The organism is Pseudoalteromonas sp. QJM3NY_22 (assembly GCF_056173065.1).
This window is the reverse complement of record NZ_JBWBTZ010000002.1, coordinates 634388-749730: the sequence shown is the minus strand read 5'-3', so window position 1 is coordinate 749730 and position 115343 is coordinate 634388. Positions and strand designations below refer to the sequence as shown.

Below are 115343 nucleotides of genomic sequence, written 5' to 3'. Positions count from 1 at the left end.
CGTACCGCTTAAACACAATTTATCGTACTAACATGCAAACGGCGTACATGGCTGGGCGTTATCGGCGCATGTTATCGCGTGCTAAAACGCACCCTTATTGGCAGTATGTGGCCATTGATGACGGCCAAACTCGCCCTGAGCACAAGCTATTAAATGGCCGCGTATTCAGGTTTGATGATCCAATATGGCAAACCATTTACCCGCCTAATGGCTGGGGCTGCCGTTGCCGTGTTCGTGCATTAACTGAGGCGCAAGTTAAAGCGCGTGGCATTACCGTTGAAGATGGCAGTAATTACGTGCAACCCTTTGATGCTGAAATTATCAGCCGCGAAACAGGCGATATTAAAACCGTGCCACATGCCCGGGTAAAGCTACCACCCGATGATGTAATGACCCCAGATCTAGGCTGGGCATACTCACCAGGGCAAAGCGCCTTTGGCACCGATACGGCCATAGCGCAAAAGCTTGGTAAAGTGCCCGACCCACAATTAAGAGCCGAGACCATCCAAGCCCTTAATAACAGCCCAGCGCGAGAGGCCGCGTTTGAGCTATGGACAAAAGAAAGCCTTGCCCGTGTTGAGCGCTACCAATTAGCTAAGCAAGCAAACAACGCCGCAGGCTTAAAAGCCAATGGCCCACGGCCACAACATAAAACCGTAGTGAGCTTTTTAGCAGACGATATAAATCAACAGCTGATTGATAAAGGTATTGAGGCTGGGCGTGTAATTACCCTTAGCGAACGCGCATTAGCCCATGCCAACAGCACCCGCCATAAAGTAAAAGGCCAAGCACTAGAACTAAGTGAATATACCCAGCTCAGTACCTGGCTTAATAACCCACAAACCAAAGTGTATTGGGACACTACAAATAATAACCTTATGTATGTTTACCCAAGTGGTGAGCAAGTCATAAAAGTGATTGTGGATTTTGCCAAAGTAGGCAGTGTGCTCGACCCATTAATTAATGTATTTAAGGTCATGCAAGCAGATATAAACGCAGGGGTTACAGCAGGTTATTTGCAAGGCTGGCGATAGGGTGAGACTCGAACCCACATCATAACGAACACGTTAACCGTTACCCATTGGAAACACTACCGCCATGAATAAGTATTAATCAAACATACATGTAAGTCAAAAAGAACAAATGCCAGCTCGTTGTCTGGCATTTAGGAGGAGTAACCACACTCCATGAAGTAAGTACTGATGTGGTTACACTGTTAAGATTAGCCAAGGTTCCTATTATGTCAACTATCTCAATTTTACCTGAAGGCACAGCCGTCATCACCATGCTAGAACAACTAGCCGAGCGCTTTGATAATCTCAGCGAACCCATGGATGCCATTGCCGCTGTGATGGAAGGTGCCAGCGAAGATGCCCTTGCAGATCATCAAAGCCCTGTTGATGGCTCGCCATGGCCAGCACTTAGCGATAATTATTTAAAGCGCAGGCCAAGCCGTGTTGGTGGGCAAATACTGCAAGCCACAGCAGGCGGACTCGCGGCCTCTATTACAGCAGACAGCGGCGACTTTTGGGCACAGATTGGCAGTAACAAACCCTATGCCGCTATTCATAACTTTGGCGGCTTGCCAGAAATGGCACCTGGCCCCGCTGCGATTCCCCAACGTGAATATTTAGGCATAAGCCGCGATAACGAAACCGAATTACTGGTGATACTGGGTGATTTTTTACTAGAAAGCTAAAAACGCCACAACGCCCCCTAAGAGCGTATGCGGTGTTTTAGTCGCGTGAATGTTGCAAGTGTGGTATTAAATAAGCTGGAAATGGGGTTAGAAACGTTTCTAAAGCTTTTAAAAGATACGTTTCTAGTAAATTTCTATTGTCATCTCTACTTTTATTTTAAGAAGCCTTTTGATAAAGCTTCAAGGATTCAGCTAGGAAGCTTGGCAGACCTGCTTTCAAAAAATCTTCTAGTGGGTGTTTATCATCACCAAAATCAATATCCGTATACTTTTGTGCAAACGGCTTTAGTATTGCTACTAATAAAGAGCTTCGAAATGATGCTAATTCCAAGTTCCGTTTTGACTGTTTATCACTAATTAAGTCTAGTGGAGAAGTAAACTCACCTTGCTCATAGTTTACGTACAGGCTTCCATTTTTTAAATTATTCCGTTGCTTCACTGTACCCAGAGTTATATCACCTATATCTAAACCGCCAGTTTTAGAGCCAGTTGCATCGGGCTGAGAACAGTGCATGATTAAAACGGATAATAAATTATCATTGATAATTTTTTGCTTATGGCACCTAACCCTTTTATTTAACTTTTTCAAATTAATTTTAATACCTGCATCAACCTCAATAGCAGCACGTGTGTAGTGGTACAGTGATTTTGGCCACCCATTAAGAAAGAAATGTTATGCTAATAAGCATACAAATTTGGGTGAAAAAATGACGAAATTAAAACGTGCAACATATTCTGCAGCAATTAAATTAGAAACGGCTCAGCTTATCGTTGACCAAGGTTATACGCAAGAAGATGCAGCCAAAGCGATGGGTGTTGGTAAATCAACCGTCAGTAAATGGGTAACTCAATTAAAGCAAGAACGTAATGGTCAGACACCCTTAGCTTCACCAATGACGCCCGAACAAATTGAAATCCGTGAGCTTAAAAAGCAAATACAACGCATTGAATTAGAAAAGGATATATTAAAAAAGGCTACCGCTCTCTTGATGTCCGACTCCCTGAACAATTCTCGTTAATCGAGAAGTTAAATCAACGAGAGCGTTATCCAATTAGTCTGCTGTGTAGCGTATTCAATGTGCATCGCAGCAGCTATAAGTACTGGGCCATACGGGATACAGCGCCGACACCTGAGCAAGCAAGGTTAGAGGCTGAAGTAAAAGCAATACATGCGATGAGTGGTGGTTCAGCTGGGGCACGGACAATCGCAGCGATAGCAACGAACAATGATTTTGAATTGAGCCGTTATCGTGCAGCTAAGCTAATGGTTAAATTAAAGCTCGAAAGCTGCCAAGTACCTCAACATTCATATAAACGTGGTGGTAATGAACACCTTGAAATCCCAAACCTGCTTGATAGACAGTTTGATGTTGTTGAGCCTGATACCGTGTGGTGCGGTGATGTGACGTATATTTGGACGGGCAATCGCTGGGCTTATTTAGCCGTGGTTATTGATTTATTTGCACGCAAAGTGGTTGGCTGGGCAATGTCGTTATCACCAGATACTAATTTAACGCTAAAAGCGCTTGAACTCGCGTATGAAAGCAGAGGAAAACCGACAGGACTGATGTTTCACTCTGACCAAGGTAGTCATTATACAAGTTTAAAATATCGCCAACGTTTATGGCGCTATAAAATCACACAAAGTATGAGCAGGCGTGGAAACTGTTGGGATAATGCGCCAATGGAGCGATTTTTTAGAAGCTTTAAGACGGAATGGATGCCAAAGAGTGGATATGGAAATTTTATAGACGCTAAATATAGCGTTAGTGATTACATAAATGGATATTACAATAATGTTAGGCCGCATCATTATAATGCCGGTTTAGCGCCAAATGAATCTGAGGTTAGATATCAAGATTCTAAAACTGTGGCCAAAATTAGTTGACCACTACAGCTAAGTTTTGTCCAAAGCCATAAGCAAACCATTTAGTTGCCCCATAAATAGAGCCTCCTAGTGGCTTACGACCAGCAGCTGAGCTGGTTAATATAAAGTGACCTTTGTTTTGGCGTAAATGCGGCAGTGTTAATTTTGCAGTCCACAGCAGCGCTTTAATGTTTATGTCGATCATCGCTGACCATTCATCTGGGTCACCTTTTTCGGTGCCTGCGTTTGAAACGCCCATGCCTGCGTTAGCAAAGGCCACATCTAATCGGCCAAACTTTTCAATGCCTTTGGTAACTACGTTTTCAAGCGCGGTAAAGTCGGTTGCATCTGCGGCTACGCCCAGCGCATTATTTGAGCCTAACGACTTTACTAACTCAGTTAACTTATCTTCGCGTCTAGCGGTAAGTATTACTTTATGACCATTATTTACAAGGGTTTTTGCGGTTGCTTCACCAATGCCACTTGAAGCGCCGGTTATGAGTACTATTTTTTCTTTTGCCATAGATAACCTCTTTAATGAACGTTAAAAACTTAAAGTCACCATACCAATAAACGATTAACCTACATTGAATAGTCGCTATAAATTAGCGATAAATAGGTGTGTTTTGTACTTCAATCATCATGGTTTTTAAGCCGTTATTAAAATTGAAATAAGTGATTAAAAAAGATAGGTTTAAATTTTTTATTCTATATACTCGCGCCACTTCTTTTGAAGTCGGTTTTTATTAGATTTAACCATTATTTTGCTGAGTGTCAGCAACATTTATCGGAACAAACATGAAAGATAAACTCTTAGCGTTTTGGCAAAGCCATTCAGAAACAATCATCACTTTAGGGTACAAAGTGATTTTAGCGTTGGTGATTTTAATTGCGAGTGCCTTAATTGCACGCTCGGTTAAAAAAGCGATTAAAAACGCTAAATCGCCATTAAAAAAAGTGGATAGTACGCTGCTTCCTCTTTTATCGAGTATTGCTGGTTATTTAGTTTATATAATTGGTGGGCTATTTATTTTAGATATTTTTGGCGTTAATACGGCAAGCTTAATTGCGCTAATGGGTGCTGCTGGTTTAGCGATTGGTTTAGCCCTTAAAAATACGCTGAGCAATATTGCTGCGGGTATTATGCTGCTAATACTCAGACCTTTTAAAATAGGCGACTTTGTTGATGCCAGTGGCACGCTTGGTACTGTGAGTGAAATAAACTTGTTTACCACTATTTTTAAAACCACCGACGGTCTTTATATCGCATCGCCTAACGGCAAAGTGTGGGGTGGCAATATTAAAAACTTTACCCGTAATAGCAAAAAACGAATGGATATAGTGGGGGGTATTTCGTATGCCGACTCTATTGACGTTGGCTTAAATGTACTTAAAGAATTAGCCGCATCAGAGAGCCGATTACTCGCAGAGCCTGCACCTAAAGTAATGGTGACATCAATAGGCGAAAGCGCAGTAAACATTCAATTACGTGCGTGGGCTGTTAATGGTGATTATTGGCAAACTGTGTGGGATTTAAATAAACGTGTTAAAGAAGCTATTGAAGGCGCAGGGCTGAGTATTCCGTTTCCGCAGCGTACACTGCATATATCTGAGTCTATGGCATCGGCAGTAATTGTTAACAAAGATACCTAAATATGTATTAACATAAACACAAATAAAAATAGCGAGCCTTGGCTTAATGCCGATCAGTTAAGAAATATTTGACGATCCATTGACTGATCTTCTGGTTAGTTTATAAAGGCTTCTGAATTTATTCAGGAGCCTTTTATTTTGCAACTCACTACCGCACTTTCTCTTGCCAATAGCTACGCACCCAATTCAGAAGGCTTAGGTCAACTGAGTGATTTTTTATGTCCTGAGTTTATCAAACAATGCGCTGAAACCGCTGGTGTCGCGACGATAAGGAAAAGAAGGCTTCCTGTTGAGATGGCCGTTTGGACAGTCATTTGTATGTCGTTTTATCGTAAAGACCCACTGTGGAGTATTGTCAGTAAATTAGGGCTCGCTTTACCAGGTAAAAAAGAACTCGTTGCACCCAGTGCGGTTGTACAGGCTAGGCAGCGGCTTGGGGCTGATGCCGTTAAACAGGTTTCTGAGAAAAGTCAGCAAATGTGGAATGCTGATGCGAACCATCCCACATGGTGCGGGCTATCACTACTGGGTGTTGAACCGGATACTGCTGAAAATCAACATGCATTCTCCGTGTGGAAAAATCAGCATGGTGACACGGCTTTCCCTCAGGTTCGCATGGTGTGTTTGATGGAGTTAACTAGCCATTTATTAATGGGGAGCGCCTTTGATAGTTGTCGTACTAGTGAAATGGTGTTGGCTGAAGACTTAATCGAGGCAACACCCGATAACTCACTGACGTTATTTGATAGAGGCTTCTATTCTCTAGGCTTACTCAATCGTTGGCATCATGCTGGGGAAAATAGGCATTGGCTTCAACCGATGAGAAAAGGCACGCAATATGAAATTGTTCGCTCTTTAGGTCGTCAAGACAAACTTATCAAGCTAAAAGCAACAGCACAAGCGAGAAAAAAGTTCGACGATTTACCACAGAGCATTGAAGTCAGGCTAGTCACAAAAACGGTTAAGGGGAAAGAGGTGAATATACTCACTTCACTGACTGATCCAATGCGTTTCCCTAAGGCTGACATTGTTGACCTCTATAGTGAACGGTGGGAAATTGAACTTGGTTATCGAGAAATGAAACAAACGTTACTGAATAGTCACTTCACGCTACGCAGCAAGAAACCTGAGATGATAGCGCAAGAATTATGGGGCGTAATGTTGAGCTATAACTTGCTCCGATACCAGATGGTGAAAATGGCGCAGAAAAAGTCTGGAATATATGCAAAACACCTGAGTTTTACGACGTGTGCTATTAGTATTATTAACCTTATTCATACAATGTTTATAGAAAATGCAGGACGGATACCTAAATCAATAGAGCAATTACAAGCTCAAGTTGAACATCACATATTGCCGATAAAACGGGAGCGGGCGTATCCGAGGTGTGTGAAACCAAAACCCAGTAAATACCCCAATAAAAAACGCCAGTCAGCTGTTAACTGACTGGCATTAAGCCTTGGCTCGCTATTTTTGTATTAGCCTTTGTGTAGGCTGAGGTATTAACCTTCTAATTGAAAGTCGTACACTGAGCCTAAATTAAGTAGCTGCGTTAGCTCATCAAGTGCTTGGTAGCTCTCGGTGAGTAGAGCTGAGTCTGCAAAGTCACTTGCACCTAATTTGTCGCGGTAGTTACGTTTTGCCCAGTCACACAGTTGTGTGTATTTAGTATCAGTTAAAATAACCTCTGGGTTTACTGCAGCAAGTTCTTGCTCGTTAAGGGCTACACGTAAACGCAAGCAAGCTGGGCCGCCACCATTTTGCATACTTTGGCGTAAATCAAAAAACTGTACTTGGTTTACTGGGTTATCAGCCATGATCATTTCTTCAATGTAGGCGTTAACTGCGCTGTTGCGTTTACACTCTTGTGGTGCCACTAACAGCATTGAACCATCTTCAAGGCTCACTAGCTGGCTGTTAAATAAATAGCTACTTACAGCGTCGGTAATACTTACTTTATCGGTAGGTACTTCAATAATGTAAAATTCTTTATTGCCCACATACGCTTCGCGAATATCTTGCAGTGCCAAAGCTTGGTTTAAAAATGCTTGCTGGTGGCACAGTAATACGTTGGCGTTACCTACTGCAATTACATCGTTATGAAACACGCCTTGATCTATTACGTCTGGATTTTGCTGTAGTAAAATTTGGCTTGAATCTTTTAAGTTATGTAAACGGCAAATTGCTTCTGAGGCTTCGAGTGTTTGCCTTGCAGGAAATTTAGCTGGTTTTGGTAATTGGCTGTTAAACGCGCTGGCACCAAATACAAACATTTCAAGGCCTTGCTCGCCGTGGCTGTCACAAAAACGAGTATGGTTTGCTGCACCTTCGTCGCCAAAAAAGCCTTGGTCGGGTAAATGGGTATGGTGCGCAAAGTATTTGTCGTTGTTAAACATCGCTTTTAATAAGCGTGTAGTGGTTGCAGGCTCTAATGAACGATGAAACTTATTATTTAAATTAGCTGAAGTAAAATGTACTTTGCCGTCGGTTGTATCAGGAGATGGCGATACCGTAGCGGCATTGGCTGTCCACATTGCTGACGCTGAATAACACGCGCGTAATAAAATAGGATCAGCTTTAAATGCTTTATGAATTACTTGTGCATCATTACCGGTAAAGCCTAAGCGGCGCAGTACGTTTAAGTCGGGGCGCGCATGAGGGGCAAATACACCTTGAGTTAGGCCTTTGTCGTGCATGGCTTTCATTTTTTCAAGGCCTTGAAGTACAGCCTCTTGAGGATTTGAAAAGCTTGCTGCGTTATTTAACGAGGCAACATTACCATACGATAAACCAGCGTAGTTGTGAGTAGGGCCAACTAAGCCATCAAAATTAACTTCCAAAGCGTGCATACACGTTCCAACTAAAATTTTTCAATAGGGTGCAACAATACAACGCAATAGGGTTGCTTGCAAAGTTATAAACGCAGTGTTTTTACTAATTTTTCGATGTTTTTATATGTGGAGTTTATTACAAGGGGGTTGTTTTTATATTGAACGATTAATTTGAAGTTTAATTAAAATGTACACATAAATTTCATAGTGTGCAAAAGCTTAGCCTAAAGTAGGTTTTTACATTTAAGCTTTATGCCAAGCCTTTACACAATACGATGTTACTTAACATAGACGCGCTCTTTGTCAGCGGTGGTATGGGTATTTGTTGGATCATTAACTTGCCAAACGCTAATGTCTAAACGCCATAAAAGGTAAAGGGTATGGTATAGGTTGAACATGGTTTTTCCTTGGTATTTTCACTGAATACATCAGTTTATAGGAAGAAGTATGCCAACATTAACTTGAACATTTTATGAATAGAAATCAGGCGTTTAGTATTTAAGTGTAAATACGTACTAAAGCATTAGCACCAAAGCGGTGAAGTATTTTTAAAATATGCACCAGAGTGGTGTGTTTTTAACAAAAAGCCCTGCAACTATTGGGTCACTTAAATGTGCAAGGCTTTTTAAAAAATACAGTCACTTAAAAAATAAATTAACGGCCTACTTTTCCTTTTACTAAAGGCTTGAACGACATTACTTTAAACTTACCGTGGCTTTGATTTTTGCCATTATTAAGTGCAGGCGAATTATGTAAATCGTCAACGGTAAAGTATATTTTATGATCAGCCCCGTAGCTAAAACCATCAGGCCAGCTCAAACGTTCGTCTTTAAATAATACTTCGTAGTCGCCAGTGGGTTTAACTACGCCAATTGCGCCATTGGTTATGTCGGTTACATATACGTTACCGCCGCCATCAACAATAATACCGTCTGAAATTGGCTTAGTGCCGTAACGCGTAACTTTGTCTTCAAGCGCTTTAGCCCAAAGGCTCTCGTTATTTATATCGCTGGTGGCAATGCGGTAAACCGACGTGCCCGACATTGAGCCAAAGTAAAGCCAGTCTTCGTTAGGGTCAAGCGTAATAGGGTTAACACCTAAGCGGGCAGGTTGTCCGCCAAGGCTCATTGTGCGCCCATCAATAACCATATCGATATTTTCGGCGGTGGTGTAATGGCTATTTTGTAATACTCTGCGTGCTACACCTGTTTTAAGGTTTACCGTAATAATAGCGGCTTGGCTGCCTTGGGCTGTGTCGGCAATGTATACAACGCCATGCTTATTATCGATGACTAAATCGTTTAAAAACGAGGTGTCGGTAATGGTCGGTTTAGCCAGATAAATAATTTTGTGCAGTTGCTCTTTGTTTGTATCCTAACCTACTAAGCGCCCAGCGTGATCGGGCCCTGAAGTGTCAAGCATCCATAACACGCCATCGCTTGATACGTTTATGCCAAGTACGTCGTAAAAACCTTTACCGTTATTGTACGCGTATGCCCACTCTTCATTAGGGTAGGGCTTAGTTGTACCATCGCTTAAAAGCTCCATAATTTTTTGCTTTTGGCCAAAAAAGCCATGTACAGATAAAATTTTCTGCCCGATGGGGTAATAGCAATGTTGCCCGGTGGGTGCTGCGCATCAAATGTGGCTACTGTTTTTAAATCAGCATTTTGGCCAGCGGTGTTAGCAGTTACGGCGCTGCTACCTAAAAGTGCCGTGCTGCACGCCGCAGCAAATAGTAATTTTTTAGAGTCATTTTTAAAACCTTTTAAAACACGTTTATTGTTTAAAAATTAAGAGTCTAATCGGCTAAGTCGTTTACTACTAAATCGAGCAGCTGCATTAACTGCTTCGCTTGTGTTGCATCTACACTATCAAATTTACATAAAATATTTTTAGGAATATCGGCCGCTTTTAACTTAAGTGATTGGCCATGTTGGGTTAGCTGCACTAAGCGTTTGCGTTTGTCGTGCTCATCTTTAATAACAGCCAGTAATGATTTGTAGCTCATTTTTTTAAGTATTTGGGTCATTGCACCGCCATCTATCGCGGTTTTATCTATTAGCTCTGCAATTGTTATTTCGTCTTGCTCCCACAGGGCCATCATTACTACGTATTGCGGGTAAGTTAAATTTAGCTCGTTTAAAGGCTCGCGATACGCACGCGCAATGCTGTTAGATGCCATGTATAACCGATGACATAACTGATTTTTTAACTTTAATTGCTCAAACGGCATAACGTTATCCTTTATTTTGATACATGCCATTTTAATTTGCATGCAAAGTATTTGCAATCTCTAATTACTTGTTCTATTATTTTGCACACAAACTAAATTAATTACTAAACTTTGGAGTTCATTATGAATGTATTACAAAACGTAGCTTACACAGCAAAAGCAACTGCAACTGGTGGCCGCGAAGGCGTAGCTAAATCTGATGATGGTCGTTTAGATGTAAAGTTATCAACACCTAAAGGTTTAGGCGGAGACGACGGTCAAGGCACTAACCCTGAGCAATTATTTGCCGCAGGTTATGCAGCGTGTTTTATTGGTGCACTTAAATTTGTAGCAGGTAGTGAAAAAATAGCACTACCAAGCGATACGCATATTGACTCACAAGTGTCTATTGGTGCTATTGAAGGCGGTTTTGGTATTGCAGTAAAACTTGCTGTATCACTAGGTGATATGGATAAAGCTGCAGCGCAAACGCTTGTAGATAAAGCACACCAAGTATGCCCATATTCAAACGCAACACGTGGCAATATTGAAGTAGAGCTTTCAGTTATTTAATAACTAAATGAAGAAAAGTTATAAAAGCACACAACGACAATTAGTCGTTGTGTGCTTTTTTGCGTTTAAGGCATAAAAATTAAATATACGATAAATCGTATATTCACTATTCCATATATTGTTGTTTTGTTTTATTGTGTATGCATAAGCACAGTGAGGACAGTATGGAACAATTCAACCCACTTCAATTTTATAAATGCCTAGCGGACGATACACGTTTAAAAGCAATGCTGCTTATTAGTCATCAAGAAGAGCTATGTGTATGCGAACTGGTTGCTGCACTTGAGCTAAGCCAGCCTAAAGTGTCTCGCCATTTAGCACAGTTAAGACAATGCGGATTATTGAGCGACCGTAAACAAAATCAATGGGTTTATTACAGTATTAATAAAGCCCTGCCAGAGTGGGCTAAAAATGTATTAACGCAAACGCTTACTGCTAACCCTTCATTTTATGAAAATGATTTAACGCGCTTAAACGCTATGGGTAATCGCCCTGAACGTATGACTAGCTGCTGTAACTAACTAATAAATTAACTTATTAAAGGTATTTAATTATGACTATTAAAGTAGGTATTAACGGTTTTGGCCGTATGGGACGTTTAACTCTGCGTGCAGCAGTTGATTGGCCAGAAATAAAGTTTATTAAAGTAAATGATGTAGCGGGCGATGCTAAAACCCACGCACATTTAATTGAGTTTGACTCAGTACATGGGCGCTTAGCACAACAGGTTTCTAGTGATGATAATAGCTTTAGTGTGGGCAAACACACGATTGCAGTTACCAACAACAAAACCATAAACGAAACTGATTGGTCTGATTGCGATGTAGTAATAGAGGCCAGCGGTAAAATGAAAACCACCGAGCTGTTAAATCAATATTTAGCACAAGGTGTTAAGCGTGTTGTGGTAACCGCACCTGTAAAAGAAGACGGTATTTTAAATGTAGTAATGGGTGTAAACGATGATCTTTATAACCCACGTGAGCATAAAATTGTTACAGCCGCCTCGTGTACTACTAACTGTTTAGCGCCAATAGTAAAAGTACTGCAAGAAAAAGTGGGCATTAAGCACGGCTCAATGACTACTATTCACGACATTACTAATACTCAAACAATTATTGATGCCCCTCATAAAGATTTACGCCGTGCGCGTTCGTGCGGTACAAGTTTAATACCTACTACAACCGGTAGTGCAACGGCTATTACGCATATTTTCCCTGAGCTAAAAGGTAAATTAAACGGCCACGCCGTGCGTGTACCTCTTACTAACGCATCAATTACCGATTGTGTTTTTGAGCTCGAGCGAGGTGTTACACAAGACGAAGTAAACACGTGGTTTAAAGACGCTGCAAATAACGAGCTAAAAGACATTTTAGGCTACGAAGAAAAGCCGCTTGTATCTATAGATTACAAAACAGATCCGCGCAGCTGCACCATAGATGCGCTTTCAACCATGGTAATTAACAACACTCAACTTAAACTATACGCTTGGTACGATAACGAGTGGGGTTATGCAAACCGTACTGCTGAGCTAATGCTTAAAGTTGCACAAAGTGATGTGGTTTAATCTCGTTTAAAAAGGTTTAAATTCATGCTTGCGCAGTTAGCTAGTTTACCAAGCTCTATAAAACAATATTTAATAATTACCGGTAATTACTGGGCATTTACTTTAACTGATGGTGCACTGCGCATGCTGGTGGTGCTGTACTTTCATCAGTTGGGTTATGGCGCATTTGCGATAGCCATGTTGTTTTTGTTTTATGAAATTTTTGGGATGATCACCAATTTAGTTGGAGGTTGGCTAGGAGCGCATTTAGGGTTAAATAAAACCATGAATGTAGGGCTTGGGCTACAACTTGTCGCTTTAGCCATGTTGTGCGTTCCTGGAGATTGGCTAACCGTTGCCTATGTTATGGCAGCGCAAGCACTGAGTGGCATAGCAAAAGACTTAAATAAAATGAGCGCAAAGAGCGCCATTAAGTATTTAGTACCACAAGACGATGCAGGGCAAAGCCAATTATATAAATGGATTGCCATACTTACCGGCTCTAAAAATGCCTTAAAAGGGGTGGGCTTTTTTTTAGGCGGCTTATTACTAACTGTATTTGGTTTTGTGGGGGCATTAATAAGTCTAATTATTTTACTTAGTGTTGCGTGGGTTATTAGTTTAATTTTTTTAAAAGGCGATATTGGTAAAGCTAAAAACAAACCTAAGTTTAAAGAATTATTTTCTAAATCGCGGGCAATTAACTTACTTAGCGCAGCGCGTTTATGCTTGTTTGCGGCGCGCGATGTATGGTTTGTAGTTGCACTACCTGTTTACTTAGCCGCTCAGTTTAACTGGGATCATTGGTGGGTCAGCGGCTTTATGGCTTTGTGGGTAATTGCTTATGGGCTGGTGCAATCGCAAGCACCGCGAATAACTGGGCAAGGTGATTCAACTTCACATTCGGTCAAAAAAGCGTATTGGTGGGTCGTTTTATTAAGTGGTGTAACTGGCATTTTAGCGTTGTTGATGCAATTGGATATAGCGGTACATTTTACGCTTGTAATAGGCTTACTTATTTTTGGTGGTGTATTTGCTGTAAATTCATCGCTACACAGTTACTTAATAGTAAGTTTTGCTAAAAATGATGGGGTGTCGCTCGACGTTGGCTTTTATTATATGGCCAATGCGATAGGGCGTTTGCTTGGTACGGTGCTTTCTGGTTGGGTTTTTCAAGTATATGGGCTTAGTGCGTGTTTATGGGTAAGTGTTTGCTTATTAATAATGGCGACAATTACTACGGCATACCTGAAAAAACAGTAAAAACCCAACTAATTGTATTAAATTCAAATTGTTTGATGATATTCATAGCTTCATTTTTTAAAACTACTAAACTATAGCTGTAGATTTAATCAAAAGGTGTATGGAATGCGGGAAATATCGTTAGCAAAAAAGTTACTCTGGCTTACCGTCGGGAGTATATTTATTACAGTATTGGTACTTTCTAGTGTTTTATGGTGGCAATTATCATCAAGCAATGAGCAGTTAGCGAGCAAATCTGAAGAGTATATCGTTGCTGAGGTTGAAGAAAAACTTAATGCTAATGCTGCAGTATATGGTGAACGAATTGCTGGCTTTGTTAACGAGGCTTACCGAGTTCCGTATTCATTAGCCGCATTACTTGGTGATGCTGCAAAACAAAATACGCTAAGTAGAGATACAGTTGTAAGCATAAACCGCTCTATTTTAGAAAATAATACACTTTTATCTTCTATTTATTCTCAGTTCGAAGCTAATGCTTTTGATGGACAAGATGCTCAATTCCAGCGGGGCTTTAAGCATTCTGTTGATGGTGATGGCACGCTCGAAGTCTATATTACTCGGGACGAGAATGGTACGGTAGAACAGCAAAAAGTGGCTAATGCAGCTGACAAATATATAACAAATTTGAACGAATTTGGACTTCGCGAAGCTGAATGGTACTTATGTGCAAAGGATACGCTCACACCATGTATTATGGAGCCTTACCTTTACGAAATTCCGTCTGGTGATTCGGTAATGTTAACGTCATTAACAGTGCCAATTTTAAAATCTGGGCAGTTTATTGGTTTAGCTGGCGTAGACTTAACACTTCCTACTTTTCAAGTGATGACTGAACAGCTTTCTAAACAACTCTATAACGGTAAAGCAAAAGTAACATTATTGAGTGACATAGGCTTAATTGTTGGCAGTAGCCATTATAAAACTAAACTAGGGCGTCCACTAAAAGAAGCGATTAGCTCATCGCTGTACAACGATATTGAAAAGTCAAAAGGACAAAGCGGTATTTTTAAGGTTAATAACGAGTACCTTGTTAATTACCCTATCAATATTAAACTTGCCAATAAGCAGTGGTCTTTAATTATTGAAGTACCAACAGAACTTGCGCTCGCAGGTCCTGAAGCGTTGGCTGAAAACATGCAAGAAACTGCAGCATCGTTAGGGTCTATTATTTTAGTAACCGGTTTAGCTATAGCTGCAATTGCATTTGTTATAATGAGATTAGTGGTTGGCGGCATCGTTGCACCGCTTCGACAAATTCAACAACGTGTTGATAACCTTGCAAGCTCTGAGGGTGATTTAACGCATACATTGCATGTTGATAGCCACGCTGAACTTATTGCATTAGCTGGTGGGTTTAATCGATTTTTAGCAAAACTACGTGATTTAATTTCTGAACTAAAAGCGGTGTCTGAGCAAACCAAACAGCAAGGCGAGATAGCGCAACACATTGCCATAGATACAAAGCAAAATGTGCAATCTCAATTTCAAGAAATTGAAAGTGTGGTAACGGCTATGAACGAAATGAGCGCAACAGCACTCGAAGTAGCCAGAGCATCAGAACAGTCAGCGCAGCAGGCAGATGAAATTAATGGCTTAGTGGTTAGTAGTGAGTCGAGTTTGTCGTCAGCGATGAGCCAAGTTAAAACTATGTCTGAAGAAATTAAAGAAGCTAACCAAGCGGTTGAAAAAGTAGCATCGCGTAGTAAAGATATTACGCAAATTTTGGATGTGATCCGCACCATTTCAGAACAAACTAACTTATTGGCACTTAATGCGGCAATTGAAGCTGCGCGTGCTGGTGAACATGGCCGAGGCTTTGCGGTAGTTGCTGATGAGGTAAGAGCGCTTGCGTCTAAAACGCGTTCATCGACTGACGATATCAGTAAATTGATCGATAGTTTGTTACACGAAGTTGGCAATGCCTCAACTGTAATAGAAAAAGGCGTAGTGCGCGCACAAAGTGCTGTTGATGAAACCTCAATTGCATTTGATGCTCTTCACAGTGTAGTGGTTAAAGTTGATGAAATAACTAATCAAATTACACATATTGCCACGGCAGCTGAAGAGCAAAGTTTAGTAACTGAAGAAATAAATCGTAATTTAACACTTATATCAGATGCAGCTTCGCAGCTATCCGATTTATCGGCACAAGCAGGCGATAGCAGTGAAGTACTCAACAAGCTTGTAACGCAACAAGATTCAGAGCTTAATAAGTTAAAAACGTAATATTGAACGTAAAAAATAAAAAGGCAGTAATTAAATTACTGCCTTTTTTAATTAAAACAAGCAGTTTATAGGTTTTTCATGAGCGCAAACATTTGATTGATCATAGGTTGGGCCTGTAGTTCAACGCCTGGGCGATTAAAATAACCACGTAAGCCTGTAAACTGAATCTGAAAAAAACGTGCGTACTCAATAGCTGTTAATTTATCGCTCAACTCATTTTTTGCTATTGCTTGCTCGAAAAGTACAGTGAGATAACCTTCAAACTTAGCCGCTAAATCTAAACTCAATTCATATAAACTACTGTTTTTATCGGTAAACTCATTGTTAGCTTTTACTAACATACAGATTGCACTCGGGCTACAATCTTTGTTTTTAATTACCACATTTTCTACAAATGCACGTAAGCCACCTAAGGTTGTGTCTGACGAAGATAAAAAACCGTCAATTTGGCTTTTCATTTGCACCGTATAGTCTTTTAGTGACTCACTATATAGCCCCTCTTTTGAACCAAATGCAGAATAAATACTGCCTGGTCGCATATTAACGGCTTCTTGTAAGTCTCGCGTTGAGGTTGCATGAAAGCCTTTTTCCCAAAATAATTGGCTGGCAACACGAACAACATTTTCGCGTTCAAATTTAACCTTATTAACCATTTCATTCTCAATTAATTTGAACAGTTGCTCAATTTTAACTTGAACAGTCGCTCAAAATCAAATGGTATGTGTTTCGAAGTTACATAAACCTAATTATTTTTGGAGCTAAACATGGCAGAATTTACTTTATACACGGCAGAAAATGCACCAGAAGAAGCAAAACCACTTTTAGCTGATTCAGTAGCAGCATTTGGTATGCTTCCTAACTTACATGCAGTAATGGCTGAAGCACCAACATTACTTAAAGGTTACCAAGTACTGCATGACTTGTTTCAAAAAACGTCATTTAATGCAGAAGAGCTAACAGTAGTATGGCAATCAATTAACGTAGAGCACGACTGTCATTACTGTGTTCCTGCTCACAGTGGTATTGCAGCGGCAATGAAAGTTGATCAAGGTATTGTTGACGCACTTGTTAACAAAACACCACTTGAAAACCCTAAGCTAGAAACTCTTCGTGAGACTACACTTGCAATGACACGTGAACGTGGAGTTATTGTCAAATCTGGTGTATGAGCTCATCTTGATGCTCTGTTTGATCTTGAGTTATTCTTTCGCCGTCTTTAAATTTTACCCCTGTAATTACTTCAGCCAGTAGCTTAAACCCTCGCAAGCGGTACCATTTTTTCTCTGCCGACTGCGCGAGTTTAAAAACCATCATTAAGGTGGTTGTCCGGCTGCCACAACTCTTCACTTTATGCGTTCTCAGCCTTACCGTCGCAAACGTTGACTCTATCGGATTACTCGTTCTTATGTGCATCCAATGCTCAGCAGGATAATCATAAAATGCCAGCATTTCATCTTTATCCTTCATCAAGCAATCCGTCGCTTTTGGGTATTTGACTGAGTAATTTTTAACAAATAAATCATACGCTTTATAAGCAGAAGCTCGACTCTCTGCCATCCAGATATCTTGTAAATTCGCTTTGATTTTAGGTTGCATTGATTTCGGCACTTTGTTTAGCACATTCGCGATTTTATGCACCCAGCAACGTTGATGTTGGGTTGTTGGCCATACTTTGGTGAGGGCATTCCAAAACCCCAGCGCACCATCCCCTATGGCCAATTTTGGTGGTATTGTTAGACCCTGTGAGCGCAACTGATTTAACACTTCAGTCCAGCTCTGCTCAGACTCACGAACCCCGTCAACCACCGCCAATAGCTCCTTTCTGCCCGTTTCATCTACCCCCATAATTACCAGTAAGCACAGCTTATCATCCATTCGAATTTTACTGTAAATCCCATCGGCCCAGATATACACATATCGACGTTTAGCCAAGGAACGTTTAGACCACTGCTGATACTCCGTTTCCCAGGTGGATTTCAACCGAGAGACACTATTGGCCGACAAACCTTTGGCTTGCTCGCCTAAAAGAGACACTAAAGCGGGCTGCATATCACCCGTCGAAATTCCTCGTAAATAGAGCCATGGGATCAGCTCTTCGATATTTTTTGTCCGTTTCAGATAAGGCGGGATCAAGGCACTATTGAATTTAATGCCTTCCTTTTTTCGATCCCTGACTTTAGGTATTTTGACCTCAATATCACCAAGGCCTGTTTGGATCGTACGCTCAGGCTGGTGACCATTTTTGACGATCCGCTGAAGTCCCTCGACGGTCTCATGCTGGTATTGAGCCAATAAAACAGCCAACTCAGCCTCAATCGCTTGAGCTAACAACTGCTGCGCCCCGCTTTTAAGCAACTGCTCTAACGGATTGTCTGGTTTTTCAATGGAAATAACATTATCATTTTCAGTCATTGCGATGTCTCTCTGGTTAATTGTTGATCTGGTCAAGATCAATTAACAGATTACATCGCAATGACTTTTTCTCATACACCAGAAACGACTATAGCTCGTGAACGTGGCGTGATCAGCGATGAGCAAATCGAAAAATTCTTTGCCGCAGGTTACGCTAAGCAACAACTACTTGAAATTATTGTAGGCTTGTCTCAAAAAGTAATGAGCAACTACACTAATCACCTTGCTGATACACCAGTAGATGATGCATTTAAAAAATACGTAAAATAAATACGGTTTTATAAATGACAATAGGCAGCTTAGGCTTAATGCCGATCAGTTAAGAAATATTTGACGATCCATTGACCGATCTTCTGGTTAGTTTATAAAGGCTTCTGAATTTATTCAGGAGCCTTTTATTTTGCAACTCACTACCGCACTTTCTCTTGCCAATAGCTACGCACCCAATTCAGAAGGCTTAGGTCAACTGAGTGATTTTTTATGTCCTGACTTTATCAAACAATGCGCTGAAACCGCTGGTGTCGCGACGATAAGGAAAAGAAGGCTTCCTGTTGAGATGGCCGTTTGGACAGTCATTTGTATGTCGTTTTATCGTGAAGACCCACTGTGGAGTATTGTCAGTAAATTAGGGCTCGCTTTACCAGGTAAAAAAGAACTCGTTGCACCCAGTGCGGTTGTACAGGCTAGGCAGCGGCTTGGGGCTGATGCCGTTAAACAGGTTTTTGAGAAAAGTCAGCAAATGTGGAATGCTGATGCGAACCATCCCACATGGTGCGGGCTATCACTACTGGGTGTTGATGGTGTTATTTGGCGCACACCGGATACTGCTGAAAATCAACATGCATTCTCCGTGTGGAAAAATCAGCATGGTGACACGGCTTTCCCTCAGGTTCGCATGGTGTGTTTGATGGAGTTAACTAGCCATTTATTAATGGGGAGCGCCTTTGATAGTTGTCGTACTAGTGAAATGGTGTTGGCTGAAGACTTAATCGAGGCAACACCCGATAACTCACTGACGTTATTTGATAGAGGCTTCTATTCTCTAGGCTTACTCAATCGTTGGCATCATGCTGGGGAAAATAGGCATTGGCTTCAACCGATGAGAAAAGGCACGCAATATGAAATTGTTCGCTCTTCAGGTCGTCAAGACAAACTTATCAAGCTAAAAGCAACAGCACAAGCGAGAAAAAAGTTCGACGATTTACCACAGAGCATTGAAGTCAGGCTAGTCACAAAAACGGTTAAGGGGAAAGAGGTGAATATACTCACTTCACTGACTGATCCAATGCGTTTCCCTAAGGCTGACATTGTTGACCTCTATAGTGAACGGTGGGAAATTGAACTTGGTTATCGAGAAATGAAACAAACGTTACTGAATAGTCACTTCACGCTACGCAGCAAGAAACCTGAAATGATAGCGCAAGAATTATGGGGCGTAATGTTGAGCTATAACTTGCTCCGATATCAGATGGTGAAAATGGCGCAGAAAAAGTCTGGAATATATGCAAAACACCTGAGTTTTACGACGTGTGCTATTAGTATTATTAACCTTATTCATACAATGTTTATAGAAAATGCAGGACGGATACCTAAATCAATAGAGCAATTACAAGCTCAAGTTGAACATCACATATTACCGATAAAACAGGAGCGGGCGTATCCGAGATGTGTGAAACCAAAACCCAGTAAATACCCCAATAAAAAACGCCAGTCAGCTGTTAACTGACTGGCATTAAGCTTAGGCTGCCTTTTTTGTGTTTATAAATTGCGATTATTTAAACTTAACGGCTTTTGTACTGCGTGTATAAATACGTTGTTCGGGCTTTGTCCACTCCCCCTTTTTTAAATAAGAGATTGATACAATGAATTTATCGTCTTTTAAATCACTTGTAGACTTAACCTTAGTCACTCCCTCTTTACTGCCTGTTACTTCTTCGTAGACTACAAACTGAGTCGGGCTTAATACTGTTATAGTGCCTTTTGTATAAAAACCTGCTGTTGTGAAGTAATAAAAGACGAGTGACTTTTTTTTGCTATCATAAAAAATCGTCGATTCGCCGCCATACTCACCCTCATTAATAGAGTGCATAGTACGAATAGCTTTACCGTTTAGCGTACGTTCCCACCTGCCGACATCCTGAACTGGCTTTGCGCCTGAGACTACCTTAAAGTCGGTTTGCCAAGTGCCTAAGTAAGGCTGAAATATTGCTAGCTCTTTATCGAGGGTTAAGTTGTTTTCGCCCGCGTAACTAAAAGTAAATGAACAGAGGAGCAACGCTAAGAATAACGCTTTAAAATGTGTCATAATTTAACTCTTATTTTTAAATTCTGTGCGTTCAGTATAGGTGATAATTAATTGATAAAAAAAGCCTTAATAACAATATCGAGTCTTTTTATTGCTTTAACTTGGCTAGCTTACATGCTTAGCTACATTGCTCTTTATATGCCAATTTATCTCAGTATTTTGAGTGAGTTAACATTTTTAATGTATGCCTGGGATAAGCGCAAAGCAATACAATCGGCACATAAAAAAGTAAACCGTACGCCTGAGCGCACGTTGCAATTACTTGCTCTGTGTGGTGGTTGGCCAGGCGCATTATTTGCACAACAATTACTACGTCATAAATCTAAAAAACGTCGTTTTATATTTGTGCTGTGGTTATGCATTGCAGTTAATTTAGGTGGGATCGTGTATTTTTGGTTGAATAGGGGGTCTTTACTCGTTTGACTAAATAGAAGGTTTGCTGAGCTAACTTAACCTGAACTTTGGTGCGTATTCTCATGACTTTGATCACCTGATTTATCATTTTGTAGAGCCATTTTTAAATTAGCTTAACTGATCATCATCAGTCAATTTATTTAACTGTTTTCGTATCGATTCTCCTTTTAAATTCAACTTAATCGAACCATGAATTAGCCTATCTAAAATGGCGTCAGCATGGGTTGATTCTCCAATCATCTCATGCCAGTTTTCCTGCGGGAGCTGACTTATAATTATGTGTGATTTATACCCATACCGCGCATCGATTAATTCGAGTAAGTCACCTCGTTGCTGTGCACTCAGTGGTTCAAGCCCCCAGTCGTCTAAGATCAGTAGATCATACTTTATTAACTTCGCCAGTAATTTCCGGTAACTACCATCTGCTTGTGCTAGAAACAGGCTTTCAAGTAGTTCTTTTAATCGAATATAGTAAACGCTTTTTCTATATTACGTGCCGGTGAGTAAATCAGCTGATTTAACTGAGCCGGTAAGCGGAATTTAGCGTGTCGCACGAGCCGGTCGATTTTTCTTTGCTCACGCGTGTCAATTTCATGTGTTAGCAATAAACTGATGCGCTCTATAAAGCTTTGCTCTTGGTATAAGTTAGGCTGCTCAAGCTGCTGCTTTAATGCGTGTTTTATACCGGATAACTTGAGTAGTTGAAGTTGTTGGTTAATGGTGTCTATCATGATTCATTTCCTTAATGGTAATACTGTGTGCCGCGTATGTTGTCATGCTTTATTGGCTTTTCTGGCTCTGTTTGCTGTGTGGGTAACGGTTGTTGATCCAACCCTTTCTTCAGCATCTGCTTTATTGATTTGAGTGTTGTCGTATTCATTATGATTGCGCGATAACACGCTTGATCAAGCCGTTCTTTTGAATAAGTTTTAGCTAAACTTAACACCCCTAAACAGGCGCGATAAGCGTGCTCGGGGTGACGCCGTCCACTGAGCTGTAACTCAATAACTTGGTGAGTATACTCCCCGATACTTAATGCCCATGAGCGTAAATTTATCGGTGACTGCTCATGCTGTTTTTGATGCGCCAGAGGCATATGATGAGACTGTGTTGTATGCCCTCCTAAACGATGTGAGCGCGGATGCTGTGCGATTAAGGTATCGTCATGATAAAGCTGTACTAGCTGATTGGTTATGTGTGCGCGTAATTGTTTCTTAACCCACTGATACGGCACACTGTAATAATGTTTTTCTATTTCAACATGATAATCAATGTGTACTCGCACCGTTTTGATTTGTGTATAGTGATAGGGCTTTTCAGGCAATGGCTTTAATGCGCTTTTATCCACCATCTCAAATAGCTGTTTACGTGACTGTTGATATTGCTTCATGACCTTATTGTTCATTACATCAAGTAGCTTTGCTATTTCTTGATTTAGGTGCGCTAAGCTGTAGAAGGTTTGCTTGCGTAGACGTGCCATGATCCAACGCTCAACAATTTGTACACCGACTTCAGCCTTCGATTTATCTTTGGGTTTATAAGGTCTAGCCGGTATGACAGCGACATTAAAATACTCGGCTAATTGATGATACGTGGGGTTTAAATCAGGCTCGTAGCGACAGGGTTTACTAACGGCGCTTTTTAAGTTGTCGGGAATAACAACACGCCCTGAGGTGGACAGCAAGCGCTAAAGCTCACTTTCCACCGCAAATTTTAACAGCGGTGATCCCTTACTTTTCAATGCGGTTAAGTAAGTTGATTCATCGTAGGGCGTATGTGTTTTCCAGCACCTAAATAGGATTCGTATCCACTTAAATGCCAATGATCTGATGATGGTATTATGAGGTTTTCCTTTGGCTTCTTGCTGCCGATAATAGGCTTTAGCCCAAAATGAATAACGCACAGATAATCCAGCCCATTCCACAAATGTTTGCCTTAAAAATTTAGTGCATGAGTATCGCCAGTGTATCCATTCCTTTTTGCCACTGCGTTCGGTTACTGGAGCAATGCCTGCGTATTTTTGTATGTCAGCGGCGCACTTATAGCGGTCACGATTTGACCCCATAGCGGCTAATAATCGAGGTGCTAATTGTGGCCCCGCCCCAGGTAAACTATCAAAAATAGCGCGATCTGTATGTTGCTTATAAAGTGTTTTAATTTCGTCATCAAATCGTGTTATTGCCAACATTAGCTGTTTAAGTTGCGGAACGAGGCATTCAATAAGTAATAAGTTTGGCGTGATCACCGCCATATCTTCGGTGAGAATTTCAGCATCTTTTATTTCTTTTATCCGCTTTTCATTAACGAGTGGGTAGCGGGAATTATGTTGATTAAAGAAGTCGAGTAGTGTTTGTTTCCTCGCTTTTTTAGCGTGAGCAAGAGAGGGCCAGCGCAGTAAGAAGTCACAGAATATTTGAGTGTCTTTTTCTTTAAACCAATCAATCACGTGGGGATAATAATTTTTTAGCGTTGTGGCTATTTTATTGGTTAAATTAACACGATCTTGTACTAGTTTACGTCTGTATTCGACAAGCTGCGCAAGACACCTAACGTCCTCTGAATCCGGCCTAATAACCGTTAATTTATCCATATGAAGTTGTAAGATTTCAACTTGAATAATTGCATCAGTAGGATCATCTTTCGCCCCGCTGTGCGTAAATGCAGCACGGTATTTAGCAACACTTGATGGGTTAATCACAAATAATACAATGTGCTTAAATTTACTGAGTGCATATATAAGTGGGCCTTTTTTTAGCTCACACGCGACAGCAACAGATCTGCCGTTGTAGCGTTGTTTTAACCCAAGCGCCCATGCATTAATTGACTTAGGCTCAGAGGAAATCACACTTAAATGTTGTGTATTTGTGTCGCGATTTATTTCACAAATATCGTGTTTACGGTCGGCCCAATCGATCCCGATAAGGGCAGCAAAATCTGAGACGTTAAAGGCTTCCATTTTGGGCCTCCTAGAGGTAAAGTGAAAGAATAGATAGAGGCTAATAGTGTTTCTCGCAGGTCTTATAGATAGTCGGCATTACGACAATCCCTGAGTATGCGTATTGAAACAAATAACTTCTGTTGATCCGAAAGTCTTGTTACAAACATTGATTGTTTCCGCTCAAATATTCGTGATCAACAGAAGCATATTCCATGTATTAATGAGATAGGTAAATACATTAATTAATGGAACGGAGTAACTATAAGCTCTGGAACACCGCCTAAAAATGCAAAGCAACGGGCATGACTCATCACCCAATCTTCAAGTTGTTGACTATACGTTGCCTCAGCATAGGTATAATTTGATGCGCCGAGCACGGCAACAAACACTTGAGCAGGTCGTGTTTCCTGTGTTGTAGGGCACGTGATGGTCAGCGTAGGGCCACAATAATCCACAAACAGCTTTTCACCGCCTTTATGATGCTGACGCATCGACAACCGTTGTTTTCCTAACCATTGCCGGTAGGCGCGGCAGAAGTGGCTATAGCTGTAATAAGGCTCACCGACTTTCTCACACAATTCATCGAAGACTAACTGCAACGTCAAATGTTTGTGCTGCTTTAAATCCTTATTGATGGTGAGCCAGTCAGGTGTTGGGTATCTTTTTTGACGGGTTGAGAAGTCCCTGATTTTTGTATTAAGAAAAGTACCGTGTTGTTTATCTTCAGGTAACGGCCATTGGTTTAACCCTAACTCATTGGCCTTTTTAACGTAATTAGCCACAGTGCCAGGGGAGATATTTAAGCTTCTAGCAATCTCTCGATGGGATAATTTTGCTGAATATTTCAGCCGTAAAATAGCATGTAATTTACTCATAGATATAGGTCTTGTTGACATTATTGTTATCCTCATCAAATGATTTAGATAACGGTTTAACATACCTACAAAAATGATAAAACGTGAACTCGGTTACGAGTGGCATTAAGCTTTGATCGGCAAAATCATTAAGAACACAAAAGTGATCATTATAGAGTGATTTTCGTGATCAAAGCTTAATGAGAATAAGTGATCAAAGTTAGTGCCATTGGGTGATCAAAGCTGGGGAGAATATGCACTTTGGTAAATAATATATTACTCAACCTGAATCTCGTTTAAGAAATTGAACTAAATGCCTGTTCCGAGATCCGATCTTTCGACCAAAAACGATTGGATAAGCAAGGAACAGGCATGATTAAATTAGTTGAATTATTTTGCGATGTCGATGATTTTTGCAAAGTATTTATACCCCAATGGGAAAAACAATTACTCGAAGATGGCACCCAAAAACGTCAGCGTTCAGGACGTATGACGACCAGTGAAATTATGACTATTGTTATTAGTTTTCATATGTCACATCACCGAGATTTCAAAAATTACTACCTTGGCTATGTATCACTTATGTACAAAAGTGAATTTCCCAACTTGCTCAGTTACACACTATTTTTAGCCGTTATGCCAAGGGTAATTGTGCCGATGTGTGCCTATTTTACTTCACTTAAAGGTAAACCCACAGGCGTTGAATTCATTGACTCCACATGTATTAAAGTGTGCCATAATATTCGTATTCCAAGACACAAAACCTTTGATGGAATAGCCCAGCGTGGCAAAGGAACAATGGGATGGTTTTATGGCTTCAAGCTACATTTAATCGTTAATCACCATGGTGAAATTGTTGCTGCGAAAGTGACAACAGGAAATGTACATGATACTCAACCAGTGCGTGAGTTAGCGAGCTGCCTGACGGATAAATTATATGGTGACAAAGGGTATTTAAGTAAAGCTTTAGAAGCCGATTTACTCGATAAAGGGGTAAAGCTCATTACGACGGTTCGCAAAAATATGAAGGCAAAAGCGATGTCATTATGGGATAGAGCAATGCTTTCAAAACGCTTTATAATCGAAACAATTAATGACCAGCTCAAGAACATATCCTTCATTGAACATTCAAGACATCGGAGTATGAACGGCTTTATGTTGAATTTAGTCGCTGGATTGGTGGCTTATTGCTTGAAAGAAAAGAAGCCACACCTTAATTTAACTGACGTAGAGCTTAACGCATTAGTTATCGCTTAAGCAGAACTCAGGTTACTCAGAGTTCAGGTTACTTAACAGTATAAATGGCTTACTGTTCAGATTGACTTGTTAGTGCTTCATCTAATCCAACAGTTAAAATAGTTTTTTTGTCAACAACGACCCATTTTCTGTAGGTTTGGTATCCAGCTCTGCTGACTTCAATATCGTATTTGCCTTCTTTTAGCTCAATGGCATCTTGATAGACCGGGTTTATGTTCATAATACGAACGCGAGCATCTGCGGGAGTCGTAATAACGGTTAATGAAATTGGTGCTACAACTTCTTCAACATCTACTTTGGCTTCGGTAACAACCTCAGTGACGACTTTATCAACTGTTGAGGTGGTTGAACAACCGCTTAGTAATAGGATGGCTGCAAGTGCGCTTAAGTTTTTCATCGATACTCCATTAAGTAATTTAAAAATGTTGAAGGTTACGAAAAATCTTGGAGGAGTGTCTTAAAAGCTCAACTCGTCGTCCTTGACTCTCGTTTAAAAAGCGGTGGATAGTCTAATATGTATCCACCATATATTCAATTATAGTTATTTTCTTATTGCTACGCTCATCATCTAAACAAACTCTGAGTTAGTAGCCTAACTATTTTATTTACAGCATACTGTCTAACGACTGTCTAACGACTGTCTAACGACTGTCTAACGACTGTCTAACGACTGTCTAACGACTGTCTAACGACTGTCTAACGACTGTCTAACGACTGTCTAACGACTGTCTAACGACTGTCTAACGACTGTCTAACGACTGTCTAACGACTGTCTAACGACTGTCTAACGACTGCGTAATGGCCTCACTTCTTTCGACTAATTGCTCCGCAGTTCGGTACATTTTTTGCTTCATTAGAGTATTAGCCATTGTAATATATCGCTTTGACAAATCTTGTTTTAATGTCACTAGAAGAGGGAAATCAGTTGGTAGATCAGCAGACTCTAAATTAATAAGTTCTTCAAACTCTAGTAGCTGCTTGTAATCCTCAATACCTTCCAATTGTTCAGAGTAACGTTGAAATCTTGGTTGATAAAAAACAATAGCATCCGAGAGTGGGTAGGTAATTTGCTCACCTATCGCTAATTTTTTCTGATAAAAGGTCAGTGCATCAATTGCAGATTCTCTTTTGAGTAAATTTGCGAAAAGGAGTTCAGCTTTTTGATTGCTGGTAAATATCGCTTTACCAACATTTAAGAGTGCTTTTTGCGCAATTACGTCATCTTCTTCTACTGCTTTGTCTAACGCTATTTTAAAATTATCAAAATGTAAGGAAGAGGGCTCGTACACGTAGGTATTATCAACTTCTTTTAAGTCTTGAATTAGCTGCGGGATATTATTATTGTCACTTTCGTTATAACGAGACTGTTCTAACAATAAATTAATTCTCGATGTGATATCAAAAATTATTGACTGACGCTCTCTTAGGATGCTCTCTAACTGCACTGAAAGTTTTTCTGAGTCAGGGTAGTAGTCGAGAGCTTTAGAGTAGATTGAAATTGTTTTATCAAAATCTTTAAATTTATTTGAATTATTATTATTAAAGTTATTAGCTCTTTTATCAAAACTGCCTAATATGCTCGTTTGATTTACTCTTAATAGGCCCTGCTTTAATACTTCGTACTGCGGAGGAATTTCAGCTAACTTATCTAAAATATGAGGCCCATTCCAAGACATCCAGGTTTCTACTTGTTGATTAATTGCGTTCGCATTATCAAGTTTTGCCTCTAGTTGCTTCACTTGCACAGTGTTAGCTAATTGATATTGAATAGCTACAATAACTAAAATAACGGATGCAGCGACTAAACCGATCGCTGGCTTTAAATTAGACTTAAGTTTTTTAGAAATAGGTAATAAAGAACTTTGTCGTTGTGACGTTTCTAACGATAGTGCATTATTTATACTTTGCCATAACCAAAGTGGACAATTGCTTGGACGTTTAGCAGTGGTACTCTTTGGTAGTTTATCGGCTGCAACTCGATTAAATGGATGTTTACTACTTAATAGTTCAAACGCAATACATGCGTATGAAAACACGTCATCTTTAACGGTAGCACTGGCACCATTTAGTTGTTCAGGACTTGCGTAGGTCGGTGTATAACCGCCAATATCGCCCAACTCAACATTACTTCTAACGGCATACGCATCTTCAATGTTTTTATGCTTTGCGATACCAAAGTCGAGTACTTTTAAGTCCCCATTACTGTCAAATATGATATTGGATGGTTTGAGGTCATTATGAATCACCCCTCTTGAATGTGCATATATAAGAGCATCAGCAAGCTGTTCTAAAATCACTTTCGCTTTTTTAAATGCCATGCCTGAGGGCTTGTTGCGTTTAATTATTTGTTCTAAAGTTTCTCCCTCAACAAGTTCCATTGTGACGTAATATAAATCGCCATCGGAATCTGCTGAAAACACTTTAACGATGTTAGGGTGGGAGAGCTGTTGTGTTTTTGCTGTTTCGTCTTTTAGAAGAGTAATTGCTTCTTCTGAGTATGAAAACTCTTCTTGCAACACTTTTAAAGCAACAAATGCTTCAGCACGATTTACATTTTCTAAGAAGGTATCACGCGCTCTGTAAATGTAGCACATGCCGCCTTGTCCAATTAGTTCTTCAACCAGGTAGCGATCGGAAATCTTTTTTCCGATGAGGTTAATCTTATTTTTAGCAGAGGTTCTTTTTTGATTAGAATCAAGTGATGCAATTTGAGTTTTGTCACTCGGGTTGTTAATACCGGTCATTATAAATCCTTTTATTGTGTTTATTTAAATAATTACAAAGGTAAGCTTTATACTTATTATCAATTTCCCTCTGATATTGTCGTACATTTTTACAAAAAATCTCGACTATAGCAATGTTTCAATTATTGAATATTTATATCTAAATTTTGAAACAGCTAATTTATACGCTATCGGGAATATTTAACAAATGTAACTTTATAAAAATATAAAAAATAAACCCACTTTTGAGCACATACTTAAGTAAAAAAGAGAGTTTAGGGCGTCAATGAATGAGATTAAGTAATCAAGATAAATCAATTGAGGTTTTACTTTTTCATTTTATAGAGAACGGATTTTTGCCGAAATGTAAAAATATTAACGGCCACAATTGTTCAGTATATCGATTAAGTTAATATTTATTTTTACAGTATTTTATGGCTCAACAAAAGTCAGTCTATATTTATATATTAATTTCAATGTTGACAATAGTTTCTCTTCTACTTTATCCTACCGACAATAAAGATTTAAGGGACTGACTTATCAAATGGAACTGATACTAAACATAACTAGTTATCATAGACTCTCACCTGAAATTGAAGCATCTAAGACTGTAGTAGATAAACTCATCTTTGGTCGCTCTGAGGCTTGTGATTGGCATCTGCCCGATCCTGAAAAAATAATATCAAGTAAACACGGACAAATCGTAAAAGAAGGTGATTCTTTTTATATTTACGATAATTCAACGAATGGCACCTTTATAAACTTTGCTGTAACCCCACTTGGTCAAGGAAATAGGCAGGTTCTTGCTGACAGTGACGTATTAACTATTGGCGACTTTCAAATTGATGTTAAGTTGGTTGATGATCGCGTTTCACCAGTGAGTAATACCGATTTTTCGGCCAGTCAGAATAGTGATAATAATTACCGTGCGGATAGTAAAGATTCATTTTCACAATCGCATCAGTTTTTAGACGAATCTATTTTAGATGAATCAATGCCTGGAGTTTCTATGGTGCAAGAGCCCTTTTTGAACTCAGGTAACCAGATCCCAGAAGATTGGGATGATTTATCACGCCTGATGAACCCAGAACACTCCGATGCATCAAAACATGACTCTGTGAATGTTCAAAAGTTAAAAACGAATTCTCCACGAGTACAATCGGAAAGTCGAAAAATAGCCCCTAAAGAACAAACTGTCGAGACTGCATCACCAAAAATAGCTGCAAAAAACAGTACTGCGTTATCTGATGCATTTTTAAAAGGTTTAAATATAAAGCCTGAAGTACAAAATTTGTTAAATACAGAAAAGCATTGGTTTGAAATGGGGCAAGGCCTTAATTTATTACTCAATGGCCTTATGGACTCTTTACGTCAAAGAGCGCATGTAAAAAGTCAATTGAGGTTAAATCATACAATGTTTCAAACTGAACAAAACAACCCTTTAAAATTTTCTGCTAATATAGATGACGTTATTCAGAATTTATTCATAAGGAATAGTGCAAGCTTCCTTTCGTCTAAGGAGTCGATAAATGAAAGCTTTATTGACTCTCGCAGGCACGAACATGCGTTATTAGCCGGTGCAGATGGTGTACTTAAAGGGATATTAGACCAAGTTTCTCCCCAACAGATAAGTCAGCAAGCAAATGATAATTCTAACGTATTAAAAATTATCCCTGGGCAAATTGAATCTAAATGCTGGAAGTTATATCAGAGTTTACATGATGATTTGTCACAAGACGTTAGTTCCAAAGGGGCAATGGCTATGTCAGATGATTTTTTAAAGGCATACAACGATAGACTTAAAGAAACGCTTTAGAAAGGAAATTAAACAATGTATAAAATTAAGCTCTACTTAATGAGTTTTAGTTTACTATTTTTAGTACTAGGATGTTCTACCGTTAATAAACTTGTTCCGCCTTCAACAGATCTGATTATTAATGTATCTAAGAATGTTAATCCTGATACGTCGGATAGACCTTCACCTGTAGTTATGAAAATATTTGAACTTAGTTCTCGAACTATTTTTGATACACAAGATTTTTTTAGCCTTTACGATACGCCTGAAAAATTATTAGGGCCTGATCTGTTAAAAAAAGACGAGCTTGAATTACAGCCAAATACAGTACAAAAATATAAAATGAGTCTCAATCGAAACACTCGCTATGTGGGGGTTGTGGTTGCTTATAGAAACATTGATCAGGCAAGATGGAGAGCTGTAATTGAAGTTGATCCTACCGGTTATGATGATATAAATGTCAATGTAGAAGCTATTGCTACATACATGAGAGAGAAATAAAAAAAGGATTTGTAAAATGGGTGATAACACTCGTGTTGCTTGGACTGAAGGGATGTTTTTAAGGCCGCAACACTTCCAGCAATCAGATAAACATATTGCGAATGTAATCCAACAAGTGTGCAGTGGTAACCTTGCAGATCCTTGGGGAATACTTGAGGTAGCAATTGATACTGAACTGCTAAAATCGGGTCAATTTGCGATTGAATCACTGTCGGCAATTACCCCAGATTTACTACCGATAGATATGCCTCAGTCAACTTCTTTGCCTGAGCCATTAGTGGTCGGCAAAGATATATATGACGAGATAGTTTATCTTGCAATACCGGCATTGAAAAATAGCGGCATAAACTTATCTGCCCCAGAAGAAAATATTGTAACTCGTTATAAATTGAATGATTTATCAGTGAGTGACGATTTAGTGGGGGCGCAATCTCAAGAAGTTATTCAAGTCGCTAAAATATATAGTAAGTTAGTACTTTCCTCTGATGATCACTCTGGTTATATATTGCTGCCTTTAGCAAGAATTCTAGACGTTAGTAGTGAAGGGCAAATAAAGCTAGATAATAAGTATATACCGGCATCTTTAAAAGTAGGGCAATGCAAGCCTCTTTTGGGTCTTGTTCGCGAAATTGGTTCAATGATCAAACAGCGCTCAGAAAGCATCGCCGTTAGATTGTGTCAAGGATATGCAGGAAGTACATCAGTTGCCGACTTTATTATGCTGCAAACATTAAATAAGTATGATGCAGTATTTGACAACTTATTATCAGTCAATAATATCCATCCAAATATCTTGTATATTAGGTTGATTGAGCTTGCCGGAGAGCTGTCAACGTTTAGTACTGTTAATAAACGAGTTCCTAAGCTCCCTAAATACGATCATAAAAACTTGGGTCAAGTGTTTAGCGAAGTCGTTAACTTCCTATATCAGTCGTTGAGTCATGTTATTGAGCAAACAGCAACTGAAATAAAGTTAGAACAAAGCAAATTTGGAATTTCATTTGGTGCATTAAACGATAAGTCGGTGCTAAATTCAGCTCAATTTATTCTAGCAATAAAAGCAAGTGTTCCGCATGAAGAGTTACGTAAAATACTGCCATCACAGATAAAAATAGGCAGTGTAGAAACTATACGTGATCTTGTTAATAACCAAATACCAGGAATAACAATCAGTAGTTTACCAACAGCCCCAAGACAAATCCCATATCATGCAGGTTTCCATTATTTTGAATTAAATAAACAGGGAGAGCATTGGGATAAGTTGCGCTCTAGTGGCGGAATTGCCATTCATTTATCAGGTAGCTACCCAGAACTACAATTAAGCCTTTGGGCAATTAGAACTTAATTTTAAAGGAAGAGTTTCAATGGACGAAACCATTATCAAACCACGCCCTGGTAGATTAGGACGTGATACCTCTAGTAAAGCAAATACTGACAGTGATGCTGATAAAACGGTGATGTCTGTCGAATCGCCATCGACAAAGCTACCAAGTAGCGTCAAAGTGTCTATCTTTAAAAACCCTCTTTTAGAAGCTGCAACTGACTGTTTTTCAATAGTCATATCTATTAGTCAATCAGCCGAAATGACAAATTTAGCAGCTTTAAAGCACCGTTGTGTTGAAGCCATAAAGCGGTTTGAAGTTGAAGTTCGCAACCAAAATTTATCTAAAGATATCATCAACAATGCGCGCTACTGCCTATGTGCTATTCTCGATGAATCGGTATTAAATTCAAAATGGAGCTCAATGGAATGGGCAGATGAAAGCTTATTATCTACATTCCATAAAGAAACATTTGGTGGTGAATATTTTTATACATTACTCGATGACGCGCTGTTACAACCTGAAAAAAACAAGCAATTTTTAGAGTTACAGTATCATTGTTTAAACCTTGGTTTTAAGGGCAAATATAGATTAGATACTGTTGGTGATAATAAAGTTGAAGAATACCGTTCTCAGATGTACCACCTTTTAAATCAATTAGATGGGCCAATCAATAACAAGTTATCACCTAATTGGAAGGAGCGAGTTGCTGCAGGTGTTGAACTTAGAAATCAAGTACCGCTTTGGGTGATTTTTTCTGTTTTAGGGCTCGTGTTACTTGCCGTTTATTTATTTATCAATATGAAACTCAATGATGATGTTTTTGCTATCAATGAAAAACTTGCCGTTATTCATCCACTCGCAAATGAGCAAACTGTCGATAAAAAAGACCAGCAACTATTAGTTTTAGAGCAGCTACTACAAACCGAAATACAGAGGGGGATTGTGGTTGTTAAAAAAAGTAATGATCGGATCAGAATTTCCATCAAAAGTGAAAGTTTGTTTAATCAAGGTAATTCACAGTTACTGCCTTCTTTTCAGCCTATTCTTGAGAAACTTGCACTTAGTTTAGAGGGAACAAAAGGCAGAATATTAATTACGGGTCACACAGACGACACGCCTATTAGTACCGACAGATACCCCTCAAATTGGCACCTTTCTTTAGCTAGAGCAACACAAGTTGCTAATTCTATGGCTAAAAGTACTAACCTTAGTGGCCGTTTATGGCCTGAAGGTAAAGGGGCCGCAGAGCCAATCGCCAGCAATTCAGATTCAGCTTCTAGGTCATTGAACCGACGAATTGAAATCGATCTATTATTTTAATGAGGCTGATATGAGTTTCTCGCAAAAATTTAAAAAAATGACATACGCTCTTACATCTCGTACCGCGATGCTAATTATAGGTTTCCTAGCTTTATCATTATTGATTTGGTTTGGTGGTCCTTTAATTGCAGTGGCAGATTACGTCCCTTTAGCAAGTATTGCTGCAAGGTTGCTAACAATATTACTTATATTGTTGCTCTTTTCTGTGACAAAAATTTATCGTCTTGTGCAGCAAAATAAAAGAGATGAAAAAATGGCTGATGAGTTAATCGATAGCGATGACTCAGGCGGCAGTGAAGTAAACGAAGAAATCACGACTCTAAAAACAAGAATGAATGAAGCTATCGACTTGTTAAAAGATGTTAAGTTGTTCAAAGGTAAAAATATTTACCAGTTGCCGTGGTACATAATGATCGGCCCTCCTGGCGCGGGTAAAACAACCGTTATTAATAATTCAGGATTGGATTATCCATTAAAAGATAAACTGGGCGTTGATTTAGTTCATGGCATCGGTGGTACACGAAATTGTGATTGGTGGTTTACTAATAAAGCGGTATTGATCGATACCGCCGGTAGGTATACAACTCAAAATAGTCATGCAAAACATGACTCACGAGCATGGGAAGGGTTTTTAGGTCTATTGCGAAAGTATCGTCCACTTAGGCCAATTAATGGTGTGATGATCAGCATGGGTATATCTGAGTTGATGAGTCAGACTAAAACTGAGCGTAACTTGCATGCACGTGCAATAAAGCAACGGCTACAAGAGCTTCAAAATCAGCTTGGGATGACATTTCCTGTCTATGTTATTTTTTCTAAGGTTGATTTAATTGAAGGATTCAGAGAGTTTTTTGGCGAATTAACGGAAGAAGAATGTGAACAAGTATGGGGAGTTACCTTTGAGCTTGATCTTGCTAAAGACACCCAGGTAGAAGCGTTTAATAAAGAATTTCATACTTTAATTTCTAAATTAACAGAAATGCTTAATCGCAGATTGATAAATGAAAGAAACGAAGCGATTAGAGCTAAAATATTCGAATTCCCTAGGCAGCTAAGAGTACTTCAAGGTGTCGCTGATGGCTTTTTAAAAGAAATATTTACACCTAATGCATATGAAGAGCTGCCCATGTTTAGGGGCGTTTACTTAACGAGCGCAACTCAAGAAGGAACGCCTTCTAGCTTTTTGAATGATGTTAACTCAGGTAAAACAGATTATATAAATCAATCAAAAAGCTTTTTTATAAAAAATGTTTTAGAAAGCGTGATTTTTCCAGAGCAAAATTTAGCAAGTACAAATAAACATCACGACAAACAAAATAAATGGCTACGCGTTGCTAGTATCTCATTAGCTGTTATTGCGCTATTTGGCTTTTCAATTTCTTGGTACTTTAGTTTTGCATGGAATAGTAATTTAATTGCAGAAACTGAAGAGGCTATTTCGACATATCAAGAGCTTGATTCAGCGTCATTTGATCGAAATAACTTAGTGGTTTTAAATGATAGGTTAAACGCGCTGAGAAATTTACCAGCAAGTGCGCCATTTTTAATGGACTCGGAAGAGTCACCATCATTTGGTTTTAATAAATTAAATGAAATTAAAGCATCTTCTGTTAATGCTTACGATCGCTCTTTACAAACTTATTTAGAACCATTTATCAGCAATACCCTTATAAAAGAAATGGCAGCCCATCCAGAGCACCTTAGTTATTTATATGAGACTTTGAAGTGTTATTTAATGCTATTTCAACCAGAGTATTTTGAAAGTGAAGACATTACAGCATGGTTTGATGCTTACTTAGAAAGAAACCTTCCGGGTGATAAGAGTATTCAAATTAGAGATGAATTAATGGGTCATATTTCAGCTTTGTTGAACAAAGGTATTAATCAAACTGATGTTGATAACCAAGCGGTACGTACTGCACGCGCTGAATTAACTAAGTTGCCTATAGCAGAAAGAGCGTATCAACGTCTGCAAGCTGACTTCCTTAATAGTAGTATTCCGCCATTTAGATTAACCGATATTATTAGTTTTGAAAGTGCGCAAAAATTTACGTTTCGTAATAATGGTGAGCTAACCAGAAATATCCCTGGGTTGTACACATTTAATGGATTTCACGGTATTTTTAACGTTGAAAAAAGTAAAATGTTAGGTAATTTAATGGCCAGTAGTTGGGTATATGGTGAAGAAGCATCAGGCACTTACGACATTTCAAAAGATGAAATAGAAAAGAAATTAGAGCAGCGTTATTTTCAAGACTATATTCATTATTGGCAGTCGTTCTTAGATGACTTAAGTCTTAATCAATATAGCTCACCGGCAGAGGGCGTTAATATTACGGATGTATTAGCGGGTTCAGAAGCGCCAATTAAAAATATTATTACTGCAGTTCAAAAGAATGTTCAGCTGACAAAACTACCGGTATCGGAAAATCAAAAAGCAGCAGGTAAATTGGCTGCTAATGCTGCTGAAATTGCAATGCAAACGAAAGCAAATAGGATCAAGCGATTTTTACCTGACGAAGCGCCTAAGTTCGACATAAAGTTGCCAGGTTACCAAGTCGAAGAAGCATTTGAAGATGTGATAAACATTGATTCTCAACAGCTCGATAATATTCAGAAAAATCTGCGAGAGCTTAATATTTATTTAACCAAGCTCGATCGAGGCGATCAGCTTAAGTATTCAATAAAAGATCAAATTAGTGGTAAGAGTAAACCAAGCTTTATACGTCAATTAGAGTTTCAAAGTCGAGATTTACCTTATCCATTTAATAGCTGGTTATTAGATATAAGCAGAGACACTAGTAATATCACCAAAAATAGTGCAAACAGGCACCTGAACGAAATTTGGAAAAGCAAAGTTTTAAGAGAATACAATGCTGCGATTGTGGGAAGGTACCCTTTCTCTCCACAGGCAGATAAAGAAGTAAATATGAAAGACTTTGCTCGCTTTTTTGGACCAGGTGGAACCATTGATAGCTTTTTCAATAGCTATGTTGCGCCTAGCGTTGATATAAGCTCAAGTCCATGGAAGTTTGAAAAAGACATTGGTATTAGCAGTGGAACATTAAAAATGTTTGAACATGCTTATCAAATCCAAACCGCTTTTTTTGATGGTGGAAGTAATACCCCTAGAATAGAGTTTGGTTTACGAACATTTAAACTGGATAAAACAGTGTCTAGCCTTATGATAGAAATTGATGGACAGTCAATGACTTACCGACATGGTCCATTAAAAGTAACAAATTTTATTTGGCCTGGAGCATCTGGTCAAAGTAAAACAAGAGTGGTGTTTACGCCTCCAAATGGTGGCCGCTCAATTAACACAACTTATCAGGGTGAATGGTCACTTTATAGAATGCTTGATGAGCTTAGCGAAAAAAGAAGCCAAACTCGTAACGATCTAGAGCTGCACTTTTCAATTATGGGAAATAATGCAAAAGTCGAATTGTTGCCTAAATCAATCAGACATCCATTTTGGAATACAAGCGTAGAGAAGTTTTCATGTCCGACACGATTATAAATATAGGTTATCTTGGTAAAGTGCCCTCTTTAGGCGACTTTGTCCAAGATAACGTTTCTAAGGCATTTTCTGAGCATTGGGAGCAATGGTTACAAGCAGCCATTGCTGTTAGTAAGGAACAGCTAGGAGAAGCATGGCAGGATAATTACTTGGTAGCGCCTGTCTGGCACTTTGCTTTAAGCCCTAATATAGTTGGCGACAACGGGGTTATGGGAACCATAATACCGAGTATGGATGCGGTTGGAAGGCATTATCCTTTTACTCTATTGAGTGAGACGCAAAGTGACCCTATTGCTATATTAAACTCAGGTGTGTTTTCTTTAGAGTATGAAGATGTGGTTTTAAAAGTATTAGAGGGCTCGGTTGATCTTTTTTCGTGGAGAAAAGAGGTCACTCAAACGCTTAATATAATGACGGCTGAAAAAAAGCAGGTCAGCTATTCTCATTCACCCGATAAAAACAAAGCGGGTGAGGCGTTTGAATTTTCAGGTACTGAGCTGTCAGATAATGTTTTAGAAGATGCAATGCATGCCATATTACATAAGAAACATGGTGATTATAGCGTTTGGTGGACACATGGTTCATTTAACATCAAACCAATGGTGCTTATTACATCTGCACTACCTCCTGTAAATCAAGTTGCAGCCATGTTAGATGGTAGGTGGAAACATTGGGAATGGAATTATACGCAGGTAAAAAATAGTGATTAGTAAATTTTGTACAAGTTATGCCATTACCCACCGAGGTGTTGTTAGGCAACTAAATGAAGATGCCCATGTAGAAATTAATAGTCATAACCTGTGGGTTGTTGCTGATGGCATGGGAGGCCATGAAGCCGGTGAAGTCGCAAGCCAGTTAGTTGTTGATGTTATTAGGACAAAAGTTCAAGAGCTTGAATTAGATGTTTTAAGTATTTCTCATATTGTGGGGGCGATTGAAGAAGCTAATAGACAGCTCAGTGAATACAGTGCTTCTTATCTAGATAATAAAACGGCGGGCAGTACGGTTACTGCGTTATTTTTAAAAGATGGGAACTACCATATTTTATGGGCTGGTGATAGCCGAGCATACTTATTACGTGATGGTGAGCTTCAGCAGATATCAAGAGATCATAGCCAAGTAAATGACTTGATTGATGAAGGGGTTATTTCTGTTGAAGAAGCGAAAAATCATCCTTTATCTAATGTAATAACACGCGCAGTTGGTGTTATGGAAAATGTAAAAGTGGATGTTATTAAAGATAAAATAAGAACCGGTGATATATTTTTACTTTGTTCTGATGGGCTAACTGGGGAATTATCTGATGACGATATATGCATGTCTTTAGAACCAAATAGTATTATTGATTCGGGTATGGCATTAATGCACTCTTCTTTAGTTCGAGGTGCAAGAGATAATGTGACATGTATTTTAATTAAATATGATGAAACAAAAGATAATCAAGATATTAATGCTATTAATAATATGGATGAGGCGACGATTCCTTTATTTACTAAATAACATATTGATTATTTTAAATAAGATTGTTTTAAATTATTTAAATAATGTTATTTGAAAGTATACTAAAAATTGATTGTTTATATATTGGCAATAATGAATTTTTAAACACAATTGTAACTAAGCTTGTATTTTAATATAAAGAATGTAATATAAAATCCGCTCCGCTTTATTGGAGTTTTATGGATAATTATTAGGACAATGGAATGTTTTTATTAGATGAATATATCTCCCCTATTTCAGACACTGAGATTGCAGGTATTGATCCCCGCTCAGATGTCTCTCCTACGTCTACATATTATGCTTTAAAAGATTTGAGAAATCAGCTCAGAGCGGCTGAAAGAAATGCATTGGTTGATGAGCAAGGTATCTCCTCTTTGTCGCGAGACTGGTTACCTCTCCTTGAGCAATGTAGCAAAGCAATAAAAACCGAAAGCAAAGATATTGAATATTTGGCATGGCTAATTGAAGCAATGTGTCGTATTTACGGCTTTAAAGGCTTGGCGTTTGGCTTTAAAGTTGCTCACAACCTAATTGAAAATCACTTTGACGATTTATACCCTACACTCGACTCAGATGATGAAATTTGGGATAAAGTATCAGCACTAGTAGGGTTAAATGGCTCTGCGGGTGAAGGTACGTTGATCATACCAATAAAGAGTATTTACTTAACTGATAGTGTAAGTATGAATTCTTATTCTTTTTGGGAATATCAACAAGGATATGATGTTTCTCGTTTGAGTGATGATAAAAGAGAGAAAAAAATTACTCAAGGTGCAGTTGACTTCGAATTAATAGAAAAAAGTGCGGCAGAAACCAGTACTGATTTTTTTGTCTCTCTAAAGTTAGATATTGAAGAAGCGATTGAGGAATTTTCCACGCTTAGTGAAGTAATGGACAGAGTGACAGGTCAACCACAGCCGACTTCTAATATAAAACAGGCACTTGAAGTGAGTTTGGCGGCACTAAAACACGTTGCTGCAGATAAGCTTGAAGCGGCAGAACAAGCGCTAGCTGAAAAGAATGCTAGTGAAAATGTTGAGCTAGAAACTGAGAACGATGCGGGAGTCGAAGGCGTAGTTGAAAAAACGAATAGCAATGAGATTAACTCTAGAGAAAATGCAATAAGTAAACTAAAAGAAATAGCCACATTCTTTAGAAAAACAGAGCCTCACTCGCCGATGTCGTACACGATAGAACAAGTAATTCGATGGAGCGAATTATCGCTACCTGAGTTATTAAATGAACTAATTACAGATAGTGATGCTAGGACTGGGTACTTTAAGTTGTCTGGCATTAAAATCAGCGAAACTGAAACATAAGTAAAAGGAGTTCTCAATGAGTATCCATGATAAATTAAAACGAGTTCGTAAGCCTAGAGTACATATCACTTATGATGTGGAAACTGAAGGCGCAGCGGTTAAAAAAGAATTACCATTTGTTGTTGGTGTGATGGGGGACTTTTCAGGAGATAATGCTGATGCCTTAAAGCCACTTAAAGACAGACGATTTATACAAATAGATCGCGACAACTTTAATGATGTTTTAAAGCGTATGAGTCCTTCTCTGAATTTATTAGTTGACAATACATTAAATGATGAAGGTTCTCAGTTTGAAGTTAAGCTTAACTTTAAATCGATTGATGACTTTGAGCCAGCAGCTGTTGTAAATCAGGTTGAACCATTACGTAAATTAATGGAAACACGTAATAAACTACGCGACCTAATGACTAAAATTGACCGCTCAGAAGAACTTGAAAATGTATTAGAAGAAGTACTTAGTAATACCGCAAGTTTAGACTCTATCGCTAAAGAGCTTAAATTAGAGGAGACTGAAAAATGAGTACAGAGCAACTAAGTACAGAATTAGAGTCAACGACTGAAGTGAGTTCATCTTTACTTGAACAAGCTATTGGTGCAACTAAGCAAACAGATGCGAGTCGCGCAGAAGAGTTACTTAAAACACTGACTGAAGAAGCCTTGAAAGGGACAGTCCAGTGGAATAAAAACATGACTGTGACGTTTAATGAAGCAATTCAATTAATCGATCAAAAAATATCAAAGCAGCTAAGTGTTGTTATGCACAGTGATGAATTTCAAAAGCTTGAAGGTTCATGGCGTGGATTACATCACCTAGTGATGAACTCAGAAACAAGTGGCACACTTAAAATCCGTGTTTTAAATATGAAGAAAAAAGAGCTTCATAAAGATTTAAGTAAAGCGGTTGAATTTGATCAAAGCCAGACGTTTAAGAAAATATACGAAGCTGAATTTGGCACACCAGGTGGTGAACCTTACGGCACAATCGTTGGCGATTTCGAATTTACTAATCATCCTGAAGATGTTGAAGCACTTAGTTTAATGTCTAATGTTGCTGCTGCAGGCTTCTGTCCATTTATTGCTGCATCGTCGCCATCATTATTTGGTTTCGATAACTGGGAAGAATTGACAAAACCTCGCGATTTAGAAAAAGTCTTTGAATCATTAGAGTATACAAAATGGCGCTCATTTAGAGACAGTGACGATTCACGTTTTGTATCTTTAACAATGCCTCGTTTCTTATCTCGTCTGCCGTACGGTGCTGCTTCGAAGCCAGTGGAAGAGTTTAACTACGAAGAGTTTGAAGTTGAGCCTAAAGATGGTCGTTCGGTCAGTACTGAAAATAAAGACTATTGCTGGAGTAACGCAGCGTACGCTATGGCAACAAATATGACAAAAGCTTTTGCTCAATACGGCTTTTGTACTGCTATTCGTGGTGCTGAAGGTGGCGGTAAAGTAGAAGGCCTACCAACACATATTTTCACTAGTGATGACGGCGACCCAGATCTAAAATGTCCGACTGAAATTGGTATAACAGATCGTCGCGAAGCAGAGCTAAGCAAATTAGGATTTTTACCACTTTGTCATTATAAAAATACTGATTACGCTGTGTTTTTTGGTGGCCAAAGTTGTCAAAAACCACAAATTTATTCTACACCAGATGCGACTGCTAATGCTGCAATTTCAGCTCGATTACCATATTTAATGGCGACGTCTCGTTTTGCGCATTACTTAAAAGTGATGGCTCGTGACAAAATTGGTAGCTTTATGGAAGCAGAAGACGTTGAATCTTGGTTAAATCGTTGGATACTATCTTACGTTAATGCGACAGAGGGCGGTGGTCAAGATATTAGAGCACGTTACCCTTTAGCTGATGCAAAAGTATCGGTTAAAGAAATTCCAGGTCAACCTGGTGCTTACAATGCTGTTGCCTGGTTAAAACCTTGGTTACAAATGGAAGAGCTTACTTCTTCTTTACGCCTTGTAGCTAAAATTCCTGAGATTGGTTAACTAACCTCTCTCTAGCGTTAAGGATAATGCATTAGAATGAATCACGAAGAGTTTTCATTTATAAATCAAGACTTCACTTTTCAACAAAAGTCGCAGTCTCGAATAAGTGATAATGAAGCTTTGCTTGATAGGTTTTTAAACGAAAAAAACCTAGATAAAGCATTATTATTATGGCTTGAAGGCTCTTCTGATTCACCTATTTCATGGAATAAGGAGTCTTTAGGTCCCTATCTACAACGTATTATAGTTGAGCTTGATCAGCTGATATCTAAACAACTAAATATAATTATTCACGATAAACGCTTTCAAAAATTAGAAGCTAGCTGGCGTAATATGTGGTGGCTTTTATTGCAGAGCGAGCAATACGATAAAGAAAATAAAGTAAAAGTAAAAGTATTAAACTGTAATTGGATGACCTTATCTAAGGATGTAAATAAAGCGATTGATTTTGATCAAAGCATGTTTTTCCAATTATTATATCAAAGCGAGTTTGATAGTGCCGGGGGAGAACCTTTTGGGGTTGTTATTGGCGATTACGAAATAACAAATACCTTTTCTGAAGGAACGACTTACAACGATATTGATACAATAAAAGAGATATCAAGAACGGCGGCTGCCGCTTTTTCTCCTTTCATCTGTTCCGCTTCACCCAATTTATTTGGCGCTGATAGTTTTTCTGACTTAGGTTATTACTCCGATCTTTTTAATCATTTTGAACAGCCTGAATATGCAAAGTGGCAGAGCTTTAGAAAGATGGAAGAGTCGCGATTTATCGGCTTTACATTACCGCATGTCCTCGTTAGGCCACCTTATAGTAATGACGGCAAACGCCATCAAGATTTTTATTTTAAAGAGAAAATTGTTGATCCTGAAACAGATATGCTTTGGGGAAATGCTTCTTTCCAGTTCGTATCAACAATAATAAGAGCTTACTGTGAGAGTGGCTGGTTTGGTCATATTCGTGGCATTGAACCAGGGAAAGTTTCAAAAGGGTTAGTGACAGGGCTAGCTCGAGACAACTTTGCTAATGATACATATCAAAAAGAGGCTAAACCGCCTTTGGATTTATTGGTAACAAGTAAGTTTGAGAAACAGTTTTCTGAGCTTGGTTTTATTCCTGCTTCATCGGTTACAAATACAGAACACATTGTTTTTTATAGTAATGCGTCTGTTCAAAAAGCAAAAAATTATGGCTCAAGTGCTGCAAATATAAATGCGCGTTTATCTTCAATGCTGCAGTATATATTGTGTGTTTCTCGTTTTGCGCACTATTTAAAATTATTAGCACGTGATCGCGTAGGCTCATACAGTACTGCGCAAGCATGTGAAAGAGATTTACAGGCTTGGGTAAATAACTATACCACAGCATCAGATTCAGCTTCTGAGCAAATCAGAAGCAAATACCCATTAAGTAATGCAAAGATAAAAGTTAGTGAAAATAAGGCTAATCCAGGGCATTACTTTTCTGTTTTGCAATTACAACCACACTTTCAATTAGATCAAATGGTTTCTAGCATTAAATTAATAACTGAGCTTAGTCCTCACCATAAAATAAAGGAATAGTAATGAAAAAAATACATAGCTTAATTCGTGAGGGGAAACTCACTGATGCATTGTCATGCTGCGCAACAGAATTGCAAGATGAACCTTTAAACTTTGATATTAGAAGTATTTACGCAGAGCTACTTTGTATTAATGGTGAACTTGAAAAAGCAGATAAACAATTAGATTTTATGGTTCAAAAGAACCCAGAATTTGCCGTTGGTGCGGTCAACCTTCGTCACTTAATTCGTGCGCAGCAGTCGAGAGTTGATTTTTATCAAGGCAATGGAATTCCTAAACTGTTTCATGATGCAGATGAACTCGACACTTTATTTTTAAAAATGCATGTTGCTTTACTTGAAAATGAAGTTAATGAAGCCGCTGAGTTAGCCCTAAAAATGGAAGCGCTTAGAGCTACAATATTACAAGATGATTCAACTGGAATTCGAGATCTTGATGATACCTTGGGCCCATATTTAGAAGTGTTAGGTACAAATGGCGAGTTTTATTTAGCCAATTTTAATGAAATAGAAACATTAAGAGTACAGCCTAATGAATCATTACTTGAAAGTATTTGGTTACGAGTGGAAATAACAATTAAAGATGGCCCATCAGGTACAGCTCATTTACCGCTTGTTTATGCAAATTCAAACAGCGACATTGAAAAGTTAGGGCAAGTGTCTGATTGGGAAGAACTTAAAGACGAGTTTATTATCGGTAAAGGAATGAAAATGCTATTTGTTAATGACGAGGCAATCACTATTCCTAACTTAAAAATAAACGCACTCGAAACTGCCTAATTTATATTTGAATAATCATGATTGAACATAAGCAACAGCTTCAAGCATCAATTATCGATAAACTTATCGATGATGAGCCCGACTTTCAAGATGCACCTTCTCGCACCGAAGGGATAACGATTAGTGAACTCAGGAAAAATGTGCGAAGAGACATAGAAGCGTTGCTTAATGCGCGAATTCAATGGCATACATGGCCATCACAATATGATGAATTAACAACATCTTGCTTATCATATGGGCTTCCTGACTTTTCGAGTATGTCAGTAAGCTCTCATGAAGGACGAACATTATTGTGTGAGACGGTCAGAGATACGATTTTAAAATTTGAACCACGATTTCTTGAGGTTGAGGTGTTTACTGATGAAGAAGTGCCAATTAATAGAGTACTTAATTTGCGAATAAATGCGCTTTTGTATGCTGATCCCGAGCCTGAATTCATCAGTTTTGATTCTGAAGTTGAGCCAGTTAACTTAGGCATGAAAATTATTGAGGCATCTTTATGAACGATGAATTATTAAAGTATTATAATCGTGAATTAGCATTTGTGCGTCATTTAGGTAAAGACTTTGCTGATAAATATCCTAAAGTTGCGGGGCGATTAAAGCTTAGTGAAGATCATATTGAAGACCCTCATGTATCGAGACTAATAGAATCCTTTGCTTTTTTAACCGCCAATATTAGACAAAAGTTAGACGATAGTTTCCCTGAACTAACGGATGCCTTACTGGGTCAGATGCTGCCAGACTATCAAGCACCAATACCATCAATGTCGATAGTTAAGTTAGAAGCCGAAAACCTATCTACCACGGGTATTGTGATACCTAGAGCGAGTGAAGTAGAAACAAATGTTGAATCTATGAAGCAATGTAAGTTTCAAACCTGTTATGAAACTTACTTGTGGCCTGTAGAAATAACAAGCGCTCAGTTTGACAACAGCCCATTTGTTGCGCCTAAACCGAGGTGGCATGAAAAAGCAAAATCAATATTTAAACTTGAGTTAACTGGTGAATACAAAGGTGTGTCGCTGGCAGAAACAGGACTTGAGAAACTACGTATATTCATCAATGGTCAATGGCACCATACGTTAAAAGTGTATGAATTACTTTTTAAGCATTGTATTGGAGTTGCGATTGATAATGGCGAAGAAGGGATTAAGTACGTATCAAAAGATCAACTTAAAGCTGTTGGTTTCGACGCAAACGAAGCCGTTGTTCCTTATTCACAGCGCTCTTCTTCCGGTTATCGTTTATTAGTTGAAAATTTTACTTTCCCAGAGAAGTTTAGATTTTTTGAGTTACAAGGAATTAAGTCGTCACTGCCTAAAAAGTCTAATCAATGTACTTTGTATTTTTACTTAGATACAGAATCAGCTGAGCTTGAAAAACAAGTTGATAAAAATATGTTTTTACTTGGTTGTACGCCAATTATTAATCTATTTGAGCAAGAGCTAGAGCCAATACGTCCAGAAATAAGTGAATACGAGTATAAATTAACACCCCGCTATATGGACTCAGAAATATCTGAGGTGATTGGCCTTTGTGAAGTAATTGCTTTTGATCATAAAGGGAATAAGCAGGTTGTATCCCCTTTTTACGGACAAACGCACCCTAAATACCATGGGCATGATGACTTGTTCTGGCACATACGAAGAGAAACTGCATCTTGGGCCGGTGGTTATGTTGAATCAGGAACTGAGACATTTTTATCACTTGTAGATGCGACGTTTGAAAACAGTGCAATGGAATACGGTGAGGGAAATACTGTATTAACTGTTCGTGCAAATTGCAGTAACCGAAATTTACCTGCGAGTATGCCTTTTGGCGATGATGAGCTTGGGCTACTTATGCCTGAACGTGGCGATGTAATAAAAAAAATCCGCTGTTTAATTCCTTTTACGCATGCAGTTAGGCCAATTTTAGCTGACGCAACCAGGTGGCAATTAGTTAATCATTTAACACTGGATGCTTTTAGTGGTGATGATGCATGTGTCAAATTAAAAGAAGTCCTTCGTCTTTATGATTTTAGAGCTTCACCGCAGACAAAAGGCATGATTGATAATATCTACAGAGTGTTAGTTACCTCTTCAACTGCACGAGTAGTACAAAGTGGTAGGGTGAGTTTTGCAACGGGTAGTGATATTGAAATTACCTTTGCTAATGATGACTTTTCTGGCAGCGGCATGTTTTTCTTTGCCTCTATTTTAGACCATTTTTTTGCACAATTTGCTGCAATTAACAGCTTTACGCGTGTTAGCCTCAGACTAAAAGAGCAAGAACAAATATATTATCAGTGGCCAGCTAGAGTGGGTGATAGTCCTCTTTTATGATTAAGCATATTATTTCTCAAGCATCGCAAATAGACTTTTATAAGGCCGTTTTCATAATAGAAAACCAGCTTAAAAAGGATGGCTTAGAGCACCGTCACGTAGGCTACGATAGTAACCCAAAGCACGAGCTTATTAAATTTACGGCAACTCAAAAGTTTGGTTACCCAGGTAACGCGATTACAAAATTAGAGGAAACAAGTTTTGAAGATGGCCTCCATAAAGTAAATATGCAGGTGTCTTTTATGGGCTTAACAGGTTGCTCAGGTGCGCTACCACAATTTTACAGTGAATTGGTTATGCAACGCCTGAGATATAAAGACACCACTATGCGTGACTTTTACGACATGTTTAATCATCGCCTAATTTCTTTGTATTACAGAGCTTGGAAAAAATATAAACCATCACTGAATCATATAAATAAAGATAAGAATAAAGACCCATACACACAAATTTTAGGTTTGTTAAGTGGAGGTTACAACGAACATCAACTTCATTTTTCTGGTTTATATAGCCGAAAGATAAGAAATGCATCGGATCTAAAAAGCATTCTTACTTCTTATTTAGGGTGTGATGTTGCGATTAAACAAATGATTGGCCAGTGGCATGATCTTAAGCCTCAAGAACAAACACGCTTAGCTAGTCAGGCACTCTTTGAAGGGCAACATGCACGCTTAGGTGTTGACACTGTGATTGGTAAGCAAATATGGGATGTTTCATCAAGCATTGAAATTCATATTTCTTCAGATGACCCCTCGAAAGCTAAATCGTTATTACCTAAAGGGTCTTTGTTTGAGCTTAGCAATAAAATTATAAAAGATTATGTCGGAAATTCAGTTCAATTTCGGTTAATTATTGAATCTGATTTTCATGAGTTAGATGCGGTATCGCTTTCTAAAAATAATTGTCAACTAGGCGCTAATAGTTTTTTAGGCGCCGGTAAAAACACATTTAAAAATAAACCTACTAAGTTATCGTTTAAAGGATAATTAAAATTAAAAGGAATAGTGTATGTCTTCGATGACACTGAATAAGCTCGTTGAAAAATTGAGTCCCGACTGTAGAAAGAGCCTAGAAGCTGCTGTTGCAATTTGTAATAGCCGTAGTCATTTTACTGTTGAATTAGAGCATTGGTTACTTGCTATGATTGAACAAAAATTAGATGACGTTAGGCTTATATTTGGCTCATTCGATATTGATATTGATAGAGTTCAACAAGACTTAAATCAGTCGCTTGAATCATTAAAAACAGGTAGTGAGTCTTCACCTAGTTTATCCGTTCATGTGACTAGCTTATTAAAGCAATCGTGGTTAAGCACAAGTATAGAATTTACAGATAACCAAATTCGCAGTGCTTATGTTCTTTATACACTCACTAAAGACGATACACTTTCGAGCTTAGTGACTCGTTGCAGTAAGTTATTTAATAAAATTGAACCTGGGCAACTCTTGCATGCCTGGCCAGAAATAGTTGCCCAATCAGAAGAGCGAAACCATTCGGTACAAAGTGCAACTGCACAAACAAACTTAAGTTCTAAAACCCCTAGCCTTGACCAGTTTACTGTTGATTTAACGGCGCAAGCACTGGAAGGAAAAATTGATCCTATTTTAGGAAGAGATTTTGAAATTCGTCAAATGGTCGATATTTTAACAAGGCGTAGACAGAATAACCCTATTCTTACCGGTGAGGCCGGTGTTGGTAAAACGGCTGTTGTAGAGGGACTTGCACTTAGAATCGCACAAAAAGATGTACCCGCAGTGTTACAGAATGTGAAAATTCATAGCTTAGACTTAGCTTTGCTTCAAGCTGGGGCTGGTATGAAAGGTGAATTTGAAAATCGCTTAAAATCTTTAATTAATGAAGTGAAAAATGCGATTAATCCAGTAATTCTTTTTATTGATGAAGCGCACACTATGATAGGGAGTGGTGGTACCGCTGGTCAAAATGATGCTGCAAATTTATTAAAACCAGCACTCGCTCGAGGTGAATTACGTACAATCGCTGCGACAACATGGGCTGAGTATAAAAAGTTTTTTGAAAAAGATGCCGCATTAACTCGCCGTTTTCAGGTTGTTAAAGTTGAAGAGCCAACACCAGAAAAAGCAGTGGCTATGTTACGCGGATTAGTGCCTGTAATGGAACGCCATCACAAAGTATTTATTTCTGAGCAAGCATTAGAGAGCGCTGTTCACTTATCTCATCGCTATATAACAGCAAGACAATTGCCAGATAAAGCGGTTGCATTGCTCGACACTGCTTGTGCGCGTGTTGCCATGAGCCAAGCATCGACCCCCAGTAATATAGAGCAACTTGTCAATAGATTAAGTGAGATTGAAACGCAAGTACAGATGCTAAACCGCGAACAAAAAACGGGGTTAGATCACTCAGAACAATTAGATACGCTAAAAGCTGAGTTAGTTGATATTGAAAAGCAACTTGAGCCATTAAATGAGCAATTTAAATTAGAAAAAGAGATTGTTACAGATCTCAACAAAGCACTCGAATCAATAAACTCCGAAGAGGATGAATCTTCAGCACAGATGCTTGAAAGGTTAAAAGAAAGTAAACATAAACTTGCCTCATACGAGCATAACATGGTGCATTGGCAAGTGGATGAAGAGTTGATTGCACAGGTTATCTCTGATTGGACGGGAATACCTGTAGGGAAAATGCATGAAGATGAAATTCATGGCATTTTAAACCTAGCAAGCCAAATGAAAGAGCGTGTAGTAGGACAAGATCATGCACTTGATTTAATCGCTAAGGTTGTACAAACGTCTCGTGCTCAACTAGCCGATGAAAGTCGACCAAATGGTATTTTCATGCTCGCTGGCCCAAGTGGTGTTGGTAAAACAGAAACAGCCTTATCACTTGCCCAAGAAGTGTATGGCAGCGAAGAAAATGTCACCATTATTAATATGTCTGAATTTAAAGAAGAGCATAAGGTGTCTTTATTGCTCGGCTCACCTCCTGGTTATGTCGGATATGGCGAAGGCGGTATTTTAACCGAAGCAGTAAGAAGGAAGCCCTACAGTGTTGTGCTGTTAGATGAAATGGAAAAAGCGCACCCAGGTGTTCAAGATATTTTTTATCAAGTATTTGATAAAGGTACAATTAAAGATGGTGAAGGGCGTGACATCGATTTTAAAAATACAATTATTATTATGACTTCAAATGTGGGCACAGATACCACAATGAGCTTATTTGAAGATGAAGAGAGTAAACCAAGTATAAAAGGTTTATTAAAAGCATTACAAGACGATTTATTAGGTTCATTTAAACCTGCATTTTTAGGACGGATTAACGTAATTCCTTATATTCCATTGAGTGATAATATACTGACTGAAATCGCAGGGATTCAAATAGATAAAATAATTAAAAGAGTTAAAAAGAATTATGACGCAAAACTCACTTATAAAAGTGATGTTGTTGAGTATATTATTGCTAATTGTCAAAATGCAGGGTCGGGTGCAAGGAATATACATACGATTTTGCAAAATAAAGTATTACCTTTATTATCTGAAGTTTTATTATCTAGTATGGTAGATGGCAACAAAGTTAGTAGTATATTGTTGTTAATTAAAGATAATGAATTTGAAATTGAATTAAATTAAATTATTTTTAATATAACTGAGTAATAAGGTTGTTTCTTTAGTTTTAGGGCATTATAATTTTGGTGTCTTAGGTAACTACATGGAATTTTTGAGACATTGTCTTCATCTAGGGAAAGGAATTCTGAAGACCTTTTCATTGCTGTTATAAAGATAATGATTTCAAAGGAATTTTGGGAAACCAAAGTAAATGATCCAGTATTAATGGATAACATTGTTTAATTAAAAGGAGCATTATCAAATGCAAGCAAATACATATTTAAAATACGGTTCAATCAAAGGCGAAACTACTGCTGAGTCTTTCAAAGATTTAATTACAGTTTTATCACTTGATTGGAACGTAAGCCGTGAAATTAGCTCAGCCACTGGTACAGCGATGGATCGTGAATCTAGCTCTACTCGTTTAGGCGATGTAACAATTACTAAACTTCAAGATAAAGCGTCTCCTGACCTTTTCAAAGAAGCAACTATTGGTAAAGGTTTACCAGCTATTTTCCATATCACTAAACAAGGTGATAAAGTTGAAGAAATCATGAAAATCGAACTAACAGATGCAATGATTTCTAGCTATTCAGTATCAGTACAGAACGATCGTCCAATTGAAACAATCACTATCAGCTACACTGAAATGATGATGACTGTTACACCTACAGACGACAAAAATAACATTACTGCGCCACTTGTATATGGTTACAGCGGTGTTAAAGGTCAACAAATGTAATATTTGTTGTCTAATAATGGCTCTGGGCTTTGCTCAGAGCTTTTTTTGATCTCTAGGATGGGAAAAGCAAGGAATGCAAAAAGCAACACAAGATAAAAACGTAATTCAAATTAGCACCCCTGCTGGTAAAGACGCCCTCTATTTAACTCGTTTTGTCGCCCAAGAGGCAATGTCTGACTTATTTGTTATGTCAGCTAATATGTATACGATTGGCAAGCAAATAGCACATGAAGACTTAGTTGGTAAGCCTGTTTCTATAAAAGTAAAAAATGCTGAGGGTGGCGGCGAACGTTATTACCATGGCATAGTCAGTCATCTTGTTTCAAATGCCAGCCGTACAGCGGATGTCGATGAACAAAAAAATTATATTGACTATCAAGCGACAATAGTTCCTTTTGCGGCGTCAATGCGCAACCGTAAAAATAGTCGTATTTTTCAAAAGAAAACAATTAAAGATATTTTTGCAGATTTGTTTGGCCAACACAGCGTTGCCTTTTCAGACAAAACAAGCAAAACCTACCCTAAATACGAATATTGTGTTCAATATCAAGAATCAGATTTTGATTTTATACAACGCTTACTTCAACATGAAGGCATTTTTTACTTCTTTGAACACTCAAACAGCAATCATACACTTGTGTTAGCTGACGATGTTACAGCCTACGAAGTGTGTGGAGAGGCAAAGGTAGTTTATTCAACCGGACACCTTAGCGAGTCGCATGTATCACGCTGGCAAGGTGGTTTAAGCATTGCCCCTGGTAGCTTTAAACGTGTTGGGTACGATTTTAAGCAACCCTCAAGATACCCTGATGGAGAGCAAGCAAATCCTGAGTTGCCAACACAATCGGTATCAGAAATATTCGAATATACAGGTGAGTCTGAATGTCACCCTCGTGCAGCAAGTATGGCATCGGTACAGTTAGAGTCATTGCAAAGAGACATGAAATTATCAAGCGGTAAAAGTGACTGTCGTTCTTTTACCGTGGGTAAATTATTTGGTTTTAAAAAACATGAAGATCCTAGATTAGAAGGTAAAACCTTTGTTATAACGTCAATGATGACGTCAATAACGGTGCCTAATCAATCAGGTGGTCAGCAAAGCGCGGCAGACGAGGTTTACTCAAATCACTTTGAATGTGTACCAAAAGAAATACCATACAGAGCACAAATTAATAAAAAGAAGCCTGTAATCAATGGTGTGCAAACGGCAATAGTGACTGGCGACAGTGCTGACGAAATAATGATTGATCAATTTGGTCGCGTTAAAGTGCAGTTTGACTGGGACCGAGAAGGCAAAAAAGATTCGAAAAGTTCATGTTGGATACGTGTTGCTCAAAATTGGGCTGGTAAAAAGTGGGGCGCCTTTTTCTTTCCTCGTGTAGGGCAAGAAGTACTTGTTGATTTTATAAATGGTGACCCAGATCAACCTATTATTAGCGGCGCAATTTATAACGCTGATTTAATGCCTCCGTATGCATTACCCGCTGAAAAAACACAAAGTGGGATTAAAACACGATCAACAAAAGAAGGTGGCGCTGATAACTTCAATGAGCTGCGTTTTGAAGATAAAAAAGGCAGTGAGCTTTTATACATACAAGCTGAAAAAGATAAACAACTATATGTTAAAAACGATCAAAATGATAAAACCGATAACGACCATAATGTTGAAATTGGTAACGATCGAAAAGTAGATATAGCTAACAATGATAGCTTAAAAGTAGCTAAAAACCTTATTGCTGATATAGGTGAGAATGATACTTTAAAAGTAGGAAAAAAATTAAATATCGAAGCCGGTGATGAAATTATTATTAAAACAGGATCTGCTCAGATTAAAATGAGTAGCAGTGGTAATATAACTATTGAAGGCACTAATATAAATATTAAAGGTAGTAATATAAAAGTGGATGGCAGTGCCATTACTTTATCTGCCGGTTTAATTAAATTAAATTAATGCAATTATGGAAATAATAAATAGTTTTCAAACAGGTTTGAGAAATGGCATTAATAACAATGGGCATGTTGTATATTGTCGTTATGGGTTGCCTCATTTGATTTGTTTACCAGTTAATAGGCCTGATGATCCATTGCTAAATCCTGCATTAAGTCATTTAAAGGCAATGGATGGCTACTATGCACAACAGTTTTTTGTATACTTACATACCTCGTTAAATAGTGAGGATGTTGTATCAGGGTTATATCAGTATGTAATGCAAAGCCCTGTGGCGCTTTCGGATTATACTAAAAGTGAACTAATTGATGAATTATCTCGCTTAGTTGCACATAATAAATTATTAATTATTCCTTTATACGAATAATAGAATTACTTAAAAATCAGTAATAAGACAAGGAGTCTAAATGGGTAAGCCAGCAGCTACAATTGGTCATATGCATGTGTGTCCTAAAACTACCGGCACAGTTCCGCATGTTGGTGGTCCTGTTGTTCTAGGCTCTAGCAATGTATTAATTGGAAGTATGCCCGCAGCTCGCAAAGGCGACATGATGGTATGTATTGGTCCACCCGATAGCATTAAGTCAGGATCTGGCTCAGTTAAAATTAATGGAAAACCAGCCGCAAGAATGGGTGATGATAGCTCCCATGGTGGAAAAATTGTTGTTGGTAATCCGACTGTATTAATAGGTGGCTAACGTTGCTATCTAATTACTTAAGTAACTATGAAGCTCAATTGCTGGTAATTAGTAATGCGCAGCTTTGCCCGTTTACTTCTGTAGGGCATGTTAAAACACTCAAAAAAAGGCTACTAGAGTTATGTTGGTTAAATGCTAAACGTAATAACTTAAGCCAAGTATTTGTTAAGCCAAATTTAGAGCAGCTAATTGTATTTCAGGAAAGTGGACAGACCCATAATTCTATTTCTCAAGCTTGTATAGAAATAATGGCAAACCTTCCTCAAACCGTAAATATTAAGTTTATCAACTGTGTGCTTAACGAGCCTGAGTTACACGCGGTTGCAAAGTTAATTATACGTAAAGTTTTATTACAGCAACACAGCCTCAACCTTGTGCCTTTAATTGATATAAGCACTTTGTTTTTAGCTTATAGCACTGAGGATAAAATTTCAGACCAAGCTTTGAGCGCAATTGAAGAGATTTTATTCGTCACAAGTAAATCGAATACCAAAGAACTAATAAATATTTTTGATAATTTAACCAAAAATGGACTTGTTAACTCACCGTTAATGTCTCTTTTTTTACTATCGCTAAGTCTTGAACAAGTTAATGTTGTTAGTAACTATGCAAGCAACATTGTATCTGTTGATCATACTTTGCAAGTATTACTACAAAGTGGGTTTGTAAAGCTTATCCCGCTTGCTAATACGGTGCTGCATCAAGTAAAAAAGCCAGAGCAAATAGTTGCCTTGATTAAACGTATTCTTGGTGAAAAATTAGATGTACTCGTAAACTTTGAAACACAAATGCAAGCGAGAAATGGTAATGAACAAGCCTGTTTAGATTTTCAGCGGCAGTTACAGGCTAACTGGCCAAGCTATGAAAGCCAGATGTCTTCGCTGAGGTTACTTGCAGGCAGAACATTAAATGAGCCATTAAATGCGATAGAGATGTCAGCAATGGATTGTCAAAGCCAAGCGGTATTTAATCTATATACTTATTATCAGTCTGTTGCCGCTAGAAAAGAAAACTCAGGAACATTGTTATGAGTGCTTTTAGCGTATCAATAGATTATTTATCAATGCCTGCGACGACAAGTGTAGATGAATTACTATATGGTGATGTGACTGCCGCCCTAGAAGGGAAAAAATGGCAGTCGTGGGATGTATGCATTTACGATTGCATCGTAAAATCGAAAGAGCTAATTAATAAAGTAGAAGACTTTAATACGCCGCTTGTTTGGCTTTTGCCTGCATTATCTTATCAAAGTGAGCTTAAGCAATTACTTGAAAGCAGTTTAAAGCAGTTATACCCAGATCATGTTGAACACTTATTATTTTATGGTGTAACGAGTGCGCATGTCGCAGTTGCTTTAACTAAAAAAAATCATTGGAAAAAAGTAAATATAATTGCGCTTGATGCAACTTTTAAAGCTGATGCATCAGGGCAATACAGCTACCAAGGTGTTGGCGGAGTATTTGCAACACTTGAGGCAAAAAAAACTGGGTGGTCGCAAGTAAACTACGAAATAACACCCTCAATTGATTTTGTTAAACATAATCAATTAAACGGTATGTTTACTCGAGTGGCTGAGCAAGCTCAGCAGTCTATTGATATTATTTTTGCGCCAGGAAATGGCATTAACCACGACAGTGAGGTGTGGTTAAACGATTTACAGCTGCTCAGTGCGTTAATTAATGAGCAGACACATTATGAGCTGCCTAATTATAAGTTAGGCCAAATTGGTGCGCTGGAAGGCGTTGTTAATTTATATCAATTAGCAACGAGTCCCGTTATTGAAAATCATTGCAAACACGCTCTTATGATTTCGCAAGAACAAGCAAAGCACCAAGCAGTAGCATCATACTTATGGATAAGTGAGGAAGCACACAACTAATGCAAAGTAATACAGTTGTTTTACAAGGAAAAAGTTACCCTATTTGCCTCGTTGCTGGTAAAGGTCAAACGCCATCTGGTTATGCTCCTGTAGTAGCTAACACGCCTGAAAGTGCTAAAAAGCAAATTGCTCAAGTTGGCAGTACATTAACAAGCGATGCAACTAAACGTCTCGACGTAATTAACTTGCTCAACACTGCCGGTGTGAAATGTCCTCGTAGTGCCACAGCACGTGAAACTGCCAGTGTACTTTCGCAAGCGTTAGTTGCAGGTACTGTGAGTTGCTATCACCAAAAAGCAAAGTCGGCTATTCAAGTCAGCGATAATACAAATGCTGGCTCAGCAGGTAAAAAATCAGCTAAAAAGGGCGAGTCACCCGCGTCAGGAAAAAGTGCCGCGCAAGCACCGGTAACAAATACGGGGGAGGCAAGCGATTCGACGCCAAGTGAAACACCCATTACTGAGCAAGAATGCCGCTCAGATCCGGTTTCAATGCTATCGGGTGAAGAAATACTGCCGCTAATTGATTTTACTTTAGCAGGCAGTCGCCAATTAATATGGCGACGTTTGTACCGCTCATCCCATGCCGATGTGTGCAGTGTTATGGGAAATGGTTGGCGCCACGATTTTATGGCAAGCCTTACAGAACATTACCTGCCGCCACCAAAAGTAGGCCCTAAGCAAAAAGGGACTTACTGGTTAGAGTACCAAGATGAGCACGGCGCTAAACACCGCTTTGAAAAAGTAAAGCCTGGGCAATCGAGCTATCAGTTAAGCAGTAACCTTGCGCTACATTATCAAACTAATGGTAAGCAAGTACTTGTAACGCCAGATGACCAACACTTGACCTTTAAAGCCGGTGAAAATTCATGGTTACTTGAAAAAATAATCAATGAAAAAGGCCAAAGTATTGGTTTTTATTACGATGCTAAAGAGCGCATAAATCGTATAGAAGTAAACAAAGCACGTGGCTGTATTATTAGTTACAACCAACAGGGTTTACTAAGTAAAATTGCGGCTTACCACACAGATAAAAATAATAAACAGCAGCTTATATACCCTGTACTTGCAAGCTATGAATATGACGAAAACAACAACCTTATTCAAGCAACTAATCAGCAAAACGAAACTGAGCGTTACGCCTACAACGCCGCTAATTTATTAACAAAGCGTACCCGAGCCAGTGGCTTTAGCCACCATTTTGAGTGGGATAGCTACTCACCCAGCGCTAAATGTATAAAACAGTGGGGCGATAATAATACCTATACTTACCAGTTTGAATATAACTTAGAGGCTGGTGAAACAACCTGTATAGATTCTCGCGGCCACAAAGAGCACTTTGTACATAACGCACAAGGTAAACTGGTAAAGCATACCGATCCTAACGGCAATGTTTGGCAATATACATACAATGCACAAAGCCAAAAGCTCAGTGAAATAAAGCCAGATAGCAGTACAACACGTTATAGCTATACACCTTTCGGCCAATTAGAAACAATAACGCAGCCAGATGGTAGCCAAACGCATTTTGCCTACAACCAGCTTGGGCAACGTGTATTAACTACCTTACCTGATGGCCAAACCATTACGCGTAAATACAGTGTGGCTGGCTTATTACAAAGCGAAACCTTTGGCGATGGCCGCACCACATTATACAGCTACGATAAGCTCGGCCAGTTAACCCAGCATATTAATAAAAATGGTCAAATCACCAAATTTATTTGGAACGAGCAAGGCGAGCTGTTAGCCAAACATCTTAACGATGAGCTAATACGTTACAGCTACGACAATTTAGGCCGCGTAAATGCCACACTTAATAACGCAGGTTTACTCACTAAATATAAGTACAATGAGCACGGTCAGCTTACACAAACAATTGCCTTTGATGAAAAAGAGCCTGAAAATAAACAGCATCAATATTTTAGTTACGACGAAGCAGGGCGATTAGTTAGCTCGCAAAACAGCAAAGGCGATACCACAGAGCAACACTTTGAAGGGCTAAGCCAGCCGCATTGTGTTATTCAGCCCGATGGCAGCGCACTGTATTTAACGTACGACAAAGAGCGAAACTTAACAGCCATAGAGCGAAGCGACGGCCACGTATACCGCATAAGTTACGACGCGAACGAAAACCCAACACAAATAACCGGGTTTGATGGCACGCTACAGCAATATAAATACGATGCCTGTAACCGCTTAACCTCAGTAACGCAAAGCAACAAACGCCACGTAAAAATAGATCGCGATAAATTAGGCCGCGTGAGTGCGCAGCATGCAAGTTTGGCAACCGATACTCACATCGTTAATAACGCCAATTACTACAGCTACACAAAGCAAGGTAACATTGCTCGTGCACATAATGCACAATCAACTTTAAAGCAGCAGTTTGATAAAGGCGGCAGGCTACTGCGTGCTGAGCAAGTACATAATCAGCAACAAGCGCACACCTTAAAATACAGTTACGACGACTACGGCAGAAGGCAATCACTGACCTTGCCAGATTCAACTACGCTTAAATACAGCTACAACCAGTTTGGCCAGCTAAGCGGTATTAACTTACTCCAAATCAACAGCAAAGAGGTTGAACTTGCACAGCCGCTCGTAACATTAAGCTACGACAGCCAAGGTAATATTAAAACCCAGCAGTTTGGTAACAACATTACGCTTACTCAACGGTTTGATGTATTTAACCGTTTAACGCAGCAACAGCTTACACACCCAGCGCAAACATTATTTGATACCTGTACGTATAATTACGACAGCATCAACCAGCTGATTGCTCGTAAAAACGAAGGCGTAATCAGCCAAAATATCAATTTTGAATACAACAGCTTGGGGCAGTTAATACAACAAACACTGGCAAGCTCACGTACTGATACAACCACACACTACCAGTGGGATAGCTTTGGTAACCCGCAAAGCCAAACTGTTCAATCAAACACAAACGATGCAGACACTAGCGGTACAGAAGCTAGTGATACAGCTAACGGCGAGCAAAGTACAAAACTTGATGCAGCCAGTAATGAGCATACAGCCAGCTCTTCTATTGATTTAACACGCGCCACGCATAGTGAATACAATGAGTTAACGCCTAATAGTAGTAACGAAGACTCAGTAGTAAACAATGAAGGCACTAACAACACCACAATAAACAGTGCCACCGACGCCGACCGTTTAACACACTTTGGCGACAGCGACTTTTACTACGACGAGTTCGGTAACCAAATACGCGAAACCGGCAAAGGCATTAAAACCCGCCGTGAATACAACGCGTTCAATCAGTTAAGCTGTTTTAACAACAACGGCACTCTCACCCAATACGACTACGACCCATTGGGGCGTCGTATCGCCAAGCACACCGAGCACGGTAAAATTGACTACATTTGGGATAACGACCAGCTAATTGGCGAATGCCAACACGGTGAATATACCTGGTATATCAACCTGCCAAATCAATTTCACCCAGTAGCACTTATTAAACAAGGCGAGGTGTACTACTACCACCTAGATCAACTTAATACCCCACGTTTTGTTACCAATAACAAAGCAGAAGTCTTGTGGGAAAACCAAGCCGATGTGTATGGTTATGAAGAGTTAAAAGCAGAATCAAATAAAGAAGACTCTTTCACTCAACCAATCCGTTTTCAAGGGCAATATTTAGACGAGGAAAGCGGCTTACATTACAACCGCTACCGCTATTATAGTCCCAAACAACAGCGTTTTATAAACCAAGACCCAATTGGTTTAGTGGGTGGCATAAACCACTATCAATATGCACCAAATCCGGTTAATTGGGTAGATCCGTTTGGGTTGAGTTGTAAGGAAACAAAACTGATTGAAGTGCCCGCTTATGATCATACTGATCCAATGGCAGATGCGATAACGCCGATAAGCATTACACCAGTAGAATGGTTAGTTGAAGGATTAGCAGATGCTGCGGAAGCTATTCTACAAATGGTTGATACAGGCCCGACAGCAGCAGGCGCAGCGGCTGTTGCGATTGCTTTAGTGCCAGGGAAAGTCGCAGATAAAGCGCTAGAGCCAATTGTTAAGAAGCTTGATGATGTAATAAAGTTAGATCCAGGTAAAAAAGGGGGGTGGAATAAAGCCCTCAATGGTAAGTTAGAACCAAATACTAAATATGAAGTTGGTAATTATACATACGCGACTGATGAGCTTGGGCGAGTAAACTCAGTAAGTGGTAAACTGGATCTATCAAAAGCAGATAGAAATACATATCAACAAGCTAAAGCAGGTAAGCTAGACGGTATAAAAGATGGACTTGATAAAGATGAAGGCGGTCATTTAATAGCCTCTATTTTTGACGGGCCAGGTGAACAAATAAATTATGCAGCTATGGATGGCAACCTTAATAAAGGCGCTTGGAAGAGCATGGAAAATAAGTGGGCAAAAGCTCTAAAAGAAGAGCCGCCCAAGAGTGTTGAGGTCGATATTAAAGCTGTATATGAAGGAGAATCTAAGCGCCCAAGTAAATTTGTAGTTCGCTATAAAGTAGATGGAAAGCCATCTAAGCGTATTTTTAAAAATAAATCAGGAGGTTAGAATGGAAAATAGAGAAATACAGGAAATTTATTTGTCTATAGCTGATGGAATTGTCAATAGCATAAAGAATGATTGGGAAACTGCATCTATCGAGATAGAGTGGTTTGGAGATGCTGGGGATTTTTCTGGAAATTATAAAGTTGGAACCTCAGTTAGTTACTTCGAGGTGGATGATAGTATTTTCGATGATGTAGAAGAACTACATGAAATTACTACTGAAAATGATTCGAACAAGTGGAATCGTGCTGTATTTAATTTGAAGCCAACTGGTGAATTCAATATCGATTTTTCTTGGGATCAAGAATTGGCTGATGAAATTGAACGATTGAATAATGAATGAGTATTATAAAAGCTCATCAAGTTTTTATTAAAGAGTAATAGATTAAGTGCCTACGCTGATTTGGAACTTCATCAAGTTAATAGCAGAGCAATAGATCCTAGTGCTATATTTTTCCTATTTTAAAAGACATAACATGTAAATTTAAATAGTAGTTTTACTAGGGCGTGTTGATCTTTGCGGTATAAAAAACAAACAGCATAAGGATAAGGTATAATTGAATTCGCTAAAAAACGTTACACCGAACCCTCATGCCAAGATTAATGTTAACAGACGCGACATGGAATGTCTTATCAAAAGTAATGCACTTAAGTGGTCGAATTTATAATAAGCCTGAGCATAGAAAAACGCTCGAAGGCATACTCTATAAGATGCGTACCGGTATTCCTTGGCGAGATTTACCGTCTTATTTCGGCTCGTGGAGTGCTATTTATAGACGATTTAATTTATGGTCCAAAAAAGATATTTTGAATGAATTATTTCGAGTGTTATCCCACTATGCTGATATGGATTGGATCTTTATTGATGGCAGTATTGTCAGGGCTCACCAGCATAGTTGCGGTGCAAGAACCGCTGACAATGAATCAATCGGTAAGAGTCGAGGTGGTAATTCGACTAAAATTCATCTTGCAGTAGATAGCGGAGGATTGCCTGTTTATTATGAATTATCCTGTGGAAATACGCATGATATCGTCCATGCAGAGTCACTTGTAGCCAATTGCCCAACGAGTAATGTTGTTGTCGCAGATAAAGGCTACGATAGTGAAAAACTAAGAGAGTTTATTCGTGACAATAGCGCTACACCCGTTATTCCACGCAAGGATAACAGTTTAGTGGGTAATGAAGATATTGACTGGTGCATGTACAAATATAGGCACTTAGTTGAGAATGCCTTTGGTCGGATCAAACAATATAGAGGGATAGCCACACGGTATGAAAAGCTTGAGCGGAATTATCATTCCATGCTCGCTTTAGCATTCACTATGATGTGGCTACCAATATGGGCTGATTAATATATATACTACAAAGATCAACAGCCCCTAAGTAAAAACTTTTCATTTTGAAAAATTATGAATACAGAGGTTAAAACCACTATGTTTGGTTTAATAAAAAAATATGACGTACATATGTGCTCTGAAGTTAAAGGGATTATTACTTTAAACGGCAATCCCGTTGAAGGTGTTTTAATAAATCGCACCCTGGAATTTGCACACAAAGTTGAAAAAGAAGATCAGGTAATAACAGCTCCTGATGGTTCATTTTATTTACCTGAAGTCGTTATTGAATCAAAAATACCCGGTGATATGTTCTCGCATGAGGTTACTTATCAAACTATTACGGCTGTATATGCTGATAAAAAATACAAGCTTTGGGGTTCTAAGCTAAGCGGAATAAGTGAGCCTAGTGAATACAAACAAAAGCTGAGCAGTTTAAATGCTGATTTAGATTCTACAGAAGTAAACTTTGTTTTTCCTAATCATGAAAATCCAAATTTGGAGTTTGATGGTTCAAGTATTTGTAGATGGGAACATGATTTTGAAATTTATGAGATAGAAGATAGCGAAGATTATTTTAAAGATTTTTAAATAGAAAAGGAATTTACATGAATATTTTATCGCCAAGTGTAGCTGCACAATTAGCTGAATTTGCATATGACAGTATTGCAGCAGTATCAAAGAGCTCATCAAACATAGAGCCGAGTAGAATAATAAGTAAGCACTTTGTGTTTGATTCAAAAAAATCTGCTTTTACTGGAATTTCAGGTACTGTGGCTGAACACGTGCTAAATCATGAAACGGGTTTTGGCTTTTTTGGAATTGGCTCTAAAGAAGGCGCTCATAAAGGTGAAGTTGTACTAACTTTTCGTGGTACAGCAGGTATTGCTGATACTTTGACGGATTTACACTGTGGTTTAACTGTTGGGCCAAATTATAAAGCAGTTCATGCTGGGTTTAACCGTACTTTTGAGTCTATCAAGCCTCAGTTAAAAGCTATATTGAGTAAGGTAGGTGGTCGCCCCGTTCATTGTGTTGGCCATAGCCTTGGTGGGGCATTAGCAACGCTAGCTGCAAATTGGATTAAAGCGCAATATAAAGTGCCTGTAAAATTATACACTTTTGGTTCTCCAAGAGTTGGTCATAACCCTTTTGCTATTCAAAGTGAAACCAGCCTAAATGGAATTTATAGAGCAGTACACCGAAGTGACCCTGTACCTATGGTTCCTGTTTGGCCATTTGTTCATGCAGGGAGTGAGTACAGAATAAGTACATGCGTATCACTTACAGGTGCAGCACATAAAATGGCGGGAAATGCGCCAGGGTATATCAATACCGCATCTCGTTATCCTGATTATAAGAGTATGGAAAAGGGCTCTTTATCTAACTTAACGATGACACGTCTAAAATACAACAATCGCCACCATGCTTCTTTTAATGCTCATTGGGCTGAAAAAATAACGAGCGCTTTACTAACGTTACTAAGAGAAAGTGGCAAAATCACCAGTATTCTTGCTCAAGGTGTGGTTGCTGGAACGCTAACTATATACGATGCTTTAGCTCGTAGCCTGGTTGAAATATCTAAAATGTCATCTAAATATGCTGAAGATTGTCAGGGGTTATTAGGGCATATACTTAACTTTGTTGGAAAGCCTGGCGTGATAGCTGTGGATTATACATACGCGCAAGCTAAGCGAATTTTGTATTGGATGTTAGAAAAACTAAATCAGGTAGTAATTGCGGCTGTAAAAGTTTCTCCTTACATAGGTATTAGCTAATAGCATTGTTTTAAGTGGCTCAGGTAACTTCTGAGCCACTTAAATAGTAAATAAGGTGGGCTATTAAGAATTGATGGAAATTTATTTCAGTTTGTTTAAATTTAAAAATCACTAATTTTTGTTTCTACTCATTCAGAGAGTAGCTGTAATCACATAAATACAAAATTACAGTGACATATATGGACGCTCCCTTGAAGTCAAGACGAGCTAATGTATAAACATCAAAATTGATGCCTTTATTCTATTATCACGTATCTCATATCACAGTAATGATGCGTCACAAGCTTGCTGAAAAGCAAAGGTACTGACATATATTCGAGCTATGGTGTCATGGTTATCATGCGCCATGCTCCTAATGAGCTTCGTACCAAGGGACCTAAAAAATATTCACCCAAGCGAGATTAAATCTCGTGTCTTTATCTGGTTAACCTTGGTTAGCGTGCGCTTTTTATTTCATTATAAGTGAAGTACATACAGGATAAGTGTATGTTACGACTTAAGTGCCCAAACACCCACTCAGGTTTTAAAACCTATGTCATAACCAGGCTGTCTTAAGTCGTAAACTCGGGTGTGATTGGCGTGTAAAATACGCATAATTAAGCATCCTTCTGTGTATTTTGCACAAACTGAGGTGAGTAGAGAGTTTGCTTGGTCAGCAATATCCACATCAGTCGAGCCAATCTGTGTGCGGTGGCGACCACCACACAATTAAAGTGTTTTTTCTCGCGTAATTGATTTATCCACTGGCTTAGCGCATCTGTTTTATGGTGGCTTCTGGCGATAAGGGCGCGAGCACCGTGAATAAGTTGTTTTCGTAGGTAACTGTTGCCGCGCTTAGTAATACCAGACATTTTACTTTTATCGCCTGACGCATATTGTTTAGGTGTTAATCCTAGCCACACCCCGAGTTCTTTTGCGCTCTTAAATGCCTGACCGTTCCCGATTGATGCTGCATAAGCAGAGGCATTGAGTACACCCACGCCAGGAATGGAGTGAAGTATTTTAGCGTTTGTATCCCGTTCAACGTGTGCAGTAAGCATCGCTTCAATAGCTTTAATGCGTTTAACAAGGGTTTTGTACTCAGTGTAAATATCACTCACCATAATGCGCAGCTGAGGGCGAAGCTCAGAATCACTTTCTAACGCAATTATCCCTTGCTGAAACGCCTTAATACCGACAGGAAATACATACCCAAAATCGACCAATAAACCGCGTAATTGGTTGGTTGCAGCAATCCTGTTTTGCAGAAGTCGCTCACGTATCTTATGGATCATGAGTATTTCTTGCTGAGCTTCGGTTTTAATAGGAACGAATTTAATATTAGGGCGTAAGCTTGCTTCATAGATAGCAAGGGCATCGTTACTATCATTTTTATTGCCGCGAACAAAGGGGGTAACGTGTTGTGCAGGAATAAGGTCAACGGTATGACCGTAAGACGTAAATACTCTCCCCCAGTAGTGGGAAGAATAACAGGCTTCCATCACCACGCGACACGGTGGGGCATTTGCCATGAAGGCGTTGAGTTTAGGTCTGTTTAAGCGTTTATTGCATTCTCTTTTGTGATGATGATTAAAGCCAGCGACTTGGAATACATTTTTTGCCAAATCAATTGATAATGTGCTAATTTTCATGATGGACGTTCCCTTTAACTGAATGTGAGTTAACCAGTTTGGCGCATTGACGCCGTTTAAGGGAGCGTCCATCTCATCACCCATCCCAATATTGCGGGAGTTATAGCTGCTATAAAAGTTTCGTCATATAAGGTGTTGGTTACTAATTTTATTTTTTAGAACCCGAGTAAACTTTGAGTTAGCTTCATGGCTTGTAGCTAGCAGATATTTAAATGTAGAGCATGAGTGTAGTTAACCTGAACTCTGGATAATAAATCTATCTCAAGCAGCTATTTTCAGCACTAACTGCGTTGAATTTACTTGCAATAGGCCCGCTATTGACGCGTAAATTCGCCTTGCTTTCACTGAAAATCTCTGGCTAGAGAAAATATAAAAGCCAATGGGGTCAAATCTTGACTTCATACATCTACTTTCATTATGTTGAATTTAGAGAAAATAAAGCAACAAAGGCACCCACTTTAAATAGTGGGTGTTAGTTCACTTATAAAGTGTTGTAATAAAACAAGATAACGCTAAAAAAGAAATAATATAATACAGTTATTGTAAATCTATATTACAAATATGCTCTTTAATAACATGGATGTTGTAAGGGCTTAGGTTTTTAGCCTAAGCCCTTATCTTTTATACCCGCCAAACAGCGCTAAATTGTGACAGCTAAGAAAATATTCACGCTAAATAATCGTGTTACCACCAAAAAGCGAAGTCGGCTATTCATTTACACCAAGCCAATAGCGAAGCGAATGATTCAGCTAGCGCAGCAAAGCCGCTCGTAACCTTAAGCTACGACAGCCAAGGTAATATTAAAACCCAGCAGTTTGGTAACAGCATTACCCTTACTCAACAGTTTGATGTATTCAACCGTTTAACGCAGCAGCAGCTTACACACCCAGCGCAAACATTATTTGATACCTGTACGTACAACTACGACAGCGTAAACCAGCTGATTACCCGTAAAAACGAAGGCGTAAGCAGCCAAAATATCAATTTTGAATACAACAGCCTCGGCCAGTTAATTCAGCAAACACTGTCAAGCTCACGTGCTGATACAACCACACACTACCAGTGGGATAGCTTTGGTAACCCGCAAAGCCAAACTGTTCAATCAAACACAAACGATGCAGACACTAGCGGTACAGACACTAGTGATACAGGCGAGCAAAGTACAAAACTTGATGCAGCCAGTAATGAGCATACAGCCAGCTCTTCTATTGATTTAACACACGCCACGCATAGCGAATACAAAGAGTTAGCGCTAAATAGTAGTGAAAGTAATAGTAAAAATAGTAGCAACGCTGACTCAGTAGTAAACAATGAAGACATTAACAACACCACAATAAACAGTGCCACCGACGCCGACCGCCTAACACACTTTGGCGACAGCGACTTTTACTACGACGAATTTGGTAACCAAATACGCGAAACCGGCAAAGGCATAAAAACTCGCCGTGAATACAACGCGTTTAACCAGTTAAGCTGTTTTAATAATAACGGCACGCTCACGCAATACGACTACGACCCATTAGGTCGTCGTATCGCCAAGCACACTGAACACGGAAAAATTGATTACATTTGGGATAACGACCAGTTAATCGGCGAATGCCAACACGGCGAATATACCTGGTATATCAACCTACCAAATCAATTTCACCCAGTAGCACTAATTAAAAAAGGCGAGGTGTACTACTACCACCTAGACCAGCTTAATACCCCACGTTTTGTTACCAATAATAAAGCAGAAGTCGTATGGGAAAACCAAGCCGATGTGTATGGCTATGAGGAGCCAGAAGCCGAGTCTGACACTAATAAAGAAAATAGTTTCACTCAGCCAATTCGTTTTCAAGGGCAATATTTAGATGAAGAGAGTGGCCTGCATTACAACCGCTACCGCTACTACAGCCCCAAACAACAACGCTTTATAAACCAAGACCCGATAGGCTTAGTAGGTGGGATAAACCACTATCAATATGCGCCAAACCCTGTGAATTGGGTAGATCCGTTTGGGTTGAGTTGTAAGGAAGGGACTGCCACAATTATAAAAATTGGGCATGGTAAAAACATGCATTTTGCGATTCAAGTTAAAACAAAATTTGATACCACTAAAACTCATCAGCATGGTGGCATTGAAGAGGATGGCACAAGAACTAATACACTTATCATCGGTTTTGATGAGGAAGACTTTGCAGGGCAATCGATTGAAAAAACGACTATTAAATTACCAAATGCTATAGCAGCAAGTGACTTACAAAGGCAGCTACTTAGAGAAGGAGACATGGCGCTCGATAGAGCTGATTGGAATCCAGAGAATCTGGACACACCATTATATGATCCTGTTAATCAAAGTTGTTTAACGCATGTATTTGATGTGTTGAAAGCTGGAGGTATTGAGAACGTTCCTGATAACTCTGACATTGAAGATCGAAAAGTTCTGTTATTTACAAAAAAATTAATGAAAGGGAAAATTGGACCACCTGAAAAAAAGGTACCTGAAAAAACGACACTTGAAAAGCATGTAGAAGCAGTTGCTACGTATAGAAAGCGTTACGAAGATCGACTGGCTGAATCGATAGATAAAGGTGATTCTAAGAGAAGGCAAGGTGCTTTTAAAGCCAAGATTACAGAGGCTAAAGGTGAACTTGGTGCTTCCATGTATATGGAAAAAGAGTTTTCAGACCCACCACCACCTGCAACCATGGAGATGGGTTTTGGTCCGGGTCCAGGAGTCGATCAGGTATGGGCTAAACGAGATGAAAATGACAAAGTCATAGAGTACTTTGTTGTTGAAGCTAAAGGCCCTGGTGCGAAATTGTTAACTGGTGCAAAAAAAGGCGACCAGATGACGAATAAATGGGTTAAAAATAGCTTGAAATCGATGAGTAAATCTAAAAAATACGAAGGTAAAAATAAATTAGGTAAAGATCTTTTGAAAGCTATAAAACTAAAGAAACCAAAAGTTACCAAACTAGTTATTGAAGCTGAGGAGGTCAACGGTAGAATTGTTGGCGGTGTATCACAGTCTCCTCCTAAGGAAAAAAAGAATGTTAAAACTTAATAATTATGATTTCGAATTTGAAGAACTTTTTGAAGATTCACCTATGGTAATTGAGGTCAGGCTTGCTGATATTAACGATCCGTTAGCTTCTCAAGAAGATAAAGAAGATGCAGCACAAATACTTTCTGAAGAGTACCAAGAGTTGGCATATGCACACTACGTTTTAGAAGATTATGAAGAAGCTAAGTGTTATTTAAAAAAAGCAGCGCAATTCGCGTATTTAACAGGCTTTGATCCTGAATTAAAAGGACACAACAATGAGTGGACAATCCAAGGCGAGTTAAATGTCGCTCTGTTGTTCGGTGATGACTCAATAATAAGCAAGTTACGAGCTCATGCTGATGACTTTACAACCAGCAGCGTGACTAAAAAAGCTATTTTTTTATATGATCACTTACTAATAAAAATAGGCACAGGTAAAGTACCGCCGGAAGAAGAAATTGAAAATGCACTTAATGAGGCTAAATCAACTAAAGATAAAGATGTACAACAATGCATTGTTCCTCTTATTGAGGCCATTAAAGGTCTTACCATTGGTGATGATTTGTTATGGCAATCAAGCATTGATAAAGTAATTGCGTGGCACGCTGATGAGTGCAAATACGGTGACTTCAAAGAAGATGGAAATGCGGTCATGTCATTAAATGGGCTTAGTATGGCTAAATTGGGTAAAGATATGCATGGTTGGCAGTGTAAAACTGATTCACTTTATTTACCGTTATATTTAATTAATGATTAAATCTATCACCACTAATTTTAAGAGGTAATGATGAGTAGTGTAATTAATCTTTTTATTGTTGATGAAGATGTTTATCCCACAACACTGAATTTAAGTGATGAGCAAAAATATCAAGAGTTGTTAGATATAACCCAAGATGAAGCTACTAGATGGCAATCTATAGAGCTCAATATGCGTGGTTTTATTCCGGCCATTGAGTTACTTGATGCCGTAGTAGGTGGCCAAGGGTTGTTGCCAGTTTGTACATTTAACTATTTCCCTCATCAATTAATTGGGCCGGATGCTAACATAAGTGGTTCTTTTGGCTTTTTTTCAAGTGAGATGGTGCAAGACCTATTTCCTTTGCTAAAAAAGTATTTTGAAGTTGATATAGATAATAGTGAAAATAAAGGTCTAGTAGATGATGTTGAGCATAGGGCTGGTGAGCTCGACCCGCAAGCTTATGAAATAGTTCGCGATCGCTACTTTGTTACGTTTAGAGACGCCGCAGAGCAGAAAAAATCTATCGTAGTATTGATTGAAGAGTAAAAAATTCAATCGAATTTAAAAGATGCTTTAATGTTTTGCTTAGATTAAAACGGAGAAAAAATGCCTACAAAAGAAGAGATAAATAAATTTATTACAGCACAAAAGGTGTGTAGTCATTTAGCAAAATGTATTGTAAATAAAAGCAAGATAAAGCCAATTCCTTACGCAATCGATTTCCTCGATGATAGCTATGATTTAACTTGGTACTGCGATGAATGTGTTAAAAAGTACTGCTTACCAGAAAACGGTGTTTTTTTATACCACTTTCCGGAAGATGATGAAGAGATAACTGATTACGTTAGAAAGCTAGGTGATTTGAAAAGCCTTGAATTTCAAGTAAGTAAATTAAAAGGGTTTAAAGTGTCAGAGAATTATGATAACTCACCTTTTGCAGACTTTAGTAGGGATGAGGCTAAAAAACCGTTGCTGTTTAGTCAGACTCTATTTTATTCATTGTCGGGGCTAAATGACGAAAAAGTAGAGCATATGGTGGAAAAAGCATTAATGGTTCCATTTGGCACTGAGATTGACTTAGATGATTCAAATTAATAATAAATATGCAAATGGCTTTTTCAAGCGCAGAGATTAATAACATTAACCAGTACTTTAATTAACTATAACTGCGGCGCTTTAAATCAAACCTAAAGTACAAATTAGCACCGTTATTTCTAATAAAAATTATTAAAATAATACACTTCTATAGAAAAGGAATTTCATGTTCAACTTAAATATGACTGCAAGCGTTGGATTAAAATCAGCAAATAAATCGGCTGACGTACAACTGATACGCTCACTTTTAAATGCTTATGCACGTAAAACGGGGTTATCCCTTATTGTGAATAGTAAGGTCGATCACCACTTTATTGACCTAATTAAGCACTTTCAGAAAAAAGTTATAAAAATGGGGAATCCAGATGGCATAGTTTCTGCGAACCGAGGGACTTTTAGAAAGTTAGTTGAATTTTTATCTAGCATTTATACCAAAGTCTCAATTACAAAGCCTAACTACGGTATCTTAACATGGGATCCTGAGGGTACAGAAGGTGGGGTTTATCACAGCCGCTGTTTCCATGTGCCATCCAATAGGTCTGGGTTAACCATTGGTCGGGGTTACGATATGCGTGATAAAACATCTTCCAAAATTAGTGGTCAACTTATTCAATCGGGCATCGATAATAAAGTGGCTAATGTTATAGCCCTTGCTGCAGGTAAAATGGGTAATGCAGCTAAGCAGTTTGTTATAGAAAAAGACTTACTTGATTTTGAAGTATCAGCACAGGTGCAATTAAAGCTATTTGAAATTGTTTATAAAGAAATGGAAGCTGATGTAAAGCGGATATGTAATAAAACTATAACAAGTCAAACATATGGAAAAACAGATTGGCTAAATTTAGACCCGAAGATAAAAAATGTTTTGATAGATTTAAGGTTTAGAGGAGATTACCGCCCTGCTAGTCGTAAAATTTTGCAAAAACATGTTGCGAACAATGATTTAATATCTTTTAAAGCTGAAATAAATAAAAGTGCTAACTGGGGTGGTATACCGCTTGCCAGGCAACAGGCGCGTATTAAATACATAAACTCATAGGTGTATGATGAAACAATTGATGATTAGCATTTATTTGATTTTTACTTTTTTTTGTACTGAAGCAATAAGTAATGATGACAAAACTTATGTTAGCTTTGATGTTATAGAGATGAATGTGGAAAGGGTTAATGATAACTTATTCCGCTGGATAAAATTTCATCCTGATAGCGAGTTCCCATGTTTAAGATTAGAGATTTTAGAAGCAGGTAGTAATGCGCTTATCAAACGAAAGAATATTTGTAACGTGTATGATGAAGCTTTAAAAGTTACACATGATTTTAAAAAGTTATCATTTTTAGATATCTACAATCTGAGTGTTGAATCTCAGACTCTAACATTTGAGTTGGAGCTATCTCTACTCAGTCAAAATGTGGTTAATATGAATTGTTCAATTAAGATTGAAAATAAAGACTTTTCTCCACTTGTTTGTAACCGTTCAGAGTAGTTGGGGGTAAAGTTTGGTGAGAATACCGTCCACATTTGTGGATGATTTTAATAATTCAAGTTTTAATGGACATATATTTAACATTTTTAATGTAATAACGGCTCCAAACTATCTAAAATAATTACTTAAATAAGTAGGTATGGTTTGGTACGTTTCAAAAAAGCTCAAGAGTTTTGATTAGCTAAAATTTAAAGTTAGGTCTATGGGGATGGTTTTAATGGCTAAAGGTACCGAAACCTTTTTATTATTCCTCCCATGGAAGCTTTTGCGTAGGTTCTGATTAGTGCATATTCTCCCCAGCTTTGATCACCCAATGGCACTAACTTTGATCACTTATTCTCATTAAGCTTTGATCACGAAAATCACTCTATAATGATCACTTTTGTGTTCTTAATGATTTTGCCGATCAAAGCTTAATGCCACTCGTAACCGAGTTCACGTTTTATCATTTTTGTAGGTATGTTAAACCGTTATCTAAATCATTTGATGAGGATAACAATAATGTCAACAAGACCTATATCTATGAGTAAATTACATGCTATTTTACGGCTGAAATATTCAGCAAAATTATCCCATCGAGAGATTGCTAGAAGCTTAAATATCTCCCCTGGCACTGTGGCTAATTACGTTAAAAAGGCCAATGAGTTAGGGTTAAACCAATGGCCGTTACCTGAAGATAAACAACACGGTACTTTTCTTAATACAAAAATCAGGGACTTCTCAACCCGTCAAAAAAGAGAGTTATTGTCAAATCTGGTGTATGAGCTCATCTTGATGCTCTGTTTGATCTTGAGTTATTCTTTCGCCGTCTTTAAATTTTACCCCTGTAATTACTTCAGCCAGTAGCTTAAATCCTCGCAAGCGGTACCATTTTTTCTCTGCCGACTGCGCGAGTTTAAAAACCATCATTAAGGTGGTTGTCCGGCTGCCACAACTCTTCACTTTATGCGTTCTCAGCCTTACCGTCGCAAACGTTGACTCTATCGGATTACTCGTTCTTATGTGCATCCAATGCTCAGCAGGATAATCATAAAATGCCAGCATTTCATCTTTATCCTTCATCAAGCAATCCGTCGCTTTTGGGTATTTGACTGAGTAATTTTTAACAAATAAATCATACGCTTTATAAGCAGAAGCTCGACTCTCTGCCATCCAGATATCTTGTAAATTCGCTTTGATTTTAGGTTGCATTGATTTCGGCACTTTGTTTAGCACATTCGCGATTTTATGCACCCAGCAACGTTGATGTTGGGTTGTTGGCCATACTTTGGTGAGGGCATTCCAAAACCCCAGCGCACCATCCCCTATGGCCAATTTTGGTGGTATTGTTAGACCCTGTGAGCGCAGTTGATTTAACACTTCAGTCCAGCTCTGCTCAGACTCACGAACCCCGTCAACCACCGCCAATAGCTCCTTTCTGCCCGTTTCATCTACCCCCATAATTACCAGTAAGCACAGCTTATCATCCATTCGAATTTTACTGTAAATCCCATCGGCCCAGATATACACATATCGACGTTTAGCCAAGGAACGTTTAGACCACTGCTGATACTCCGTTTCCCAGGTGGATTTCAACCGAGAGACACTATTGGCCGACAAACCTTTGGCTTGCTCGCCTAAAAGAGACACTAAAGCGGGCTGCATATCACCCGTCGAAATTCCTCGTAAATAGAGCCATGGGATCAGCTCTTCGATATTTTTTGTCCGTTTCAGATAAGGCGGGATCAAGGCACTATTGAATTTAATGCCTTCCTTTTTTCGATCCCTGACTTTAGGTATTTTGACCTCAATATCACCAAGGCCTGTTTGGATCGTACGCTCAGGCTGGTGACCATTTTTGACGATCCGCTGAAGTCCCTCGACGGTCTCATGCTGGTATTGAGCCAATAAAACAGCCAACTCAGCCTCAATCGCTTGAGCTAACAACTGCTGCGCCCCGCTTTTAAGCAACTGCTCTAACGGATTGTCTGGTTTTTCAATGGAAATAACATTATCATTTTCAGTCATTGCGATGTCTCTCTGGTTAATTGTTGATCCGGTCAAGATCAATTAACAGATTACATCGCAATGACTTTTTCTCATACACCAGAAACGACTATAGCTCCAAAAAAGATACCCAACACCTGACTGGCTCACCATCAATAAGGATTTAAAGCAGCACAAACATTTGACGTTGCAGTTAGTCTTCGATGAATTGTGTGAGAAAGTCGGTGAGCCTTATTACAGCTATAGCCACTTCTGCCGCGCCTACCGGCAATGGTTAGGAAAACAACGGTTGTCGATGCGTCAGCATCATAAAGGCGGTGAAAAGCTGTTTGTGGATTATTGTGGCCCTACGCTGACCATCACGTGCCCTACAACACAGGAAACACGACCTGCTCAAGTGTTTGTTGCCGTGCTCGGCGCATCAAATTATACCTATGCTGAGGCAACGTATAGTCAACAACTTGAAGATTGGGTGATGAGTCATGCCCGTTGCTTTGCATTTTTAGGCGGTGTTCCAGAGCTTGTTATTCCCGACAACTTAAAAAGCGCCGTTAGTAAACCCTGTCGCTACGAGCCTGATTTAAACCCCACGTATCATCAATTAGCCGAGTATTTTAATGTCGCTGTCATACCGGCTAGACCTTATAAACCCAAAGATAAATCGAAGGCTGAAGTCGGTGTACAAATTGTTGAGCGTTGGATCATGGCACGTCTACGCAAGCAAACCTTCTACAGCTTAGCGCACCTAAATCAAGAAATAGCAAAGCTACTTGATGTAATGAACAATAAGGTCATGAAGCAATATCAACAGTCACGTAAACAGCTATTTGAGATGGTGGATAAAAGCGCATTAAAGCCATTGCCTGAAAAGCCCTATCACTATACACAAATCAAAACGGTGCGAGTACACATTGATTATCATGTTGAAATAGAAAAACATTATTACAGTGTGCCGTATCAGTGGGTTAAGAAACAATTACGCGCACACATAACCAATCAGCTAGTACAGCTTTATCATGACGATACCTTAATCGCACAGCATCCGCGCTCACATCGTTTAGGAGGGCATACAACACAGTCTCATCATATGCCTCTGGCGCATCAAAAACAGCATGAGCAGTCACCGATAAATTTACGCTCATGGGCATTAAGTATCGGGGAGTATACTCACCAAGTTATTGAGTTACAGCTCAGTGGACGGCGTCACCCCGAGCACGCTTATCGCGCCTGTTTAGGGGTGTTAAGTTTAGCTAAAACTTATTCAAAAGAACGGCTTGATCAAGCGTGTTATCGCGCAATCATAATGAATACGACAACACTCAAATCAATAAAGCAGATGCTGAAGAAAGGGTTGGATCAACAACCGTTACCCACACAGCAAACAGAGCCAGAAAAGCCAATAAAGCATGACAACATACGCGGCACACAGTATTACCATTAAGGAAATGAATCATGATAGACACCATTAACCAACAACTTCAACTACTCAAGTTATCCGGTATAAAACACGCATTAAAGCAGCAGCTTGAGCAGCCTAACTTATACCAAGAGCAAAGCTTTATAGAGCGCATCAGTTTATTGCTAACACATGAAATTGACACGCGTGAGCAAAGAAAAATCGACCGGCTCGTGCGACACGCTAAATTCCGCTTACCGGCTCAGTTAAATCAGCTGATTTACTCACCGGCACGTAATATAGAAAAAGCACAGATACGTAACTTAAGCCAAAATAGCTGGCTGAACTTACATCAAAATATCTTAATCACCGGGGCAACAGGCTGTGGAAAAACATACCTCGCATGTGCCTTAGGGCATGAGCACTGCCTACAAGGAAAAAGCGTTTACTATATTCGATTAAAAGAACTACTTGAAAGCCTGTTTCTAGCACAAGCAGATGGTAGTTACCGGAAATTACTGGCGAAGTTAATAAAGTATGATCTACTGATCTTAGACGACTGGGGGCTTGAACCACTGAGTGCACAGCAACGAGGTGACTTACTCGAATTAATCGATGCGCGGTATGGGTATAAATCACACATAATTATAAGTCAGCTCCCGCAGGAAAACTGGCATGAGATGATTGGAGAATCAACCCATGCTGACGCCATTTTAGATAGGCTAATTCATGGTTCGATTAAGTTGAATTTAAAAGGAGAATCGATACGAAAACAGTTAAATAAATTGACTGATGATGATCAGTTAAGCTAATTTAAAAATGGCTCTACAAAATGATAAATCAGGTGATCAAAGCTGATGAGAATCGGTGATCAAAGTCATGAGAATACGCAATTAGTAACAATCATCTTACTTTTGGGAATGGTTTATTCAGGAATGACATTGTTAACACAGTACTTTAATACAAGTCCTGATTGGCTGCTTGGCATTTTGTTTTCCGTTGGAATTATGTTTTGCCTTATAAATTTTAAAGTAAGCCAAGGCTCTTTTTTTGCGCAAACATATTAAAATTCTATGCTTTATTTTTAGCTGTGATTTGTTTACCGTTTTTTATAATTTTAGAAGGTAATGGGTTGTAGTGGTACAGTAGGGACTGGCGGCGAAAATAAGCAAGACGATTTAAAAGCAGTACAAACTGCTTTAAATTCACTTCTTTCCCTTAAGCGCTCACTAGAAAACTTACCGTAGTGTAGTGGTCAATAAAATTTGGCCACAGTTTTAGAATCTTTGTATCTGACCTCAGATTCATTTGGCGCTAAACCGGCATTATAATGATGCGGCCTAACATTATTGTAATATCCATTTATGTAATCACTTACGCTATATTTAGCGTCTATAAAATTTCCATATCCACTCTTTGGCATCCATTCCGTCTTAAAGCTTCTAAAAAATCGCTCCATTGGCGCATTATCCCAACAGTTTCCACGCCTGCTCATACTTTGTGTGATTTTATAGCGCCATAAACGTTGGCGATATTTTAAACTTGTATAATGACTACCTTGGTCAGAGTGAAACATCAGTCCTGTCGGTTTTCCTCTGCTTTCATACGCGAGTTCAAGCGCTTTTAGCGTTAAATTAGTATCTGGTGATAACGACATTGCCCAGCCAACCACTTTGCGTGCAAATAAATCAATAACCACGGCTAAATAAGCCCAGCGATTGCCCGTCCAAATATACGTCACATCACCGCACCACACGGTATCAGGCTCAACAACATCAAACTGTCTATCAAGCAGGTTTGGGATTTCAAGGTGTTCATTACCACCACGTTTATATGAATGTTGAGGTACTTGGCAGCTTTCGAGCTTTAATTTAACCATTAGCTTAGCTGCACGATAACGGCTCAATTCAAAATCATTGTTCGTTGCTATCGCTGCGATTGTCCGTGCCCCAGCTGAACCACCACTCATCGCATGTATTGCTTTTACTTCAGCCTCTAACCTTGCTTGCTCAGGTGTCGGCGCTGTATCCCGTATGGCCCAGTACTTATAGCTGCTGCGATGCACATTGAATACGCTACACAGCAGACTAATTGGATAACGCTCTCGTTGATTTAACTTCTCGATTAACGAGAATTGTTCAGGGAGTCGGACATCAAGAGAGCGGTAGCCTTTTTTAATATATCCTTTTCTAATTCAATGCGTTGTATTTGCTTTTTAAGCTCACGGATTTCAATTTGTTCGGGCGTCATTGGTGAAGCTAAGGGTGTCTGACCATTACGTTCTTGCTTTAATTGAGTTACCCATTTACTGACGGTTGATTTACCAACACCCATCGCTTTGGCTGCATCTTCTTGCGTATAACCTTGGTCTACTACAAGCTGAGCCGTTTCTAATTTAATTGCTGCAGAATATGTTGCACGTTTTAATTTCGTCATTTTTTCACCCAAATTTGTATGCTTATTAGCATAACATTTCTTTCTTAATGGGTGGCCAAAATCACTGTACCACTACATAGACAGTCGTTTAGGCTCACGTCCTGAGAACTCTAAAACCGTAGCGGCTATTAAGTTGTTTCAAAGCAAAGTGGTAAATATGGTACGTCCAGATGGAAAAATAGATCCAAATGGACGCACCCATAGAAAAATTAATGAAAAGCTAGCGAGTGCTGCAGCGGTTGCGGTTATACCAATATCTGGCAATTTAAAAACGAAACTAAAACAAAGTATGGTGAAATATGAAGGTAATGTTCCTCATATGTATTTAGATACAAAAGGCTATGTAACCGTTGGCGTAGGTCATTTATTAAAAGATGTTGAGGCTGCAAAAAAAGTTCCTTTCACCGTTCGAGATACGGGAATTATTGCATCAACGAAGCAAATTGAAGATGAATTTAAACTAATTAAATCAAGACCGTTTGGTAAGGATGAAGGCTTTGGTCGTTTCAAACCTTTTACTAAGTTAATAATTACTGAAGCTGTAGCAAACGCTCAAATTGATCAGCATATTAAAACGTTTGAAAGTGAGCTTAAACGTATATATGGCGCATCTGAATTTTCAAGTTACCCAGATGATGTTAAGTTAGCCCTGTTTGATTTAATATTTAATTTAGGGATGACAAAACTTAAAGACACTTTCCCTAATTTTAACAAGCATATGAAAGTCCATGATTTTAAAAAGGCGGCTATTGAATCAAATAGAAAAGATGTATCGGCTGAGCGCAATACTTATGTCCGCAATTTACTGGTGAATGCAAAATGATAAAGAAATTAATTTTACTTGCATGTATTAGTATCTCAAGTACAGCATGTGCAGAAATAGACAAAAACAAAATAACTCCGACATATAGCTCGGAAAATAAAACCAATAGATACTTTACAGAGGCTATGGCATTAGAGCAGCAGGAACAGGTTAAGACTCTAATTTATAAAAAGTGGTATTTTGAAGAAAGTCTTCTTAAAGACGGTAACCCTAATAAAGTAGTTACTAGCTGTAATACTTTATTTAATGCTTTGGATGAAGGTTTTAACGCATTTAGTTATCGAGAGCAGGGCGTTATAAAAGCTATGAATAAAGTGTGTTTAATATGGTCACATATGGGGGAGTTGAATGCTTCTGATGCTAGTTTTTTGACTGATTTTGAACATGGTTCAGCACTACCAAAACAAATGCCTCCAGAGCTCGCTTTAATTATTTCAAATGACGATGAGCGCCGCTTAGCAAGTGCAAGTAGCTGGGAAGAAATGAGCCGTGTTAAAGAAGTGCAGTCATTAAATAAGGACCAAGCTATTTATTACGACAACAGCGGCGGTATTCAAAAGCTAACTGTTATGGCTAAAGGCGATTATAACAACGACGGCATAGAAGATATGGTGTTGTATATGGATAATAGTGTTGAAGAGGGGAGTTACGGCTCTACTTATGGTTATGTGGTAACACGGCTAGCCGCTGATGCGCCATATACGCTAATTAAGCAGTTCTAATTACGTCAAGTTTAAAGTAAATAAGCGATCAGCAGCTAAATAAAATATCCACTTTAAACCGAGGGTGTTTTATTTAATTGCCGCTTTAAATGATTGAAACGAAAAATAACACAAACCTCATTGCAAATAACAAATTACAGTGACCCCATCATGTATTGGTATTTGTTGTTAAGCTTACTTTTCAAGGCTTGAGTAAACTTTGATCTAGCTTCACTGCTCGTAGTTAGAAGACATTTAAATATAGAGTATGGATTTAATTAATCGACTAAGTTTTAAAAAACAAGGATAGGTAATGAATAAAATAAACACGGATGTCAATTATAAAACAATGGCCGGTAATGCGCGCTTAGTTATGCTTGGCGAATCAAGCCATATCACTGCTGGTTATAAGTATGAAGCAATTAAGGCGATCAAACAGTTAAAAGCTGCAGGTTTTACGCATTTTGCAATTGAAATGCTGCCACATTCAATGCAAGAAAAAATGTAACTATTCAGCCACATTTTCAATAAATATATCAGGTAACTGATTTTTGAAGAGTAATTCAAGGGCTAGGCTTGCTGATACATGCTGTTTTCTGCAAGTCGAGAGGTAGCTTCTGATTAAACAAAACATCTCTGCACCTTGCATGCTTCTGAAGCACCCAGATATCTTTTGATGAACCTTGGTCATCCTAATATCATTCTCACCCTGGTTGTTGCTAAAAGGCACCGCCGTTTCCGTCATGAACCGTAAGACATCATCTTGATAATCTCTTAACCGCTCTAACAACGCTCTAGACTTTGTTCGTTTCAATCTGCCTCGCTGGCCTTTTACTCGGCTGTTTCTATCCGGTGGAGGGCATTTAATGTCACCTTGAGCCAATATTTGTTGATATTTCTCTATATAGTGAGCTTTTGTGTCTGCATCTAGCTCGGGGTTATCTATTTGATGTTTATTGATTTCAGTCAGTAGGGTTTGCAAATCCTTTGCCCATTGCATACCGTCTTGCTCCCATGCCCTTTCTAACTCTCGGATATGATGTGCATTACACAAGGCATGTTGGCACTGTGTATATTGATAATACGGTTTCCAGTGGTCGTGGCATAGTACCCCAGTAAAGTGAGGTAAAATATCGGCGTCATCCATCGCTATTTTCCCTCTTTTCTCATGCGGGTAAAAATACGTCCACCACGTCGTTGATGCACCATGAAGCCATCGTCGTTTACCACCTATATTAATCCCCGTTTCATCAACGTGTAAGGCTTGATAAGTCGTTTTCAGGGCTTTCTTGAGCGCGGCTTCTGCGCCGGAGGACTTTACCAAGGCCGCTGCTTGTTCATTAAAGTTAAATAAACTACCCGCACTGATTGGAATACCGAGTTGATCACAAAAATATTCTTCAATGCGGTTGTAAGGGAGTAATTGATATTGGGATAGGTAAACTGCATGGGCTTTTACACCAACCCCATATTGAATAGGACTGTTAACGTCTTCTGGAAATTCACCAATAAAACGCTTACCTTGCTCATTTTCCAGAATTTGTGCTTGGTATTCAGTGACCACTTTCCTGATATCTATATCGACAACCTGTCGTTTTTGAAAGCCAATTTCACGGTAGTGACCTTTCGGTAAAAAATCACGTTCAACTAGGATGATTTTGATCTCATCAGGCGTCTGTGTTTGGGTTAGTGTTTTACCTGCACGGCCTTTTTGACCACCCGCTGACTTGGCTGATTTCTCTTTGTTTTGTTTTTTTCGGTTGATGTCTTTTGATGGCGGGATACTGCTATTGTTACTGTTAAGTCCTAATTTACTTGCTAACATAACAACGACAACCAGAATGAGTTCAATAGACATCTTCAGCGCAGGCGTGAGAGTTTTACCTTCTTGTAATTGAGCTTTGGTTTTCTCAACGATTTCGTCGATGTTGATGCTGTTTAAATTCATTGAAGCTAGGGCTATTAGGTCATAGCCCTAGCTTGGCATACTGGCGGGATCGGTCAATAGTTAAAAAAGATCCTTTGAAAATAATTTACCATGGTGAATAGTTACGAAAAAATAGAGTTTTATCAACGAACAGGTAAAGGTTTCAAAGAAATTCAGCAATATTTTGATGAAAATTGGGCTTGGGGATATCTAGTTCCTAAAGCTTATGGAGAATTAGCAAAAGCAGCTCGAGATATTGGCTTAAAAATTATAGCCTTAGATATTTCACAAGAAATGATGGAGATCATGGATAAAGAGTGTGTTTATGATCAGTATATAGATAAAAAGTGCTCTAATACACATACTCGTCGCAATGGTATTTGGGCTGACAAGCATCGTGTAGTTGCTTTTATGCACCGATGGCATGCTGTACAAGCTGCAGATTATGAGCCTGGTCTTGATACTCTTATGCAAAAAAAGGGGATCAACAGTATTCGATTTATAGATTTTATAGGTGGCATTGCTTGTCTATCTCAAAGGCGTTGTGAAGGTGACTCTACTGAAATAAATACACTCAAGCAGCAATACTTTTATCGTAAAGGCTTCCCTTATAAATCTTCAGTTATAACGTTTCAAGTCCATATTCCTGAGAAAAGAGTTAATGCAGATGGAACACTAGGGGCTGTTGATCTTTCACATTGGTAGCCAAATCATTGCACATGCCAGCGCTAACATACTCTCAAACTGTAATTTCAATTTATCGTACCTTGTCGCTATAGCACGGAAGTGCTTTAGCCTTGCAAAGGCATTTTCAACTAAATGCCTATATTTATATAAGCACCAATCAATATCACCATTACCTGTTTTTGAGTTTTTCTTTCTAGGGATCACTGGGCTTGAGTTTCTCTCTCGAACCTTATTTCTAATGACTTCACTATCATAGCCTTTGTCTGCGATAACAAAATCGCCTTGGGGCAATAATTCAATCAGTTCATTTGCCACTTTACTATCATGAACATCGCCGCCTGTAATAATAAATTCAATTGGTAAGCCATAACTATCAACAGCTAAATGAATTTTACTTGTATTACCGCCACGACTTAATGCTATCGCTTGTTCTTGTTGAGACGCAGCACCTGTACTGTGTTGATGTGCTTTAACATAACTGCCATCAATGAATTCCCACTCAGTGTCACTATTGGCGGATAATGATTTGAACAACCTTATTAATATTCCTTTTTTAGACCAAAGTAGAAATCGGCGGTAAATAGTATTCCATAAACCAAAACACTCAGGGAGGTCACGCCATGGGCAACCAACACGTAAGCGATATAAAATTCCTTCCATCGTTTGTCTGTGTTCAAGCTTGTTATAAACTCTATCTTCAAGCAAAATTGATTTTAGCTTCGACCACAACTTATCAGTGAGCATTAATCGGGGCATGGTAATCTCGTAAGGTTTGTTTTTGGCGAAGTAAATTATACGAGATTACCGCTTACGCACAAAATTCAAACAAAGATCAACAGCCCCTAAAATGGTAAAAAAAATATTTTTAGCTCTTTTTGTTTATAGCACAGTCATTGTTCAAGTTCAGGCCAAATCTTTATCAAAAAATTTATGGCCAGACCTTGATATAAATAATCCCAAGCTATCAAAAAGTACAGCTATGCAGCAATGCCAAAAAAGCTTGATGTACGCGCCTAGGATGCTTGAAAGCTGGTGTGAAAAAGCTTATGAAATGGGAGCCTGGGAAGCATTACTTTATATTGGTTATCATACAGGAGACGGTTCACGTTATGTAAATGAAGTAAAACGTCGCGTGTTGAAAAATGAAAATTTGGCTATTCGCAAGCTTGCGTGGCTTTATGACGGAGGTTTGTTTATTGAGAAAGATTTAAAAGAAGCCGCCCGTTTATATGAGCTTTTTCTAACCCAAGCAAAAGAGCCCTATCCAATTCTGTTAAGGTCGATTCATTACGATTTAGCAAAAATCTATACAAAGCTTGAAGATTGGCCAAATGTTATTATTAATGCACAATATGTGATAGATCAAAAGTTAGGCGATGGCTCTGATACCTTAGCTAAAGCATTAAAAGAAGATGCTGTCGTAGCAATGAACAATTAAATATCAAATCCACAAAGGAAAATTACAGTGACACCTATCCCAATATTGGGGGACTTATAGCTACTATAAAAATTTCATCATATAGGGTATTGACTACTAAATTTATTTTTTAGAGCCCGAGTAAACCTTGAGTTAGCTTCATGGCTTGTAGTTAGCAAACATTTAAATATAGAGTATGAGTGTAATTAACCGACTAAGTTTTAAAACATAAGGAAATACAGTGAATAAGATAAACACGGATGTAAATTATAAAACAATGGGCGGTAATGCGCGCTTAGTGATGCTTGGTGAATCGAGTCATAGCACTGCTGGTTATAAGTATGAAGCAATAAAGGCAATCAAACAGCTAAAAGCTGCTGGTTTCACGCATTTTGCAATCGAAATGTTACCAAGAGCTATGCAGGAAAAAATAGACTTTTATCAGCGCACAGGTAAAGGCTTTAATGTTATACAGCAGTATTTTAATAAGTATTGGACCCATGGCTATTTAACACCTCATGCTTATGGTGAACTTGTTAAGGCTGCGCGCGATATTGGAATGAAAATAGTCGCGCTCGACGTGTTAGTTGAAACAATGGATATAATGGATAGTGTATGCTCTTCAGAGAAGGGTATAGGAGGCAGGGCGGGATCACACTTTGTAAATAAACAAATTTTATGATCTAATACCATAAATTTCATCACCTTAAACTTATTATGTCACTCTTCTCACATTTAGAACTCGTCAAAGATAATCGTTCACATATAAATCAGCACCATAACTTAGTTGATGTGCTTTTTCTTATTATTACTGCCGTTACATCAGGGTGTGAAAACTGGCAAGACATTGAAGTCTATGGCGAAAGTAAGCTTAATTGGTTAAGAGGATTTCGTTCTTTCAAAAATGGCATACCCACTCGACATAGTATTGCTCGGATTTTTAGAACCGTTGATACTGACTCATTACTACTCGCGATGTATAGCTGGGTCAATCAAAACCGCGTTAAGTCAGCGCATCCTGTCATTGCCTTCGATGGCAAAACTATTCGCGGAGCAAGTAAACACATTGCTGATAAATTACATCTCGTCTCAGCATTTGATTGTGAAGCAGGTCTCACATTATTCCACCAAACAGTTGGCAGTAAGACGAATGAAATACCGGCAGTTCGGGATTTATTGAAAATACTCGATATCAATAACACCGTCATTACACTTGATGCTTTGCACTGCCAAAAAGAAACGCTAAAACAGCTAATTAGCAGACATGCAGATTATCTAGTGCAAGCAAAGGGTAATCAAAAGAAACTTTATAGCGCGATTCAAGATGCATTTACACACCAGTATGAATCTGAAAACTCAGAGATACTTAGTCATGTAACACAAGATGAAGGGCATGGGCGAAAAGAAGTACGTACGATAGATTGTCTTGATACGCGTTTATTACCGAGTGAAATTAAAGAGAGCTGGCCATCAGTTAGGACAATCGTTGCGGTGCAGCGAGAGCGAACGAAGGGTAATAGAACGAGTATTGACACACATTACTACCTAACATCGTTGACAGACAATATATTGATAAGTAAAGCAATAAGACAACATTGGCTGATAGAAAATCAGCAACACTGGATACTGGATGTCGTATTTAAAGAAGATGCCTGTCAAATACATGAGCCATTAAGTGCGCAACATATGGCACTATTTAGACGCGTCGTTAGGAACATGATAAAGCAGCATACGAAAAGCAAGGGGTCAATAAGAAGTAAGTGTGTAAGAGCTTGTTATGATGATGCTTTTAGAGAAGAACTTCTTTTTGGTTAACATTTTTAACAAAGTATGCTCGCGCCCTGGTATAGGAGGCGATTGCTTTGATACTCATACTTATAGAAACGCACTTTGGGCAGTTAATTTAGCTACTATATTAAACCGTTCAAGTCAGAATAGGGTTGTTGCTTTTATGCATCGCTTTCATGCTGTACTAAATGCAGCAGACCAGCCTGGTGTTGATGTATTTCTTAAAGATCACAATATTTTCAATGTACGCTTTATCGACTTTATCGGAGGGTTAAGTTGCATAAGTGATAGACGCTGCTCAGGTGACTCTAATCAGGATAAATTCTTAAAAGAACGCTATTTTTATCGAGAAGGCTACCCGTACGAATCATCTGTTAAATCTTTTCAAGTGCATATACCTGAAAAGCGTGTGAATAGTGATGGTTCACTACAATGGTAAAAATAATATCAATAATTATCTTTACTTGGTGTTTTGTATTTTCTTCGGTTTTGAGAGCATCACTTTTTCCTAGTATAGATATTAACTCCTCTAACCTAACTGTAGAGAAAGCCGCTAAGCAATGCGAAAAGAGCTTAATGCATGCACCTGATCAATTAGAAGCATGGTGTGAAAAAGCATATAGTCTTGGTGATTGGGAGGCTTTGTATTACATAGGCGTGCACACTGGAGATGGATCTCGTTATTTAGAGGAAATTAATTCTCGTATTGCAAATAACGAGTATAGTGCTTTAAAAAAACTTGCTTGGATATACCGAAGTGGCCACTTTGTAAAAAAGGATTTAAAAGAATCTGCACGATTATATGAATCTTGAATTCAAGTATTAAGTGCAATCATTATGCAGCCACCAGAACTTCTGATTGCCCCGTAAATAACTCATGAGGGGTTTTATACCCTCTTGTTTTTCTTGGCCGATGGTTGAGCTTATCAACTGCCGCCTGTATTTCTGCTTCACTTAGCGACATAAAGTCAGTTCCCTTGGGGAAGAAGCGTCTAAGTAAGCCGTTGGTATTCTCATTTATGCCCCGCTCCCATGATGAATATGGGTGAGCGAAATACACATCCGCTTCTAATTTTTGTGCAACATGCTCATGGTGAGCAAACTCTTTTCCATTATCTAAAGTCACGGTAATAACCTTACCTTTATAGGGTGTCATACACTTGATCAGCGCATCGGCTGTTATTTTCGCATGCTTGCTTTCAATTCTGTGAACGACTGTATATAACGTTTTACGTTCAACCATTGTAACAAGGGCATTTTTACGCCCTTTGCCTATCACTGTATCGCCCTCCCAATCACCAATCCTAGACTTTGAATCCACAATACTTGGGCGTTCATCAATACTGACTCGATTAACTATCTGTCCACGTTTATCGTAGCTTCCATAGCGTTTTTTATACTTTTTACATGCACGAGTGAGTGTCTTATGTAGTTCACCACCACGAGCCTTGTCTCTGTAAATATATTGATAAATCGTTTCATGATGCAAAACGACCTTTTTCTCTAAAGCTAAGCGGCCTGCCACCTGCTCTGGCGAAAGTCCGTCAACCAACAATTTATTAATCCAGTCAGTAACATCATCTGTTAACTTACTTGCTTTGAAAGATGACTTGCGTCTTTGCTCTGCAAAATTATTGGCTTGGTTAGGTCGATAGCCTTTAAGCCCTTTATTGCGTTTTAACTCTCTAGAGATAGATGACGGTGAACGAGTGAGTTCATCAGCTATCTGTTTTTGGTTATTTCCTGCTTTTATTAACGCGTAAATCTGGTATCTTTCTGCTTGTGTCAGCTGTTTATATTTCATTAAAGCAATTTCCTTTGGCGAGAGAATGGCCGAATTATAACAGCTGGCCATCTAATCTGAGAAATTGCACTTATTATCCGAATTTAGGAATTATATTTACTCCATGATAATGAAATGAATTTTCAAACTGTTTCGGCACATTTTGAACTATCAACTATTTACCAAAAGCTTGGTATGTGGAATAAAGTGATTTCTCATACAGATTATGTAATAAATTATGCAAATAGGACCGATTGGGAGCATCGCGCTCAATATATACAAAAGCAAGCCAAAGCATCATTAGCTGAAAATGAATCATTAAATGAAAACTGAAATATAAAGGAGCTATTAACGCTTTAATTTAAAGCGCTATAGAAATTACATGGAACAAAAAAAACAGAACACACTAACCAACCTCGTTTACGATATATACGAGACCCCCACTTTAATAGAAGGGCATCGACCGCTTATTCAGCCTTTACTTCTTGATTTAGTGGCTACAGCGCCAGATGGCTTTGAAGGTATGGCGACGATGATTAATACTCATATTTCAAACGGCTTTAAGTTTAAAAATCCTAAAATACAAAAGTTTGAACTTGAATCTGGGTTATTAAAACTTAAAACTTACTTTCAAAAAATAAACCGTTAACGACTTATTTTTTAACGTTGAGCACTTAAATCAATGGTTGTTATAGGTCGGTATATTCATTCATTAAACAGTATAAGAACATACTTTTAAATCAGAGTTAAATCTACGATTTTGCTCTGATGTATAGCGCAGTACGGATAAAAAATAAACTGGTTGTTTTTTGTTCAAAATGCATGCAGTATAATTGTATTTTATTAGAGTTTTTAGTTTTAATAAGTTTGATTATCGCTTTTTATTTAAAATAAAAAGCACTTAAAGAGTGTAATTAAATAGAAATATATATTACGTAATGTATAGCTAAAACTTGGGAGATAGTTTGCTTTGTTATTATCACGTTTAAAGATTTCTTTACTGGTAGTAGTGTCTATTCATAGGTTGGATCTTAAGAAAACTTGAAGTTGAACTCTGTTAATGATCAAATAGTTACGCCAATAAAAACATGACTAAAAACAGAGTTCACATGCAGATTAACCAAGTTTCAAACCAATTAAAAGCCCTTATCTCAGAAAAACACCTCATTGAGCTTGCAAAAACCTCTGGATTTCAAGTTCGACACCGTTGCCTGTCGATCGTTTCTCTGCTCAAAGCCGTATTTAAAAGCTTATCTTGCCTGCAAGACGCTAACTTGTCAGATATCCATCAAAACTTGCGAACGCAGGCTGATTGCACGATAAGTTATAAACCCTTTCATAATCAAATTCGAAAACCAGCCTTGACTGAGCTTGTCCGTGAGCTCGTTATTCAAGCGATGTCTAAATTGACTGTAAACACGCTGGATAAAACCTTTTTTACCCAGCGAGGAATACAGCGAGTGTTATTGCAAGATGGTTCTTCATTTGCTCTACATGATGAATTAGCGCAGGTTTTTGCTGGTCGTTTTACTGCTGTAAGTCCTGCCGCAATTGAGTTGCACGTTACCTATGACCTATTTAATGAACAACCCTGCGAAATAGATATCCGTCCTGATGTTGAAACTGAGCGCGCCTTTTTACCAGGTAGCCACACACTTGAAGATACGTTATTACTTGCTGATGCTGGGTATTTTGACTTAGATTACTTTGAGCAAGTAGCTCAAGATGGCGGATATTTTTTGATCAGAGCAAATAAAAACATTAACCCAATCGTTACATCAGCCTATTGCGCGGGTATAGAACTTAAAGAAAAGAACATTAAACTCAAAACGTTACTCGATAAATTCGCAAGCCAACCACTTGAATTAACAGTACGTTGGAAGAAAAATGGGCCCGAGTACAGGCTTATCTATTTACCGAATGAAAAGCGCCCCGTTTTCCTTGTTACTAATTTAAAAGAGGCACAGTTTAGCTTTGACGAGCTACTCGATATATATGCAACTCGTTGGCAAATTGAGTTGTTTTTCAAAGAACTAAAGTCATGGAATAACCTTAAAGGGTTCATCACACGAGATCCTCATATTGCCGAATCATTGGTTTGGCTGAGTATACTGCAAACACTTATCAAGCGTTTTATCTGCCATAGTGCAGCGGGTATGTTTAAGTGTGCGATCTCGACATTTAGAGCGAGTAAGTGCAGTTATCTTTGGTTGGATGATATTCTGGATTGCATAGAACAAACACGGTGCAGCCATAAGATACATCGTGTATTTGAGCTACTAGCGGTAAATTGTAAGCGGCAAAGCATTGAGAAAAACAATGATATTTGCCGTTTTAAGATAGGAAGTCACACGGTCTGTGTTCCTTAAGAACTAAGCTATGAGTGTCTATTACCGTTATTTTTTTTACTACAACACAGGCTTTTGCAGATATGTTTGGCTTTTCAAAAAAGCAGGATTTTACTTTATCAGTTCCGATTAGTGGTCAACTGCTAAATGATGGTAAACCACTTGCGAATATTACCATATTTAAGTCATTCACTTTTGGTGATGAGTATTTAGATGAAACGACGTCAGACGAAAATGGTAATTTTTCTTTTCCTGAGCGAGTTATTAAAACCTCTAAGCCAGCGAATATGTTCGATAATGGGTCTCTAATTCAGCACATCTACATAAAAAAAGATAACTCGAAAGATATTGTTTTATGGTTTGCCAGAATTGGTTTACATAAGCAAAGTAAAACTTTGAATGAGTATTTAAATAATCTAGTGTGCGACATTGCAAAAGAGCCTCAAACTTACGATATACCGGTTGTTGAAGATAAAGAACACGTTTTTACAGTTTATACAGCCTGTAAAATTTAGTTTATAAACAATTTAAAAGGATTTAGCATGAATACATTAACACCTGCACAAGCGGTACAACTCGCGTTACTTGCTTATGATGCCAAAGACATCAAAAGTACGGATCTAATTAATAACTCTTTATCTCCAGCTTTACGTGGAAAGTTCGACTTTTCTGTAAGTCCTAGTTCAGTACAAGGTGTGTCAGGCGGCTTTATTTCGCACCTATTTGGGTTAAGTTCTGGTTTTGGCCTAGTTGGTCACGGAACGCGGGGGCTTTTAAAGGGGAGTCTGTAATTGCTATTAGAGGGACCGATACAATACGTGATGGCATAACTGATGCTCATTTTGGTTTAAGCGGTGGTTCAAACGGTAGTATGGTGCATGCGGGGTTTAATAAAACATTTTATACTATGAAGCCTAAGCTACAAGAGTTTGTCACTGCTAATATTAAGAATAAAATGACGGGTGGTGTTCATGTTGTTGGCCATAGTTTAGGTGGTGCTTTAGCTACGTTATCCGCTGATTGGATCAAAGCGGAATATTCATTACCAGTAAAGCTGTATACATTTGGCTCACCGCGAGTAGGGCTTGAAGGTTTTTCAAGGGCAGCGACATCGAGAATTGATAAAATTTACCGTTGTACCCATGGCGCTGATCCAGTTGCTAAAGTCCCTTTATGGCCATTTTCACATGCACCGTATAATGGGCAAGAAATCCGTTTAGATAATGGGCAAGGCCTTAAAGGTGCTGCTCATAAGTTGGACGGAACGCCTGGTTATATTAATACGGCAAACAGCAGTGATTGGAATAACTTAACCGTAAAAGCTAATCATTTTCTAAGCACACCAGTGCGTTTAAAGTTTGAAGATAGAAACCAAGCTTCATTTAATGCGCATTGGTCTGATAAATTAAGTGCGGCATTAATCACCTTGTTAAAAGATGCGGGCTATTACAGCGCTGTCGCTGCACAAGCAGCTATTGGAACCGGATTAACGTTTTACGATATGCTTGCTCGTACTATCGATAAAATAGCAAAGGCGTCTGCATCATTTGCAGTACAAACGCTAGGCTTATTAGGGCATATGTTAGTGTTTGCCGGTAAAGTTATTAATAAAGCTGTAGAGCTTACTTACAGCTTTATTAAATGGGTGTTTGATTCTACGTTAGGTGCTTTATACCGAGCTGCTAGAGATGGCTTAAATGGCTTAGGTTAAAAGAGATAATTTAGTTAACGCTGAAAATAGCTGCTCGAGATTGATTTATTATCCAGAGTTCAGGTTAGTTACTACTCTCTAGGCTTGTTTATCTTTTGGAGTTCAATTTACACCAGTATGTTTTATTTTTAGACAAGGCAGAGCCTATGCAATGTGGTTATTTCCCACAAATAGGTGATAAAGTAATATAAATGCCAAGCATGCGTTTCCCTTTGGGTTCGTCCTAGGGGGTATTTGCTTACATAAATGCAGGTAAGGGCGTGAACAGGACGCGGAAACTTTGCTCTATTTTTACTTACTCTTTCATGGATGTAAGAATAAGTACGCATGAGCAGTTACCGAGCTCACTCGGTTACAAGCCTCGCGGTGCGATTAAATAGCCTTAGTGGTTTAAAGCACTGACAAATAATTTCAAACGTTCTTACTTTTGTTATACCAACCCGCAAAAATACTTAATCAATTTGAGGGATTAAATCTGACGCTAACTGCGTTAAAAGTTTCTGTCTTGTTATCAACACGATTTTCTTACCTCAAAATAGCTCACTTAATTAGGTGCATTGGTATTATCAACTTTATCTAACAATACAGCACCACTTTGTTGCTCTCCTAAATGGTCATCCTTATTGTAAATAGGGCAGTTTTTAAGTGATAAACAGCCACAACCAATACAGCCATCTACTTTGTCACGTAAACGCTGCATATAAGCAATGCGATCGTCGAGCTGTGCTTGCCAATGCTTAGAAAGCGCTGACCAGTCTTGCTTGGTCGGGGTTCTGTTGTCTGGCAGTGTGGCTAGCGTGTTTTTAATTTCCTCTAGCGTAATTCCCATTGTTTGCGCTGCTTTTATAACCGCTACACGGCGAAGTACATCGGGTTTATATCGACGCTGATTACCACTATTTCGCCAGCTTCTTATTAAATACTTAGTTTCGTAAAAATGTAGGGTTGATACTTTTACACCACTTCTTTTTGCCACATAGCCGACGGTTAGGTTAGCTTCTGTTAATTTTTTTTGTTCTGTGCTCATTTTAAATCCATATATTGACCTCAATAATGGTTGAGGTTTTAAGCTGCTCCCAACATAAAAAAGGAGCGAGTTAAATGCAATATAAAATTAAAAAAAATTCAGTAATAATTTATTCAAGTGCACGTAGAGAAGGAAATACATCAGCACATGCTAATAGTTATGCAGAGCAAAATGATATTCGCGTTATTTGTCTTGATGACTATAAAATACCGCCATACTGCTATAGTAAGAACTATAAAAATGATGATTTTTATACTGTTTTTGAGTCGTTACTCGATTATGAACATTGGATTTTTGCATCCCCCGTGTATTGGTATAACACCACGGTACAAATGAAATCGTTTATCGATCGGATCACAGATTACATGGACGACGAAAACTTAAAGCCTAAGTTACGCGCGTTACGTACAAAAGAGTTCTCGTTGCTATCAAATGCCTCTTCTTTTGAAGCCCCTGATGCCTTTGTACAGATGTTTAAGCAAACCTTTGGTTATTTAGGTATGCGCTTTGTAAGCCATAGCCATAAAAATACGCAATCGGCAGCATAATAAACAACCTATTCCTCGACGGGGTGTTTATTTTTAGATGTTAACACGCAGGCAATATAGCGGCTACGTGTTATTACTCCTTTATAGAAATAACACCCCATAAACGCTGTTCGAGCAGAGCGAAGGTGTTGCACTTCTTTCATTTATTGATTACAAGTTTTGCATCGTAATTAAACAGTCTTTAATTTGAATGAACTTTATCCAAAAAGATCAACACGCCCTGCTTTTGGTAGTATATTAAATAGGCTTGATTACTTAAAAACACAGGATTTATGAAATACTTACTATTACTTTTACTTATTAGTCCGCTTTCACAAGCTAATGAACTCCCGATCAAAGGGTTTGGCAGCTTCTATAATGTACCAAAACACGAGCCAATTAGTGCTTCTACCTCGTTTAGAATAGCTTTTGATGTTGCTGATGGCGCTAAAGAAGGCGCGCAAAATAATTCAATAAACTCGTTAGCGCGTTTTATTAACATGCATGTAGCGCATGGTGTAAAGCCTGAAAATATACAACTCGCTTTAGTTGTGCACGGTAGCGCAAGTGTTGACGTGTTAGCTAATAGCGAATATAAAAAACGGTTTAATATTGATAATAAAAACCGGTACTTAATTGAACAATTACTCGTAAATCATACACAGGTTTTTGTGTGTGGTCAGTCAGCTACACATTTTAAAGTTACTCCTGAACAGCTTATTCCTGGCGTTAAAATGTCACTTTCTGCGATGACTGCTCATGCCCAACTACAACAGCAAGGCTATACGTTGAATCCATTTTAATGATAAAAAACATTTTATGCTTTGGAGACTCTAATACTTGGGGTTTAAACCCCGTTACAGGAGGGCGTTTTGACGAAAGTATTCGCTGGACATCACAATTAGCCACAAAATTAGGGTCAGGCTTTAATATTATTGAAGCAGGGCAACCCAATCGTACCTTAGTAAACCATCCGCCGTATAACGGTTCACTTTCGGGTGTTAGTTATTTAAAACCTTATTTGGAAGAGTATGCGCTCGATGTAATTATTATTGCACTTGGGACAAACGATCTGAAAAAGCGTTTTAATTTAGCTCCAGAATGCATTGCTCTGGGGCTAAATAATTTAATTAATGATATTTTTGATTTTTATAGTTTAAATAATCAACATGATGAAAAGCCAAAAATAATTATTTTGAGCCCGGCCTATGTACGTTGTAGAGGCCCTTACAAGCATGTTTATGAAGGTGCGGAGTGCAAAAACGTTGCGCTAAAAGAGCAATTCAAAAATATTGCACAAAATAAAAAAATTATATTTATTGATCTTCAATCTTTAGTGCACGTATCAATAGAAGATGGAATTCATATTTGTGAAAGTCAGCATCAAGTAATAGCCAAAGCGCTTTACGATGTTGTGAAAAAGTAAACTTGGTTAAGCCATTTATTTATTTTTTAAGTCATTATGCATTTATAAAATGTGTATTTAAAGCACACACTATATTAGTAAGGATACGATGAAAAAAGGCCATAAGAAATCAATAATAGCATTGCTAACTGGCATGTTGGTTTTTGTGACAGGGAGCTTGATACTACTTTATTTTGCAGGCCAAAAGCTAGCAGCTACAATAAGTGAAGACGCTACACACCTAGTTAAGCATATCGATACCGCAGTACAAGAACGGCGCAGAATTCTTACTCCATTAAATAACCTCGGTTTTAAACAATGTGACCAAGCAACGTTGCTTGAGATGCGTCGTGCTTTATTTGATGCAAAATATGTTATAGATATAGGTTTTTTTAAGAACAATCAGCTTGTATGTACTACAGGAGCTGGGTTGTTAGATAAAGTTATTAATGATAAAAGCCCAGATTATATTATTGTAGATGAAAATATTCGAGTACGCTTTGAACCTCAATTGTATTTATTGTTGTTTAGTGACCGCCCAATGGAAGTTATTATAGTGCGTCAAGGTGACTACAATCTAATAATAGATACTAAAGTATTTAATGATGACGTAATTAGCTCACCCATGTGGGAAGTTGTTTATAAACACAAGCGTTCTATTAATCATTTGGCGGGGCAAAGTGGTGTTTACGATACGTTAGTCAATAATGTTTATCTTCCTTATGAAAGGCAGCTGATATGCAGTGAACAAAATAGCAATTACTGCGTTGCACTTCATATGCCTTGGAATAAATTTTTTGCTAAAAATCACTTTTTACTAGGGGCTGTTGATCTTTCACATTGGTAGCCAAATCATTGCACATGCCAGCGCTAACATACTCTCAAACTGTAATTTCAATTTATCGTACCTTGTCGCTATAGCACGGAAGTGCTTTAGCCTTGCAAAGGCATTTTCAACTAAATGCCTATATTTATATAAGCACCAATCAATATCACCATTACCTGTTTTTGAGTTTTTCTTTCTAGGGATCACTGGGCTTGAGTTTCTCTCTCGAACCTTATTTCTAATGACTTCACTATCATAGCCTTTGTCTGCGATAACAAAATCGCCTTGGGGCAATAATTCAATCAGTTCATTTGCCACTTTACTATCATGAACATCGCCGCCTGTAATAATAAATTCAATTGGTAAGCCATAACTATCAACAGCTAAATGAATTTTACTTGTATTACCGCCACGACTTAATGCTATCGCTTGTTCTTGTTGAGACGCAGCACCTGTACTGTGTTGATGTGCTTTAACATAACTGCCATCAATGAATTCCCACTCAGTGTCACTATTGGCGGATAATGATTTGAACAACCTTATTAATATTCCTTTTTTAGACCAAAGTAGAAATCGGCGGTAAATAGTATTCCATAAACCAAAACACTCAGGGAGGTCACGCCATGGGCAACCAACACGTAAGCGATATAAAATTCCTTCCATCGTTTGTCTGTGTTCAAGCTTGTTATAAACTCTATCTTCAAGCAAAATTGATTTTAGCTTCGACCACAACTTATCAGTGAGCATTAATCGGGGCATGGTAATCTCGTAAGGTTTGTTTTTGGCGAAGTAAATTATACGAGATTACCGCTTACGCACAAAATTCAAACAAAGATCAACAGCCCCTAATTATATCCCTCATTTTAACCTGTTTGGCTGGAGTATCGAGTGCATTACTTGTTGATAATCTGATTGCCGATCGTCGTTCTACATTTAATCGTATTCGTTTAGGCTTAAATAAAAACTCTTTTTATTGGACCTACCAACCTATTATTTGTTTGCAAACAGGCATAGTAATAGGTTGTGAAGTACTTGCTCGTTTTAAAGATAAATATGGAACACTCTACCCAGATCAGTTTATTCCGTTACTCAGAAAAAATAATTTAACTTGGAAATTCACTGAAGCAATGATTGCAAAGGTGCTCAAGGAACTTACAGCTATTGATATTTTACCTGAGGGTTTTAAAGTATCGCTTAATATATTTCCATGTGATGTAGAGCAAGGAAATGTATCATCTTTAACGCAAGTTTCTGAACTTACTAATTCTCGATTTATTATTTGTCTTGAAATTACCGAAGATGAATACCTTGATACCAGTATTGCTCATGCACATTTTAGAACGTTGGTTAAATCGGGTTTTAACTTGTCATTAGACGATTTTGGTACGGGTTATTCTAATTTAAAAAATTTACAAAATTTGAGCTTTCATCAGTTAAAAATAGACCGTACATTTGTGCAAGATATAGCAACTGAGGGTTTAAAGGCTTCTATGATCCCGAACATTATGGAGCTTGTGACAAAGTTTAATTATACCTGTGTTGCAGAGGGCATCGAAACTAGTGAGCAAGAAGCTATTTTAAAAACTGCGGGTGTGCATTACGGGCAAGGTTGGAAGTACGGCCGACCAATGAAGGTTGATAAGTTTCATGAATATATGGCAAAACAGAGTGTTTGAACTTAGAGATTTGTAATTTATAAAACATATAAACCAACGTTATTATAAAACTAAAATGTTAGGAACTTAATCATAATGAAATCAATACTAAGTATTTTTGCTTTTGTATTACTGAGCGCATGTACATCGCAGTACCCAAATCAGCAAGTTACAGGTAAGCAGTTTCCCAATATTAGTGGTGAAAGCTTAGAGCAAAACATAGTGACTATACCCCGCGACTTTAACGCAGATAAAACACTGCTGCTTATTGGTTACAAGCAAGACAGCCAGTTTGATATAGACCGTTGGTTAATTGGTTTAGATATGGCCGGTGTAACGCTTCCAACTTACGAACTACCAACCATTGCAGGTATGGCACCACGTATGTTTAGCGCATTTATAGACAGCGGTATGCGCAAAGGCATACCTAAAGAATTATGGGGTGGGGTAATTACTATTTATAAAGATGGTGAAGCGGTACAAAAGTTTACAGGTAATCAAAGCCCAAATAACTCACGTGTGGTACTTATAAATAGCAGCGGCGAAATTTTATATTTTTATGACCGAGGTTTTTCGGTTGATGCGTTAAATAAATTAAAAGCGAGTATTGAGTAATTCACTTTAGCCTTTAAATTTATTTGCTTAGGTTAATTAAAGTGAAAGGGAGCGAATGCTCCCTTTATATTGTATTTTATTTAAAACGCGTAACTTACACTAAAGCGCGTTGTGCGAGGCATAATGTAACGACCATTTGGTGCATCAGCATTACGTGGTTCACCTTCTGTAATGCCTTGCTCATCTGTTAAGTTATCTATTGCTACTTGAAGCTTAATGCCGAGCTATAGTCGTTTCTGGTGTATGAGAAAAAGTCATTGCGATGTAATCTGTTAATTGATCTTGACCGGATCAACAATTAACCAGAGAGACATCGCAATGACTGAAAATGATAATGTTATTTCCATTGAAAAACCAGACAATCCGTTAGAGCAGTTGCTTAAAAGCGGGGCGCAGCAGTTGTTAGCTCAAGCGATTGAGGCTGAGTTGGCTGTTTTATTGGCTCAATACCAGCATGAGACCGTCGAGGGACTTCAGCGGATCGTCAAAAATGGTCACCAGCCTGAGCGTACGATCCAAACAGGCCTTGGTGATATTGAGGTCAAAATACCTAAAGTCAGGGATCGAAAAAAGGAAGGCATTAAATTCAATAGTGCCTTGATCCCGCCTTATCTGAAACGGACAAAAAATATCGAAGAGCTGATCCCATGGCTCTATTTACGAGGAATTTCGACGGGTGATATGCAGCCCGCTTTAGTGTCTCTTTTAGGCGAGCAAGCCAAAGGTTTGTCGGCCAATAGTGTCTCTCGGTTGAAATCCACCTGGGAAACGGAGTATCAGCAGTGGTCTAAACGTTCCTTGGCTAAACGTCGATATGTGTATATCTGGGCCGATGGGATTTACAGTAAAATTCGAATGGATGATAAGCTGTGCTTACTGGTAATTATGGGGGTAGATGAAACGGGCAGAAAGGAGCTATTGGCGGTGGTTGACGGGGTTCGTGAGTCTGAGCAGAGCTGGACTGAAGTGTTAAATCAGTTGCGCTCACAGGGTCTAACAATACCACCAAAATTGGCCATAGGGGATGGTGCGCTGGGGTTTTGGAATGCCCTCACCAAAGTATGGCCAACAACCCAACATCAACGTTGCTGGGTGCATAAAATCGCGAATGTGCTAAACAAAGTGCCGAAATCAATGCAACCTAAAATCAAAGCGAATTTACAAGATATCTGGATGGCAGAGAGTCGAGCTTCTGCTTATAAAGCGTATGATTTATTTGTTAAAAATTACTCAGTCAAATACCCAAAAGCGACGGATTGCTTGATGAAGGATAAAGATGAAATGCTGGCATTTTATGATTATCCTGCTGAGCATTGGATGCACATAAGAACGAGTAATCCGATAGAGTCAACGTTTGCGACGGTAAGGCTGAGAACGCATAAAGTGAAGAGTTGTGGCAGCCGGACAACCACCTTAATGATGGTTTTTAAACTCGCGCAGTCGGCAGAGAAAAAATGGTACCGCTTGCGAGGATTTAAGCTACTGGCTGAAGTAATTACAGGGGTAAAATTTAAAGACGGCGAAAGAATAACTCAAGATCAAACAGAGCATCAAGATGAGCTCATACACCAGATTTGACAATAACTCCTTAATGCCTTCCATTGGTTCTAATATTAAACCTAAATCAACTTTTTCGTAGCCATCGAGTGTTACAGTGTTTTCGTTATTGCCAAAGCGATCATCAACCGCTGAAAGTGTACCGTATAAAGTTGCATACATACCTTGTAGCTCAAAGTCGTAACTTGGCGTTACACGTACTTGCCATTTTGGTTGGCGCTGGGATTGGTTGCCATCGTTTGTTGGACTTTGCGTAATTTCAGCATCTTGCAATGTGGTGTTGAAATTAACAGAAAAACCAGACTCATGATTAAAGTTATAATCGAGCTCTATACCGTACGCTTCATTTGTTAAAATTTCTGCTGGTACACCTGGGCGACGTACAAAGGTGTCGCCTTTTACTTCGTTTACAAATACGGTTGCATAAAAGTCGGTTGATTCAGTAATTAATTTATAACCTAGTTCACCTTGAGTAATTTCTTTAATAAGCTTTTCGCCACCTTGGTAAGCATCAAAGTTATCTCTAAAATCATCAAAATACGGCATTTTATAACCACGATTAACACGAGCAAATACACCCATATCATTGTTGATTGAGTAGTTTAAACCTGTAGTCCAAGAGGTTTTACTTTCATCGTAGCTAACGGCTTTAGTAATAATGCCGTCAAGGCCTTCATCTACACTGTATTGTACTTCGTGGTTTTCTTGACGTACGCCAACATCAAGTGTAAACACATCAGCAAATTTGTATTCACCAGTAACATAAAACGCGTTAGTTCGGGCATCACCTGTTGAGCTAATATCGTAGTTAAAATCACAGCCATCGGTGCTTTGGTTACATTCAATACCGGTTAATGCTTCGCCACCTGATTCAAGTACATGGTATGCAGTGTTACCTAAGCTCCACCAATCTTTTGCCGAAGTGCTTGCGGTGTAGTAACCAAAGGTTGTTGATAAATCACCAAACTTTTTAGAAAAAGCTAAATCATTAGTAAATGAGCTGATTTCTTTAAGCACCACCCATCGTCCAAGCTGTTGAACAGGTGTATCGCTTGCATATTCAGTATTTGTTACTGACCCAAACGCCGTTTGACCGTTATCAGCGACTGCGCCAATGGTTGTTGCTGAGCCACTTGGTACTAAACCGTAGGTGTTTGCATCGCCTTTAGTAATGTTAAAGCGATCTGAAAAGTGCCAACCATTTTTAAGTTTGAGCTTAATACTACCGCCTGAAACATGACCGTCCCAGCCTCGGCCATCACCTAAGTCAATATCGTGTGCTTGCGAATCTGGCCCTGTAAATATTGTTGCTTGGCGATTTAGCGTGCCTAGTTGTGTGTATTGTGCGTCAATACCATCAACATTGAGTGGTGTTGGTAAGTACCACGCGCCGTGGTGGTCAGTTTGGCGGGTATAAAAGTTAAGCTCGCCGTTATCTAAGTTTTTAGTGATGTTAATTGTAAATTGGCTGCCTTTTTCTGACGTAAAGCCCGCATCACGAATACCTGGTGAACTTTTTACATACCCGCCAACCATAAAGTATAAATCGTCAGTAATTTCACCACTCATTACAGCATCAATGCGCTGTAAGTCGTAATCAGAAGTTGTGTATTTAAATAAGCCTTCTGTTTCTTCGCCACCACGTTTTAACCTAAAGTTGGTTGTTAGCCCTGGTTGTCCGTTAGATAAAACAGGGTTTGGGCCACCACGTAGTGCTTCTACAGTTTCAATGGTTTCATCAACACGAAACATTGATGAATTTTCTAAAAACGATAAGGTTGACGCTGGGTAAATTGGTGAACCTTCAATACTTAGCGTTAAAAATGGGGCATCTCCACCGCCAGGAAAACCACGAACAAATACATTCGCACCTGACTCACCACCTGAGCTTTCTACCCAAACTCCAGGTATTGCTTTAAATAAGTCAGCGGTGCTTTTTGGAGACAATTTAATAATTTGTTCACTATCGATATTAGTTACCGCATAGCTGGCATCTATTTTTCTTATTCCAACACCTGTGGGTGTTCCTGATACTACAATACGCTCAACTTTTTGTTTTTCTTGTGTTTGCTCTGCAGCAAATGCGCATTGAGTGCTAAGCGCTAAAGTAATGGCACACGCTAGTGTACTTTTTGCTTTACTGATTTTCATGTGTGTGATCCCGTTTTTAGTGTATTAAACAGTGTATTACTGCAGTCTTTTTACTAAAAATCATTGTAAATAGGCTGTGTATATTGAAACCTTAGAGATAAATGCAAACGTTTGCAGTATTTATTTGTAAATTATTTATGAATTTATATAGTTTATTTATTGAGCTTATTTATATGTTAAACACTTTTTGGGTCGTTGTTCGCGCCAGCAAAAAATAATAATGCTATATTGTCAGCGAGTTAGATAATTGTATTGATCAGTGGTAGGCGACTATTTAGGAAGATCATGAATAACAAAAAAATTAAATTAACTGATTTAGCGAAACTAGCAGGCGTGTCTACCTCTACAGTTTCGCGTGCGCTTAATGATAACCCGCTAATTAAACAAGAAACGCGCGATAAACTTCAGCGCTTAGCTAAAGAGCATAATTTTAGTCTTAATACGGCTGCAAGTCGGTTGCGGACACAAAAAACCAATGTAGTTGCGGTTATAATTAACCTTGACGAACAAACAGAGCAGTCGATTAGCGATCCGTTTTTACTTAAAGTAGTGAGCGAAATTAATCTTGCACTTAATCAGCAAGGGTTAGAGCTTTTACTATCTAATTCAATCATGGCGCAAGACGATTGGGCTAATTATTTTATTAATAGCCGCCGTGCAGACGGTATTATTGTTGTAGGTCAAGGTAAAAACCAAACCAATATAGAAAATGCAGCTAACGCAGGTATTCCGCTGGTGGTATGGGGAGATCCTAAAACACCTAGCAACTACCCCATTGTAGGAAGTGACAATTACTTGGGAGGCTTGCAAGCAACAACGCATTTAATAGAGCACGGAGCTAAAAACATTGTATTTTTAGGCGATCCAGAACATGGTGAAATTAGTGAGCGTCACAGAGGGTACTCTGCCGCATTAGCATCCCATAAATTAGAGCAACATGTTGTATCTATTGATATTACAAGTAGCTCAGCGTATCAATCAATTAACCAATTACTGCGTGAAAAAGGCCTTTATTTTGATGCTATAGTTGCATGTAGTGATATGGTTGCCTTAGGTGCCATGAAAGCCTTAAAAGAGCGTTATGTAAGCATTCCTAATGATGTCGCTCTAGTAGGTTTTGATGATATTGCTATGGCCGACATTAGCCACCCTTCATTATCAACTATCCGACAAAACACACAGTACGCAGCCACGCTATTAGTTCAAAAGTTGATGCAGCAACTAGCTGGTGAAAAAGTTGAATCACAAGTAATTGATATTGAACTGATTACCCGCCAATCAAGTAAACGATAGTTTATAAATCATGTTGAGTTAATGTTAAATTTAAAATGCAAACGATTGCATTTAGGGCTATTCTAAACTAAACTCAAACCTCACTGATATAAACACACACTGTGTATGCACTCGTTATGGGCATACAATAAAGGTCGTTATAGCGTTTAAATAACGCTTTAAAGCGAGGGTAATTATGAGTAAAACAAAAGTCACACTGGCAATTGCAGCAAGTTACTTTATTTTCGCTATTTTGTTAAATAGCGTGGGCACCGTTATTTTGCAGGCAATAAATACCCTTGGGGTAAGTAAAACAGAAGCTTCAGTGCTTGAGGGGTTTAAAGATTTATCCATTGCGATAATGTCATTTGTAGTGGCTTCGTTTATTCCTCGCCTAGGCTATAAACTGGCCATGCTTGGGGCACTTACTGTTGTTGCCCTTGCTTGTGTAAGTACGGCTTTAATTAGTGACTTTTATGCGTTTAAAATTTTATTTGCCGCCATTGGTTGTGGCTTTGCTGTGGTTAAAGTGTCGGTTTACTCTATTATCGGCCAAGTGACAGATGATGCAAATAGCCACTCTTCATTGTTAAACACCATTGAAGGCATTTTCATGGTTGGTGTGTTAAGTGGCTATTGGATTTTTACTGCTTTTATAGATCCAAACGATTCAACCGCGTGGCTCAACGTTTATTACTTACTGGCAGCGCTAACCCTAATTGTTATAGCGAGCGTAATTGCTGCGCCTATAAAGCCCGCCATTATAAGTAAAACTAAACGCTCCGGTTGGTTCGATTTTATCGCCATGCTTAAGCTAACATATCAACCGTTGGTACTCATATTTATAATTAGCGCTTTTTTATACGTATTAATTGAGCAGGGCGTAGGTACTTGGCTACCCACATTCAATAATGAAGTTTTAAAACTCCCTGTGGCTATTAGTATCCAGCTGGCCAGTATTTTTGCTGCGGCACTTGCATTTGGGCGCTTAGTGGCAGGGCAAGTACTTAAACACATTCACTGGTTTGTTGTATTGAGCAGTTGTTTAATTGCGATGGCTGGCCTCATACTTATTACCCTACCGTTTACTGAGAATGTTACTGAAAATACAGTAATTAGTTTATTTGATGCACCACTTGCTGCATTTATTTTACCGTTAATTGGTTTTTTCATGGCGCCTATTTATCCGGTACTTAACTCAGTTATGCTCAGCGCTCTTGAAAAACATCGCCATGCAGCTATGACTGGTTTAATTGTAGTTTTTTCAGCACTTGGTGGCACAACAGGCTCAATAATAACTGGTTATGTGTTTGAGCACTTTAGTGGCCAGCATGCGTTTTACCTTTCTTTGGTTCCCATTAGTTTGATTTTTATTAGCGTGATTTTTTTCAAAAAGCGAACCGACGCTATCTCACAACACGCAACGACAGCTTAACAGTAAGGAAAGTTATGAGTTTTTTTGACAGCCAATTATTTAAAGATGTTCAAATGCAGCATGTATTTAGCGACTGTAAAACATTCGCAGATGCAATTGCGCGTGTTAATTGGCAAAGTGCATGTAAAAGCTATGAACAATTAGCGCCTTTAACTAATACGCAGCTTAGTGAGTTTGTAAACGCACACTTTATTACTTCCCCAGTGCTAGCAATGGGCACTGAGGCTGATACGTCATCGGTTAAACATTATATAGACTCGTTATGGAATGGCCTTAGAAGAGAGGCTGATACCCCAAAGCAAGATTCATTACTAGCACTAAAGCACAGCTATATTGTGCCTGGCGGGCGCTTTCAAGAGATTTACTATTGGGATAGTTATTTTACAGCATTGGGTTTAATCGATGCAGATAAAGGTGATGTAGTTGAAGATATGCTACTTAACTTTGTCGATTTAATTAACGATTATGGTTGTATTCCAAATGGTAACCGTCGCTATTATTTATCACGCTCGCAGCCACCTGTTTTAGCACTCATGGTCGAATTATTATGGGAACATACGCATAGTAAATCACTCAATACGCAATGGCTTGCTATGTGTGTTGCAGCACTTGAAAAAGAATATATATTTTGGATGCAAGGCGCGCAGTTGCTTTCGACTCATGTATTGAGCTCAAAGCGGGTAGTAAGAATGCCTTGTGGTGGTATTTTAAATCGTTATTGGGACGATGTAAGTGAGCCAAGAGCAGAGTCATTGCGTGAAGATTTAGCGCTAGCGGAAGGGTTGGCGAAGGAGAAAAAATCTGATTTTTATCGTAATATTCGCGCTGCATGTGAGTCGGGTTGGGACTTTAGTTCTCGTTGGCTTGGTGAATCTAATTTACTAAGCTCTATTCAAACAACTGATATTGTTCCTATAGATTTAAACTGCCTTATGTATAACTTAGAGAATCAGTTAAGCAAATTCTTTCAATTGCTCGGCAATAGTGAACAAGCAGAGCATTACCAATTACTTGCTAGCAATCGCAAGGCGCTTATTAATGCTTACCTTTGGAATGAACCAACCGGTTTTTTTGTTGATTATAACTGCCGTACAACGACTCAATCTCCAATACTTAGTGCAGCGGCAACTACTGCTTTATTTGTTAATTTAGCCAGTAATGAGCAAGCAATCAAGGTAGCTACAAGATTAGCCGATAAATTTTTAAAAGAGGGTGGCATTGTTACAACTATTACTCAAACGGCTCAGCAGTGGGATAGTCCTAATGGTTGGGCTCCACTACAATGGTTTACGGTAAAAGGGCTTAATAACTACGGTATTACACAATTGAGTACACATATAATGCAAAATTGGGTAAATATGGTTGAGCAAAACTTTGCAGCAAATAAGTGTTTACTCGAAAAATACAATGTGTGCACACCAGCGGTTTTAGCCAGTGGTGGTGAATATCAAGTACAGCAGGGTTTTGGTTGGACTAATGGTGTAACGGCAAGATTTTATACGTCTTGAATTCAAGTATTAAGTGCAATCATTATGCAGCCACCAGAACTTCTGATTGCCCCGTAAATAACTCATGAGGGGTTTTATACCCTCTTGTTTTTCTTGGCCGATGGTTGAGCTTATCAACTGCCGCCTGTATTTCTGCTTCACTTAGCGACATAAAGTCAGTTCCCTTGGGGAAGAAGCGTCTAAGTAAGCCGTTGGTATTCTCATTTATGCCCCGCTCCCATGATGAATATGGGTGAGCGAAATACACATCCGCTTCTAATTTTTGTGCAATATGCTCATGGTGAGCAAACTCTTTTCCATTATCTAAAGTCACGGTAATAACCTTACCTTTATAGGGTGTCATACACTTGATCAGCGCATCGGCTGTTATTTTCGCATGCTTGCTTTCAATTCTGTGAACGACTGTATATAACGTTTTACGTTCAACCATTGTAACAAAGGCATTTTTACGCCCTTTGCCTATGACTGTATCGCCCTCCCAATCACCAATCCTAGACTTTGAATCCACAATACTTGGGCGTTCATCAATACTGACTCGATTAACTATCTGTCCACGTTTATCGTAGCTTCCATAGCGTTTTTTATACTTTTTACATGCACGAGTGAGTGTCTTATGTAGTTCACCACCACGAGCCTTGTCTCTGTAAATATATTGATAAATCGTTTCATGATGCAAAACGACCTTTTTCTCTAAAGCTAAGCGGCCTGCCTCCTGCTCTGGCGAAAGTCCGTCAACCAACAATTTATTAATCCAGTCAGTAACATCATCTGTTAACTTACTTGCTTTGAAAGATGACTTGCGTCTTTGCTCTGCAAAATTATTGGCTTGGTTAGGTCGATAGCCTTTAAGCCCTTTATTGCGTTTTAACTCTCTAGAGATAGATGACGGTGAACGAGTGAGTTCATCAGCTATCTGTTTTTGGTTATTTCCTGCTTTTATTAACGCGTAAATCTGGTATCTTTCTGCTTGTGTCAGCTGTTTATATTTCATTAAAGCAATTTCCTTTGGCGAGAGAATGGCCGAATTATAACAGCTGGCCATCTAATCTGAGAAATTGCACTTATTATCCGAATTAGGCGTTATTAAATAATCCAGAGTTTTAAATAATTGGGTTACTTATAATTTTTTAATACCATTATCGGATTGTATGTTACCTATAACTTAGGTAATGTTGCATAAACGTTTCATGGATGAAATTTATGTCACATAAAAATCACGTGTTTATAAGAACAACTTTTCAGTCATCTTTCCACTCTCATAGTTACACCGCTATATTAAGAACACTACAAGCGCTGTTTACCGATATAAAAATGGATGACACAGTACCTCAGCTAGAAGAACGATCGCATTATGATTTGTTTTTGATTGATGGCACTAAAAATAATTGGCAAGACCTTATTCCCACCGATTTAATTTGCTTAGCGAAGCACTGTAACGTTGTTGTCTTTAATGTTGAGCGAGAAACGGTATGTGAAAAGAACTTACTTCTCAATCATTTCAATGGCGTATTTTATAAATCGGATCCTCCAGAAGTTATTTTTAAAGGGTTAGTTAAAATAAATGCTGGTGAACTCTGGTTTGCACGAAAAATTATTTCAATCGCATTCAATGATATTTTGGCTGTAGCATCATCATTTAACAGTTTGTACGATGGTATAGAAATAAAAAAAGATGATTATGATCATTTAACTAAACGAGAAAAATCGGTTATTTATCTCATAGCGCAAGGTGCCAGTAATAATGCTATTGCCGATAAACTTAATATAAGTGATCACACAGTAAAAACCCATTTATACAGTGCGTTTAAAAAAACTAGTTCGCGTAATCGAGTAGAGCTAGCTAATTGGGCACAACGTTATATTTCTGTTTTACTGCCAATGGCTCAATAACCTTTTCAGGATCAAATTTTTGTATAAATAAGGCGACTTAAAAGTAGCCTTATTTATCTTAATTATTAACTTACTTTTTTGGCCCATAACCCTTTATCAATGCCCTTTGTTATTAGGTCTGTAAGTGCTTTTTCTATTGCTTGGGTAACACAAATACTCATAGGTTCGTTATCACTAAAGCCAGCTTCTGCTTCAGCTAATCGTTTGTAACTTACGTACCTAAAAAATCCGGCACGCATTTCTTGGCTCAGTACTTTTTTGCTGGTTGCTACCGATAGTAAGACTTGCCCTGTTCGTACATCAACAGCACGTAAGTATATTGAAATAGCATCTTCACGGTAAAGCTCTGATGCGCCTATTCCAAAGTATTCCATACCTAAACCACCTGTTTTTACATTGGTGTCGTAGCTAATAATACCGCCTTCTAAAATTATTTTGGCGGTTGTTAATGGGGGTAAATCTGGTTGATTTGGATTATCTGATTGAGCCGCCCGAATGATTTTTCGCTCTGTTAGTATATTTTGCAGACCCTCACGTTCAACCGGTGTAAACCAATCCGACTCATGTAAGGCTTGTATTAGTATTGAATTAGCCCCCTGAGTTACAGCGGTAGAAAATGAGCTCACATTTGTTTGCGGTTTATATTGACCTGTTTGATCTCTAAATGAATAAACTGAAACAGGAATACTACCCATGGGTTTGGGTAGGTTTTTTAAATCAGAAAAAATTTCTGTGGGTTCTAAGCTCATTGCTTGCTGCTGCTGTGGTGGTATTAAATTTCCCAAACTTGCGCAGCCCGTTAAGCTAAGAACTACAATTGTTATAAGTAGTTTATACATTATCCAAACCTCGGTACTTCAATGATCACCACGGTGTCATCAATTATATTTGTTATTCTTACGGTAATGCTATCTGTGGTACTGGTTATAACTTCTATTTGGTAATCGCCACTCATAAATATGGAATCTTGATTGAAAATACTGTCGTCTATGTTTTCACCAAACGCCATATCTGTTATTTCTCTTACCATTCGATTTAAGTAAGTGCGTTCTAAAGAATCTTGAAATTGCTCGGTGTAACTTTTTTCTATTACTGGCGCTTTATGTTTATTTTGAGCTTGTGCTTTGCTAAGTAGCATATTCGCATTGAGAGGATTACCGCCAAAGCTTGGGTTAATTGGGGTATAAATTATTTCAGTCGCGGCGGCTGAAAAGCTTAATGTTGTTATTATAAATATTATTATTCTCATTTTACCATCCATTTATGGCCATATCGGGAGACGACACTGCCATATTTTCACGAGCCATTGCATCAATTACGGTATACACGGCTTGTTCAACACGTTGATCTAGTGGCTCTAACCTTCGGCCTAAGTATGTTGCATACACCAGTCTATTGTTCATTATTAAAGAAAGTTTAGTGCCTGCTTTTGGGATTACTGTTTCTTTAATTTCAATATTAAACCCTGCAGTTGAGGGTAAGTCTCGCCAGTAATTTGAGAACTCGTAATAAAATTGATGACCAAAGCGACTAATGCTTCTATCGAGTAATAAACCGTCTATTTCCAACTCATCAGCTGCATAACCTGCAGTGCTAAAAGATAATGAAATTACGAATAAGAAACCAGCGAAGCTATTTTTTTTATTGTTCATAATTAAAAGGGGAGAGTTACTCTCCCCAACCTTTGCAATTACATTTGTGTAATTGTTGCCGTATTACCATCACCCATTTGAGTAACAGATACTGTACTGTTAAAGCCAATGACAGCGCCTTCAACAATATTATCGTTACCCAGCTGAGTTACGCTAAATGATACGTTTTCACCGCCAACTAAAAAGGCTGATTGCTCTGTTCCGCCAACCCAGTTATTTTCACCTTGTTGTGAAATATCAATGCTGTGGTCATTGCCTTCAACCATTAAATCAATAACATTCATTTCGCCAGTTTGAGCAATATCAATTTGACTACCGTTACTGTCTAAAATGCCAGCAAGTGTTAGCATTGTTTCATTTAGAGCACCATCTTGAACAATATCAATATCGTTATCGTTTGAAGTAAGTGAAGTGTCTGGGTAAGACGACTCCACAACAGCGGTATTATCTTGGCCTGTTTGTGTTAGATTTATGTCGTTATCAGAGCCATTGAAGTTAACTAAATGTGCTGAGTTAAATTCACCTACCTGATCAATCGTAAATTCATTATCAGAACCTAACACGCCCATGTAAGCGTCATTGAACAAACCATTTTGATTACTTGTTAGCTCATTATTATCACCAATAAGTTCAGCGGTAGCAGTGTTGTATGTATCTACTTGAGTAATGGTTACTTCATTGTTTTGACCTTCAAATAACGCTGAGTCTGCGGTGTTGTTACTGCCTTCTTGGTCAATGTCTATTTCGTTATCATTACCCACAACCGCTGCAAATGTTACAGCATTTGTATTGCCATCTTGTTCAATGGAAAACTCGTTAGCGTCGCCAGAAATAGCACTGAGTGTTACCGCATTACGATCGCCATCTTGCTCAATATCAAGCTCGTTGTCGTTACCTTGTAAAGAACTGACTTTAAAGGTGTTCCAGTAACCTGCTTGCTCTAAATCGAGTGTATTTTGATCGCCAGTGAGCATTGTTATTTCAGCTTCATGCCATTCACCCGTTTGCAGCGAAGTTATTTCGTTGCCATTACCTTGCATATCCATGTTGTAGAACCAATGACCGCCAGTGCCTTGTTCTACTTCAATCAAGTTGTCATCACCAGTTACTGTATTTATAGCTTCGTTATTGACCAAAACACCTTGGCCAACCTGTGTTACAAGTAAGAGGTTATTGTTACCAGTAACTTCGGTTATTAATCCATTCGCAGTACCATCTTGAGCGTATGCCTGTGAGTTGCTATCACCAATTGTAGTTACTTCAGCATAGTTACCAAACTGTGCTTGGGTTACTTCTGTATCGTTATTATTGCCTGTTGTTGTGACAAGCATGGTATTGCTATCGCCATTTTGTATTAACAATGCCGTATTGTTGTTCAATGTTTGAGCAAGTGTCATTGAATTGGCTGTACTTGCAATAGATACCCTGGTGTTAAGTTCAGAGCTAGATACTGATTTATTACCTGTTTCAGCATATGAGGCAAAGCTAGTACTCATTGCAATTGCAACCGCGCAGCTTAGAATTGATTTGTTCAACTTCATTATTTTTCTCCTTGAAATGATAAAATCAAACACCTTAAATGTTATAGGTTTTAATAAGGTATTTGCTGTCTCAGCATGCCGTGCCGATATAATGTTTTGTGATCCGCTTTAGTTACTTATGTAAGTGAGTGAAGCGAAATATATGATTATTGAGTAAAAATGAGTCTTGTCATAAAGCTAACACTGACAAAGTTTAAGCTTAAATTCATAATCAAGTACTAACTGTATTCCTCAATATGAATTTCTTAAATCATCATTTTTTACCAAATTTTTTTATTTTATATTTCAAATGGTTAAGCTTATAACCTTGCTTTTTTAGATTTTCTTCGAAAAAAGCAGTAAAAAAATATGACCTTATATTGGGTAGAGGTAAGTGTAATAAATTCATTATAATGACTGTATTAGGTGTTTTTTTTTTGCCAATTCTAGTTAAAAATAATGGTTTTTTGTTATTTTTAATCTTTATTACTTGTTTAATTTGGTGTTTGGTTGTTTGCTTATATCTTGCCATGTGATCCCTTGTACTTGAAGTAGTGAAAAACTTGCTTAGTGTTTCTAAGCCTTCCCTACTATGGATAGAACAATGAAAACAAAATTATCTATTATTACGCTCGCGCTACTACCTTGTTTAGCTTCTGCAAAGTTACCTGATGCAGGTGCACTGCAACAAGTTACTGCAAGTAGTGACTCTATAATTGTTAAATATAAAAAAAATACAACGCCACAAATGCGTAAACAAGTACGCGCTATGGTTAAAGCTAAAATATCGGATTTAAATAATGATGAGGTTGATGATAACTTTACGTCATTATTTTCGGGCCGTTTAGCTAAGTTTAAAGTCTCTGGTATGAGTACCAAAGAAGCTATTGAGCGTTTGAAGTCAAATCAAGCTATTGAATATGTAGAGCCAGATTACCGAGTGAGTATTGCTACAAGCTCTCCTAATGATCCTCGTTTTGATGAACTATGGGGTTTAAATAATGAGGGCCAAACAGGTGGTGTTACAGATGCCGATATTGATGCACCTGAAGCGTGGGACATTTCTATCGGTAGCCGCGATGTTGTAGTGGGTGTTATTGATACAGGTGTTGATTATAGTCATCCCGATTTAGTTGATAACGCATGGGTTAATGCGGGCGAAATTGCTGGTGATGGTATTGATAATGACGGCAATGGTTATATTGATGACATTCATGGTATTAACGCGATTACAGATGCTGGCGACCCAATGGATGACCAAGGACATGGTTCTCATGTGTCAGGCACAATCGGTGCAAGCGGTAACAATTCAACGGGTATTGTAGGTGTAAACCAAGAAGTATCTATTGTTGGTTGTAAGTTTTTAGATGCGGCTGGTAATGGCTCAACATCAGATGCAATTAAGTGTATTGACTATATGGTTAACCTTAAAAATTCAGGTGTTAATCTACGTGTTCTAAACAATAGTTGGGGTGGTGGTGGTTTTAGCCAAGCTTTAGCTGATGCAATTACAGTAAGTGAGCAAGCTGACATTTTATTTGTTGCCGCTGCCGGTAATGATGCAGTTGATAATGATGCAAACCCGCATTACCCATCAAGCTATGAACACGAGAGTGTTTTTTCTATTGCGAGCACTGATAGCAGCGATAATTTATCTGACTTCTCACAATGGGGTTTAACCAGTGTTGATATGGGGGCACCCGGTAGTGCTATTTTATCAACAGTCCCGGGTAACGGTTATGCTACTTACTCAGGCACTTCAATGGCAACACCTCATGTTGCAGGTGTTGCTGCACTTGTGTTGTCAATCAACCCAGATTTAACAACCACAGAACTTAAACAGTTATTGATGAGCAGTGGTGATGTAAATACTGCATTACAAGGTAAAACGGTTGCTGGCACTCGACTCAATGCAAACCAAGCATTACTTGATGCAGACCCAACCCCGAGTTTTATAATGTCTGTGACACCTGTATCACAGCAAAAAACAGTAGGCGAAACTGCATCGTATACATTTGAAATAGGTTCTATTGCACAGTGGGATGGTGAAGTAACACTTGATCTAACATCTAGTCTTGGTGGTGCATATTTATCTGCATTAACAGCACGTCCAGGCGAAACAGTACAGCTTAGTGTTGAGACCGATGAAAATACGCCATGGGGTGATTATGAGTTTACTGTTACAGCAACATCAGATGATATTGTTAAAGAAAAAACAGTAAGTTTAATGTTACAACCTGCTGGTTTAAATGACTTTACGTATAGTAATGAAGAAAATCTACCGATCCCTGATAACGATCCATTAGGCGTTAATTCGGTTATCACAGTTGCTGATGATTTAACTATTTTTGGTACTTCAGCAGATGTAAATATCACACATACGTGGTCTGGCGATTTAGTACTTACACTTACTTCACCGCAAGGCTCTGAAGTCACTCTACAAAGTAATCAAGGTGGTAGCGAAGACGATATTGTTAAAACGTTTACATCAAGTGTATTTAATGGCGAAGTAGGAACCGGTGATTGGACATTAAATGTTGTCGATACGGCAGGTATAGATACAGGCAATATTAATAGTTGGTCACTTACGTTCAGTGCTATTGGTGAAGTAGGTTCACAACCACCTCTTGCTAGTTTCACTGTTGATACACAAGGGTTAACCGCTGCATTTGTAGACACAAGCAGTGATGCTAATAATGATATAACACAGTGGAGCTGGAACTTTGGTGATGGTGCAACATCAACTGACTCAAGACCAGTACATGCCTATGCCCAATCAGGTAGTTACGATGTAGAGTTAACTGTTACAGATAGTGAAGGTAATACTGATTCATTTACTCAAACGGTTGTTGTAAGTGACGTGACCCTTGAGCTGAACTTAAAACGCGCTAACAAAACACGTTTAGGTACGATGCGTGTAGAACTTAGCTGGGAAGAAGTGGGTGCAGAGTCATTAAGCGTTTACCGTAATGGCGAGTTAGTTGATACCGTTCCAGATAACGGTCGTTACCGTGATTACGTGCGTGGAGCTACGTTACCATCGTACGATTACCAATTATGTGTAACAGAAAATGTGTGTTCGAATATCATCACCGTTTCTTTTGAATAAATTTTATTACATCTAAAGTAATTTAAGCCCAGCAAAGCTGGGCTTTTTTATGTTTACGATGAGGGTAATAACAGGCATTGATCAGACCCCTAGGCAACTTTTTGGATTTTATATAAATGCAACGCATGTCCACCAATGAGCCTTATTATCTTTTCCCTGAACTCATCAAAACCATCCAAGCTGATTTTGTCGCCTTGCTGGAGTAGATTAATTCCCTCAAAACACTGAAAGACCCAACGTAATGTTGGGTTAGATATTTCTTTATTGATTTGATTCGCTATCGTGGCTTTTTCTTTTTTCATATTCGCTCTCATTCGTCTTTGCGCGATTGAATAAACTAACAATGAAAGTGTCATCACCATCAACAGAGCATCTATTCTACTTGGCTTTTTGATAAATAATGATGAAACAAAAAACAAGGGGTCTTTTAAAAACCTAAACCCTTTTTCTACTTCAGATTGTGCTTTGTAATGCTTAAGTAAACCTACTGGTGAAAGGGCTTCTTTATCAATATTCGTTGCTAATACGAAGCATGACTTTTGTTCTACAATCTGTTTTATTGCGCTTTCGTTTTCTTCAATTTCTGCCGTGATTTGCCATTCAATATTTTTTACTGGCGCATCTTTTTTAGGTCGCCCTTTACCTTCATAGACTTTATGCTTAATAAATTGCTGAGTCGCTATTTGATGATGCTTCATCTTTTTCGCTAATTTATCTAATGCGCGTTGTGCGTCAGTTTGACAAGCGAAACGTTGAGCTTGTAAATGGAAGAGGTCTTTTTTGATGCCTGTGTGTGCTCGCTCAACTTGTCGAACAATGCTTTTTTGTGCTCGGCTATTAGCTGCTTTTGAATAAATAATCATCCATCTTTGCTTTATCCCCATATGCTCAATCTCTTCAACAACATATTGATAGTTATCATCAATATTAACCCATTGGTTGGCTGCTATGGCTGTACTTATAGAGGATTTTTCAAGAGAAATTGTTGAAGGTACTAGCGTGAGAAATTGAATTTTGGTTAAAAACTCAGCATTACTTTTATGATAAAGTTTACAGTCTGCCACAAGGTATTTAGGAGCTTGGCTTTTTTTGAACTCGTCAACAAGCGCCTTACTTCGCGCTTTAAAAATAGCGGTGTCTGCGCTGTTACCATCCCAGTTTTTACATGCAAGCGGGATCCCACCATCTTGGCTAACAATGATTTCTTGTACGACTTGTTTTAAATCAGGACGGTGAGCCTTGCTATAGCCATGAGTAATTTTAATGACGTTTTCATCACTATCTCCATCATCAAAAGCATATTCACCTGTCAGTGAGTGACTCGTTGTATCAAGTGATTCAAAGGTTTTATCAACTTGTTCTATTTCACATGCTTGTCCGGAGACTAATGAAAATAAGCTTTCACAGCCAAACTCGAAGCATTGATCGAGAGTTCTACCAAGTTTGTGACGATTAAAATGTGATGCTTGAACCCCTTCACGAAATAAATGTTCAAGAGGCAAGTTAGTAAAAAATTGAGGGCTGAGTGATAAAGGTCGATTGGCAAAACCGAGTCCATTCATGATCATGCCTTTTACAGCTTCACCGGGGGTGATTTCTTGTTTATCGTCTTGAGGTAAGTATTGATCTAAAAGGCTGACAATTTTTAAGTCTTCTATAACACCTGAAACAATACCGTGATGGTCTAACCGTTTGATTTTTAGATTCATATACACCTCAAAGTTGAGATGTTATTTTATCAAATTAAAGAGAATTAAGCGTTTAAATTAAATCGAAATTTTTGAAATTGGTCTGATCAATGTCTGGTAATAAGTAATTAGAATTTATTTTTAATGGATTACAGCTATGCTTTTTTATACGGGTGGGTTTTAAGCCAGTGCTCGGCTATTTGTTCACGCGTGGCAAACCAAACTTGCTTATGCGATCGGGCATATTCTAAAAACCGTGCTAATGCTTTTATTCTTCCTGGTCTGCCAATTAGGCGACAATGCAAACCTATCGACATCATTTTTGGGGCGTTTTCACCTTTTGGATCGCCTTCCTCGTATAGTGTATCGAATGCATCTTTTGAATAATTATAAAACTGATCGCCTGCGTTAAAACCCTGCACGGCAGCAAAGCGCATGTCGTTTACATCAAGCGTGTAGGGCACAATAAGCTGTGGTTTACCTTCTTTAATACTGTAAAAAGGTAGGTCGTCGCTGTAATCGTCGGCATCATATAAAAAATTACCATTTTCAACTACAAGTGCTGCGGTATTTGGGCTAGTTCGGCCGGTATACCAGCCTTTGGGCTTTTTACCTGTGAGCTTTTTAATGACATCAATGGCTTGTTGCATATGCTCGCGTTCGGTTTGCTTATCTATATTTTGATAATTAATCCAGCGCAGGCCATGGCTTGCAATTTCGTGGCCCGCTTCAACAAAGGCTTTAGCTACATCGGGGTGGCGCTCAAGGGCCATCGCCACTGCAAAAATGGTGACCGGTATATCGTATTTTTTAAATAAACGCAGTAGCCTCCACACGCCAGCGCGTGAGCCATATTCGTAAATAGACTCCATACTTATATGGCGGTCTTCAACATGCGGGGCACTGACTATTTCAGACAAAAATGTTTCGGCCGCTGCATCACCATGTAATACACAGTTTTCGCCGCCTTCTTCGTAATTTAATACTACTTGCACGGCAATGCGGGCTTTATTAGGCCAGTTTGCATGGGGTACATCTGGACCATAACCAATTAAATCGCGCGGGTAGTTTTTAAAATGCTCACTCATTTTATTGCTCCTTTTTAAGTGCTGAGAGCCAAGCGCCTAGCGTTTCGCGCTCTGTGTCTGTCATTTTTGTCATATTGGCCAGTGGCATATCTTTGGTTATAACCGCGCGGGTATGAATAAGCGTGCTGGCTTTTTTTACATCACTAATAGAGTTGAGCTTAAAGCCTAGCGGCGCTGTTT

The 115343-nt window shown here is 38.6% G+C and carries 102 protein-coding genes and 8 pseudogenes (2 of these 110 running past the window's edge); 78 read left to right on the top strand and 32 right to left on the bottom strand.

All coding sequences use genetic code 11. The features are described from left to right. Together AC0VZ4_RS23675 and AC0VZ4_RS23670 are read left to right on the top strand one after the other, a co-directional pair. Window positions 1-1034, top strand: the 3' portion of a protein-coding gene (locus tag AC0VZ4_RS23675; RefSeq protein ID WP_475441803.1) for a phage head morphogenesis protein. 313 nt of this gene lie to the left of the window's left edge; the window shows 1034 of its 1347 coding nt (coding positions 314-1347); the start codon falls outside the window, past its left edge; the stop codon is at window positions 1032-1034. A gap of 206 nt (window positions 1035-1240) precedes the next feature. Continuing rightward, window positions 1241-1699, top strand: coding sequence for a phage virion morphogenesis protein (locus AC0VZ4_RS23670; RefSeq protein WP_475441802.1), 459 nt, complete (start codon window positions 1241-1243; stop codon window positions 1697-1699). Window positions 1700-1856: 157 nt separating this feature from the next. Here AC0VZ4_RS23670 and AC0VZ4_RS23665 read toward each other — a convergent pair whose 3' ends face one another. Then, window positions 1857-2288, bottom strand: a complete 432-nt coding sequence (locus tag AC0VZ4_RS23665) for an AbiV family abortive infection protein (protein ID WP_475441801.1) — start codon at window positions 2286-2288, stop codon at window positions 1857-1859. Between the two features lie 118 nt (window positions 2289-2406). Between AC0VZ4_RS23665 and AC0VZ4_RS23660 the strand changes: the two genes are divergently transcribed. Continuing rightward, window positions 2407-3587, top strand: a protein-coding gene (locus tag AC0VZ4_RS23660) for an IS3 family transposase (protein ID WP_475441800.1) whose coding sequence is annotated in 2 segments (ribosomal slippage) — window positions 2407-2665 and window positions 2665-3587 — 1182 coding nt in all. Because the reading frame shifts where the segments join, the coding sequence is not laid out codon by codon here. Window positions 3588-3594: 7 nt separating this feature from the next. On the opposite strand, the pseudogene AC0VZ4_RS23655 reads toward AC0VZ4_RS23660, so the two are convergent. After that, window positions 3595-4089: pseudogene (locus AC0VZ4_RS23655) on the bottom strand (SDR family oxidoreductase); the annotation flags it as partial. Window positions 4090-4364: 275 nt separating this feature from the next. On the opposite strand from AC0VZ4_RS23655, the gene AC0VZ4_RS23650 reads away from it, so the two are divergent. Next, complete coding sequence (locus AC0VZ4_RS23650) at window positions 4365-5219, top strand: mechanosensitive ion channel family protein (RefSeq protein ID WP_475441799.1); 855 nt, start codon at window positions 4365-4367, stop codon at window positions 5217-5219. Window positions 5220-5357: 138 nt separating this feature from the next. Further along, a complete protein-coding gene (locus AC0VZ4_RS23645; RefSeq protein ID WP_475441798.1) occupies window positions 5358-6665 on the top strand; it encodes an IS4 family transposase in 1308 nt (435 codons plus the stop codon). A 56-nt stretch (window positions 6666-6721) separates the two neighbouring features. On the opposite strand, the gene astB is transcribed toward AC0VZ4_RS23645, so the two are convergent. The 3 genes and pseudogenes from astB to AC0VZ4_RS23630 all read right to left on the bottom strand — a co-directional run bounded on the left by astB (window position 6722) and on the right by AC0VZ4_RS23630 (window position 10286). Then, a complete protein-coding gene (gene astB, locus AC0VZ4_RS23640; RefSeq protein ID WP_004334492.1) occupies window positions 6722-8068 on the bottom strand; it encodes an N-succinylarginine dihydrolase in 1347 nt (448 codons plus the stop codon). Window positions 8069-8704: 636 nt separating this feature from the next. Then, window positions 8705-9798, bottom strand: a pseudogene (locus AC0VZ4_RS23635) (L-dopachrome tautomerase-related protein); the annotation flags it as partial. A 53-nt stretch (window positions 9799-9851) separates the two neighbouring features. Then, on the bottom strand, window positions 9852-10286 hold the full coding sequence (locus AC0VZ4_RS23630) for a MarR family winged helix-turn-helix transcriptional regulator (RefSeq protein ID WP_475442229.1): 435 nt from the start codon (window positions 10284-10286) through the stop codon (window positions 9852-9854). A gap of 123 nt (window positions 10287-10409) precedes the next feature. On the opposite strand from AC0VZ4_RS23630, the gene AC0VZ4_RS23625 reads away from it, so the two are divergent. The 5 genes from AC0VZ4_RS23625 (at window position 10410) to AC0VZ4_RS23605 (ending at window position 15870) form a co-directional block, all read left to right on the top strand. After that, entirely contained in the window at window positions 10410-10838 is a 429-nt protein-coding gene (locus AC0VZ4_RS23625; protein ID WP_475441797.1) for an organic hydroperoxide resistance protein, read from the top strand. Between the two features lie 164 nt (window positions 10839-11002). Beyond that, complete coding sequence (locus AC0VZ4_RS23620; protein ID WP_475441796.1) at window positions 11003-11359, top strand: metalloregulator ArsR/SmtB family transcription factor; 357 nt, start codon at window positions 11003-11005, stop codon at window positions 11357-11359. 32 nt (window positions 11360-11391) lie between these two features. Further along, on the top strand, window positions 11392-12402 hold the full coding sequence (locus tag AC0VZ4_RS23615; RefSeq protein ID WP_475441795.1) for an ArsJ-associated glyceraldehyde-3-phosphate dehydrogenase: 1011 nt from the start codon (window positions 11392-11394) through the stop codon (window positions 12400-12402). A 24-nt stretch (window positions 12403-12426) separates the two neighbouring features. Next, window positions 12427-13644 carry an organoarsenical effux MFS transporter ArsJ gene (gene arsJ / locus AC0VZ4_RS23610; RefSeq protein WP_475441794.1) on the top strand — a complete coding sequence of 406 codons (1218 nt, stop codon included), beginning with the start codon at window positions 12427-12429 and terminating at the stop codon, window positions 13642-13644. A 105-nt stretch (window positions 13645-13749) separates the two neighbouring features. Beyond that, window positions 13750-15870: a methyl-accepting chemotaxis protein gene (locus AC0VZ4_RS23605; protein WP_475441793.1), complete on the top strand. Its 2121-nt coding sequence runs from the start codon at window positions 13750-13752 to the stop codon at window positions 15868-15870. A 65-nt stretch (window positions 15871-15935) separates the two neighbouring features. On the opposite strand, the gene AC0VZ4_RS23600 is transcribed toward AC0VZ4_RS23605, so the two are convergent. Continuing rightward, window positions 15936-16523, bottom strand: coding sequence for a TetR/AcrR family transcriptional regulator (locus AC0VZ4_RS23600; protein ID WP_475441792.1), 588 nt, complete (start codon window positions 16521-16523; stop codon window positions 15936-15938). Between the two features lie 111 nt (window positions 16524-16634). Here AC0VZ4_RS23600 and AC0VZ4_RS23595 point away from each other — a divergent pair. Further along, a pseudogene (locus tag AC0VZ4_RS23595) lies at window positions 16635-17021 on the top strand (carboxymuconolactone decarboxylase family protein); the annotation flags it as partial. Window position 17022: 1 nt separating this feature from the next. On the opposite strand, the gene AC0VZ4_RS23590 reads toward AC0VZ4_RS23595, so the two are convergent. Beyond that, window positions 17023-18282, bottom strand: a complete 1260-nt coding sequence (locus AC0VZ4_RS23590; RefSeq protein WP_475439694.1) for an IS256 family transposase — start codon at window positions 18280-18282, stop codon at window positions 17023-17025. Window positions 18283-18363: 81 nt separating this feature from the next. Here AC0VZ4_RS23590 and AC0VZ4_RS23585 point away from each other — a divergent pair. After that, a pseudogene (locus tag AC0VZ4_RS23585) lies at window positions 18364-18552 on the top strand (carboxymuconolactone decarboxylase family protein); the annotation flags it as partial. A 130-nt stretch (window positions 18553-18682) separates the two neighbouring features. Beyond that, window positions 18683-20008, top strand: coding sequence for an IS4 family transposase (locus AC0VZ4_RS23580; protein WP_475441791.1), 1326 nt, complete (start codon window positions 18683-18685; stop codon window positions 20006-20008). 45 nt (window positions 20009-20053) lie between these two features. Here AC0VZ4_RS23580 and AC0VZ4_RS23575 read toward each other — a convergent pair whose 3' ends face one another. Further along, entirely contained in the window at window positions 20054-20587 is a 534-nt protein-coding gene (locus tag AC0VZ4_RS23575) for a hypothetical protein (RefSeq protein WP_475441790.1), read from the bottom strand. A 51-nt stretch (window positions 20588-20638) separates the two neighbouring features. Here AC0VZ4_RS23575 and AC0VZ4_RS23570 point away from each other — a divergent pair, with 51 nt between their 5' ends. Continuing rightward, window positions 20639-21010 carry a DUF1294 domain-containing protein gene (locus AC0VZ4_RS23570; RefSeq protein ID WP_475441789.1) on the top strand — a complete coding sequence of 124 codons (372 nt, stop codon included), beginning with the start codon at window positions 20639-20641 and terminating at the stop codon, window positions 21008-21010. A 99-nt stretch (window positions 21011-21109) separates the two neighbouring features. Here the strand turns inward: AC0VZ4_RS23570 and AC0VZ4_RS23565 are convergent. From AC0VZ4_RS23565 to istA (AC0VZ4_RS23550), 4 genes and pseudogenes are all read right to left on the bottom strand, one after another. Continuing rightward, window positions 21110-21732, bottom strand: a pseudogene (locus tag AC0VZ4_RS23565) (ATP-binding protein). An 11-nt stretch (window positions 21733-21743) separates the two neighbouring features. Next, window positions 21744-22685 carry a Mu transposase domain-containing protein gene (locus AC0VZ4_RS23560; RefSeq protein ID WP_475441788.1) on the bottom strand — a complete coding sequence of 314 codons (942 nt, stop codon included), beginning with the start codon at window positions 22683-22685 and terminating at the stop codon, window positions 21744-21746. 3 nt (window positions 22686-22688) lie between these two features. Next, window positions 22689-23957 carry an IS110 family RNA-guided transposase gene (locus tag AC0VZ4_RS23555; protein WP_475439589.1) on the bottom strand — a complete coding sequence of 423 codons (1269 nt, stop codon included), beginning with the start codon at window positions 23955-23957 and terminating at the stop codon, window positions 22689-22691. A 224-nt stretch (window positions 23958-24181) separates the two neighbouring features. Further along, window positions 24182-24835, bottom strand: coding sequence for an IS21 family transposase (istA, locus tag AC0VZ4_RS23550; protein ID WP_475441787.1), 654 nt, complete (start codon window positions 24833-24835; stop codon window positions 24182-24184). Between the two features lie 330 nt (window positions 24836-25165). Between istA (AC0VZ4_RS23550) and AC0VZ4_RS23545 the strand changes: the two genes are divergently transcribed. Continuing rightward, window positions 25166-26050, top strand: a complete 885-nt coding sequence (locus AC0VZ4_RS23545) for an IS982 family transposase (protein ID WP_475441613.1) — start codon at window positions 25166-25168, stop codon at window positions 26048-26050. A gap of 49 nt (window positions 26051-26099) precedes the next feature. Here AC0VZ4_RS23545 and AC0VZ4_RS23540 read toward each other — a convergent pair whose 3' ends face one another. Both AC0VZ4_RS23540 and AC0VZ4_RS23535 read right to left on the bottom strand, forming a co-directional pair. Continuing rightward, on the bottom strand, window positions 26100-26447 hold the full coding sequence (locus AC0VZ4_RS23540; protein ID WP_007377104.1) for a hypothetical protein: 348 nt from the start codon (window positions 26445-26447) through the stop codon (window positions 26100-26102). A gap of 376 nt (window positions 26448-26823) precedes the next feature. Further along, window positions 26824-28794 carry a serine/threonine-protein kinase gene (locus tag AC0VZ4_RS23535; protein WP_475441786.1) on the bottom strand — a complete coding sequence of 657 codons (1971 nt, stop codon included), beginning with the start codon at window positions 28792-28794 and terminating at the stop codon, window positions 26824-26826. A gap of 523 nt (window positions 28795-29317) precedes the next feature. On the opposite strand from AC0VZ4_RS23535, the gene tagH reads away from it, so the two are divergent. The 27 genes from tagH to AC0VZ4_RS23400 all read left to right on the top strand — a co-directional run bounded on the left by tagH (window position 29318) and on the right by AC0VZ4_RS23400 (window position 63255). Beyond that, window positions 29318-30589 carry a type VI secretion system-associated FHA domain protein TagH gene (tagH, locus tag AC0VZ4_RS23530; protein ID WP_475441785.1) on the top strand — a complete coding sequence of 424 codons (1272 nt, stop codon included), beginning with the start codon at window positions 29318-29320 and terminating at the stop codon, window positions 30587-30589. A gap of 15 nt (window positions 30590-30604) precedes the next feature. Next, the gene (gene tssJ / locus AC0VZ4_RS23525) at window positions 30605-31069 is read left to right on the top strand and encodes a type VI secretion system lipoprotein TssJ (RefSeq protein ID WP_007377101.1); all 465 of its coding nucleotides are present in this window, start codon (window positions 30605-30607) and stop codon (window positions 31067-31069) included. A 16-nt stretch (window positions 31070-31085) separates the two neighbouring features. After that, window positions 31086-32414, top strand: coding sequence for a type VI secretion system baseplate subunit TssK (gene tssK, locus AC0VZ4_RS23520; RefSeq protein ID WP_008137773.1), 1329 nt, complete (start codon window positions 31086-31088; stop codon window positions 32412-32414). Window positions 32415-32433: 19 nt separating this feature from the next. Continuing rightward, complete coding sequence (gene tssL, locus AC0VZ4_RS23515; RefSeq protein WP_033028450.1) at window positions 32434-33714, top strand: type VI secretion system protein TssL, long form; 1281 nt, start codon at window positions 32434-32436, stop codon at window positions 33712-33714. Between the two features lie 10 nt (window positions 33715-33724). Beyond that, window positions 33725-37234 carry a type VI secretion system membrane subunit TssM gene (gene tssM, locus AC0VZ4_RS23510; RefSeq protein ID WP_475441784.1) on the top strand — a complete coding sequence of 1170 codons (3510 nt, stop codon included), beginning with the start codon at window positions 33725-33727 and terminating at the stop codon, window positions 37232-37234. Further along, entirely contained in the window at window positions 37216-37944 is a 729-nt protein-coding gene (gene tagF / locus AC0VZ4_RS23505) for a type VI secretion system-associated protein TagF (RefSeq protein WP_007377097.1), read from the top strand. Before tssM ends, tagF begins: the two co-directional genes overlap by 19 nt. Beyond that, entirely contained in the window at window positions 37937-38734 is a 798-nt protein-coding gene (locus AC0VZ4_RS23500) for a PP2C family protein-serine/threonine phosphatase (protein ID WP_007377096.1), read from the top strand. The genes tagF and AC0VZ4_RS23500 overlap by 8 nt, the downstream gene beginning before the upstream one ends. Before the next feature lie 203 nt (window positions 38735-38937). Next, window positions 38938-40053 (top strand): type VI secretion system protein TssA, encoded by a 1116-nt coding sequence (gene tssA, locus AC0VZ4_RS23495; protein ID WP_475441783.1) that lies wholly within the window; start codon window positions 38938-38940, stop codon window positions 40051-40053. 16 nt (window positions 40054-40069) lie between these two features. Then, window positions 40070-40573 (top strand): type VI secretion system contractile sheath small subunit, encoded by a 504-nt coding sequence (tssB, locus tag AC0VZ4_RS23490; RefSeq protein WP_007377094.1) that lies wholly within the window; start codon window positions 40070-40072, stop codon window positions 40571-40573. Continuing rightward, window positions 40570-42060: a type VI secretion system contractile sheath large subunit gene (gene tssC / locus AC0VZ4_RS23485; protein ID WP_007377093.1), complete on the top strand. Its 1491-nt coding sequence runs from the start codon at window positions 40570-40572 to the stop codon at window positions 42058-42060. The genes tssB and tssC (AC0VZ4_RS23485) overlap by 4 nt, the downstream gene beginning before the upstream one ends. 36 nt (window positions 42061-42096) lie before the next feature. Continuing rightward, on the top strand, window positions 42097-43623 hold the full coding sequence (gene tssC / locus AC0VZ4_RS23480; protein WP_475441782.1) for a type VI secretion system contractile sheath large subunit: 1527 nt from the start codon (window positions 42097-42099) through the stop codon (window positions 43621-43623). 2 nt (window positions 43624-43625) lie between these two features. Continuing rightward, window positions 43626-44402 (top strand): type VI secretion system accessory protein TagJ, encoded by a 777-nt coding sequence (locus AC0VZ4_RS23475; protein ID WP_475441781.1) that lies wholly within the window; start codon window positions 43626-43628, stop codon window positions 44400-44402. Between the two features lie 17 nt (window positions 44403-44419). Then, a complete protein-coding gene (gene tssE / locus AC0VZ4_RS23470) occupies window positions 44420-44905 on the top strand; it encodes a type VI secretion system baseplate subunit TssE (protein ID WP_007377090.1) in 486 nt (161 codons plus the stop codon). Beyond that, window positions 44902-46728 (top strand): type VI secretion system baseplate subunit TssF, encoded by a 1827-nt coding sequence (gene tssF, locus AC0VZ4_RS23465; protein ID WP_475441780.1) that lies wholly within the window; start codon window positions 44902-44904, stop codon window positions 46726-46728. The genes tssE and tssF overlap by 4 nt, the downstream gene beginning before the upstream one ends. After that, window positions 46725-47714 (top strand): type VI secretion system baseplate subunit TssG, encoded by a 990-nt coding sequence (gene tssG, locus AC0VZ4_RS23460; RefSeq protein ID WP_007377088.1) that lies wholly within the window; start codon window positions 46725-46727, stop codon window positions 47712-47714. Before tssF ends, tssG begins: the two co-directional genes overlap by 4 nt. A 22-nt stretch (window positions 47715-47736) precedes the next feature. Beyond that, window positions 47737-50340 (top strand): type VI secretion system ATPase TssH, encoded by a 2604-nt coding sequence (tssH, locus tag AC0VZ4_RS23455; RefSeq protein WP_008137754.1) that lies wholly within the window; start codon window positions 47737-47739, stop codon window positions 50338-50340. A 238-nt stretch (window positions 50341-50578) separates the two neighbouring features. Then, a complete protein-coding gene (locus AC0VZ4_RS23450) occupies window positions 50579-51058 on the top strand; it encodes an Hcp family type VI secretion system effector (RefSeq protein WP_007377086.1) in 480 nt (159 codons plus the stop codon). A gap of 73 nt (window positions 51059-51131) precedes the next feature. Further along, window positions 51132-53009, top strand: coding sequence for a type VI secretion system Vgr family protein (locus AC0VZ4_RS23445; protein ID WP_475441779.1), 1878 nt, complete (start codon window positions 51132-51134; stop codon window positions 53007-53009). A gap of 7 nt (window positions 53010-53016) precedes the next feature. Next, a complete protein-coding gene (locus tag AC0VZ4_RS23440) occupies window positions 53017-53373 on the top strand; it encodes a hypothetical protein (RefSeq protein ID WP_007377084.1) in 357 nt (118 codons plus the stop codon). Between the two features lie 40 nt (window positions 53374-53413). After that, a complete protein-coding gene (locus tag AC0VZ4_RS23435; protein WP_007377083.1) occupies window positions 53414-53704 on the top strand; it encodes a PAAR domain-containing protein in 291 nt (96 codons plus the stop codon). A 2-nt stretch (window positions 53705-53706) separates the two neighbouring features. Then, window positions 53707-54735, top strand: coding sequence for a hypothetical protein (locus AC0VZ4_RS23430; RefSeq protein ID WP_096794297.1), 1029 nt, complete (start codon window positions 53707-53709; stop codon window positions 54733-54735). After that, entirely contained in the window at window positions 54732-55583 is an 852-nt protein-coding gene (locus AC0VZ4_RS23425) for a hypothetical protein (protein ID WP_149613846.1), read from the top strand. The genes AC0VZ4_RS23430 and AC0VZ4_RS23425 overlap by 4 nt, the downstream gene beginning before the upstream one ends. Further along, window positions 55583-60145, top strand: coding sequence for a DNA/RNA non-specific endonuclease (locus AC0VZ4_RS23420; protein WP_475441778.1), 4563 nt, complete (start codon window positions 55583-55585; stop codon window positions 60143-60145). The genes AC0VZ4_RS23425 and AC0VZ4_RS23420 overlap by 1 nt, the downstream gene beginning before the upstream one ends. A 1-nt stretch (window position 60146) precedes the next feature. Continuing rightward, window positions 60147-60485: an immunity protein YezG family protein gene (locus AC0VZ4_RS23415; protein ID WP_475441777.1), complete on the top strand. Its 339-nt coding sequence runs from the start codon at window positions 60147-60149 to the stop codon at window positions 60483-60485. Window positions 60486-60733: 248 nt separating this feature from the next. After that, entirely contained in the window at window positions 60734-61495 is a 762-nt protein-coding gene (locus AC0VZ4_RS23410) for an IS5 family transposase (protein WP_475439610.1), read from the top strand. Window positions 61496-61552: 57 nt separating this feature from the next. Continuing rightward, on the top strand, window positions 61553-62068 hold the full coding sequence (locus AC0VZ4_RS23405) for a DUF6795 domain-containing protein (protein WP_475441776.1): 516 nt from the start codon (window positions 61553-61555) through the stop codon (window positions 62066-62068). A 17-nt stretch (window positions 62069-62085) separates the two neighbouring features. Beyond that, window positions 62086-63255 (top strand): lipase family protein, encoded by a 1170-nt coding sequence (locus AC0VZ4_RS23400; protein ID WP_475441775.1) that lies wholly within the window; start codon window positions 62086-62088, stop codon window positions 63253-63255. A gap of 596 nt (window positions 63256-63851) precedes the next feature. On the opposite strand, the gene AC0VZ4_RS23395 is transcribed toward AC0VZ4_RS23400, so the two are convergent. Then, window positions 63852-64886 (bottom strand): IS110 family RNA-guided transposase, encoded by a 1035-nt coding sequence (locus AC0VZ4_RS23395; RefSeq protein ID WP_475441774.1) that lies wholly within the window; start codon window positions 64884-64886, stop codon window positions 63852-63854. A 703-nt stretch (window positions 64887-65589) separates the two neighbouring features. On the opposite strand from AC0VZ4_RS23395, the pseudogene AC0VZ4_RS23390 reads away from it, so the two are divergent. The 7 genes and pseudogenes from AC0VZ4_RS23390 to AC0VZ4_RS23360 form a co-directional block, all read left to right on the top strand. Beyond that, window positions 65590-67935 (top strand): annotated as a pseudogene (locus tag AC0VZ4_RS23390) (RHS repeat-associated core domain-containing protein); the annotation flags it as partial. Then, complete coding sequence (locus AC0VZ4_RS23385) at window positions 67922-68674, top strand: hypothetical protein (protein WP_475441773.1); 753 nt, start codon at window positions 67922-67924, stop codon at window positions 68672-68674. The pseudogene AC0VZ4_RS23390 and the gene AC0VZ4_RS23385, both read left to right, overlap by 14 nt. A 27-nt stretch (window positions 68675-68701) precedes the next feature. After that, a complete protein-coding gene (locus AC0VZ4_RS23380) occupies window positions 68702-69202 on the top strand; it encodes a hypothetical protein (protein WP_244958546.1) in 501 nt (166 codons plus the stop codon). A 60-nt stretch (window positions 69203-69262) separates the two neighbouring features. Further along, on the top strand, window positions 69263-69751 hold the full coding sequence (locus tag AC0VZ4_RS23375) for a hypothetical protein (RefSeq protein ID WP_149605998.1): 489 nt from the start codon (window positions 69263-69265) through the stop codon (window positions 69749-69751). A 166-nt stretch (window positions 69752-69917) separates the two neighbouring features. Continuing rightward, window positions 69918-70790: a hypothetical protein gene (locus AC0VZ4_RS23370; protein ID WP_475441771.1), complete on the top strand. Its 873-nt coding sequence runs from the start codon at window positions 69918-69920 to the stop codon at window positions 70788-70790. Between the two features lie 4 nt (window positions 70791-70794). Continuing rightward, the gene (locus AC0VZ4_RS23365; protein ID WP_188085543.1) at window positions 70795-71235 is read left to right on the top strand and encodes a hypothetical protein; all 441 of its coding nucleotides are present in this window, start codon (window positions 70795-70797) and stop codon (window positions 71233-71235) included. Window positions 71236-71694: 459 nt separating this feature from the next. Beyond that, window positions 71695-72081: a sigma factor-like helix-turn-helix DNA-binding protein gene (locus AC0VZ4_RS23360; RefSeq protein WP_475441770.1), complete on the top strand. Its 387-nt coding sequence runs from the start codon at window positions 71695-71697 to the stop codon at window positions 72079-72081. Here the strand turns inward: AC0VZ4_RS23360 and AC0VZ4_RS23355 are convergent. Beyond that, window positions 71983-73242, bottom strand: a complete 1260-nt coding sequence (locus AC0VZ4_RS23355) for an IS256 family transposase (RefSeq protein WP_475439694.1) — start codon at window positions 73240-73242, stop codon at window positions 71983-71985. The genes AC0VZ4_RS23360 and AC0VZ4_RS23355 overlap by 99 nt on opposite strands. 100 nt (window positions 73243-73342) lie before the next feature. Here AC0VZ4_RS23355 and istA (AC0VZ4_RS23350) point away from each other — a divergent pair. Both istA (AC0VZ4_RS23350) and istB read left to right on the top strand, forming a co-directional pair. Next, window positions 73343-74662, top strand: a pseudogene (istA, locus tag AC0VZ4_RS23350) (IS21 family transposase); the annotation flags it as partial. Window positions 74663-74673: 11 nt separating this feature from the next. After that, window positions 74674-75429: an IS21-like element helper ATPase IstB gene (istB, locus tag AC0VZ4_RS23345; RefSeq protein WP_290210805.1), complete on the top strand. Its 756-nt coding sequence runs from the start codon at window positions 74674-74676 to the stop codon at window positions 75427-75429. 443 nt (window positions 75430-75872) lie between these two features. Here istB and AC0VZ4_RS23340 read toward each other — a convergent pair. Beyond that, window positions 75873-77053, bottom strand: a protein-coding gene (locus AC0VZ4_RS23340; RefSeq protein ID WP_475440337.1) for an IS3 family transposase whose coding sequence is annotated in 2 segments (ribosomal slippage) — window positions 75873-76795 and window positions 76795-77053 — 1182 coding nt in all. Because the reading frame shifts where the segments join, the coding sequence is not laid out codon by codon here. A 157-nt stretch (window positions 77054-77210) separates the two neighbouring features. Here AC0VZ4_RS23340 and AC0VZ4_RS23335 point away from each other — a divergent pair. The 3 genes from AC0VZ4_RS23335 to AC0VZ4_RS23325 all read left to right on the top strand — a co-directional run bounded on the left by AC0VZ4_RS23335 (window position 77211) and on the right by AC0VZ4_RS23325 (window position 79085). Next, complete coding sequence (locus AC0VZ4_RS23335; RefSeq protein ID WP_475441769.1) at window positions 77211-77876, top strand: lysozyme family protein; 666 nt, start codon at window positions 77211-77213, stop codon at window positions 77874-77876. After that, on the top strand, window positions 77873-78598 hold the full coding sequence (locus AC0VZ4_RS23330) for a hypothetical protein (RefSeq protein WP_096794307.1): 726 nt from the start codon (window positions 77873-77875) through the stop codon (window positions 78596-78598). The genes AC0VZ4_RS23335 and AC0VZ4_RS23330 overlap by 4 nt, the downstream gene beginning before the upstream one ends. Before the next feature lie 292 nt (window positions 78599-78890). Beyond that, entirely contained in the window at window positions 78891-79085 is a 195-nt protein-coding gene (locus tag AC0VZ4_RS23325; protein ID WP_475441768.1) for a hypothetical protein, read from the top strand. On the opposite strand, the gene tnpC is transcribed toward AC0VZ4_RS23325, so the two are convergent. Next, window positions 79086-80525, bottom strand: a complete 1440-nt coding sequence (gene tnpC, locus AC0VZ4_RS23320; RefSeq protein ID WP_475439674.1) for an IS66 family transposase — start codon at window positions 80523-80525, stop codon at window positions 79086-79088. A 90-nt stretch (window positions 80526-80615) separates the two neighbouring features. On the opposite strand from tnpC, the gene AC0VZ4_RS23315 reads away from it, so the two are divergent. Then, window positions 80616-81209 carry a ChaN family lipoprotein gene (locus AC0VZ4_RS23315; RefSeq protein ID WP_475441767.1) on the top strand — a complete coding sequence of 198 codons (594 nt, stop codon included), beginning with the start codon at window positions 80616-80618 and terminating at the stop codon, window positions 81207-81209. Here the strand turns inward: AC0VZ4_RS23315 and AC0VZ4_RS23310 are convergent. Further along, a complete protein-coding gene (locus tag AC0VZ4_RS23310; protein WP_475439649.1) occupies window positions 81198-81947 on the bottom strand; it encodes an IS5 family transposase in 750 nt (249 codons plus the stop codon). The genes AC0VZ4_RS23315 and AC0VZ4_RS23310 overlap by 12 nt on opposite strands. 91 nt (window positions 81948-82038) lie before the next feature. On the opposite strand from AC0VZ4_RS23310, the gene AC0VZ4_RS23305 reads away from it, so the two are divergent. From AC0VZ4_RS23305 to AC0VZ4_RS23285, 5 genes are all read left to right on the top strand, one after another. Continuing rightward, window positions 82039-82629, top strand: a complete 591-nt coding sequence (locus AC0VZ4_RS23305; RefSeq protein ID WP_232525566.1) for a hypothetical protein — start codon at window positions 82039-82041, stop codon at window positions 82627-82629. A 220-nt stretch (window positions 82630-82849) separates the two neighbouring features. Continuing rightward, window positions 82850-83290: a ChaN family lipoprotein gene (locus AC0VZ4_RS23300; RefSeq protein WP_475441766.1), complete on the top strand. Its 441-nt coding sequence runs from the start codon at window positions 82850-82852 to the stop codon at window positions 83288-83290. A 35-nt stretch (window positions 83291-83325) separates the two neighbouring features. After that, window positions 83326-84423 (top strand): ISAs1-like element ISPsesp1 family transposase, encoded by a 1098-nt coding sequence (locus tag AC0VZ4_RS23295; protein WP_475439786.1) that lies wholly within the window; start codon window positions 83326-83328, stop codon window positions 84421-84423. A gap of 136 nt (window positions 84424-84559) precedes the next feature. Continuing rightward, a complete protein-coding gene (locus tag AC0VZ4_RS23290) occupies window positions 84560-84835 on the top strand; it encodes a hypothetical protein (protein WP_475441765.1) in 276 nt (91 codons plus the stop codon). After that, on the top strand, window positions 84829-85209 hold the full coding sequence (locus AC0VZ4_RS23285) for a hypothetical protein (RefSeq protein WP_475441764.1): 381 nt from the start codon (window positions 84829-84831) through the stop codon (window positions 85207-85209). The genes AC0VZ4_RS23290 and AC0VZ4_RS23285 overlap by 7 nt, the downstream gene beginning before the upstream one ends. 22 nt (window positions 85210-85231) lie before the next feature. Here the strand turns inward: AC0VZ4_RS23285 and AC0VZ4_RS23280 are convergent, their stop codons facing one another. Continuing rightward, window positions 85232-86200, bottom strand: a complete 969-nt coding sequence (locus tag AC0VZ4_RS23280; RefSeq protein WP_475439697.1) for an IS30 family transposase — start codon at window positions 86198-86200, stop codon at window positions 85232-85234. Between the two features lie 114 nt (window positions 86201-86314). Here AC0VZ4_RS23280 and AC0VZ4_RS23275 point away from each other — a divergent pair, with 114 nt between their 5' ends. The 6 genes from AC0VZ4_RS23275 to AC0VZ4_RS23250 all read left to right on the top strand — a co-directional run bounded on the left by AC0VZ4_RS23275 (window position 86315) and on the right by AC0VZ4_RS23250 (window position 90238). Next, window positions 86315-86512: a hypothetical protein gene (locus tag AC0VZ4_RS23275; protein WP_337149984.1), complete on the top strand. Its 198-nt coding sequence runs from the start codon at window positions 86315-86317 to the stop codon at window positions 86510-86512. A gap of 49 nt (window positions 86513-86561) precedes the next feature. Further along, window positions 86562-86828 carry a hypothetical protein gene (locus AC0VZ4_RS23270; protein WP_008134121.1) on the top strand — a complete coding sequence of 89 codons (267 nt, stop codon included), beginning with the start codon at window positions 86562-86564 and terminating at the stop codon, window positions 86826-86828. A gap of 460 nt (window positions 86829-87288) precedes the next feature. Further along, the gene (locus AC0VZ4_RS23265; RefSeq protein WP_475439645.1) at window positions 87289-88548 is read left to right on the top strand and encodes an IS4 family transposase; all 1260 of its coding nucleotides are present in this window, start codon (window positions 87289-87291) and stop codon (window positions 88546-88548) included. 62 nt (window positions 88549-88610) lie between these two features. Beyond that, entirely contained in the window at window positions 88611-89042 is a 432-nt protein-coding gene (locus tag AC0VZ4_RS23260) for a DUF6795 domain-containing protein (RefSeq protein WP_337121175.1), read from the top strand. Window positions 89043-89069: 27 nt separating this feature from the next. After that, entirely contained in the window at window positions 89070-89318 is a 249-nt protein-coding gene (locus tag AC0VZ4_RS23255) for a hypothetical protein (RefSeq protein WP_475441763.1), read from the top strand. Then, window positions 89249-90238, top strand: coding sequence for a lipase family protein (locus AC0VZ4_RS23250; protein WP_475442228.1), 990 nt, complete (start codon window positions 89249-89251; stop codon window positions 90236-90238). The genes AC0VZ4_RS23255 and AC0VZ4_RS23250 overlap by 70 nt, the downstream gene beginning before the upstream one ends. 544 nt (window positions 90239-90782) lie before the next feature. On the opposite strand, the gene soxR is transcribed toward AC0VZ4_RS23250, so the two are convergent. Beyond that, window positions 90783-91265, bottom strand: a complete 483-nt coding sequence (soxR, locus tag AC0VZ4_RS23245) for a redox-sensitive transcriptional activator SoxR (protein WP_149613837.1) — start codon at window positions 91263-91265, stop codon at window positions 90783-90785. Between the two features lie 74 nt (window positions 91266-91339). On the opposite strand from soxR, the gene AC0VZ4_RS23240 reads away from it, so the two are divergent. The 4 genes from AC0VZ4_RS23240 (at window position 91340) to AC0VZ4_RS23225 (ending at window position 94044) form a co-directional block, all read left to right on the top strand. Continuing rightward, window positions 91340-91813 (top strand): flavodoxin family protein, encoded by a 474-nt coding sequence (locus AC0VZ4_RS23240; RefSeq protein ID WP_007377069.1) that lies wholly within the window; start codon window positions 91340-91342, stop codon window positions 91811-91813. A gap of 272 nt (window positions 91814-92085) precedes the next feature. Beyond that, window positions 92086-92595 carry a DsrE family protein gene (locus AC0VZ4_RS23235; protein ID WP_475441762.1) on the top strand — a complete coding sequence of 170 codons (510 nt, stop codon included), beginning with the start codon at window positions 92086-92088 and terminating at the stop codon, window positions 92593-92595. Continuing rightward, window positions 92595-93218, top strand: coding sequence for an SGNH/GDSL hydrolase family protein (locus AC0VZ4_RS23230; RefSeq protein ID WP_475441761.1), 624 nt, complete (start codon window positions 92595-92597; stop codon window positions 93216-93218). Before AC0VZ4_RS23235 ends, AC0VZ4_RS23230 begins: the two co-directional genes overlap by 1 nt. An 88-nt stretch (window positions 93219-93306) precedes the next feature. Beyond that, entirely contained in the window at window positions 93307-94044 is a 738-nt protein-coding gene (locus tag AC0VZ4_RS23225; protein WP_475441760.1) for a CSS-motif domain-containing protein, read from the top strand. On the opposite strand, the gene AC0VZ4_RS23220 is transcribed toward AC0VZ4_RS23225, so the two are convergent. Beyond that, on the bottom strand, window positions 94033-94782 hold the full coding sequence (locus AC0VZ4_RS23220; protein WP_475439649.1) for an IS5 family transposase: 750 nt from the start codon (window positions 94780-94782) through the stop codon (window positions 94033-94035). The two genes, AC0VZ4_RS23225 and AC0VZ4_RS23220, sit on opposite strands and share 12 nt — an antisense overlap. Before the next feature lie 86 nt (window positions 94783-94868). Here AC0VZ4_RS23220 and AC0VZ4_RS23215 point away from each other — a divergent pair. The 3 genes and pseudogenes from AC0VZ4_RS23215 to AC0VZ4_RS23205 all read left to right on the top strand — a co-directional run. Then, a pseudogene (locus tag AC0VZ4_RS23215) lies at window positions 94869-95699 on the top strand (EAL domain-containing protein); the annotation flags it as partial. 75 nt (window positions 95700-95774) lie between these two features. Next, the gene (locus tag AC0VZ4_RS23210; RefSeq protein ID WP_475441759.1) at window positions 95775-96293 is read left to right on the top strand and encodes a hypothetical protein; all 519 of its coding nucleotides are present in this window, start codon (window positions 95775-95777) and stop codon (window positions 96291-96293) included. A gap of 318 nt (window positions 96294-96611) precedes the next feature. Continuing rightward, window positions 96612-97871: an IS256 family transposase gene (locus AC0VZ4_RS23205; protein WP_475439694.1), complete on the top strand. Its 1260-nt coding sequence runs from the start codon at window positions 96612-96614 to the stop codon at window positions 97869-97871. Here AC0VZ4_RS23205 and AC0VZ4_RS23200 read toward each other — a convergent pair. Beyond that, window positions 97773-100001 carry a TonB-dependent receptor gene (locus tag AC0VZ4_RS23200; protein ID WP_475441758.1) on the bottom strand — a complete coding sequence of 743 codons (2229 nt, stop codon included), beginning with the start codon at window positions 99999-100001 and terminating at the stop codon, window positions 97773-97775. The genes AC0VZ4_RS23205 and AC0VZ4_RS23200 overlap by 99 nt on opposite strands. Window positions 100002-100286: 285 nt before the next feature. Here AC0VZ4_RS23200 and AC0VZ4_RS23195 point away from each other — a divergent pair, with 285 nt between their 5' ends. From AC0VZ4_RS23195 to AC0VZ4_RS23185, 3 genes are all read left to right on the top strand, one after another. Continuing rightward, on the top strand, window positions 100287-101294 hold the full coding sequence (locus tag AC0VZ4_RS23195) for a LacI family DNA-binding transcriptional regulator (RefSeq protein WP_007378432.1): 1008 nt from the start codon (window positions 100287-100289) through the stop codon (window positions 101292-101294). 175 nt (window positions 101295-101469) lie between these two features. Beyond that, the gene (locus AC0VZ4_RS23190) at window positions 101470-102708 is read left to right on the top strand and encodes an MFS transporter (RefSeq protein WP_475441757.1); all 1239 of its coding nucleotides are present in this window, start codon (window positions 101470-101472) and stop codon (window positions 102706-102708) included. A 14-nt stretch (window positions 102709-102722) separates the two neighbouring features. Beyond that, the gene (locus tag AC0VZ4_RS23185; protein WP_475441756.1) at window positions 102723-104216 is read left to right on the top strand and encodes a trehalase family glycosidase; all 1494 of its coding nucleotides are present in this window, start codon (window positions 102723-102725) and stop codon (window positions 104214-104216) included. 22 nt (window positions 104217-104238) lie between these two features. On the opposite strand, the gene AC0VZ4_RS23180 is transcribed toward AC0VZ4_RS23185, so the two are convergent. Continuing rightward, window positions 104239-105207: an IS30 family transposase gene (locus AC0VZ4_RS23180; protein ID WP_475442227.1), complete on the bottom strand. Its 969-nt coding sequence runs from the start codon at window positions 105205-105207 to the stop codon at window positions 104239-104241. A gap of 209 nt (window positions 105208-105416) precedes the next feature. On the opposite strand from AC0VZ4_RS23180, the gene AC0VZ4_RS23175 reads away from it, so the two are divergent. Further along, window positions 105417-106106: a helix-turn-helix transcriptional regulator gene (locus AC0VZ4_RS23175; protein WP_475441755.1), complete on the top strand. Its 690-nt coding sequence runs from the start codon at window positions 105417-105419 to the stop codon at window positions 106104-106106. Between the two features lie 65 nt (window positions 106107-106171). On the opposite strand, the gene AC0VZ4_RS23170 is transcribed toward AC0VZ4_RS23175, so the two are convergent. The 5 genes from AC0VZ4_RS23170 to AC0VZ4_RS23150 form a co-directional block, all read right to left on the bottom strand. Continuing rightward, entirely contained in the window at window positions 106172-106945 is a 774-nt protein-coding gene (locus tag AC0VZ4_RS23170; protein WP_007378428.1) for a CsgG/HfaB family protein, read from the bottom strand. Next, window positions 106945-107367 carry a curli assembly protein CsgF gene (locus AC0VZ4_RS23165; RefSeq protein WP_033015061.1) on the bottom strand — a complete coding sequence of 141 codons (423 nt, stop codon included), beginning with the start codon at window positions 107365-107367 and terminating at the stop codon, window positions 106945-106947. The genes AC0VZ4_RS23170 and AC0VZ4_RS23165 overlap by 1 nt, the downstream gene beginning before the upstream one ends. Next, window positions 107357-107758 carry a curli production assembly/transport protein CsgE gene (locus AC0VZ4_RS23160; RefSeq protein ID WP_007378426.1) on the bottom strand — a complete coding sequence of 134 codons (402 nt, stop codon included), beginning with the start codon at window positions 107756-107758 and terminating at the stop codon, window positions 107357-107359. The genes AC0VZ4_RS23165 and AC0VZ4_RS23160 overlap by 11 nt, the downstream gene beginning before the upstream one ends. Window positions 107759-107796: 38 nt before the next feature. Beyond that, window positions 107797-109299, bottom strand: coding sequence for a curlin (locus tag AC0VZ4_RS23155; protein ID WP_475441754.1), 1503 nt, complete (start codon window positions 109297-109299; stop codon window positions 107797-107799). A 253-nt stretch (window positions 109300-109552) separates the two neighbouring features. Next, complete coding sequence (locus tag AC0VZ4_RS23150) at window positions 109553-109810, bottom strand: hypothetical protein (protein WP_475441753.1); 258 nt, start codon at window positions 109808-109810, stop codon at window positions 109553-109555. A gap of 72 nt (window positions 109811-109882) precedes the next feature. Here AC0VZ4_RS23150 and AC0VZ4_RS23145 point away from each other — a divergent pair, with 72 nt between their 5' ends. Further along, window positions 109883-112387, top strand: coding sequence for a S8 family serine peptidase (locus AC0VZ4_RS23145; RefSeq protein WP_475441752.1), 2505 nt, complete (start codon window positions 109883-109885; stop codon window positions 112385-112387). A gap of 89 nt (window positions 112388-112476) precedes the next feature. Here AC0VZ4_RS23145 and AC0VZ4_RS23140 read toward each other — a convergent pair whose 3' ends face one another. From AC0VZ4_RS23140 to AC0VZ4_RS23130, 3 genes are all read right to left on the bottom strand, one after another. Continuing rightward, window positions 112477-114096, bottom strand: a complete 1620-nt coding sequence (locus AC0VZ4_RS23140; protein WP_475439728.1) for an IS1634 family transposase — start codon at window positions 114094-114096, stop codon at window positions 112477-112479. Between the two features lie 134 nt (window positions 114097-114230). Then, on the bottom strand, window positions 114231-115163 hold the full coding sequence (gene puuE / locus AC0VZ4_RS23135) for an allantoinase PuuE (protein WP_475441751.1): 933 nt from the start codon (window positions 115161-115163) through the stop codon (window positions 114231-114233). Between the two features lies 1 nt (window position 115164). Further along, window positions 115165-115343: the 3' portion of a urate hydroxylase PuuD gene (locus tag AC0VZ4_RS23130; RefSeq protein ID WP_475441750.1), read on the bottom strand. Its footprint extends 1033 nt past the window's final position; 179 of the gene's 1212 nt are visible here — the last part of the coding sequence; the start codon falls outside the window, past its right edge — the gene reads right to left on this strand; the stop codon is at window positions 115165-115167.

Excerpts from the sequence above, each read along its gene's own strand:
- AC0VZ4_RS23205 (WP_475439694.1), top strand. The coding sequence starts at position 96,612 with ATGACTGAAAATGATAATGTTATTTCCATTGAAAAACCAGACAATCCG.
- AC0VZ4_RS23175 (WP_475441755.1), top strand. The coding sequence starts at position 105,417 with ATGTCACATAAAAATCACGTGTTTATAAGAACAACTTTTCAGTCATCT.
- AC0VZ4_RS23310 (WP_475439649.1), bottom strand. The coding sequence starts at position 81,947 with ATGCCCCGATTAATGCTCACTGATAAGTTGTGGTCGAAGCTAAAATCA.
- tssM (WP_475441784.1), top strand. The coding sequence starts at position 33,725 with ATGAGTTTCTCGCAAAAATTTAAAAAAATGACATACGCTCTTACATCT.
- AC0VZ4_RS23160 (WP_007378426.1), bottom strand. The coding sequence starts at position 107,758 with ATGAACAATAAAAAAAATAGCTTCGCTGGTTTCTTATTCGTAATTTCA.
- AC0VZ4_RS23285 (WP_475441764.1), top strand. The coding sequence starts at position 84,829 with ATGGTAAAAATAATATCAATAATTATCTTTACTTGGTGTTTTGTATTT.
- AC0VZ4_RS23405 (WP_475441776.1), top strand. The coding sequence starts at position 61,553 with ATGAATACAGAGGTTAAAACCACTATGTTTGGTTTAATAAAAAAATAT.
- AC0VZ4_RS23555 (WP_475439589.1), bottom strand. The coding sequence starts at position 23,957 with ATGGAAGCCTTTAACGTCTCAGATTTTGCTGCCCTTATCGGGATCGAT.
- AC0VZ4_RS23435 (WP_007377083.1), top strand. The coding sequence starts at position 53,414 with ATGGGTAAGCCAGCAGCTACAATTGGTCATATGCATGTGTGTCCTAAA.
- AC0VZ4_RS23270 (WP_008134121.1), top strand. The coding sequence starts at position 86,562 with ATGGAACAAAAAAAACAGAACACACTAACCAACCTCGTTTACGATATA.
- AC0VZ4_RS23375 (WP_149605998.1), top strand. The coding sequence starts at position 69,263 with ATGCCTACAAAAGAAGAGATAAATAAATTTATTACAGCACAAAAGGTG.
- AC0VZ4_RS23590 (WP_475439694.1), bottom strand. The coding sequence starts at position 18,282 with ATGACTGAAAATGATAATGTTATTTCCATTGAAAAACCAGACAATCCG.
- AC0VZ4_RS23600 (WP_475441792.1), bottom strand. The coding sequence starts at position 16,523 with ATGGTTAATAAGGTTAAATTTGAACGCGAAAATGTTGTTCGTGTTGCC.
- tssK (WP_008137773.1), top strand. The coding sequence starts at position 31,086 with ATGGGTGATAACACTCGTGTTGCTTGGACTGAAGGGATGTTTTTAAGG.
- AC0VZ4_RS23255 (WP_475441763.1), top strand. The coding sequence starts at position 89,070 with ATGAATACATTAACACCTGCACAAGCGGTACAACTCGCGTTACTTGCT.
- AC0VZ4_RS23330 (WP_096794307.1), top strand. The coding sequence starts at position 77,873 with ATGATAAAGAAATTAATTTTACTTGCATGTATTAGTATCTCAAGTACA.
- AC0VZ4_RS23650 (WP_475441799.1), top strand. The coding sequence starts at position 4,365 with ATGAAAGATAAACTCTTAGCGTTTTGGCAAAGCCATTCAGAAACAATC.
- AC0VZ4_RS23475 (WP_475441781.1), top strand. The coding sequence starts at position 43,626 with ATGAAAAAAATACATAGCTTAATTCGTGAGGGGAAACTCACTGATGCA.
- tssA (WP_475441783.1), top strand. The coding sequence starts at position 38,938 with ATGTTTTTATTAGATGAATATATCTCCCCTATTTCAGACACTGAGATT.
- AC0VZ4_RS23445 (WP_475441779.1), top strand. The coding sequence starts at position 51,132 with ATGCAAAAAGCAACACAAGATAAAAACGTAATTCAAATTAGCACCCCT.
- AC0VZ4_RS23380 (WP_244958546.1), top strand. The coding sequence starts at position 68,702 with ATGATGAGTAGTGTAATTAATCTTTTTATTGTTGATGAAGATGTTTAT.
- tssC (WP_007377093.1), top strand. The coding sequence starts at position 40,570 with ATGAGTACAGAGCAACTAAGTACAGAATTAGAGTCAACGACTGAAGTG.
- AC0VZ4_RS23355 (WP_475439694.1), bottom strand. The coding sequence starts at position 73,242 with ATGACTGAAAATGATAATGTTATTTCCATTGAAAAACCAGACAATCCG.
- AC0VZ4_RS23625 (WP_475441797.1), top strand. The coding sequence starts at position 10,410 with ATGAATGTATTACAAAACGTAGCTTACACAGCAAAAGCAACTGCAACT.
- tnpC (WP_475439674.1), bottom strand. The coding sequence starts at position 80,525 with ATGAATTTAAACAGCATCAACATCGACGAAATCGTTGAGAAAACCAAA.
- AC0VZ4_RS23235 (WP_475441762.1), top strand. The coding sequence starts at position 92,086 with ATGAAATACTTACTATTACTTTTACTTATTAGTCCGCTTTCACAAGCT.
- tssJ (WP_007377101.1), top strand. The coding sequence starts at position 30,605 with ATGTATAAAATTAAGCTCTACTTAATGAGTTTTAGTTTACTATTTTTA.
- tssH (WP_008137754.1), top strand. The coding sequence starts at position 47,737 with ATGTCTTCGATGACACTGAATAAGCTCGTTGAAAAATTGAGTCCCGAC.
- AC0VZ4_RS23365 (WP_188085543.1), top strand. The coding sequence starts at position 70,795 with ATGATGAAACAATTGATGATTAGCATTTATTTGATTTTTACTTTTTTT.
- tssL (WP_033028450.1), top strand. The coding sequence starts at position 32,434 with ATGGACGAAACCATTATCAAACCACGCCCTGGTAGATTAGGACGTGAT.
- AC0VZ4_RS23185 (WP_475441756.1), top strand. The coding sequence starts at position 102,723 with ATGAGTTTTTTTGACAGCCAATTATTTAAAGATGTTCAAATGCAGCAT.
- AC0VZ4_RS23260 (WP_337121175.1), top strand. The coding sequence starts at position 88,611 with ATGTTTGGCTTTTCAAAAAAGCAGGATTTTACTTTATCAGTTCCGATT.
- AC0VZ4_RS23395 (WP_475441774.1), bottom strand. The coding sequence starts at position 64,886 with ATGAAAATTAGCACATTATCAATTGATTTGGCAAAAAATGTATTCCAA.
- AC0VZ4_RS23360 (WP_475441770.1), top strand. The coding sequence starts at position 71,695 with ATGTTAAACCGTTATCTAAATCATTTGATGAGGATAACAATAATGTCA.
- AC0VZ4_RS23240 (WP_007377069.1), top strand. The coding sequence starts at position 91,340 with ATGCAATATAAAATTAAAAAAAATTCAGTAATAATTTATTCAAGTGCA.
- AC0VZ4_RS23220 (WP_475439649.1), bottom strand. The coding sequence starts at position 94,782 with ATGCCCCGATTAATGCTCACTGATAAGTTGTGGTCGAAGCTAAAATCA.
- AC0VZ4_RS23225 (WP_475441760.1), top strand. The coding sequence starts at position 93,307 with ATGAAAAAAGGCCATAAGAAATCAATAATAGCATTGCTAACTGGCATG.
- AC0VZ4_RS23155 (WP_475441754.1), bottom strand. The coding sequence starts at position 109,299 with ATGAAGTTGAACAAATCAATTCTAAGCTGCGCGGTTGCAATTGCAATG.
- AC0VZ4_RS23450 (WP_007377086.1), top strand. The coding sequence starts at position 50,579 with ATGCAAGCAAATACATATTTAAAATACGGTTCAATCAAAGGCGAAACT.
- AC0VZ4_RS23140 (WP_475439728.1), bottom strand. The coding sequence starts at position 114,096 with ATGAATCTAAAAATCAAACGGTTAGACCATCACGGTATTGTTTCAGGT.
- puuE (WP_475441751.1), bottom strand. The coding sequence starts at position 115,163 with ATGAGTGAGCATTTTAAAAACTACCCGCGCGATTTAATTGGTTATGGT.
- tssG (WP_007377088.1), top strand. The coding sequence starts at position 46,725 with ATGATTAAGCATATTATTTCTCAAGCATCGCAAATAGACTTTTATAAG.
- AC0VZ4_RS23540 (WP_007377104.1), bottom strand. The coding sequence starts at position 26,447 with ATGAAAAACTTAAGCGCACTTGCAGCCATCCTATTACTAAGCGGTTGT.
- istA (WP_475441787.1), bottom strand. The coding sequence starts at position 24,835 with ATGTCAACAAGACCTATATCTATGAGTAAATTACATGCTATTTTACGG.
- AC0VZ4_RS23325 (WP_475441768.1), top strand. The coding sequence starts at position 78,891 with ATGAATAAAATAAACACGGATGTCAATTATAAAACAATGGCCGGTAAT.
- AC0VZ4_RS23145 (WP_475441752.1), top strand. The coding sequence starts at position 109,883 with ATGAAAACAAAATTATCTATTATTACGCTCGCGCTACTACCTTGTTTA.
- AC0VZ4_RS23415 (WP_475441777.1), top strand. The coding sequence starts at position 60,147 with ATGGAAAATAGAGAAATACAGGAAATTTATTTGTCTATAGCTGATGGA.
- astB (WP_004334492.1), bottom strand. The coding sequence starts at position 8,068 with ATGCACGCTTTGGAAGTTAATTTTGATGGCTTAGTTGGCCCTACTCAC.
- arsJ (WP_475441794.1), top strand. The coding sequence starts at position 12,427 with ATGCTTGCGCAGTTAGCTAGTTTACCAAGCTCTATAAAACAATATTTA.
- tssF (WP_475441780.1), top strand. The coding sequence starts at position 44,902 with ATGAACGATGAATTATTAAAGTATTATAATCGTGAATTAGCATTTGTG.
- AC0VZ4_RS23290 (WP_475441765.1), top strand. The coding sequence starts at position 84,560 with ATGCATCGCTTTCATGCTGTACTAAATGCAGCAGACCAGCCTGGTGTT.
- istB (WP_290210805.1), top strand. The coding sequence starts at position 74,674 with ATGATAGACACCATTAACCAACAACTTCAACTACTCAAGTTATCCGGT.
- AC0VZ4_RS23210 (WP_475441759.1), top strand. The coding sequence starts at position 95,775 with ATGAAATCAATACTAAGTATTTTTGCTTTTGTATTACTGAGCGCATGT.
- AC0VZ4_RS23410 (WP_475439610.1), top strand. The coding sequence starts at position 60,734 with ATGCCAAGATTAATGTTAACAGACGCGACATGGAATGTCTTATCAAAA.
- AC0VZ4_RS23605 (WP_475441793.1), top strand. The coding sequence starts at position 13,750 with ATGCGGGAAATATCGTTAGCAAAAAAGTTACTCTGGCTTACCGTCGGG.
- AC0VZ4_RS23620 (WP_475441796.1), top strand. The coding sequence starts at position 11,003 with ATGGAACAATTCAACCCACTTCAATTTTATAAATGCCTAGCGGACGAT.
- tagF (WP_007377097.1), top strand. The coding sequence starts at position 37,216 with ATGTCCGACACGATTATAAATATAGGTTATCTTGGTAAAGTGCCCTCT.
- AC0VZ4_RS23670 (WP_475441802.1), top strand. The coding sequence starts at position 1,241 with ATGTCAACTATCTCAATTTTACCTGAAGGCACAGCCGTCATCACCATG.
- AC0VZ4_RS23385 (WP_475441773.1), top strand. The coding sequence starts at position 67,922 with ATGTTAAAACTTAATAATTATGATTTCGAATTTGAAGAACTTTTTGAA.
- AC0VZ4_RS23180 (WP_475442227.1), bottom strand. The coding sequence starts at position 105,207 with ATGAAATATAAACAGCTGACACAAGCAGAAAGATACCAGATTTACGCG.
- AC0VZ4_RS23440 (WP_007377084.1), top strand. The coding sequence starts at position 53,017 with ATGGAAATAATAAATAGTTTTCAAACAGGTTTGAGAAATGGCATTAAT.
- AC0VZ4_RS23545 (WP_475441613.1), top strand. The coding sequence starts at position 25,166 with ATGATTAAATTAGTTGAATTATTTTGCGATGTCGATGATTTTTGCAAA.
- AC0VZ4_RS23305 (WP_232525566.1), top strand. The coding sequence starts at position 82,039 with ATGGTAAAAAAAATATTTTTAGCTCTTTTTGTTTATAGCACAGTCATT.
- AC0VZ4_RS23230 (WP_475441761.1), top strand. The coding sequence starts at position 92,595 with ATGATAAAAAACATTTTATGCTTTGGAGACTCTAATACTTGGGGTTTA.
- AC0VZ4_RS23615 (WP_475441795.1), top strand. The coding sequence starts at position 11,392 with ATGACTATTAAAGTAGGTATTAACGGTTTTGGCCGTATGGGACGTTTA.
- AC0VZ4_RS23630 (WP_475442229.1), bottom strand. The coding sequence starts at position 10,286 with ATGCCGTTTGAGCAATTAAAGTTAAAAAATCAGTTATGTCATCGGTTA.
- tssB (WP_007377094.1), top strand. The coding sequence starts at position 40,070 with ATGAGTATCCATGATAAATTAAAACGAGTTCGTAAGCCTAGAGTACAT.
- AC0VZ4_RS23295 (WP_475439786.1), top strand. The coding sequence starts at position 83,326 with ATGTCACTCTTCTCACATTTAGAACTCGTCAAAGATAATCGTTCACAT.
- AC0VZ4_RS23190 (WP_475441757.1), top strand. The coding sequence starts at position 101,470 with ATGAGTAAAACAAAAGTCACACTGGCAATTGCAGCAAGTTACTTTATT.
- AC0VZ4_RS23420 (WP_475441778.1), top strand. The coding sequence starts at position 55,583 with ATGCAAAGTAATACAGTTGTTTTACAAGGAAAAAGTTACCCTATTTGC.
- tssE (WP_007377090.1), top strand. The coding sequence starts at position 44,420 with ATGATTGAACATAAGCAACAGCTTCAAGCATCAATTATCGATAAACTT.
- AC0VZ4_RS23265 (WP_475439645.1), top strand. The coding sequence starts at position 87,289 with ATGCAGATTAACCAAGTTTCAAACCAATTAAAAGCCCTTATCTCAGAA.
- AC0VZ4_RS23200 (WP_475441758.1), bottom strand. The coding sequence starts at position 100,001 with ATGAAAATCAGTAAAGCAAAAAGTACACTAGCGTGTGCCATTACTTTA.
- tagH (WP_475441785.1), top strand. The coding sequence starts at position 29,318 with ATGGAACTGATACTAAACATAACTAGTTATCATAGACTCTCACCTGAA.
- AC0VZ4_RS23275 (WP_337149984.1), top strand. The coding sequence starts at position 86,315 with ATGAATTTTCAAACTGTTTCGGCACATTTTGAACTATCAACTATTTAC.
- AC0VZ4_RS23535 (WP_475441786.1), bottom strand. The coding sequence starts at position 28,794 with ATGACCGGTATTAACAACCCGAGTGACAAAACTCAAATTGCATCACTT.
- AC0VZ4_RS23280 (WP_475439697.1), bottom strand. The coding sequence starts at position 86,200 with ATGAAATATAAACAGCTGACACAAGCAGAAAGATACCAGATTTACGCG.
- AC0VZ4_RS23165 (WP_033015061.1), bottom strand. The coding sequence starts at position 107,367 with ATGGATGGTAAAATGAGAATAATAATATTTATAATAACAACATTAAGC.
- AC0VZ4_RS23150 (WP_475441753.1), bottom strand. The coding sequence starts at position 109,810 with ATGGCAAGATATAAGCAAACAACCAAACACCAAATTAAACAAGTAATA.
- AC0VZ4_RS23335 (WP_475441769.1), top strand. The coding sequence starts at position 77,211 with ATGGTACGTCCAGATGGAAAAATAGATCCAAATGGACGCACCCATAGA.
- AC0VZ4_RS23575 (WP_475441790.1), bottom strand. The coding sequence starts at position 20,587 with ATGACACATTTTAAAGCGTTATTCTTAGCGTTGCTCCTCTGTTCATTT.
- AC0VZ4_RS23170 (WP_007378428.1), bottom strand. The coding sequence starts at position 106,945 with ATGTATAAACTACTTATAACAATTGTAGTTCTTAGCTTAACGGGCTGC.
- tssC (WP_475441782.1), top strand. The coding sequence starts at position 42,097 with ATGAATCACGAAGAGTTTTCATTTATAAATCAAGACTTCACTTTTCAA.
- AC0VZ4_RS23400 (WP_475441775.1), top strand. The coding sequence starts at position 62,086 with ATGAATATTTTATCGCCAAGTGTAGCTGCACAATTAGCTGAATTTGCA.
- AC0VZ4_RS23370 (WP_475441771.1), top strand. The coding sequence starts at position 69,918 with ATGTTCAACTTAAATATGACTGCAAGCGTTGGATTAAAATCAGCAAAT.
- AC0VZ4_RS23425 (WP_149613846.1), top strand. The coding sequence starts at position 54,732 with ATGAGTGCTTTTAGCGTATCAATAGATTATTTATCAATGCCTGCGACG.
- AC0VZ4_RS23315 (WP_475441767.1), top strand. The coding sequence starts at position 80,616 with ATGGTGAATAGTTACGAAAAAATAGAGTTTTATCAACGAACAGGTAAA.
- soxR (WP_149613837.1), bottom strand. The coding sequence starts at position 91,265 with ATGAGCACAGAACAAAAAAAATTAACAGAAGCTAACCTAACCGTCGGC.
- AC0VZ4_RS23195 (WP_007378432.1), top strand. The coding sequence starts at position 100,287 with ATGAATAACAAAAAAATTAAATTAACTGATTTAGCGAAACTAGCAGGC.